Source organism: Mycobacterium sp. IS-1742 (assembly GCF_001500125.1).
GTDB lineage: Bacteria > Actinomycetota > Actinomycetes > Mycobacteriales > Mycobacteriaceae > Mycobacterium.
This window is the reverse complement of record NZ_LQIV01000044.1, coordinates 56432-170183: the sequence shown is the minus strand read 5'-3', so window position 1 is coordinate 170183 and position 113752 is coordinate 56432. Positions and strand designations below refer to the sequence as shown.

At 68.0% G+C, this 113752-nt stretch carries 111 protein-coding genes, 1 tRNA gene and 5 pseudogenes (2 of these 117 cut by a window edge); 53 read left to right on the top strand and 64 right to left on the bottom strand.

All coding sequences use genetic code 11. The annotated features are described in order from the left end of the window. The 3 genes in view from AU196_RS23820 to AU196_RS23810 are tightly spaced (at most 32 nt apart) and all read right to left on the bottom strand, a layout consistent with a single transcriptional unit that may run on beyond the window. Positions 1-1645: the 5' portion of a thiamine pyrophosphate-requiring protein gene (locus AU196_RS23820; protein WP_059097541.1), read on the bottom strand. It extends 80 nt beyond the left edge of the window; the window shows 1645 of its 1725 coding nt (coding positions 1-1645); the start codon lies at positions 1643-1645; its stop codon lies beyond the left edge, outside the window. A gap of 32 nt (positions 1646-1677) precedes the next feature. Further along, positions 1678-2853 (bottom strand): MFS transporter, encoded by a 1176-nt coding sequence (locus tag AU196_RS23815; RefSeq protein ID WP_059097540.1) that lies wholly within the window; start codon positions 2851-2853, stop codon positions 1678-1680. 15 nt (positions 2854-2868) lie between these two features. After that, the gene (locus tag AU196_RS23810) at positions 2869-3138 is read right to left on the bottom strand and encodes a DUF4235 domain-containing protein (protein WP_059097539.1); all 270 of its coding nucleotides are present in this window, start codon (positions 3136-3138) and stop codon (positions 2869-2871) included. 84 nt (positions 3139-3222) lie between these two features. Between AU196_RS23810 and AU196_RS23805 the strand changes: the two genes are divergently transcribed. From AU196_RS23805 to AU196_RS23790, 4 genes are all read left to right on the top strand, one after another. After that, the gene (locus AU196_RS23805) at positions 3223-4089 is read left to right on the top strand and encodes an LLM class flavin-dependent oxidoreductase (protein ID WP_059097538.1); all 867 of its coding nucleotides are present in this window, start codon (positions 3223-3225) and stop codon (positions 4087-4089) included. 38 nt (positions 4090-4127) lie between these two features. Next, a complete protein-coding gene (locus AU196_RS23800) occupies positions 4128-5150 on the top strand; it encodes a chemotaxis protein CheB (protein ID WP_059097537.1) in 1023 nt (340 codons plus the stop codon). Further along, entirely contained in the window at positions 5140-5898 is a 759-nt protein-coding gene (locus tag AU196_RS23795) for an STAS domain-containing protein (RefSeq protein WP_231737695.1), read from the top strand. The genes AU196_RS23800 and AU196_RS23795 overlap by 11 nt, the downstream gene beginning before the upstream one ends. A gap of 93 nt (positions 5899-5991) precedes the next feature. Continuing rightward, on the top strand, positions 5992-7788 hold the full coding sequence (locus AU196_RS23790; protein WP_059097599.1) for a CheR family methyltransferase: 1797 nt from the start codon (positions 5992-5994) through the stop codon (positions 7786-7788). On the opposite strand, the gene AU196_RS25930 is transcribed toward AU196_RS23790, so the two are convergent. Genes AU196_RS25930 through AU196_RS23775 form a run of 3 tightly spaced genes read right to left on the bottom strand, consistent with a single transcriptional unit; the run spans position 7765 to position 9946 of the window. Further along, positions 7765-8184: a hypothetical protein gene (locus AU196_RS25930; protein ID WP_059097536.1), complete on the bottom strand. Its 420-nt coding sequence runs from the start codon at positions 8182-8184 to the stop codon at positions 7765-7767. The two genes, AU196_RS23790 and AU196_RS25930, sit on opposite strands and share 24 nt — an antisense overlap. Beyond that, positions 8181-8882 (bottom strand): GAF and ANTAR domain-containing protein, encoded by a 702-nt coding sequence (locus tag AU196_RS23780; protein ID WP_059097535.1) that lies wholly within the window; start codon positions 8880-8882, stop codon positions 8181-8183. The genes AU196_RS25930 and AU196_RS23780 overlap by 4 nt, the downstream gene beginning before the upstream one ends. A 47-nt stretch (positions 8883-8929) precedes the next feature. Then, a complete protein-coding gene (locus AU196_RS23775) occupies positions 8930-9946 on the bottom strand; it encodes a helix-turn-helix transcriptional regulator (RefSeq protein ID WP_231737694.1) in 1017 nt (338 codons plus the stop codon). Between the two features lie 150 nt (positions 9947-10096). Here AU196_RS23775 and AU196_RS23770 point away from each other — a divergent pair, with 150 nt between their 5' ends. Next, positions 10097-10858 (top strand): SDR family NAD(P)-dependent oxidoreductase, encoded by a 762-nt coding sequence (locus AU196_RS23770; protein WP_059097598.1) that lies wholly within the window; start codon positions 10097-10099, stop codon positions 10856-10858. Here the strand turns inward: AU196_RS23770 and AU196_RS23765 are convergent, their stop codons facing one another. Beyond that, on the bottom strand, positions 10859-11689 hold the full coding sequence (locus AU196_RS23765; protein WP_059097533.1) for a class I SAM-dependent methyltransferase: 831 nt from the start codon (positions 11687-11689) through the stop codon (positions 10859-10861). A 224-nt stretch (positions 11690-11913) separates the two neighbouring features. Between AU196_RS23765 and AU196_RS23760 the strand changes: the two genes are divergently transcribed. Both AU196_RS23760 and AU196_RS23755 read left to right on the top strand, forming a co-directional pair. Next, positions 11914-12870, top strand: coding sequence for a hypothetical protein (locus AU196_RS23760; RefSeq protein ID WP_059097532.1), 957 nt, complete (start codon positions 11914-11916; stop codon positions 12868-12870). A 92-nt stretch (positions 12871-12962) separates the two neighbouring features. Beyond that, positions 12963-13577 (top strand): FHA domain-containing protein, encoded by a 615-nt coding sequence (locus AU196_RS23755; protein ID WP_059097531.1) that lies wholly within the window; start codon positions 12963-12965, stop codon positions 13575-13577. On the opposite strand, the gene AU196_RS23750 is transcribed toward AU196_RS23755, so the two are convergent. After that, the gene (locus tag AU196_RS23750; protein WP_059097530.1) at positions 13570-16551 is read right to left on the bottom strand and encodes a serine/threonine-protein kinase; all 2982 of its coding nucleotides are present in this window, start codon (positions 16549-16551) and stop codon (positions 13570-13572) included. The two genes, AU196_RS23755 and AU196_RS23750, sit on opposite strands and share 8 nt — an antisense overlap. Before the next feature lie 109 nt (positions 16552-16660). On the opposite strand from AU196_RS23750, the gene AU196_RS23745 reads away from it, so the two are divergent. From AU196_RS23745 to AU196_RS23730, 4 genes are read left to right on the top strand one after another with little or no spacing between them, the layout of a single operon-like run. Beyond that, a complete protein-coding gene (locus AU196_RS23745) occupies positions 16661-17305 on the top strand; it encodes a VOC family protein (RefSeq protein ID WP_059097529.1) in 645 nt (214 codons plus the stop codon). Then, positions 17302-17490, top strand: coding sequence for a hypothetical protein (locus AU196_RS23740; protein ID WP_059097528.1), 189 nt, complete (start codon positions 17302-17304; stop codon positions 17488-17490). Before AU196_RS23745 ends, AU196_RS23740 begins: the two co-directional genes overlap by 4 nt. Positions 17491-17493: 3 nt before the next feature. Next, the gene (rnhA, locus tag AU196_RS23735; RefSeq protein WP_059097527.1) at positions 17494-17958 is read left to right on the top strand and encodes a ribonuclease HI; all 465 of its coding nucleotides are present in this window, start codon (positions 17494-17496) and stop codon (positions 17956-17958) included. Between the two features lie 41 nt (positions 17959-17999). After that, positions 18000-19460, top strand: a complete 1461-nt coding sequence (locus AU196_RS23730) for an aminotransferase class I/II-fold pyridoxal phosphate-dependent enzyme (RefSeq protein ID WP_059097526.1) — start codon at positions 18000-18002, stop codon at positions 19458-19460. A 1-nt stretch (position 19461) separates the two neighbouring features. Here AU196_RS23730 and AU196_RS23725 read toward each other — a convergent pair whose 3' ends face one another. The 6 genes from AU196_RS23725 to AU196_RS23700 form a co-directional block, all read right to left on the bottom strand. After that, positions 19462-21738 (bottom strand): ATP-dependent DNA ligase, encoded by a 2277-nt coding sequence (locus AU196_RS23725; protein ID WP_059097597.1) that lies wholly within the window; start codon positions 21736-21738, stop codon positions 19462-19464. Positions 21739-22064: 326 nt separating this feature from the next. Further along, entirely contained in the window at positions 22065-23147 is a 1083-nt protein-coding gene (locus AU196_RS23720; RefSeq protein ID WP_059097525.1) for an ABC transporter ATP-binding protein, read from the bottom strand. Positions 23148-23160: 13 nt separating this feature from the next. After that, positions 23161-24003: a carbohydrate ABC transporter permease gene (locus tag AU196_RS23715; RefSeq protein WP_059097524.1), complete on the bottom strand. Its 843-nt coding sequence runs from the start codon at positions 24001-24003 to the stop codon at positions 23161-23163. Position 24004: 1 nt separating this feature from the next. Further along, positions 24005-24958: a carbohydrate ABC transporter permease gene (locus tag AU196_RS23710; protein WP_059097523.1), complete on the bottom strand. Its 954-nt coding sequence runs from the start codon at positions 24956-24958 to the stop codon at positions 24005-24007. Then, the gene (locus tag AU196_RS23705) at positions 24955-26292 is read right to left on the bottom strand and encodes an ABC transporter substrate-binding protein (protein ID WP_059097522.1); all 1338 of its coding nucleotides are present in this window, start codon (positions 26290-26292) and stop codon (positions 24955-24957) included. The genes AU196_RS23710 and AU196_RS23705 overlap by 4 nt, the downstream gene beginning before the upstream one ends. 17 nt (positions 26293-26309) lie before the next feature. Beyond that, positions 26310-27329 carry a sugar-binding transcriptional regulator gene (locus AU196_RS23700; protein ID WP_059097521.1) on the bottom strand — a complete coding sequence of 340 codons (1020 nt, stop codon included), beginning with the start codon at positions 27327-27329 and terminating at the stop codon, positions 26310-26312. Between the two features lie 133 nt (positions 27330-27462). On the opposite strand from AU196_RS23700, the gene AU196_RS23695 reads away from it, so the two are divergent. The 10 genes from AU196_RS23695 (at position 27463) to AU196_RS23650 (ending at position 36008) form a co-directional block, all read left to right on the top strand. Continuing rightward, on the top strand, positions 27463-28881 hold the full coding sequence (locus AU196_RS23695) for a mannitol dehydrogenase family protein (protein WP_059097596.1): 1419 nt from the start codon (positions 27463-27465) through the stop codon (positions 28879-28881). After that, positions 28878-29837: a carbohydrate kinase family protein gene (locus AU196_RS23690; RefSeq protein WP_059097520.1), complete on the top strand. Its 960-nt coding sequence runs from the start codon at positions 28878-28880 to the stop codon at positions 29835-29837. Before AU196_RS23695 ends, AU196_RS23690 begins: the two co-directional genes overlap by 4 nt. Positions 29838-29859: 22 nt before the next feature. Beyond that, a complete protein-coding gene (gene ku / locus AU196_RS23685; protein ID WP_059097519.1) occupies positions 29860-30798 on the top strand; it encodes a non-homologous end joining protein Ku in 939 nt (312 codons plus the stop codon). A 104-nt stretch (positions 30799-30902) separates the two neighbouring features. Beyond that, entirely contained in the window at positions 30903-31694 is a 792-nt protein-coding gene (locus AU196_RS23680; protein ID WP_059097518.1) for an SDR family oxidoreductase, read from the top strand. A 9-nt stretch (positions 31695-31703) separates the two neighbouring features. Then, a complete protein-coding gene (locus tag AU196_RS23675) occupies positions 31704-32786 on the top strand; it encodes an NAD(P)H-dependent amine dehydrogenase family protein (RefSeq protein ID WP_059097517.1) in 1083 nt (360 codons plus the stop codon). A gap of 156 nt (positions 32787-32942) precedes the next feature. Continuing rightward, positions 32943-33095: a hypothetical protein gene (locus tag AU196_RS26220; protein WP_231737693.1), complete on the top strand. Its 153-nt coding sequence runs from the start codon at positions 32943-32945 to the stop codon at positions 33093-33095. A gap of 6 nt (positions 33096-33101) precedes the next feature. Next, the gene (locus AU196_RS23665; protein WP_059097515.1) at positions 33102-33347 is read left to right on the top strand and encodes a hypothetical protein; all 246 of its coding nucleotides are present in this window, start codon (positions 33102-33104) and stop codon (positions 33345-33347) included. A gap of 38 nt (positions 33348-33385) precedes the next feature. After that, a complete protein-coding gene (locus AU196_RS23660; RefSeq protein ID WP_059097514.1) occupies positions 33386-33622 on the top strand; it encodes a hypothetical protein in 237 nt (78 codons plus the stop codon). A 94-nt stretch (positions 33623-33716) separates the two neighbouring features. Next, a complete protein-coding gene (locus tag AU196_RS23655) occupies positions 33717-34946 on the top strand; it encodes an Nramp family divalent metal transporter (RefSeq protein ID WP_059097513.1) in 1230 nt (409 codons plus the stop codon). Further along, a complete protein-coding gene (locus tag AU196_RS23650) occupies positions 34947-36008 on the top strand; it encodes a poly-gamma-glutamate hydrolase family protein (RefSeq protein ID WP_059097512.1) in 1062 nt (353 codons plus the stop codon). It abuts the gene before it with no gap. Between the two features lies 1 nt (position 36009). Here AU196_RS23650 and AU196_RS23645 read toward each other — a convergent pair whose 3' ends face one another. Then, positions 36010-37386, bottom strand: a complete 1377-nt coding sequence (locus AU196_RS23645; RefSeq protein ID WP_059097511.1) for an APC family permease — start codon at positions 37384-37386, stop codon at positions 36010-36012. A gap of 11 nt (positions 37387-37397) precedes the next feature. Continuing rightward, positions 37398-39005 carry an amidohydrolase gene (locus AU196_RS23640; RefSeq protein ID WP_059097510.1) on the bottom strand — a complete coding sequence of 536 codons (1608 nt, stop codon included), beginning with the start codon at positions 39003-39005 and terminating at the stop codon, positions 37398-37400. Between the two features lie 40 nt (positions 39006-39045). Here AU196_RS23640 and AU196_RS23635 point away from each other — a divergent pair, with 40 nt between their 5' ends. From AU196_RS23635 to AU196_RS23625, 3 genes are all read left to right on the top strand, one after another. Next, complete coding sequence (locus AU196_RS23635; protein WP_059097509.1) at positions 39046-39825, top strand: DUF1365 domain-containing protein; 780 nt, start codon at positions 39046-39048, stop codon at positions 39823-39825. A gap of 64 nt (positions 39826-39889) precedes the next feature. Further along, entirely contained in the window at positions 39890-40471 is a 582-nt protein-coding gene (locus tag AU196_RS23630) for a sigma-70 family RNA polymerase sigma factor (RefSeq protein ID WP_059097508.1), read from the top strand. Further along, on the top strand, positions 40468-41199 hold the full coding sequence (locus tag AU196_RS23625) for an anti-sigma factor (protein WP_059097507.1): 732 nt from the start codon (positions 40468-40470) through the stop codon (positions 41197-41199). Before AU196_RS23630 ends, AU196_RS23625 begins: the two co-directional genes overlap by 4 nt. Positions 41200-41201: 2 nt before the next feature. Here the strand turns inward: AU196_RS23625 and AU196_RS23620 are convergent, their stop codons facing one another. Next, on the bottom strand, positions 41202-42302 hold the full coding sequence (locus AU196_RS23620; RefSeq protein ID WP_059097506.1) for a glutamate--cysteine ligase 2: 1101 nt from the start codon (positions 42300-42302) through the stop codon (positions 41202-41204). Between the two features lie 179 nt (positions 42303-42481). Between AU196_RS23620 and AU196_RS23615 the strand changes: the two genes are divergently transcribed. Further along, positions 42482-43306 carry an LLM class F420-dependent oxidoreductase gene (locus tag AU196_RS23615; RefSeq protein ID WP_059097505.1) on the top strand — a complete coding sequence of 275 codons (825 nt, stop codon included), beginning with the start codon at positions 42482-42484 and terminating at the stop codon, positions 43304-43306. 25 nt (positions 43307-43331) lie between these two features. Further along, positions 43332-43404 (top strand) — tRNA-Arg (locus AU196_RS23610). A 43-nt stretch (positions 43405-43447) separates the two neighbouring features. Here AU196_RS23610 and AU196_RS26215 read toward each other — a convergent pair. The 6 genes and pseudogenes from AU196_RS26215 to AU196_RS25355 form a co-directional block, all read right to left on the bottom strand. Next, positions 43448-43591, bottom strand: a pseudogene (locus AU196_RS26215) (tyrosine-type recombinase/integrase); the annotation flags it as partial. A gap of 240 nt (positions 43592-43831) precedes the next feature. Beyond that, a pseudogene (locus tag AU196_RS26450) lies at positions 43832-44785 on the bottom strand (tyrosine-type recombinase/integrase); the annotation flags it as partial. 39 nt (positions 44786-44824) lie between these two features. Beyond that, positions 44825-45055: a helix-turn-helix transcriptional regulator gene (locus AU196_RS23600; RefSeq protein ID WP_082695852.1), complete on the bottom strand. Its 231-nt coding sequence runs from the start codon at positions 45053-45055 to the stop codon at positions 44825-44827. A 10-nt stretch (positions 45056-45065) separates the two neighbouring features. After that, positions 45066-46550, bottom strand: coding sequence for an ATP-binding protein (locus tag AU196_RS25705; RefSeq protein WP_157546620.1), 1485 nt, complete (start codon positions 46548-46550; stop codon positions 45066-45068). Positions 46551-46552: 2 nt separating this feature from the next. After that, on the bottom strand, positions 46553-47185 hold the full coding sequence (locus tag AU196_RS26410) for an endonuclease domain-containing protein (protein WP_353647257.1): 633 nt from the start codon (positions 47183-47185) through the stop codon (positions 46553-46555). 474 nt (positions 47186-47659) lie between these two features. Continuing rightward, positions 47660-48091, bottom strand: coding sequence for a hypothetical protein (locus AU196_RS25355; protein WP_082695851.1), 432 nt, complete (start codon positions 48089-48091; stop codon positions 47660-47662). A 229-nt stretch (positions 48092-48320) separates the two neighbouring features. Between AU196_RS25355 and AU196_RS23595 the strand changes: the two genes are divergently transcribed. After that, complete coding sequence (locus AU196_RS23595) at positions 48321-49244, top strand: hypothetical protein (protein ID WP_059097502.1); 924 nt, start codon at positions 48321-48323, stop codon at positions 49242-49244. A 284-nt stretch (positions 49245-49528) separates the two neighbouring features. Here the strand turns inward: AU196_RS23595 and AU196_RS23590 are convergent, their stop codons facing one another. The 5 genes from AU196_RS23590 to AU196_RS23570 form a co-directional block, all read right to left on the bottom strand. After that, positions 49529-49807, bottom strand: a complete 279-nt coding sequence (locus AU196_RS23590; protein WP_059097501.1) for a DUF732 domain-containing protein — start codon at positions 49805-49807, stop codon at positions 49529-49531. Further along, positions 49804-52887, bottom strand: coding sequence for an MMPL/RND family transporter (locus AU196_RS23585; protein ID WP_059097500.1), 3084 nt, complete (start codon positions 52885-52887; stop codon positions 49804-49806). Before AU196_RS23585 ends, AU196_RS23590 begins: the two co-directional genes overlap by 4 nt. Positions 52888-52992: 105 nt before the next feature. Continuing rightward, positions 52993-53430 (bottom strand): DUF6188 family protein, encoded by a 438-nt coding sequence (locus AU196_RS23580; protein WP_059097499.1) that lies wholly within the window; start codon positions 53428-53430, stop codon positions 52993-52995. A 63-nt stretch (positions 53431-53493) separates the two neighbouring features. After that, positions 53494-54174: a TetR family transcriptional regulator gene (locus tag AU196_RS23575; protein ID WP_059097498.1), complete on the bottom strand. Its 681-nt coding sequence runs from the start codon at positions 54172-54174 to the stop codon at positions 53494-53496. Next, a complete protein-coding gene (locus AU196_RS23570) occupies positions 54171-54629 on the bottom strand; it encodes a PaaI family thioesterase (protein WP_059097497.1) in 459 nt (152 codons plus the stop codon). Before AU196_RS23570 ends, AU196_RS23575 begins: the two co-directional genes overlap by 4 nt. A 158-nt stretch (positions 54630-54787) precedes the next feature. On the opposite strand from AU196_RS23570, the gene AU196_RS23565 reads away from it, so the two are divergent. Continuing rightward, positions 54788-55456 (top strand): TetR/AcrR family transcriptional regulator, encoded by a 669-nt coding sequence (locus AU196_RS23565; protein ID WP_059097496.1) that lies wholly within the window; start codon positions 54788-54790, stop codon positions 55454-55456. A gap of 387 nt (positions 55457-55843) precedes the next feature. Here the strand turns inward: AU196_RS23565 and AU196_RS25925 are convergent, their stop codons facing one another. The 5 genes from AU196_RS25925 to AU196_RS23545 form a co-directional block, all read right to left on the bottom strand. After that, complete coding sequence (locus tag AU196_RS25925) at positions 55844-56017, bottom strand: hypothetical protein (protein WP_165606831.1); 174 nt, start codon at positions 56015-56017, stop codon at positions 55844-55846. A gap of 677 nt (positions 56018-56694) precedes the next feature. Next, positions 56695-56970 carry a hypothetical protein gene (locus tag AU196_RS23560; protein ID WP_231737692.1) on the bottom strand — a complete coding sequence of 92 codons (276 nt, stop codon included), beginning with the start codon at positions 56968-56970 and terminating at the stop codon, positions 56695-56697. Positions 56971-56990: 20 nt separating this feature from the next. Next, positions 56991-57224: a hypothetical protein gene (locus AU196_RS23555; protein ID WP_059097494.1), complete on the bottom strand. Its 234-nt coding sequence runs from the start codon at positions 57222-57224 to the stop codon at positions 56991-56993. An 85-nt stretch (positions 57225-57309) separates the two neighbouring features. Continuing rightward, on the bottom strand, positions 57310-57750 hold the full coding sequence (locus AU196_RS25700; protein ID WP_157546618.1) for a hypothetical protein: 441 nt from the start codon (positions 57748-57750) through the stop codon (positions 57310-57312). Next, on the bottom strand, positions 57747-58574 hold the full coding sequence (locus tag AU196_RS23545) for an RNA polymerase sigma factor (RefSeq protein WP_059097493.1): 828 nt from the start codon (positions 58572-58574) through the stop codon (positions 57747-57749). Before AU196_RS23545 ends, AU196_RS25700 begins: the two co-directional genes overlap by 4 nt. A 413-nt stretch (positions 58575-58987) precedes the next feature. On the opposite strand from AU196_RS23545, the gene AU196_RS23540 reads away from it, so the two are divergent. Continuing rightward, positions 58988-59635, top strand: a complete 648-nt coding sequence (locus AU196_RS23540) for an Abi family protein (RefSeq protein ID WP_059097492.1) — start codon at positions 58988-58990, stop codon at positions 59633-59635. A gap of 588 nt (positions 59636-60223) precedes the next feature. Here the strand turns inward: AU196_RS23540 and AU196_RS25345 are convergent. The 3 genes from AU196_RS25345 to AU196_RS26205 form a co-directional block, all read right to left on the bottom strand. After that, positions 60224-61597, bottom strand: coding sequence for a hypothetical protein (locus AU196_RS25345; RefSeq protein ID WP_231737691.1), 1374 nt, complete (start codon positions 61595-61597; stop codon positions 60224-60226). 445 nt (positions 61598-62042) lie between these two features. After that, positions 62043-62516: a helix-turn-helix domain-containing protein gene (locus AU196_RS23535; RefSeq protein ID WP_157546616.1), complete on the bottom strand. Its 474-nt coding sequence runs from the start codon at positions 62514-62516 to the stop codon at positions 62043-62045. A 74-nt stretch (positions 62517-62590) separates the two neighbouring features. Beyond that, complete coding sequence (locus AU196_RS26205; RefSeq protein ID WP_231737690.1) at positions 62591-62875, bottom strand: hypothetical protein; 285 nt, start codon at positions 62873-62875, stop codon at positions 62591-62593. A gap of 663 nt (positions 62876-63538) precedes the next feature. Here AU196_RS26205 and AU196_RS23525 point away from each other — a divergent pair. Further along, a complete protein-coding gene (locus AU196_RS23525) occupies positions 63539-63775 on the top strand; it encodes a hypothetical protein (protein ID WP_059097489.1) in 237 nt (78 codons plus the stop codon). On the opposite strand, the gene AU196_RS23520 is transcribed toward AU196_RS23525, so the two are convergent. After that, positions 63776-64459: a GAF and ANTAR domain-containing protein gene (locus AU196_RS23520; RefSeq protein ID WP_059097595.1), complete on the bottom strand. Its 684-nt coding sequence runs from the start codon at positions 64457-64459 to the stop codon at positions 63776-63778. A 389-nt stretch (positions 64460-64848) separates the two neighbouring features. Here AU196_RS23520 and AU196_RS23515 point away from each other — a divergent pair, with 389 nt between their 5' ends. Beyond that, entirely contained in the window at positions 64849-65298 is a 450-nt protein-coding gene (locus tag AU196_RS23515; protein WP_059097488.1) for an Hsp20/alpha crystallin family protein, read from the top strand. Between the two features lie 50 nt (positions 65299-65348). On the opposite strand, the gene AU196_RS23510 is transcribed toward AU196_RS23515, so the two are convergent. Continuing rightward, the gene (locus AU196_RS23510; RefSeq protein WP_059097487.1) at positions 65349-65768 is read right to left on the bottom strand and encodes a hypothetical protein; all 420 of its coding nucleotides are present in this window, start codon (positions 65766-65768) and stop codon (positions 65349-65351) included. Between the two features lie 95 nt (positions 65769-65863). Between AU196_RS23510 and AU196_RS23505 the strand changes: the two genes are divergently transcribed. Next, the gene (locus tag AU196_RS23505) at positions 65864-66310 is read left to right on the top strand and encodes a cupin domain-containing protein (protein ID WP_059097486.1); all 447 of its coding nucleotides are present in this window, start codon (positions 65864-65866) and stop codon (positions 66308-66310) included. On the opposite strand, the gene AU196_RS23500 is transcribed toward AU196_RS23505, so the two are convergent. Then, positions 66300-67028 carry a 3-keto-5-aminohexanoate cleavage protein gene (locus AU196_RS23500; protein ID WP_059097485.1) on the bottom strand — a complete coding sequence of 243 codons (729 nt, stop codon included), beginning with the start codon at positions 67026-67028 and terminating at the stop codon, positions 66300-66302. The genes AU196_RS23505 and AU196_RS23500 overlap by 11 nt on opposite strands. A gap of 49 nt (positions 67029-67077) precedes the next feature. Then, on the bottom strand, positions 67078-67764 hold the full coding sequence (locus AU196_RS23495) for a FadR/GntR family transcriptional regulator (RefSeq protein WP_059097484.1): 687 nt from the start codon (positions 67762-67764) through the stop codon (positions 67078-67080). A gap of 85 nt (positions 67765-67849) precedes the next feature. Here AU196_RS23495 and AU196_RS23490 point away from each other — a divergent pair, with 85 nt between their 5' ends. The 3 genes from AU196_RS23490 to AU196_RS23480 are packed head-to-tail and all read left to right on the top strand — an operon-like array spanning position 67850 to position 70666. After that, positions 67850-68605 carry a (Fe-S)-binding protein gene (locus tag AU196_RS23490; protein WP_059097483.1) on the top strand — a complete coding sequence of 252 codons (756 nt, stop codon included), beginning with the start codon at positions 67850-67852 and terminating at the stop codon, positions 68603-68605. Continuing rightward, complete coding sequence (locus AU196_RS23485) at positions 68602-70062, top strand: LutB/LldF family L-lactate oxidation iron-sulfur protein (RefSeq protein WP_059097482.1); 1461 nt, start codon at positions 68602-68604, stop codon at positions 70060-70062. The genes AU196_RS23490 and AU196_RS23485 overlap by 4 nt, the downstream gene beginning before the upstream one ends. Further along, positions 70055-70666: a LutC/YkgG family protein gene (locus AU196_RS23480; RefSeq protein WP_059097481.1), complete on the top strand. Its 612-nt coding sequence runs from the start codon at positions 70055-70057 to the stop codon at positions 70664-70666. The genes AU196_RS23485 and AU196_RS23480 overlap by 8 nt, the downstream gene beginning before the upstream one ends. Here AU196_RS23480 and AU196_RS23475 read toward each other — a convergent pair. The 17 genes from AU196_RS23475 to AU196_RS23395 form a co-directional block, all read right to left on the bottom strand. Continuing rightward, positions 70663-71652 (bottom strand): LacI family DNA-binding transcriptional regulator, encoded by a 990-nt coding sequence (locus tag AU196_RS23475; RefSeq protein WP_059097480.1) that lies wholly within the window; start codon positions 71650-71652, stop codon positions 70663-70665. The two genes, AU196_RS23480 and AU196_RS23475, sit on opposite strands and share 4 nt — an antisense overlap. Before the next feature lie 2 nt (positions 71653-71654). After that, a complete protein-coding gene (locus tag AU196_RS23470; protein WP_059097479.1) occupies positions 71655-73094 on the bottom strand; it encodes a rhamnulokinase in 1440 nt (479 codons plus the stop codon). Further along, positions 73091-75127 (bottom strand): bifunctional rhamnulose-1-phosphate aldolase/short-chain dehydrogenase, encoded by a 2037-nt coding sequence (locus tag AU196_RS23465; RefSeq protein WP_059097478.1) that lies wholly within the window; start codon positions 75125-75127, stop codon positions 73091-73093. Before AU196_RS23465 ends, AU196_RS23470 begins: the two co-directional genes overlap by 4 nt. A gap of 2 nt (positions 75128-75129) precedes the next feature. Beyond that, entirely contained in the window at positions 75130-76278 is a 1149-nt protein-coding gene (gene rhaI / locus AU196_RS23460) for an L-rhamnose isomerase (RefSeq protein ID WP_059097477.1), read from the bottom strand. Between the two features lie 157 nt (positions 76279-76435). Beyond that, the gene (locus AU196_RS23455; protein ID WP_059097476.1) at positions 76436-77332 is read right to left on the bottom strand and encodes an amidohydrolase family protein; all 897 of its coding nucleotides are present in this window, start codon (positions 77330-77332) and stop codon (positions 76436-76438) included. Between the two features lie 70 nt (positions 77333-77402). Next, positions 77403-78836, bottom strand: a complete 1434-nt coding sequence (locus AU196_RS23450; RefSeq protein ID WP_059097475.1) for an aldehyde dehydrogenase family protein — start codon at positions 78834-78836, stop codon at positions 77403-77405. Between the two features lie 26 nt (positions 78837-78862). Beyond that, a complete protein-coding gene (locus AU196_RS23445; protein WP_059097474.1) occupies positions 78863-80578 on the bottom strand; it encodes a thiamine pyrophosphate-binding protein in 1716 nt (571 codons plus the stop codon). Positions 80579-80582: 4 nt separating this feature from the next. Next, positions 80583-81569 (bottom strand): acyl-CoA dehydrogenase family protein, encoded by a 987-nt coding sequence (locus AU196_RS23440; protein WP_059097473.1) that lies wholly within the window; start codon positions 81567-81569, stop codon positions 80583-80585. Beyond that, positions 81569-82729: an acyl-CoA dehydrogenase family protein gene (locus AU196_RS23435; RefSeq protein WP_059097472.1), complete on the bottom strand. Its 1161-nt coding sequence runs from the start codon at positions 82727-82729 to the stop codon at positions 81569-81571. Before AU196_RS23435 ends, AU196_RS23440 begins: the two co-directional genes overlap by 1 nt. Then, positions 82726-83661 (bottom strand): Gfo/Idh/MocA family protein, encoded by a 936-nt coding sequence (locus AU196_RS23430; RefSeq protein WP_059097471.1) that lies wholly within the window; start codon positions 83659-83661, stop codon positions 82726-82728. The genes AU196_RS23435 and AU196_RS23430 overlap by 4 nt, the downstream gene beginning before the upstream one ends. Next, positions 83658-84575, bottom strand: coding sequence for an acyl-CoA dehydrogenase family protein (locus AU196_RS23425; RefSeq protein ID WP_059097470.1), 918 nt, complete (start codon positions 84573-84575; stop codon positions 83658-83660). The genes AU196_RS23430 and AU196_RS23425 overlap by 4 nt, the downstream gene beginning before the upstream one ends. Beyond that, the gene (locus tag AU196_RS23420; protein ID WP_059097469.1) at positions 84572-85723 is read right to left on the bottom strand and encodes an acyl-CoA dehydrogenase family protein; all 1152 of its coding nucleotides are present in this window, start codon (positions 85721-85723) and stop codon (positions 84572-84574) included. Before AU196_RS23420 ends, AU196_RS23425 begins: the two co-directional genes overlap by 4 nt. A 2-nt stretch (positions 85724-85725) precedes the next feature. Continuing rightward, positions 85726-86949 carry a CaiB/BaiF CoA transferase family protein gene (locus AU196_RS23415; RefSeq protein ID WP_059097468.1) on the bottom strand — a complete coding sequence of 408 codons (1224 nt, stop codon included), beginning with the start codon at positions 86947-86949 and terminating at the stop codon, positions 85726-85728. Then, positions 86942-87877, bottom strand: coding sequence for an SDR family NAD(P)-dependent oxidoreductase (locus tag AU196_RS23410; RefSeq protein ID WP_059097467.1), 936 nt, complete (start codon positions 87875-87877; stop codon positions 86942-86944). Before AU196_RS23410 ends, AU196_RS23415 begins: the two co-directional genes overlap by 8 nt. Further along, on the bottom strand, positions 87874-89721 hold the full coding sequence (locus AU196_RS23405) for a flavin-containing monooxygenase (protein ID WP_059097466.1): 1848 nt from the start codon (positions 89719-89721) through the stop codon (positions 87874-87876). The genes AU196_RS23410 and AU196_RS23405 overlap by 4 nt, the downstream gene beginning before the upstream one ends. A gap of 4 nt (positions 89722-89725) precedes the next feature. Continuing rightward, positions 89726-91141: an aromatic ring-hydroxylating oxygenase subunit alpha gene (locus AU196_RS23400; protein ID WP_059097465.1), complete on the bottom strand. Its 1416-nt coding sequence runs from the start codon at positions 91139-91141 to the stop codon at positions 89726-89728. Positions 91142-91169: 28 nt separating this feature from the next. Further along, positions 91170-92015 (bottom strand): SDR family NAD(P)-dependent oxidoreductase, encoded by an 846-nt coding sequence (locus tag AU196_RS23395; protein WP_059097464.1) that lies wholly within the window; start codon positions 92013-92015, stop codon positions 91170-91172. A 144-nt stretch (positions 92016-92159) separates the two neighbouring features. Between AU196_RS23395 and AU196_RS23390 the strand changes: the two genes are divergently transcribed. From AU196_RS23390 to AU196_RS23365, 6 genes are read left to right on the top strand one after another with little or no spacing between them, the layout of a single operon-like run. Then, positions 92160-93791, top strand: a complete 1632-nt coding sequence (locus tag AU196_RS23390; RefSeq protein ID WP_059097463.1) for an SMP-30/gluconolactonase/LRE family protein — start codon at positions 92160-92162, stop codon at positions 93789-93791. Next, on the top strand, positions 93788-94525 hold the full coding sequence (locus AU196_RS23385; protein ID WP_059097462.1) for a GntR family transcriptional regulator: 738 nt from the start codon (positions 93788-93790) through the stop codon (positions 94523-94525). The genes AU196_RS23390 and AU196_RS23385 overlap by 4 nt, the downstream gene beginning before the upstream one ends. A 4-nt stretch (positions 94526-94529) precedes the next feature. Beyond that, positions 94530-96092, top strand: a complete 1563-nt coding sequence (locus AU196_RS23380) for an AMP-binding protein (RefSeq protein ID WP_059097461.1) — start codon at positions 94530-94532, stop codon at positions 96090-96092. Position 96093: 1 nt separating this feature from the next. Further along, a complete protein-coding gene (locus AU196_RS23375) occupies positions 96094-96870 on the top strand; it encodes an SDR family NAD(P)-dependent oxidoreductase (RefSeq protein ID WP_059097460.1) in 777 nt (258 codons plus the stop codon). Continuing rightward, the gene (locus tag AU196_RS23370; protein ID WP_059097594.1) at positions 96867-98324 is read left to right on the top strand and encodes an acyl-CoA synthetase; all 1458 of its coding nucleotides are present in this window, start codon (positions 96867-96869) and stop codon (positions 98322-98324) included. Before AU196_RS23375 ends, AU196_RS23370 begins: the two co-directional genes overlap by 4 nt. A gap of 55 nt (positions 98325-98379) precedes the next feature. Further along, a complete protein-coding gene (locus tag AU196_RS23365) occupies positions 98380-99039 on the top strand; it encodes an SDR family oxidoreductase (RefSeq protein ID WP_059097459.1) in 660 nt (219 codons plus the stop codon). Between the two features lies 1 nt (position 99040). Here the strand turns inward: AU196_RS23365 and AU196_RS23360 are convergent, their stop codons facing one another. After that, positions 99041-100114 carry an NAD(P)H-dependent amine dehydrogenase family protein gene (locus AU196_RS23360; protein WP_059097458.1) on the bottom strand — a complete coding sequence of 358 codons (1074 nt, stop codon included), beginning with the start codon at positions 100112-100114 and terminating at the stop codon, positions 99041-99043. A gap of 13 nt (positions 100115-100127) precedes the next feature. After that, positions 100128-100916, bottom strand: a complete 789-nt coding sequence (locus tag AU196_RS23355) for an SDR family NAD(P)-dependent oxidoreductase (protein WP_059097457.1) — start codon at positions 100914-100916, stop codon at positions 100128-100130. Between the two features lie 69 nt (positions 100917-100985). On the opposite strand from AU196_RS23355, the gene AU196_RS23350 reads away from it, so the two are divergent. From AU196_RS23350 to AU196_RS23300, 12 genes and pseudogenes are all read left to right on the top strand, one after another. Next, on the top strand, positions 100986-101585 hold the full coding sequence (locus AU196_RS23350; protein ID WP_059097456.1) for a TetR/AcrR family transcriptional regulator: 600 nt from the start codon (positions 100986-100988) through the stop codon (positions 101583-101585). A gap of 60 nt (positions 101586-101645) precedes the next feature. Continuing rightward, entirely contained in the window at positions 101646-102341 is a 696-nt protein-coding gene (locus AU196_RS23345) for a hypothetical protein (RefSeq protein WP_059097455.1), read from the top strand. Between the two features lie 46 nt (positions 102342-102387). Then, positions 102388-102990, top strand: a complete 603-nt coding sequence (locus AU196_RS23340; RefSeq protein ID WP_059097454.1) for a TetR family transcriptional regulator — start codon at positions 102388-102390, stop codon at positions 102988-102990. Positions 102991-103129: 139 nt separating this feature from the next. Further along, positions 103130-104662, top strand: a complete 1533-nt coding sequence (locus tag AU196_RS23335; protein WP_059097453.1) for a nitric oxide reductase activation protein NorD — start codon at positions 103130-103132, stop codon at positions 104660-104662. Further along, complete coding sequence (locus AU196_RS23330; RefSeq protein ID WP_231737689.1) at positions 104659-105480, top strand: CbbQ/NirQ/NorQ/GpvN family protein; 822 nt, start codon at positions 104659-104661, stop codon at positions 105478-105480. Before AU196_RS23335 ends, AU196_RS23330 begins: the two co-directional genes overlap by 4 nt. Before the next feature lie 13 nt (positions 105481-105493). Then, positions 105494-105622 (top strand): hypothetical protein, encoded by a 129-nt coding sequence (locus AU196_RS26300; protein WP_286141257.1) that lies wholly within the window; start codon positions 105494-105496, stop codon positions 105620-105622. Next, complete coding sequence (locus AU196_RS23325; protein ID WP_059097452.1) at positions 105619-106305, top strand: hypothetical protein; 687 nt, start codon at positions 105619-105621, stop codon at positions 106303-106305. Before AU196_RS26300 ends, AU196_RS23325 begins: the two co-directional genes overlap by 4 nt. 9 nt (positions 106306-106314) lie before the next feature. Continuing rightward, the gene (locus tag AU196_RS23320; RefSeq protein ID WP_059097451.1) at positions 106315-106731 is read left to right on the top strand and encodes a hypothetical protein; all 417 of its coding nucleotides are present in this window, start codon (positions 106315-106317) and stop codon (positions 106729-106731) included. Next, positions 106728-107945, top strand: coding sequence for a cytochrome P450 (locus AU196_RS23315; protein ID WP_059097450.1), 1218 nt, complete (start codon positions 106728-106730; stop codon positions 107943-107945). The genes AU196_RS23320 and AU196_RS23315 overlap by 4 nt, the downstream gene beginning before the upstream one ends. Continuing rightward, positions 107942-108160, top strand: a pseudogene (locus AU196_RS23310) (dihydrodipicolinate reductase); the annotation flags it as partial. The gene AU196_RS23315 and the pseudogene AU196_RS23310, both read left to right, overlap by 4 nt. 28 nt (positions 108161-108188) lie before the next feature. Then, positions 108189-109244, top strand: a complete 1056-nt coding sequence (locus tag AU196_RS23305; protein WP_059097448.1) for an NAD(P)H-dependent amine dehydrogenase family protein — start codon at positions 108189-108191, stop codon at positions 109242-109244. Positions 109245-109291: 47 nt separating this feature from the next. Continuing rightward, positions 109292-109522, top strand: a pseudogene (locus AU196_RS23300) (isomerase); the annotation flags it as partial. A 5-nt stretch (positions 109523-109527) separates the two neighbouring features. Here AU196_RS23300 and AU196_RS25695 read toward each other — a convergent pair. The 5 genes and pseudogenes from AU196_RS25695 to AU196_RS23280 all read right to left on the bottom strand — a co-directional run. Further along, positions 109528-109641 (bottom strand): annotated as a pseudogene (locus AU196_RS25695) (NAD(P)-dependent oxidoreductase); the annotation flags it as partial. A gap of 7 nt (positions 109642-109648) precedes the next feature. Further along, a complete protein-coding gene (locus AU196_RS23295) occupies positions 109649-110086 on the bottom strand; it encodes a type II toxin-antitoxin system Rv0910 family toxin (RefSeq protein WP_059097447.1) in 438 nt (145 codons plus the stop codon). A gap of 3 nt (positions 110087-110089) precedes the next feature. Next, positions 110090-110320: an antitoxin gene (locus AU196_RS23290; RefSeq protein ID WP_059097446.1), complete on the bottom strand. Its 231-nt coding sequence runs from the start codon at positions 110318-110320 to the stop codon at positions 110090-110092. Positions 110321-110329: 9 nt separating this feature from the next. Beyond that, positions 110330-112714, bottom strand: a complete 2385-nt coding sequence (locus tag AU196_RS23285; RefSeq protein WP_197415884.1) for an HAD-IC family P-type ATPase — start codon at positions 112712-112714, stop codon at positions 110330-110332. Positions 112715-112733: 19 nt separating this feature from the next. After that, on the bottom strand, positions 112734-113752 hold the 3' portion of the coding sequence (locus AU196_RS23280) for a serine hydrolase (RefSeq protein WP_059097444.1). Its footprint extends 583 nt past the window's final position; the window shows 1019 of its 1602 coding nt (coding positions 584-1602); the start codon falls outside the window, past its right edge — the gene reads right to left on this strand; the stop codon is at positions 112734-112736.

The following is a 113752-nucleotide window of genomic DNA, read 5'->3' as shown; positions in this document are numbered from 1 at the left end:
TGGCCGCGTCGACCACCGCCTCGATGACCGTCGGCCGGTCGGCCGCGAACGCCGCCGCCCAGGCCCGGTCCGCGGCGGCCGAGTCGGTCACCCGGATACCGTGCAGGCCCAGCAGTTCCGCGTAGTCGGCGTAGGGGAACCGTGGCACGTCCTGCGACGCCGCGAAGCGCGGATTGCCCTCCATCTCACGCTGTTCCCACGACACCTCGGTGAGGTCGGCGTTGTGCAGCACCAGCACCACGAACCGCGGATCCGCCCACGACCGCCACCGGTCGGCGATGGTGACGAGTTCGAGCAGTCCGCTCATCTGCATCGCCCCGTCGCCGACGAGCGCGACCACCGGCCGTTGCGGCGCATCGAGTTTCGCGGCCACCCCGTACGGCAGCGCACAGCCCATCGAGGCGAGGTAGCCGGACACGTGCGCAGGAACACCCGGCGGCAATCGCAGATGCCGGGCGTACCAGTACGTCGACGAGCCGACGTCGACCGCCACGCGCGCGTCGGCGGGCAGGTGCTCGGACAGTGCACGCACCACGGCCTCGGGATTGGCGTCGGCGGTCTCGGCGGCGGCGCGGCGCGCGGCCTCGTCGTGCCACTGCTGCCGCCACTGGCGCACCTGCTCCTGCCAGCCGCGGTCCGTCTTGGGTTCGAGCAGCGCCGCCAACGCCGAAAGCGCCTGTGCCGCTTGCCCGACGACCGGCGCGTCGACGGGGTACTTGGCGCCGATCACCCGCGGCTGAATGTCGATCTGCACGGCTCTGGCCTGTCCGGGGGCCGGATAGAACTCCGTCCACGGATCGTTCGAGCCGACGATCAGCAGCGTGTCGCAGTTCGCCATCAGCTCGGCGCTGGCGGTGGTGCCGAGGTGACCCATCACGCCGGTGTGCCACGGCTCGGCCTCGTCGAGCACCGGCTTGCCCAGCAGCGACGTCGTCACGCCCGCCCCCAGAGTCTCGACGACCCTGACGATCTCGTCGGCAGCACCCGCAGCGCCGCGGCCCACCAGCAGCGCGACACGCTGGCCGGCGTTGAGAATGTCTGCAGCAGAACGAATCTGATCGTGGGGGGCCGTGACGGTCGCCTGCACGCTGACGGCCGTCGACGGCACCACGCCGTGGCTGTGTGCAAGGTGTTCGGGCATCTCGGCCTGCTGCACGTCGTGCGGGATGATCAGCGCGGTGGGCGTCGACGTCGCGATCGCCGTGCGCATCGCGTTGTCGAGCGCCATCAGCGCCTGCTCAGGCGCGAACACCGTCTGCACGTACTGCCCGCACACGTCCTTGAACAGCGCATGCAGGTCGACCTCCTGCAGGTAGCCGCTCCCCAGCGCGGTCGACACCACCTGTCCGACGATCGCCACCACGGGCCGCCGGTCGAGCTTGGCGTCGTAGAGACCGGCCAGCAGGTGAATGGCGCCGGGACCCTGGGTGGCCATGCAGACGCCGACCCGGCCGGTGTACTTGGCGTGTCCGCACGCCATGAACGCCGCGAGTTCCTCATGCCGGGTCGACACGAATTCCGGTGCGCCCGAACGCTGCAACGCCCCGAGCAGGGTGTTCACCCCGTCGCCGGCGTACCCGAACACCCGGTCGGCGTCCCAGTCGCGCAACCGGGCCACCAACGCATCCGCAACCAGATCTGTCATGGCCGCGGCATACCCGTCGGCGCGGTGTCCAATCAGCGGCCACGTACGGCGAGTACGGCGACGGTCACCGCGAAGACGGCCCCCGTTGCCCCGGACACCAGCAGCGGCAGTGTCCCGTCGGCGCCCCACGCCAGACCGGCCCACAGCCCGGCGACCAGCACCGCGAAACCGCTGGCGCCCTGGAACACACCCTGCGCGCCGGCCTGCACGTCGGCGCCCACCAGCGACGAGATCCACGCCTTCCCGACCCCGTCGGTACATGCCGTGAACACGCCGTAGACCCCGATCAACAGCCACGCCGTGAGGGTGTCGGTGGTCAGCCCCAGCCCGGTGTAGCCGATCGCGAAGAACGCCAGCCCGACCGCGAACACCGCGGGTTTGCCGATGCGGTCGGCCAGCGATCCGGCGGGGTAGCTCACCGCCGCGTACACGACGTTGTAGCCCACGTAGGCCAGGATGACCTCGACGACGGAGAAGCCGATCTCGTTGAGCCGCAGCAACAACAGCGCGTCGGGGAAGTTCACCACACCGAAACCGACCAGCACTGCGGTCACCCTCCAGTAGCGCCGCGGAAGGTGCCGCACGCCCGAGAACAGCGACGGTCGCGCCACTGCCACTGCGGGCGTCGTGTGTTCGCGCACCAAAAACACCAGCGCGACGGACAGCACCGCGGGGATGACGGCCACCCACAGCAGCGGGGCGATCTGATGGTCGAGCAGTTCGTAGGCGGCCAGACCGAGCAGCGGGCCCACCACCGCGCCGAGGGTGTCCATGGCGCGGTGGAAGCCGAACACCCGGCCCCTGGCGGCGGGGTCGACACCGGAGACCAGCAGCGCATCGCGCGGTGCGCCCCGGATTCCCTTGCCGAGCCGGTCGGTCACCCGGCCGGCCAGCACGCCCGGCCAGGATCCCGCGGCGGCCACGATCAGCTTGCCCAGCGCCGCCATCCCGTATCCGGTGGCGATCAGTGGGCGCCTGGAGAACCGGTCGCCCAAGGGCCCGGAGGCGAGTTTGGTCAGCGAGGCCGCGCCTTCGGCGACACCCTCGACCGTTCCCACCACCGCGGCCGGTGCGCCCAGCACCGAGGTCAGGTAGATCGGCAGCAGTGGATAGAGCAGTTCACTGGCGGCGTCCTGGAGGAAGGACACCGCCGACAGCAGCCGGACGTTGCGGGTGAGCCAGGTTCGCCGGGTGCGCACCCGGGTCATGATGCACCCTGGCGGCTACTCCGGATTCTCGTTCGCCAGCGCGGCGAATCCCTTGGCCTGTCCACGCGCGAGGGCGGCGCGGACGATGCCGACGATCAGACCCTGGATGGCAGCAGCGATGAAGATCTCCTTCGCCGAGCTCTGCAGATCCTCGGGGTCGGGCGGCTCGGTGCCCGAGGGATTGGCGCGCTGCCAGATCTCGGAGAAGATCTTGCCGGCTATGAGGCCGCCCCCGATGCTGCTCGCGAGGGCCAGGGGCTTGTAGAAGGTTTTCGCCACGCTCACGGGCGTGGCGTTCCCGACCCGCCAATCTTCAAACATCCGACTAGAACACGTTCTAGTATTCGGGCACCGACCCGAGGAGGCGCTGTGCGGTTCACCTACGCCGAGGCCATGACCGACCCGACGTACTACATCCCGCTGGCCAAGGCCGCCGAAGCGGCGGGCTACGACGCGATGACGATCCCCGACAGCGTGGCCTACCCCTACGAATCCGACTCCACCTACCCCTACACCCCCGACGGCAGCCGGGAGTTCCTCGACGGCAAGGCCTTCATCGAGTCCTTCGTGCTGGCGAGCGCGCTATGCGCGGTGACGACCACGCTGCGGTTCAACTTCTTCGTCCTCAAACTGCCGATCCGCCCACCCGCCCTGGTCGCCAAGCAGGCCGGATCGCTGGCCGCGCTGTTCGACAACCGGCTCGGTCTCGGTGTCGGCACCAGCCCGTGGCGGGAGGACTACGAGCTGATGAACGTCCCGTTCGCCAAGCGGGGCAAGCGGATGGACGAGTGCATCGAGATCATCCGCGGTCTCACCACCGGGGAGTATTTCGAGTTCCACGGCGAGTTCTACGACATCCCCAAGACGAAGATGACCCCCGCCCCGACGAAGCCGGTGCCGATCCTCGTCGGCGGCCACGCCGACGCCGCCCTGCGGCGCGCGGCGCGGTGCGACGGCTGGATGCACGGCGGCGGCGATCCCGAGGAACTCGACGGGCTCATCGCCAAACTGAACACCTTCCGCGCGGAGCAGGGGCAGACCGGGCCGTTCGAGATCCACGTCATCTCGGTGGACGCGTTCAGCCTCGACGGCATCAAACGCCTGGAGGACAAAGGCGTCACCGACGTCATCGTCGGCTTCCGGATCCCCTACATCACCGGCCCCGATACCGAACCGCTCGAGGACAAGATCCGCAACCTCGAATGGTTCGCGGAAAACGTGATCGGCAAGCTGTAGACCGATTACGCCCGCGGCCATCGGGTAACCCCTCAAACGTGGCGGGTGCACAACCGAAGCACGACGGCGCCCTGCTCGGGGTGGTCGCCGTGGGCGCGTCGGCCGGTGGCGTCGAGGCGCTGACCACCTTCACCGCGGGTCTGCCCGATGACTTCCCGTATGCGGTGCTGGTGGTGTTGCACATGCCCCCGAACGCGCCCAGCGTGCTCCCCCGCATCCTCGACCGGGCGGGGCCTTTGCCCGCCGTCGCGGCGGTCGACGGCGCCACGCTCGAGCCCGGCCGGATCTACGTGGCTGTCCCCAACCGACACCTGATGGTGCGTGATCGCCGCATCCTGCTGTCGAAAGGCCCCACGGAGAACATGAACCGGCCTGCGGTCAACGCGTTGTTCCGATCGGTGGCGGTGGATTTCGGCCCCCGTGCGATAGGAGTGGTGATGTCCGGGGTCCTCGACGACGGGGTGCTCGGATCCGGCGCCATTCTGGCCAGAGGCGGGGTGACCGTCGCGCAATCGCCCTCCGATGCGCTGTTCGGCGCCATGCCGCAGAACGCATTGCGCGCCGGGGTGATTGAGCACCAGGCGTCGGCCGCGGACATCGGTGCGCTACTCACCAAATTGGCCGACCGAGACATCGAGGAGCGGGACATGGAACCCGACTACCGGATGGAACTGGAGAACCGGATCTCGATGGGGAGGAGGTTCTCCGCGCATTTCGACAGCGATGCGCTCGGGCCGCCGTCGGGGTACACCTGCCCGGACTGCAACGGGTCGCTCGCCAACGTGGAGGAGGGTGGCTTTCGCTGCCGCGTGGGTCACGCCTGGACACCCGAGGCGTTGCTGGAGGCACGGGACCAGGAAGTGGAGAACGCGCTGTGGATCGCGGTGCGTAGTCTGCAGGAGAAAGCGAAGCTCTCGCGCAGGTTGGCCGACCACGCCGGGGCGGGAATGCTGAGCCGTCGCTACCTCCAAGCGGCGGAGGAAGCCGAGCACGCCATGGATGTGCTGGCCAAACGGCTGGGCGACGCACCCGCGGGTACGGGTGACCGCGGTGACACCTGACCAGACCAGCCCGCTCGCCGTCACCGCGGACTCGGTGGACGGCAACGTTCTGTTGACCGTAATCGGTGAACTCGACACCAGTACGTATCGGATCCTGCGCGATCACATCATCAAGGCGGCCCTCGACGAACCGCGGGCGGTGCTCGTCGATGTCACCGGCCTGGCCGTCGCGGCAGAGTCGGCCTGGGTGGTGTTCACCAGCGCGCGCTGGCACGTCACCCGCTGGCCGGAGGTGCCGCTGGCACTGATCTGCCGACACGGTTCCGGCCGCTCGGCGATCCGACGCAATGGCGTGACGCGTTACGTACCGGTGTACTCCGACATCGACGAAGCGGTCGCAGCCGTGGCCGCGAACCGGCCGCTGCGTCTGCGCCGTCGCGCGAGATCCGGCTTGGCCGCCGACCGGTCCAGCCTGGAGTGCGCCCGCCAGATGGTCGAGGAGTGGCTGACCGCGTGGTCCGCCGAAGCTCTCATCCCCGTGGGCAAGATCGTCGTGACCGCCCTCGTCGAGAACGTCTTGCAGCACACGAGGAGCGCACCCGACGTACGACTCGAGGCGAGGGACGACACGGTGACCGTCGCTGTGGCCGACGACAGCCCCGTTCCGGCCGCCGTGCGCGAGGACGGCGACGGCGATCGACCGTCCGGCCTGAAGATCGTCTCCACGATGTGCCGGATGTGGGGCGTCGCACCGACGTCAGGCGGGAAGACGGTCTGGGCGGTGCTCGGACCCGAGAACGCCCTCTGATCACGAGTATGTTGGTTCCTCGTATCCAGGTGGGCGGACGGGGCACAGGTGGACGAGCAGTCAGACGAGGTGTTCGAATCCCTGCTGCGCTACATGCGCGACTCCCGCGGTTTCGACTTCACCGGCTACAAACGCACGTCGCTCATGCGACGGGTGCGACACCGGATGGAGCAGGCCGGCTATGAGACGTTCGAGGAGTATCTCGACGTCCTGCAGGCGAGCTCCGATGAGTTCGCGGCGTTGTTCAACACCATCCTGATCAACGTGACCGACTTCTTCCGCGATCCGGGAGCGTGGGACTTCCTTCGCGAGGACATCGTTCCGTCCCTCCTCGCCGATCGGGCTCCCAACGACCCGATTCGGGTGTGGAGCGCGGGCTGCGCGTCCGGTCAGGAGGCCTACACGCTGGCGATGGTTCTTGCCGAGGCGCTCGGGCCGGAGGCGTTCCGCCACCGCGTGAAGATCTACGCCACCGACGTCGACGACGAGGCCCTCACCGAGGCGCGTGCCGCCTCGTTCGACGCCAAGGCGGTCGAGTCCGTGCCGACAGAGCTTCTGCACCGCTATTTCGAATACGTCGGCGGCCGGTACATCTTTCGCAAAGATCTTCGTCGGGCTGTCATCTTCGGGCGCAACGACCTGGTCCGGGACGCTCCGATATCCCGTGTCGACTTGTTGGTGTGCCGCAACACCCTGATGTACCTGAACGCCGAGACACAGCGAAATGTGCTGAACCGCTTGCACTTCGCCCTCGCACCCCGGGGCATTCTCTTTCTGGGACATGCGGAGATGTTGCTCAGCCACAGCGATCGCTTCACGCCGCTGAACCTCAAACAGCGCATCTTCCGTAAGACCGGCGGCGGCGAACGCGCGCTCGGCCGCATGGAGAACGGCTCGGCCCCGTTCGACCGGCAGGGTGAGCTGCCCGGCCTCAACTCGATCCGGGACATGGCGTTCCGGGCCAGCCCGGTCGCGCAGATCGTGGTGACCGGAGACGACACGGTGGCGATGATCAATCAGCAGGCGGAGACCACCTTCGGACTCTCCGCACGCGACATCGGCCGGCTGCTTCGCGATCTCGAGGTGTCGTATCGGCCGATCGAGCTGCGCGCCTACCTCGAACAGGCGAAGGTCGAGCGCCGTTCGGCCATGGTCCAGGACGTGCACTGGCAGCGCGCCGGCGCGGAACCCATCTCGTTCGAGATCCACATCAATCCCCTGGTGGACGCCGAGAACGGGCTGCTCGGCGTGTCCATCGTCTTCTTCGACGTGACGGCCAACCGCGCGCTGATCGACCAGGTGGTTCAGACCAACCGTCAGCTCGAGTCGGCGTACGAAGAACTGCAGTCGACCAACGAGGAGCTCGAGACCACCAACGAAGAACTGCAGTCCACGGTGGAGGAACTGGAGACCACCAACGAAGAACTGCAATCGACCAACGAAGAGCTCGAGACGATGAACGAGGAACTCCAGTCGACCAACGACGAACTGCACACCATCAACGAGGCACTGCGGGAACGTAGCGTCGAACTCGACCGGGCGGAGACCTTCCTCGACTCCCTGGTGAACAGCGTCAACTACGGGCTCGTCGTGGTCGACCGGGAGATGTGCGTGGTCGTCTGGAACCGGGGATGTGAGGAACTCTGGGGCCTGCGGGCGGGCGAGACGATGGGTGCGCCCCTGGGCGCCCTTGACATCGGCCTGCCGTTGACCGAGGTCAAACCGTTGATCGGCAAGGCGTTCGTGGATTCCGACACGACGGGCGAGGTGGTGGTCGAGGCGGTCAACCGGCGTGGCAGGCCGACTCGGGTGCGGGTCAAGTGCACCGCGTTCCGCGCCGCCGAGGGCACGGTCAACGGCGCGCTGCTACTGATGGAAGTGCTCACCTGACCAAGCCCGTCGGTCCGCATCGTCGAGTTCGGACCGGAGGTCCTGGGCGGCTGCCGCTTCGTGCCGCTCCGCTTCTGCCCGATGGTTCGCGGCGGCGTCCTGGTGGGCCTCGGCGCTCCTGTCACCGGCGATGAGCGCCGCCTGCTCGTGCGCGGCGGCCGCTTGACGGTGGATCCGGCTGGCCTCGAGGTGGCGGTTCGCGGCGGCGCGATGCGCTGACTCCGCCCGCGTGTAGGCCGCCATCGCGCTCTCATGGGCGCGCTCGGCCGAGTCGACGGTGGGCGCCACACCGTGGCCGAGCTCTTCGCGGCGCCGTCGTAGTTCTTCGACGCGAGCGCGGGCCACCTCCGCCCGCGAGGCGGGTCCGTCACTGTGAGCAGCCGACTCGGCGCTCATGGCAACGGGTGGTCGCAGTGGACGAGCCGGCGCGCGACGTCGACCAATGGTGTGTTGCCGTCCTGCGACAACCGCTTGAGGAGTTCGAACGCCTGGACGGCATTGATGTCGAAGCGTTCCATGAGCATTCCCTTGGCCTGGCCGATGATGTCCCGGGAGGCCAGTGCGCTGCGGAACTGCTCGTCTCGCCGCTGGACGTCCCACACGATCGCGGCATGCGTGGCGAACACCAACCCGACCTCGACCGCTTCGTCACCGAACACGTCGGCGCGGTCGGTGTAGAAGTTGAGCGCTCCGACGGCCCGCGGACCGTTGAACAACCGGAACGACATGATGGATCGGATGTCGGTCCGCCTCAGGGCTTCGTCACGGAATCGTGGCCAGCGTCCGTCGGCCGCCAGGTCGTCGACGACGATGGTGTGCTGTTCCCAGGCGGCGGACAGGCACGGCCCTTCACGATGCTCCTGCTGGATGTGGTCCAGTGTCACGGCAGCGTCATCGGTGGCGGCGAGGCTCTCGACCGCACCTCCGGCAAGCATCTGGGTGATGCCGGCGCACTCGGCGCCCGGAACCGACGTGACGGAGCTCTTCATGAGGTCGCGCAGCGCCGACTCTGCATCGATGTGGCTGCTCTGCTGGAGGTCGCGGACGAGCGCCGCCAGCTCCAGAGCGATCGCGGTGTGAGAGTTCGTCGACACACACGCCTCCCTGACGTTGACTGCCTCAGTCGATCGTACGACGGGATTCACCCCGCGGGGGGTGCCGCGACATGGCCCCGCAGTGTGGTGTGGGGACTCTGTCCGTAGGTCTGCCGGTAGAGCACCGCGAACCGGCCGGTGTGCGCGAAACCCCAGCGCGCCGCGATGGCCGTGACGGTGTCGTGACCGTGATCTCCGGCGATGAGGTCCTGATGTGCGTGGTGCAGACGGAGCCGGCGCAGGTATTGCACAGGCGTCGTCTCCAAGTGCCTGCGGAACATGTACTGCACCGCGCGCGGCGAGACGTGGATGGCGGCGGCGATGTCGGCCAGGGCGATGTCGTTGCCGAGGTTCTCCTCGATGAAGTCGGTCGCCCGCCGCAGCAGCACCGGTTTCGCGTCGCGGTCGTGCGCGGTCGACTCCATGCCCGCCGTGGCAGGGAACGCCGCCACCGTGACGGCGGCGAGCAGCCTCGCGGCGTGACCGAGCACCAGCGGGGTGGCGAGTGCGTCGTCGGCGAGCACACCGTCCTTGACGTAGCGCACGGTCCGCTGCCACAGCCGGGCCGCCGGATCGTCGACGGGCTCGAACAGCGAGAACCTGATCGGTTGGGCCTGTGCTTGCGGCACGCCGGTGGCGACGCCGGCGACGAGCGCCGGGTCGAGCAGCACCGTCGTCACCGCGATGTCCTCGGCCTCCGCATCGTGGGGCAGGTCGGGCTGGGTGAGCAGCGCGATCTCTCCGGTACGGGCCCGGCCGTGGACACCGGCGCACCGGCCCGCGATCCGGCCCCGGTTCGCCCACACCGCGGCCACCTTGTGCAGTGGTTCCGGTGACGCGGTGAACCGGCCGGCCACCTCAAAGTCGTCGATCACGAAGGCGCCGGCGTCGTGGCGGGTGTGGGTCAGCACTGCGCCACCGGCCGGGTCGTCGAGCCGCGACAACCGCAGCCGGGAGCCGTAGGCGTCGTCCAGGAATGCCGCGGCCTTGTCGGGATCCGTGAATTCCCGGCGGGTCCGCGACGGGACCACCAGGGAGTCGAACTGTGGGGCTATGGGTTTCACCTCTGCGCGTGACGCAGTGCGGGGCTGGTGCTGAACCCCCTGGCTGGTGCTCACCTTAGCCAATTCGGCGCCGGACGCCCGCCGGATGGCCCGACAGCACCCCCGACGTCCCGGACAGCGCCCAGAAGCCGGTGTGGTGGGATGAGCTCCATGCCCGTTCTGGACAGATTCCGTCTCGACGACAAGGTCGTCATCGTCACCGGCGCCTCCTCGGGTCTCGGGGTGTCGTTCGCCAAGGCGTGCGCCGAAGCCGGCGCCGACGTCGTGCTGGCCGCCCGCCGCGTCGACAAGCTCGAAGGCACCGCCGAGCTGGTGCGCTCGGCCGGCCGTCGCGCGTTGTCGGTGGCCACCGACGTCGCCGACCCGGCGCAGTGCCAGGCGATGGTCGACGCGGCGATGGCCGAGTTCGGACACGTCGACGTGCTGGTCAACAACGCCGGTGTCGGCACCGCCGTACCGGCCACCCGGGAGACCCCGGAGGAGTTCCGCGCCGTCGTCGACGTCAACCTCAACGGTTCGTACTGGGCGGCGCAGGCCTGCGGACGGGTGATGGGTCCGGGCAGCTCGATCGTCAACATCTCGAGCATCCTCGGCATCACCACCGCGGGTCTGCCGCAGGCCGCGTACAGCGCCAGCAAGGCGGCGATCGCCGGCCTGACGCGAGACCTGGCCCAGCAGTGGGGAACCCGCAAGGGCATTCGCGTCAACGCCATCGCACCGGGGTTCTTCGAATCCGAGATGACCGACCAGTACAAACCCGGATACCTCGAGAGCGTCATCGAACGCGCGGCGCTCGGTCGCACCGGCGATCCCGAAGAGCTGGCGGCCACACTGGTGTGGCTGGTGTCGGACGCCGGCGGTTATGTGACCGGACAGACCATCGTCGTCGACGGTGGCGTCACGATCACCTGACTAGCGAACGAGGTATTGCTGGCCCGGCATGAAGTCGCCGAGCAGCACCGCCCGCGCACCCTGGTCGAGGACGACGGCCGCGAACGGATCACCGGCGTGCATGGCCAGCAGTAGCGACTCCGCGCCGAACCAGCGCCGCGCCACCACGTCCCGTTGCGCGGCGGGCATGCTCTCGTTGAGCGCCCAGGTCGAGACGAACAGATCGGCGTCGACGTCCAGGTCGGCGACGAGTCCGATCGGGACGAGGTTGACGCGTCCCGGTTCCGGCCGGACCGGTGCGCGGTGGTGCAACACGACGCGCTCCTCCCCGAGGACGGCGGACAGGTAGAGCCACTGCACCGCGCTGAAGACCGGGGTGTCGACGATGACGCAGGTGGGTGCGCCGCCGTGCAGGCGCACGAGAAGCCGCATCAGGCTGCCGAATCCGCCGCCCCATTCGACGACCGTCGAGGCGTCCCGCACCCGCCATCCGGTGGCGTCCTGATAGCGCAGCAGGTGGTACAGCTGGTGCACGGTGTTGGGTGAGGTGCGCACATCGGTGCCGGGCACCGGGACCGTCGGCGGCGCGCCCACCGCATCCTCGGCCAGCAACCCCTCGTCTTCCAGGTGTTCACGGACGTAGGGCAACTCGTGCGGGACGATGCGCTCGCCCATCAACATCTGGAAGCGGATGGCCGGGTGGCACAGGAAGTCCGGTGGCGGCACCGGCAGTAGGTCACGAGCCAGCTGCTCGTTGCGTTCGGCCCAGTCCGCGCGCACGTACCGGGGCTCCACGCAGTTCCGGACGGCCCCGAGCCGGTCCGCGAACCGGGCGGCGAGTGCGCTGTGCACCCCCCCACCCGGCGGCCGGGTCGTTCTGGTCGGAGCGCATACCTGCTGATACCCGCCCCGCGCACGGCGAACCGGTTTCGCGTACCCGTCGGGCCTTACCCGACGGATAGGAAAGTCTTACCCGCGGGCACGCGAATCTGACTTCGGCGCGATTACCCCGGCGCGGCCGGCTCACGAGGATGAATGTCGTCCCTCTCCCACGACGAACGACATCGAGGAACCTCATGGTTGCGACAGCATCGACGAACTCCCCCCGCCGGGGCCACGACGAAACCGTCCGGATGCGCAACACGGATCTGCTCCGGCCGCTGCCGACCGACGTCACCCTCGACGACCCCCAGACCACGCGGTTGCGCGCCGAGCACCGGCCGGCGGTGAGCACGGCCGTCGGCAAGACCGTACGGCTGCCCAGCATCGTCATCGGCAACGTCGCCAACACCGTGCGGCAGCGGTACGCCGAACTCGACGCCGTCGCCCCCGCCCCGCCCGGCGTGTGGCAGATCGCGCGGATCCTGATGATCCTGCTGCTGGCGTCGATGCCGATCCTGGGCATCTCGGTCGACGTGTTCGGTCTGGTCCCGCAGGCCACCACCTCGGTGGTGATCATCGCGCTGACCGCCGTCGTCGGCGCGGTCATCGTGTTCGCGCCGCACCGGACCGACATGATCGTCGGGCGCGGCCTGATCGCCGGCATGGTGGCGTGCATCGTCTACGACGCCGCCCGACTGTTCGCCGTCCACGTCCTGGGCCTGATGGAGGACTTCATCCCCGTGATGGGCTCCTGGGTCACCGGCGAGCCCGACACCACCGGCAGCGCCGCGGTCGGCTACGTGTGGCGCTACATCGGTGACGGCGGCGGGCTGGGTGTCGCGTTCTTCGTCGTCGCGTTCGCGCTGGGCATCGACCGGTGGTCGAAGGTCAAGGCCGTGGCCGCGGCGGTCGCCTTCGCGGTCTTCCCCACCTGGGCCGGGCTGATCGGGACGGTCGCGCTGGCGCCGCGCGGCGAGGAGATGATGTTCCCGCTGACGCTGGCGACGGTCACGATCACCCTGCTCGGTCACGTCATCTTCGGCGTCATTCTGGGCCTGGCGTTCCTGAAGGCGCCGCGGGGCCGGACGGGCAGCGAGTGGCCTTGGCCGCCGCTGCTGGAGACCCTGACCCGCCGCCGCAGCGCGGCGTAGGAGTCGAGCGGGCCGCGGGCCGTCGGGACTTCCCGGCGGCCCGCGGCGCGTTCTCGGACCGCTGACCCCCGCTCTGGGTGAGAATTGTCCGCATGCCCTCCCACCTCGAAGTGTGGAGACCGTCGGGGCGGGAGTTGGTCACGCTCGACGGTCAGCGGGTGACGCTCGGCAAGGCCGCCACCAACGCCGTCTCCCTCGAGCACGACGAGACGGTCTCCCGGCTGCACGCCGTGTTCGAGAACCTCGGGTTCGCCTGGTCGATCAGGGATCTGGGCAGCCGCAACGGCACCTATCTCAACGGTGAACGGATCACCGCCGAACGGGTGCTGCGGTCCGGGGACGAGGTGCGCGTCGGCAGGTCCCGGTTGATCTTCTGGCAGGCCCAGGACAGCGGTGACGGACCCCGTGACGAGCAGACGGTGTCCGCGCAGCCGTCGGACCTCCCGCCGCGTCTCACCCCGCGCGAATTCGACGTCCTCGTGGCGTTGTGCCGCCCGCTGGTCTCCGACGACCTCTTCCCCGAACCCGCGTCCGTGCGCCGCCTGGCCGGCGAACTGTTCGTCACGGAAGCCGCCGTCAAACAGCACCTGCAGAACCTGTACGACAAATTCGCCATCCCCGCCGACGGCGACCGCCGGGTCCGGCTGGCCAACGAGGCGCTGCGCCGCGGCGCGGTGACCATCGCCCAGCTGCGCGACGCTACGTGAAGTCCAGGGCTTCGACTGTGGCGACGGGACCCTCGTGGGTGGGCCGGTCGGCTCCGCCGATGCAGTACAGCGTCGAGCCGACGGCGGCCACCGCCTCCCCGTGCAACGGGGTGCTGATCGGGGCCAGCGTGCTCCAGGTCCCGCCGGCGATGTCGTACATCTCGACGGTGGCGAGCACGCGGGTGGGTTCTTCGCCGCCGACCGCGACGATCCGGCCGTCGATGAACGCGGCGCCGTAACTGCCGCGCGCAGTCGGCATGTCCGGCAGGGACTCCCACGCGCCCGTCTGCGGGTTGAACCGCTCGAAGGCGGCCGAGTTCTCGTCGGCGCTCAGCAGGCGTCCACCGAGGGTGTAGACGTAGACGCCGTCCGACACCGCCGCCAGGTGTTCGCGCGGCGTGGGGAGATCGGCGGCCTCGGTCCACGACTCACCGTCGAACACCTCGGTCTGCGCGACGAGCTGCTTGTCGTCCTGCCCGCCGACGACGACCAGCTTGTCCCCGACGACGGCCGCGGCACCCGCGACCCGGCCGTGCTGCATCGGAGGAAGCTCCGCCCAGGCGCCGTCGCGGAGGGCGTACACCTTGTTCGACGCGTCGGCGATGCTTTCGCTGGCGCCGCCGATCACCACCACCTCGCCCCGATACGTCGCCGCGGTGGCGTGATGCAGCGGAACTGGCAGCGGGGGCTCGGTCCGCCATGTGCCCGTTCGCGTGTCGTAGCTCTCGACGGTCTGGAGGGTCTCGCCGTGGCTCATGCCGCCGGCGATCCAGATCCTGTCGTCGAGCACGGTCCACGCCGTCATCAGCCGCGCCGTCGGCGCATCCGGCAAGGTTCGCCACGCAGCGGCCGGTTGCGGCCGGCGGGCACCGAGCTTGAGGGATTCGGCCGACGCGGTGACCGCGCCGTCGGCGGCCCCGGTCGATCCGCCGATCGTGTAGACGGTCCGGCCCACGCTGGCGACCGCCATACCGTGCCGCGCGGTCTCCATGTCGGGCAACTCCGTCCACGTCCGCGTGACGAAGTCGAGCGCGACGACACTCGCGAGCACCTGTCCCGCGGATTCGCCCCCCACCGCGACCAACCGCCCGTCGGCGTTCGTCGCGCCGAAGTCGCTGCGCGGCTGCGGAAGTGGGGGCAGTGCGCTCCACGTGTTCGCGGCCGGATCGTAGGCCTCGGCCGTCGCCAGGTCCGCCGTCCCGGTGGTGCCGCCGACGACGTACACCAGCCTGCCGTCCGACGCCGCGGCCGACATCTGCCGCGGTGTGGGCATGGCGGCGCCGAGTTTCCAGCCGGTGCCGTCGTAGATCTCGGTGGTGGCGAGCAGCTTGCCCGCTTCGTCGACGCCGCCGGTGACGATGATGCGGTCGCCCACCACGGCGGCGGACGCTGCCGCGCGTGGTTGCAGCAGTGGGGGCAGTTCGGTCCAGCGACTGTTGACCACCCGCCACACCCGGTCGGTCGCCACCCGCGGGTCGGCGCCCTCGGTGCGCCAGCCACCGAGGACCACCGGGGTGCCCTGCCAGGTGACCGCCATGGCGTGTTGCACGGGAACGGGCAGATCCTCACCGCCCTTCCAGCTGTCGATCGCCGGGTCGTAGCCCTCGTGCCGCCCGCTGACGCGGTCACCTTCGCCGACGCCGCCGAACACCCAGATCGTGCCGTCGGCCTCCGTCGCCGCGACGCCCTCGCGGGCCACCCGCGCATTCGCGAGCGACCGCCATCCCGGCTGGGCCTCCGGGGTCGGTTGCGTCTGGCCGGCCGGCGCCGCCACGTCGCTCCCGGCGTCGTCGCGGGGTGAGACGACCATGTAGATCCCGCTGACCACCAGCAGCAGCACCGCGACGGCGGCCGCGGCGGCGATCAGTTTCCGGTTGCGCTCCGGCTTCTGGGGCGGTTCGGCCGCCGGGGTCTCCGGGGTGGGCGGCGTGGCCGCCGGCACGGCCCACGGCAGGCTCGACGCGCTGATCGACGCGGTGTGGGCGAACATGCCCGGCGACGGCGGTGGCATCGCGCCGGTCGCGCCGAGCGAGTCCTCCCCGGTGGGCTCGGGCGGGCGTGTGACGTCGAGCCCCTCGGCGGCGGCCGGCTGCTCCGCCGGGGCGTCCGGGTCGCTGAGCGCCATCGAATCCGCGGCCAGGCCGTTGTGGCGTTGTGCCAGTTGCAGTTCCCGGCCGAACTCCTCCGCCGAGGCGAACCGGTCGCCAGGTTCGCGTGACATCGCCTTCTCGATCACCGAGCAGACGTCGACCGGAATACCCTCCGGACGAAGGTCGGGCACGGGCGTCGAGGTGATCCGCAGGTAGTGGGCGATCAGGTCTTCGTCGGCCTTGCGTTCGTGCGGAGGGTTACCCGCGATCAGGGCGTAGATCGTGGCGCCGAGGGAGTACACGTCGGCCGCGACGGTCGGCGGCGTCCCGCTGAGCACCTCGGGCGCGGTGTAGGAAAGGGTGCCGGTGAAGAAGCCGGTCACGGTCTTGTACCCGCCGACGATGCGCGCGGTCCCGAAGTCGCTCAGTTGCGGTTCGCCGTAGTCGTTGACGAGCACGTTGGCCGGTTTGATGTCCCGGTGCAGGGTCCCCGTCCGGTGCGCGGTTTCCAAAGCGCCGCACAGTTTTACGCCGATGCGCAGGGCTTCGGGCCAGGCGATCCGGCCTTCTCTGCGCACCCGCTGCGCCAGCGAACCCCTTGCGTGGTAGGGCATCACGATGAAGGGCCGGTTGCTGTCGGTGACACCGACCTGCAGGATGTTCACGATGTTGGGGTGACCGGAGAGCCCGCCCATCGCGTAGCCCTCGCGCATGAACCGCTCCCGGTCGTCGTCGTCGAGATCGGAGGCGAGGACCTTGATGGCGACGCTGCGCGCGAGGGACTTCTGATAACAGCGGTACACCACTCCGCCACCACCGCGCCCGACCTCGACGGCGTCGGTGAATCCGGCGGCCGCCAACTCGCTTGCTATCCCGCCCGCCATAGTGCTGACCGTCCTGAAGGTGAAACACGGATCGTTCGCCTAAAGGTACCGAGCAAAGACTCCCCGGAGGCGGGAATCAGCGGTTGCGGTCGGCTCTATCCTGAAGCGCGTGCGCCCGGCCGGACCTGTCACCGTCGACGAATTCCGGGTCGGTGATCCCCCGGATGCGTGGCGGGGAGCGGGGTTCACCGTCGACACCGATGACGTGTGCCGAATCGGCGGTGTCCGCATCAGACTGGCCGGCGCCGACCGCGGCTCCGGCATCGTCGGGTGGTCGCTGCGGGGGCTGCCGGCGGACTCCGCCGTCGACGGGATACCGACCACGAGGTCCGACGCCACCGCCGCCGAGCCCGCGACGCATGCGAACGGCGTCACCGCGATCGACCACGTCGTGCTGATGTCGCCCGACCTGGGCCGGACCGTCGACGCGCTGGCGGCGCTCGGGGTGGCGCCCCGCCGTGAACGCGACGCCGAGCTGGGCGGCCGGCCGATCCGTCAGGTCTTCTTCCGGTTGGGTGAGGTGATCCTCGAGGTGGTCGGCTCACCCGACACCGCAGGCGCGGGTCCGTCCACGCTGTGGGGCATCACGTACGCGGTCGCCGACCTCGATGCGACGGCGTCGTACTTCGGTGCGCGCACGGCCCCGGTGAAGCCCGCGGTGCAGCCGGGGCGACGGATCACCACGCTGCGCCACCGCGATCTCGGGATGTCGGTCCCGACGGCGATGATCTCCGCACCTATCCTCAGGCCATGACCGATCCTGCCGACCGCGGCGCAGTCTTCGACGGAATCCGGATCGGCAGGCCCGCGACCGGCGCGCTGGTCGACGCCGGCTACCGCACGCGTGCGGATCTCCCTGCGGACCTCGATGAGTTGCTGGCGCTGCACGGCGTCGGCCCCAGGGCGGTCCAGCTGCTCCGGCAGGCACAGGCCGGCTGACCCGTGGACACCGAACCCGTGATCATCCACACCGACGGCGGCTGCCGCCCCAACCCGGGCCCCGGGGGGTGGGGCGCGGTGCTGCGCCACCGTGACCGCGTCCGCGAGATGTTCGGCGGGGAGGCCGGCGCGACGAGCAACAACCGGATGGAGCTCACCGCTCCGATCATGGCCTTGGAGGCGCTCACCAGGCCCGTGGTGGTGCACCTCCACACCGACAGCACCTATGTCCGCAACGGCATCACCAAGTGGGTGCTCGGGTGGGAGCGCAACGGCTGGCTGACCGCCGCCAAGCAGCCGGTGAAGAACGCCGACCTGTGGCGGCGGCTCCGGATCGCCTGCGCACCGCACCAGGTCGAATGGTTCTGGGTGAAGGGCCATTCCGGGGTCCCGGACAACGAGCTGGCCGATCAGCTGGCCACCCGCGGTCTGCAGGAGGCGGTCGGGGCCGCAACCGTGCTGCGCTGACCGCAGCGGTTCAACGCACCGACCGCGGGTAGCCCAGGGACATGGATCAGGCGAAAGCACCGCTCCTGGACGCGCTGGCCGACTATCACCGCAGCGAGCGGTACGGCTTCACCCCGCCGGGACACCGTCAGGGCCGCGGCGCCGACGAACGCGCCCTGGCCATCCTCGGGAAAGACCCGTTCCGCGACGACGTGCTGGCCTCCGGCGGCCTCGACGACCGGATGTCCCGGGGCGGCTTCCTGTCCGACGCCGAAGACCTGATGGCCGAGGCGGTGGGGGCCGACTCCGCGTTCTTCTCGACCTGCGGCAGTTCACTGTCGGTCAAGGCCGCCATGATGGCGGTCGCGGGCGGGCACGAGGGCGGTCTGCTGCTCAGCCGTGACAGCCACAAGTCGGTCGTGGCGGGGCTGATCCTCTCCGGCGTGCAGCCGCGGTGGATCACCCCCCAGTGGGACGCCGAACGACACCTCTCGCATCCGCCGTCACCGGAGCAGGTCGCCCAGGCGTGGGACGAGTACCCCGACGCCTCAGGGGCGCTGGTCGTCAGCCCGAGTCCCTACGGCACCTGCGCCGACCTCGCCGGGATCGTCGAGGTGTGTCACGACCGCGGCAAACCGCTGATCGTGGACGAGGCCTGGGGCGCACACCTGCCGTTCCACGAGGATCTGCCGACGTGGGCGATGGATGCCGGCGCCGACGTCTGCGTGGTCAGCGTCCACAAGATGGGCGCCGGGTTCGAACAGGGTTCGGTGTTCCACCTGCAGGGCGACCTCGTCGATGCCGACCGGCTGTCCAAATGCGCCGACCTGCTCATGACCACGAGCCCGAACGTGATGGTCTACGCGGCGCTCGACGCGTGGCGGCGGCAGATGGTCGAGCGGGGGCACGACTTGTTCGGCGCCGCTTTGGAACTCACCGCCGGCGTCCCGGCGCGCATCGAGGAGATCGCCGACGTCGAGGTCCTCGACGACGAACTACTGGGCGAGCAGGCGTCCCACGACCTCGACCGGCTTCAAGTCCTCATGGACGTCGCGGCGACCGGTACCTCGGGCTATCAGGGCTCGGACTGGATTCGCGAACACTGCATGCTGGATCTCGGCATGTCCGACCACCGGCGCATGCTGGCGACGATGTCGTTCGCCGACGATCCCCACACCGCCGACCGGCTTCTGGCCGCGTTGTCGTCGTGGCGTGAGGCGGCACGCGACTTCGAGCCGCCGCCGCGCATCGACCTGCCGTCCCCGGAGGAGATCCAGCTTCCGACGGTGATCGTGCCGCGTGATGCGTTCTTCGGCGACACCGAGATGGTGCCGGCGGAGAAGGCGGCGGGACGGGTTGCCGCCGAACAGATCACGCCGTACCCGCCGGGTATCCCGGCCGTCGTACCGGGCGAGGAACTCAACGACGCGGTCATCGACTACCTGCGCTCGGGTGCCGCGGCGGGGATGACGCTGCCCGACGCGTCGGACCCGAAGGCGCAGCACTTCCGCGTCGTCGCCTGACCTACTCCCACACGACCTCGTCGGGCGACTTGTCCGGGCGCAGACCGCGCCACGACGGCTGCCGCAACCGGCCGTCCCCGGTGCGCTCGCTGTAGCGCACCTCCCCCACCAGCTCGGGCCGCACGAACGTCACCCCCTTGGCATCCTGCGTGGGAAGCCTTGTCGCGAAGGGCGATTCCTTCGTGTGCAGCGGAGCGAGCGTCGTCTTGAGCTTGCCGAGCTCCTTCTCGGTGAACCCGGTGCCCACCCGCCCGACGAACTGCAGCCCGTCCGGTCCGGGGATGCCGAGCACCAGCGCGCCGATACCGCTGCTCCGCCCGCCGTTGCCTTCGCGCCAGCCGCCGATCACCACCTCCTGGGTGTTCCACAGCTTGTCCTTGATCCACGCCGACGAGCGCCGCCCCGGCTGATAGGTGGAGTCCCACTTCTTGGCGACCACACCCTCCCACTTGCGTTCGCGCGCGTGCTCGAGCGCCTCCCGACCGTCGCCGTCGAGCAGGGGCTGCACGATCAGGCCGCCGCCGCCGGCCAGTGTCTCCAACAGCTTCCGGCGGTCCCGGTACTTCGCTTTCAGCAGCCAGCGTCCGTCGAGGCGCAGGATGTCGAACGCCCAGAATTCGACACGGGTGGAGCGGGCACGGTTCTGCATCTCCCCGAAGCGGGGCACGCCGTTGTCGTCGAGTGCGACGACCTCGCCATCGAGCACGACGTGGTGGTCGGCGAGATCAGCCGCCAGCGCGCGTAACTGGGGATACTCGCCGGTGACGTCGCGCCCGCTGCGGGATTTGAGGCACAGCGTGCCGTGGTCGGCGTCGACCAGCAGCCGGTAGCCGTCCCACTTGCCTTCGAACGCCCACTGTCCGGCGGTGTACCGCTCGACCGAACCGTGCGTGGCGAGCATCGGCGCGAAGTCCTCGAAGGTCGGGTTGGCCTGGTCCTTCATCCGGTGCGCGAGCCAGTTCTTGCCTTCGGTCTGGATGAGCGCGTAGCGGCCGTCGATCTTCTCGCCGTGCAGGGTGACGATCACCTCGCCGCCCTTGGCGGGCCCGTCGGGGGCGTGGTCGTTGAACTTCTCGGTGTCGTAGGTGCCGGTGTCCCAGACGAACATGTCGCCGCCGCCGTACTCGCCCTTCGGGATGGTGCCGTGGAAGGTGAGGTACTCGAGCGGGTGGTCCTCGGTGTGCACGGCCAGGCGGTTCTCCGCTGGGCTCTCGGGCAGGTTCTTCGGCACCGCCCAACTGACCAGCACACCGTCGCGTTCCAGGCGCAGGTCGTAGTGCAACCGCCTGGCGTGGTGCTCCTGGATGACGAACCGGTCGTTGTTGCCGACGGTCGGCGCGCGGGGCGGCACCGGCTCGGGGGTCCTCGACGGGTCGCGCATGCTGCGGTACTTGGTCAGCCGGTCCTCGACCGGCACCTTCTCGTCGAGATCGGCGAGCAGGTCGCCGAACCGCTCGATCCGCTCGAGCACCTCGTCGAACCGCAGATGGCGCAGGTCGGGGTCCTCGATCTCCTCCCACGTGCGGGGCGCCGCGACCGTGGGCTCCTCGCGGCCGCGCATCGAATACGGCGCGATCGTGGTCTTGTTGCCGTTGTTCTGGCTCCAGTCGAGGAACACCTTGCCGGTGCGCAGGCTCTTGGTCATGGTCGCGGTGACCTGTTTGGGCATGGTCTTCTCGAGCTGCTGGGCGATCCGCTTGGCCAGCACCGAGGCGCCCTGGCTGCTGATCGGCTCGTCGAGCGGGACGTAGAGGTGCAGGCCCTTGCTGCCGCTGGTCAGCGGATAGGCGGTCAGCCCGATACCGGTGATCAGCTCACGGACCTCGTGAGCGACCTCGCACAGCTGGCGGAACGTGACGCCCTCGCCGGGGTCGAGGTCGAACACGATGCGGGTGGCCGGGCCCGGCGTGAGGTGGTCGGGTTCGCCTACGAACCGCCACTGCGGAACGTGTACCTCCAGTGACGCCTGCTGCGCGATCCACGCCAGGCCTTCGCGGGTGTCGATCAGCGGGTAGGTGGTGGTGCCGGACTTGTGGACGATCGTGCCGCGGGTGAGCCAGTCGGGTGCGGAGCTGGCCAGTTGCTTCTCGAAGAACTCGAGCTCTCCGACACCGTTGGGCCAGCGCTTGCGGGTCACCGCCCGGCCCGCGATGTGCGGCACCATCGCGTCGGCGACGTTCACGTAGTACTCGAAGACCTCCGCCTTGGTGGTCCCCGTGGCGGGGTACAGCACCTTGTCCGGGTTGGTCAGGCGCACCCGACCGAAGTGATCCACCACGCCTTCCGCCACGACCAAGTATTACCCGTTCGGAGGCATCGGCCCTCATGTCGAACTCGCCGCTCACAGACGCCGCTCTGTCCACAGCCGGGACGGCGTGCCGCTCCTCGCGCCCGAAACATGTCGGGCCTCCTCAACACCATCGAAGGGTGGATCGATCTGCGCATGGTGGCTGAACACAGCAGCCGGTACATCCTGCATCGCGTCCGCGAGGCGTTCGCCGAACAAGGTTGGGCGTTACCGAGTTCTACCTGAGGGGCGTGGATTCGGGCCGAGAACGACCCTGGTGCAGAAGTCGACGCCGCAGTACGCGGCCCAGGGCGACGCTAGGCCACCCGCTCCCCCGTCTCCGGGTGGAACAGGTGCACGACGGCGTCGGGCTGCTTGCGCAGGTGCACGGTGTCGGCCAGCCGCGGCGCCGCCTTCGTCAGCGACCGCGCCACCAGGTTCACGCCCTCACCGGCGTGCGCGTACACGTAGGCCTCGCTGCCGAGATCCTCGACCAGGTCGACGACGACCTCCATCCCGCCGGAGTCGGTCAGCTCCAGCTGCTCGGGCCGCACACCGACCGTGACCTCCTTCAACCCCGCCTCGTGCAGTGCGCTCAGCTGCGCCCGCTCCAGCTCCAGCGACGAATTCTGGCCCACCCGAACGCCTTCGGCGGTGATCGGCAGCGTCATCAGGTTCATCGCGGGGGAGCCGATGAAACCGGCGACGAACGCGTTGGCCGGCTGGTCGTAGAGTTCGCTCGGCGTCGCGAACTGCTGCAGCTTGCCGTTGCGCAGCACCGCGACCCGGTCGCCCATCGTCATCGCCTCGACCTGGTCGTGGGTGACGTACACGGTGGTGGTGCCCAGCCGCCGCTGCAACGCCGCGATCTGCGTGCGGGTCTGCACCCGCAGTTTCGCGTCCAGGTTCGACAGCGGCTCGTCCATGCAGAACACCTGCGGTTCCCGCACGATCGCCCGGCCCATCGCCACGCGCTGGCGCTGCCCACCCGAGAGCTTCGCCGGTTTGCGGTCCAGGAAGTCGGTCAGGTCGAGCAGTTTGGCGGCCTCTTCGACCTTGCGCCGCCGCTCGTCGGCGGACACCCCGCGCAGTTTCAGCGCGAAGCCCATGTTCTCGGCGACCGTCTTGTTCGGGTACAGCGCGTAGTTCTGGAACACCATCGCGATGTCGCGGTCCTTCGACGGCACGCCGCGCATGTTGCGGCCGCCGATCTCGATGTCGCCCTCGTCGATGTCCTCCAGACCGGCGAGCATCCGCAGCGCCGTGCTCTTCCCGGAACCCGACGGCCCGACCAGGACCACGAACTCGCCGTCGGCGATGTCGAGGTTCAGCGAGTCGACCGCCAGTTTGTCCGAGCCCTCGTAGATGCACGAGGCGTTCTTGTAAGCGATTGTCGCCATTGACGTTTCCTATCTATTTGATGGCGCCGAAGGACAGTCCACGAACCAGCTTGTTCTGGGCGACCCACCCCGCCAGAACCACCGGCAGCGCGGCCAGCGTCGCCGCCGCGCACAGCTTGGCCCAGTACAGGCCCTCACCCGCGATGAAGCCGACCAGGAAGACCGGCATGGTCTGGGCCTGGACCGCGGTGAGGCTGACCGCGAAGAAGAACTCGTTCCAGGCGAAGATCACGCAGATCAGTGCGGTCGCCGCGATACCGGGTGAGACCAGCGGCAGGATCACCTCCCGCGCGGACCGCCAGGTGCTCGCCCCGTCGAGGCTGGCGGCCTCGAGCAGTTCACCGGGCACCTCCAGGAAGAACGACCGCATCATCCACACCGCCACGGGAAGGTTCATCGCCGTGTAGAGCACGATGAGCGCCCAGATGTTGTCCAGCAGGCCGATGTTCGACACGATCACGTAGAGCGGGATGATCACCGCGACCACCGGGAGCATCTTGGTGCTCATGAAGAAGAACAGCGCGTCGGAGGTCTTGCGGACCGGGCGCAGTGACAGCGCGAACGCGGCCGGGATGCCCAGCAGCAGCACCAGGATCGTCGACACCGTGGTGGCGAACAGGGAGTTCAGCAGTCCCGTCGCGACGCCCTGGTCGAAGACGGCCTTGAACTCGTCGAGGGTCGGGCTGAAGACGAATTTCGGTGTGGTGGTGTAGGCGTCGACCTCTTGTTTGAACGCCGTCAGCACCATCCAGAAGACCGGGAAGAAGAAGCCGAGGCCGACGAGCCAGGCGACGACACCCCAGGGGTCGAACTTGCGGCGCTTGGCCGTCGCGGCGGGAGCGGTGGTGGTGGTCATGTCAGGCCGCCTCTTCCTTGCCGGTGAACGATTTGAAGATCAGGCGCAGCGCGAAGCTGGCGATGATCATCGTGAAGATCACGACCACGACGCCCATGGCGGCGGCCTGTCCGATGTCGAAGCCCAGGAACGCGCGTTGGTAGATGTAGAACGGCAGGTTCGCGCTCGCGGTACCCGGCCCGCCCTGCGTCATCATGTAGATCTGGTCGAAGGTGTTGACCAGGTAGATCGCCCCGAGCACCGTGCCCAGTTCGATGAAGCGCCGAAGGTGCGGGAGCGTCAACTCGCGGAAGAGTTGGAACGCTCCCGCGCCGTCGACTCGACCGGCCTCCAGGATGTCGCGAGGCATCGACTGGAGGCCGGCGAGGATCAGCAGCATCATGAACGGCGTCCACTGCCAGACCAGGGCGAGAATCACCGAGGACAGCGGAAATCGGCTGACGAAGTCGATTCCCTCACCGGGCAGCAGCCAGTTCACGATGCCGAACACGGGGTCGAGCATCGCGGTCTTCCACATCAGCGCTCCCGCAACGGGAGTCACGAGGAACGGGGTGATCAGCAGGGTGCGCACCACACCGCGGCCGAGGAAGGCACGGTCGAGCAGCAGGGCGAGCAGCAGCCCGAGCACCACCGAGATCAGCACCGTCGCGACGATGATGACGACGGTGTTCAGACCCACCTGCCAGAACGTCCCGTCGGCGATGACGTCGAGGTAGTTCTGCATGCCGACGAACTCACTGGAGCCGGGGCGCACCAGGTTCCACGACAGGGTCGAGTAGTAGAGCGTGAACAGGAACGGGATCTGCGTCACCAGGATCATGAAGATCAGGGCGGGCAGCAGCGGGCCGCGCCGCCGCCATCCCTCGGCGCGGGATACGCCCCGGTCCTGCCCCTGTTTGATCCGGGCGACGTGTTCGGATTCGGTCTCCCGGGCTTCGGTGGCCACTGTGGTCATGAGTTCTCCTGATAACTCCGGCCGACGACCTCGGCGTACCGCTGCGACTGTTCGAGCGCGTCGTCGACCGTCTTCTGCCCGGCGATGGCTGCGCTGATCTGTTGGCTGACCCGGGTGCCGAGGTCCTGGAACTCCGGGATGGCGAGGAACTGGATGCCGGTGTAGGGCACCGGCTGTACGGTCGGCTTCAGTGGGTCCGCACCCTCGATCGAATCGAGCGTCGCCTGCCCGAACGCCTGCGAGGCTTCCTTGTACTCGGGAATCTCGTATGTGGAGAGCCGGCTGCCCGGTGGCACCCTCGCCCAGCCCAGTTCCTCACCCACCAGCCTGATGTAGTTCTTGTCGGTCATCCACGAGATGAACTTCCACGCGGAGTCGGGGTTGTCACTGCTCTTCGGGATGCCGAGCGCCCACGTGTAGAGCCACCCCGAGTTGGGCTTCTCCGCCATGGGAGCCATCGCGTAGCCCACCTTGCCGACCACGGTGGACGACGCCGGATCCTCGAGCACCGACACCGCGGACGTCGCGTCGTACCACATGGCGGTGCGACCCTGCCCGAACTGCGTCGCGCATTCGCTGAATCCGCTTGCCGCGGCGCCGGGTTCGCCGTACTTGGTGACCGTGTCGACGTAGAACTGGACGGCGCGCCTGACCTCGGGGCTGGTCAGCTGGGCGTTCCAGTTCTCGTCGAACCACCGGCCGCCGAAGGTGTTGATGACCGTGTCCAGCGGCGCCAGCACCTCACCCCAGCCGGGCTTGCCGCGCAGGCAGATGCCCACCATGTCGGGGCCGTCCAACTTGGCCGCCGCATCGGCGACCTGCTGCCACGTCGGCGTGCGGGGCATCGTGATGCCGGCCTGCTCGAGCAGGTCCTTGCGGTACATCAGGAACGACGATTCACCGTAGAACGGCACCGCGTACATGTCGCCGTCGTAGGACAGCGATTCCCGCAGCGACGGGAAGAAGTCGCTCTCGTCGTAACCCGGTGTCTTGCGGGCGAATTCGGAGAGGTTGACCAGCCAGCCGTTCTCCGCCCACTGGGGCGTCTCGTAGTTGCTGATCATCACCACGTCGAACTCGCCGCCGCCCATCGCCGTCGAGGCGGTGATCTTGGCGCGGGCCTGGTTCTCCGAGAGCGTGACGAACCGCAGTTTGATGTCCGGGTTGGCCTCTTCGAACTTCGAGGACAGCTCGCGGGCGTCGGTCATCTGGGAATTGGAGACCATCGCGATGGTCACCGTCTGGTCGGTGGCGCCGAGGGTTCCGGCGCCGGCGCACCCGGACGTGACGACCAGCGCGGCGGCGGCCAGACCTCCCGCCAGCCGACGCACCATTGTTCGCGTTTTCACCGTCACCCCTTTCCGTGGTCGAGAAGCCAACGTGCGCAGTCGATGTCGCAAACCAACAGCCGGGCCAGGCGGCCGCGGAGCGCGGCCAGGGTGGCCCGGTGCTTCTCGGCGCCGCTGGCGATCAGGATCGTCTTCTCGCAGGCCCGGACGTCCTCGAGGGGGACGGACACCGCGCGCTGCTGGAGTTCGGTGTCCACGGGCGCGCCCTGTTCGTCGAAGAACCGGCCGCCGATCTCGCCGACGGCACCCGCCGCGATCTGCTCGTCGAGCATCCGGGTGTCGAGGTAGCTGCCCTCGAAGAGGGTGGTTGACGTCGAGACGGCGCCGACTCCGAACATCATCACATCGGCGCGCCTACCGGCCTCCAGCGTGCGGGAGATGACCGAATCGCAACGCATCGACGCCACGGTGGACGGATCGGCGTACAGCGGCGCGGGCAGGCGGATGGTGTTGGCGCGCAGCATGTCCGCGCACCGGCCGAGGATGAGTTCGACGCCGGTCTGGTAGGCGGCGCTGGACATGGCGCCGTCGAGTTGAACCACCGCGCGGCAACTCGCCACGCCCGGCGTCAGGGCGGTCGCCACCGCCACCTGCTCCGGCCCCCAGGTGAAACCCAGCACGTCGTCGGGTTCCAACCGGCGCATCAGCAGTGCGGCGGCCGCGCGCCCGACGCTGGCGAACGCCGCGGGCCGCCCCGGCGCGCCGATGTCGACACCGTGACCGGCGATCACCACCTCGGTGAGGCCGAAGCGTGTCTCGAGTTCGCGTTCCTCGTCGGCGTGCAGGTCCTCCTGCAGATTCTCGGGCACCACGATGTCGATGCGCACGAGGCCGCGGGCCTTGGCGCGGGCGACGAGTCGGCCCGCGGTGGGACGGGAAACGCCGAGACGGGCGGCGATCTCGGCCTGGGTCAGGCCGTCGAGGTAGTACAGCGTGGCCGCGCGCAACGCCAACCGCAGGTCTTCCGGGGAGCGCTGATGCGCCCGTCCGTTCGCCGCGGGAGCCGACGTCGGTATCGCCACGCGGGACCACCCTCCGTGCGAGGGTGAGCATATGCTCACCAGTGCGAGTAGATGCTCATCACGCTAACATGGTGAATGTGACGCAGACAACACTTTTCTGCCCGGGCCGTTCGACCGGATGGGTGGCGGCGTCGTGAAGCTCGACAGGTCGACCCTGCCCGACATCCCCATCGCCACGCCGACCTACGCGCGCGACGAGGTCGGCGTGGGTATCGTGCACTTCGGCGTCGGCGGATTCCATCGCGCACACCAGGCCATGTACGTCGACGCGCTCCTCGAGAAAGGTCTCGCCTCGGAGTGGGGGATCTGCGGTGTCGGAGTGCTGCCCGGCGACCGCAGGATGGCCGAGGCGCTGGGCGCTCAGGACGGGCTCTACACGCTGCTGCTGGAGAACCCCGACGGCACCCGCGACGCCCGGGTCATCGGGTCGATCGTCGACTACCGCTACGCACCGGACGATCCGGAGGGCGTCGTCGAACTGCTGGCCGCGCCGAGCACCCGCATCATCTCGCTGACCATCACCGAGGGCGGCTACGAGGTCGACAAGGTGGATGCCGACTCCGTCAACGTGTTCGGTCTGGTGACGGACGCGCTCGCCCGCCGGCGCGACCGCGGTATCGGCTCGCCGACCATCGTGTCGTGCGACAACATCGAGGGCAACGGCGACGTGGCCCGCGCGGCGTTCGTGTCCTACGCCGACCGCACCCATCCGGGCCTCTCGGAATGGATCGAGGCAGGCACCCGCTTCCCGAACTCGATGGTCGACCGGATCACGCCGGTGACCACACCGGACGTGATCGCCACCGTCCGCGACGAATTCGGTGTCGACGACGCGTGGCCGGTGGTCGCCGAGCCGTTCACCTCGTGGGTGCTCGAGGACACCTTCGCCGACGGGCGCCCGCCCTTCGAGGACGTCGGCGTGCTCCTCGTCGACGACGTCACCCCCTACGAACTGATGAAGCTGCGACTGCTCAACGCCGGCCACCAGGCGCTGTGCTACTTCGGCCATCTGGCCGGCTACCGGTTGGTGCACGACGCCGCGGGCGACCCGTTGTTCGCCGAATTCCTGCGCCGGTACATGGATTCGGAGGCGACGCCGACGCTGCAGCCGGTCCCCGGTATCGACCTGCCCGACTACAAGCGCACGCTCATCGAGCGTTTCGCCAATCCCGGTGTGCGCGACACCATCGCCCGGTTGTGTTACGGCTCCTCGGACCGCATCCCGAAATGGCTGTTGCCGGTGGTCCGGGAGAATCTGCGGACCGGGGCGCCGGTCCGGTTGTCGGCCGCGGTCGTCGCGAGCTGGGCGCGTTACGCCGAGGGCGTCGACGAGCAGGGCGAGCCGATCGATGTGCAGGACCAACTCGCCGGCGAACTGGTCCCCCTGGCGCGCACCCAACGTGACAACCCGACCGCGTTCGTCGAGAACCGGTCAATCTTCGGCGATCTCGCCGACGACAAACGGTTCGTCGACGAGTACGTCGCGGCGTTGCAGTCGCTGCACCGCGACGGTGCCCGCGCCACCCTCGAAGCGCTGGTGGGTGCGCCATGACGCCGCGTGCGCTGGTGATCGGCGAAGCGTTGATCGACATCGTGCAACGCGACGGCACGGCAGCCGCCCCGACAGAACACGTCGGCGGCAGCCCCCTCAACGTCGCAGTGGGTCTCGCCCGGCTCGGGCGCGGCGTCGACTTCCTCACCCACATCGCCGGCGACGCGCGCGGCAGGCGGATCGTCGAGCATCTCGAGGCGGCCGGGGTGCGCCTCGTCGCCGGCAGCACGAACGCCACGCGAACGCCGACAGCGCGGGCCACGCTCGACGACAAGGGTTCGGCCCGGTACGAATTCGACATCGAATGGGAGCTTGCGGGGACCCCGGAGGCGGCGCCCCCACTGGTGGCCCACACCGGGTCCATCGCCACGGTGCTCGAGCCGGGATGCCGCGCGACGGCGGCGCTGCTCGACGCCTACCACCTGTCGGCGACGATCACCTTCGACCCCAACATCCGCCCGGCGCTGATCGACGACCCCGACGCGGCGCGCACCCGGATCGACCGCCTGGTCGAACGCGCCGACGTCATCAAGGCCAGCGACGAGGATCTGCGGTGGCTGGACCCGAACCGGTCGCCGAAGCAGACGGCCCGCTCGTGGCTGCAACTCGGGCCGTCGATCGTCGCGGTCACCGAGGGCGATCAGGGCGCCTTCGCGGTGTGCGCCGCCGGTGCGGTGCGGGTGGCCGCGCTCCCTGTCGAGGTGGTGGACACGGTCGGAGCCGGTGACGCCTTCATGGCGGGGCTGATCGACGCGCTGTGGACCCACGATCTGCTGGGCGCCGAGAAACGCCCACACCTGCGCGCGATCCGCCTCGACGCGCTGCACGACGTGCTGCAGACGGCCGCGTTGTCCTCGGCGCTGACCGTCACCAAAGCGGGTGCGGACCTCCCCGACCGGGCGACCCGCGACGCCGCGGCGCGCGAACCCGCGGCCCTGATCGACCGTCACCGCTGATGATGTGGGCCATACTGGGCGTATGCGATCCATCTGGAAGGGTTCGATCGCCTTCGGCCTGGTGAACGTGCCGGTCAAGGTCTACAGCGCGACCGAGGACCATGACATCAAGTTCCACCAGGTCCACGCGAAGGACAACGGCCGGATCCGCTACAAGCGGACCTGCGAGGTGTGCGGCGAGGTGGTCGAGTACCGCGACATCGCCAAGGCCTTCGAATCCGACGACGGCCAGATGGTCGTCATCACCGACGAGGACATCGCCACGCTGCCGGAGGAACGCAGCCGGGAGATCGAGGTGCTGGAATTCGTCCCGGCCGCCGACCTCGACCCGCTCATGTACGACCGCAGCTACTTCCTCGAACCCGACGGCAAGTCGTCGAAATCGTATGTGCTGCTTGCCAAGACGCTGTCGGAGACCGACCGGGTCGCGATCGTGCACTTCGCGCTGCGCAACAAGACGCGGTTGGCGGCCCTGCGCGTCAAGGACTTCTCCAAACGTGACGTGATGATGATCCACACGCTGCTGTGGCCCGACGAGATCCGCGATCCCGATTTCCCCGTGCTGGACAAGGAAGTCGAGATCAAACCGGCCGAGCTGAAGATGGCCGGTCAGGTGGTCGAGTCGATGACCGACGACTTCAACCCCGACCGCTACCACGACGACTACCAGGATCAGTTGCGGGAGTTGGTGGAGGCCAAACTCGAAGGCGGGGAGGCGTTCGCCGTCGAGGAGCAGCCGACCGAACTCGACGAGACCGAGGACGTGTCGGATCTGCTGGCGAAACTCGAGGCCAGCGTGAAGGCGCGGCGCTCGGGCTCGGGCTCGAAGTCCGAGTCGGACGACGATGACGAGAAGCCGGCCAAGAAGGCGGCGGCCAAGAAGGCACCCGCGAAGAAGACCGCCGCCAAGAAGGCACCCGCCAAGAAGGCTGCGAAGAAGGCCGCCGCGAGGAAGTCCTGACCGTCCGGCCGCCGGCTGTCGCGATTAGAACGTGTTCCAGAAACCTCACCCTTCGGCGACCGCGCCTTGCTACGGTGACGCCCGTCGAAGGAAGTGAGGCAGACGTGATCCTGGACAGATTCCGGCTCGACGGCCGAGTCGCAACCGTCACCGGGGCGGGCCGTGGACTGGGCGCCGCGATCGCGGTGGCGTTCGCGGAAGCCGGTGCGGACGTGGTGATCACGGCCCGTACCGAGTCGCAACTCGACGAGGTGGCCGAGCAGATCCGCGGCACCGGCAGGCGCGCGCACATCGTCGTCGCCGACCTCGCGCATCCCGAGTCGACGGCCCGGCTCGCCCCCGCCGCGGTAGAGGCCTTCGGGAAACTAGACATCGTCGTCAACAACGTCGGCGGCACCATGCCGAACTCGCTGACGGACACCTCGGCGAAGGACATGCGCGACGCGTTCACCTTCAACGTCGCGACCGCCCACGCGCTGACCACCGCATCGGTTCCGCTCATGCTGGAGCACTCCGGCGGCGGCAGCATCATCAACATCACCTCGACGATGGGCCGCCTCGCCGGACGCGGATTCGCCGCCTACGGCACCGCGAAGGCCGCGCTCGCGCATTACACCCGCCTCGCCGCACTCGACCTCTGCCCGCGCATCCGGGTCAACGCGATCGCGCCCGGCTCGATCCTGACGTCCGCACTCGACATCGTCGCCAGCAACGACGACCTGCGCGAACCCATGGAGAAGGCCACGCCGATGCGCCGGCTCGGCGATCCCGAGGACATCGCCGCCGCGGCGGTCTACCTGGCCTCCCCGGCCGCGAGCTACCTGACCGGCAAGACCCTCGAGGTCGACGGCGGGCTGACGTTCCCCAACCTCGACATGCCCTTCCCGGACCTCTAGGAGACCTCGATGGCGATACGCGTCGCACAGATCGGCACCGGCAACGTCGGCAATCACGCGCTCACCCAACTGATCATCAACCCGCAGTTCGAGCTGACCGGCGTCTGGGTGTCCTCGGCGGCCAAGGCCGGTAAGGACGCCGCGGAACTCGCCGGCCTCACAGAGCTTTCCGGGCCGACCGGCATCACGGCCTCCGACAACCTCGACGAGGTGCTGGCCGCGAAGCCGGACTGTGTCGTCTACACCGCGATGGCCGACAACCGGTTGCCCGAGGCGCTCGAGGACTACCGCCGCATCCTGGCCGCCGGCATCAACATGGTCGGCAGCGGACCGGTGTTCCTGCAGTACCCGTGGCAGGTGCTGCCCGAGGAACTGATCGCCCCGATCGAGGAGGCCACCCGTACCGGCGGCTCCAGCGTCTTCGTCGGGGGCATCGACCCCGGCTTCGCCAATGACCTGCTGCCCCTAGCGCTGGCCGGGACCTGCCAACGCATCGAGCAGATCCGCTGCATGGAGATCATCGACTACGCCACCTACGACAGCCCGACGGTGATGTTCGACGTCATGGGGTTCGGCAAGCCGCTCGACGAGCTGCCGATGCTGCTGCAGCCCGGCGTGCTGAGCCTGGCCTGGGGGTCGGTGGTCCGCCAGCTCGCCGCCGGGCTGGGCATCGACCTCGACGAGGTGACCGAGACCTACGTGCGCGAGCCCGCCCCCGACGGCTTCGACATCGCATCCGGCCCCATCGCGAAAGGCACCGCGGCCGCACTGCGTTTCGAGGTGCGCGGAATGCGCGACGGCAAAGTCGCGGTGGTGCTCGAACACGTGACGCGGCTGCGCGAGGACCTCTGCCCGGACTGGCCCCAGCCCGCACAACCCGGCGGCTCCTACCGCGTCGAGATCACCGGCGAACCGACCTACGCCCTGGATCTGTGCCAGAGCAGTCCCCACGGCGATCACAACCGCGCGGGTCTCGTCGCGACGGCCGCGCGGATCGTCAACGCCATCCCCGCCGTCGTCGCCGCCGAACCCGGAATACGGACAACTCTCGATCTACCGCTCATTACTGGCAAAGGGCTAGTAGGCTCCTGAGCGTAAGCTGCACGCCGACTCAAGGACGGTCTCATGCGTTCCGCTCTGCGCCTCTTCCTCCCGCTTGTCGCAGCTGCGGGCGCCGCCGCAGCAATCGCGGCAGCCCCTGCCGCCGTCGCCCAACCCAGCGGCGAGCACGACGGCAAGTGCCTCAACGTGGCCCCCAACGCTCTGGGCCAGGGCCAGAAATGCCCGCCGTGGCAGACCCAATTCGCCACGCAGCCCAAGGACATTCACAACCAGAGCACCTTCCTGTACCCGTGGGGCGACTCGTACTACGGTCCCGCCACCGTCGTCGACTGGGGCTAGAACACCGTGCGTAAACTGATCGGCCTCGCGCCGCTCGCCGTCGCCGCGGGCGTCGGCGCGGCGGTCCTCATGGCGCCCGCCGCGGCAGCCCAGCCGAACTGCGTCACCACGGGTCAGACCGCCTTCGGCGGGTCCACCACGCAGTGCAGCAGCCCGGGTAACACTCAGATCGTCACCTCGCCGGGACAGACCAACTACCTGTACCCGTGGAACGACTACTACTACGGACCGGCACTGGTCATGGGTTGGTAGATCGTCGCCACAGACCCGGCCGTACCAGGAGGTCACCGATGAAGATCGGATCATCCCCGGCCACAACAGTTTCCACTCTCGTACTCGTCGGCGCGGCCGCCCTGACGGCCCCCGTCGCCGCGGCCGCGCCCGAGTGCGTGAACACCGGTCCGCGCACGACCCAGTGCGAGACGGGCGGCAGCACCCAGATCGTCACGACACCGCCGGAGAACAACTACGGTTGGCCGTACGGCGGCTGGGGTTACGGCGGCCTCGTCATCGGCTTCGACATCTGAGTCCGTGCGTGCGTTCCGGCGCACCACGTGCACATCGGCAGAAGGTTTCGGCTAACCTAACTTTTCTATTCGCTGCTCCGCAGGAAGGAAAAGGGTGCTGCCGCAGATCGACCGCCGCACGACCAGACCGACGTGGCTGCTGTTGGGCCCGGCGTTCGTCGCCGCGATCGCCTACGTCGATCCGGGCAACGTCGCGGCCAACGTCAGCGCCGGGGCCCAGTTCGGGTTCCTGCTCGTCTGGGTCATCGTGCTGGCCAACGTCATGGCCGGGCTGGTGCAGTACCTGTCGGCGAAGCTGGGTCTGGTCACCGGCCGCTCGCTCCCCGAGGCCGTCGCAGGCCGCACCCGCACGCCGACACGCATCGCCTACTGGTTGCAGGCCGAATTGGTCGCCATGGCAACCGATTTGGCCGAGGTGGTGGGCGGCGCGATCGCGCTGTACCTGTTGTTCGACCTGCCGCTGCTGGTCGGCGGTCTGATCACCGGCGCGGTGTCACTGGCCCTGCTTGCCGTGCAGAACCGCCGCGGCCAGCGGCACTTCGAGCGGGTGATCAGCGGTCTACTGCTGATCATCGCGATCGGCTTCCTCACGAGCGTGTTCGTCGAACCGCCCCCCGCCGCCGAGGTGGCGGGAGGCCTCATCCCCCTCTTCGACGGCGCCGAGAGCGTGCTGCTCGCCACGGCGATGCTGGGTGCGACGGTGATGCCGCACGCGGTCTACCTCCACTCCGGCCTCGCCCGGGATCGCCACGGCCACCCCGAGCCGGGGCCCCAGCGGCGCAAGCTCCTCAAGGTCACCCGCATCGACGTCGGCCTGGCGATGTTGATCGCCGGGGCGGTCAACATGTCGATGCTGCTGGTTGCCGCCACCAACCTGCAGGGCATGGACGACACCGACACCCTGGAAGGTGCCCACGCCGCGGTGCAGCAGACACTCGGCCCGGCCGTCGCCCTGTGCTTCGCGATCGGCCTACTGGCATCCGGTCTGGCGTCGACGTCGGTGGGCGCGTACGCCGGCGCGATGATCATGGGCGGCCTGCTGCGGCGGACCTATCCCCTGCTGGTGCGCCGCCTCGTCACGCTGGTCCCCGCGCTGGCGATCCTCGCGCTCGGTGTCGATCCCACCCGGGCGCTGGTGCTGTCCCAGGTCGTGCTGTCCTTCGGCATCCCGTTCGCACTCATACCACTCATCCGGTTGACCGCGGACCCGGCCGTGATGGGCGCCGACGTCAATCACCGCGTCACCACCGCGCTGGGCTGGATCGTCGCGGGTTTGATTAGTCTTCTGAATGTGGTGCTCATCTATCTGACCGTGACAGGCTGAATGCTGCGAGCTGGTCGACACGCCTACTTCGCGTACGGGTCCAACCTGTGCGTGCGGCAGATGGCGCAGCGCTGCCCCGACGCCGTCGACCCGCGCCCGGCGACGCTCGCCGACCACGACTGGCTGATCAACGAACGCGGCGTGGCCACCGTCGAACCGGTCGACGGCGCGCAGGTGCATGGCGTGCTCTGGCAGGTGTCCGACCACGACCTCGCGACGCTCGACAGCGCCGAAGGCGTTCCGGTGCGCTACCGCCGAGACCGGCTGACCGTGCAGACCGACGACGGTCCGGCGCCGGCGTGGGTGTACATCGACCACCGTGTCGAACCGGGCCCACCGCGGCCGGGCTACCTGGAACGCATCATCGACGGCGCCCTGCACCACGGACTGCCGCACCGGTGGATCGAGTTCCTCCGACGCTGGGACCCGATGCACTGGCCGCACCGCCCGCACCACACCGAAACCGAAGGCCCGCAGTCTCTTTCGGAGCTACTCGCCGACCCCGCGGTGCAGGAACACAGCGTGCTGCGGTCGCGGTTCGGGTTCCTGGCCATCCACGGCGGCGGGCTCGAGCAGATGACCGACGTCATCGCCGAACGCGCCGCCGAGGCCGCCGGCGCCTCGGTGTACGTGGTGCGCCACCCCGAGCAGTACCCGCACCATCTGCCGTCGGCGCGCTATCTGGCCGACGAGTCGGCGCGGCTCGCACGATTCCTCGACCACGTCGACGTCGCCGTCTCGCTGCACGGATACGGGCGCATCGGCCGCAGCACCGAACTGCTGGCGGGCGGTCGCAACCGGGCACTGGCCGTCCACCTCGCCGACCACGTCGACATCCCCGGCTACCGGATGGTCACCGACCTGGACGACATCCCGCCCGAGCTGCGGGGCCTGCATCCAGACAACCCGGTCAACCGGGTGGCGGGTGGCGGCGCCCAGCTCGAACTGACCTCCCGGGTGCGCGGCCTCAGCCCGCGCAGCCCGCTGCCCAGTGATGACGGGCTATCCCCCGCCACGTCCGCGCTCGTGCAGGGCCTGGTGGCGGCGGCCAGGTCGTGGTGACCTATCTCGCGGCCGGCTGAACCGGTAGCTCGTCCAGGTCGAGGACCGGTGTCGGGCGGCGGAAGCCGCGCGTGACGGCGAGCAGCCACACGAACCCGGCGGCGAGCCAGATCAGCCCGATCGTCAGCGACTCCCCCGACAGGCTGGTCCACAGCCAGACCGTCAGCGCGAAGCCGATCAACGGCAGCACGAGGTTGTTGACGACGTTCTTCTCGCCGGAATCGACGAAGTAGTGCTTGATCACCGTCAGGTTGACCGCCGAGAACGCCACCAGCGCACCGAAACTCACCACCGAGGCGAGGATCGCCAGATCGATCACCAGTGCCAGCAGCGAAACCACCGAGATCACCAGGATCGCCCACGTCGGCGTGCCGAACTTGACCGAGACGTGCCCGAACACCTTGCGGGGCAGCACTCCGTCGCGGCCCATCGCGTAGAGGATGCGGGCCACCGACGCCTGCGAGGTGAGTGCCGAACCCGACGCGCCGGCGACGTATGCGGCGGTGAAGAAGGCTCCTAGGAACGCCCCCCCGGCGGCCTCCATCACGTCCAGCGAGCCCGAGTCGACATCGGTGAATGCATTCGACGGGAACACCAACTGCGATGCGTAGGACAGGATGACGAACAACACGCCGCAGATGACCGTGGCAAGCATGATGGCCCTGGGCACGTCCCGCCGGGCGTCCTTGGCCTCCTCGGCCAGCGTCGACACCGCGTCGAATCCGAGGAACGACAGACACAGGATCGCCGCACCCGCCAGCACGGGCCCCAGCCCGTCCGCGGTGCCGTCCCCGCGGAACGGGGCCATGAGGTCGACGGTGCCCGAACCCGAGACGGCGGCCACCGCCATCACGAGGAACACCGCGATGAAGATCGCCTGGATCACGATGATCAGGAGGTTGGCCCGCGCCACCGACACGATGCCGACGATGTTGAGGACCGTGATGATCGCGATGGTCACGACGACGATCACCCACTGCGGGATCGCCGGGACGGCGGCGTTCAGGTAGAGCCCGATGACCAGGTAGTTCAGCATCGGCAGGAACAGGTAGTCCAGCAGCAGCGACCAGCCGGCGAGGAAGCCGACGGGCGCGCCGAATGTCCGCTGGGTGTAGGCGTACGCCGAGCCGGCGACGGGGTACGCGGCGGCCATCCGGGCGTACGACCGCGCGGTGAAGATCATCGCGGCCAGCGTCACCACGTAGGAGAGCGGCACGCGGCCACCGGATTCGACGGTGACGATGCCGTAGGTGGTGAACACCGTCAACGGCACCATGTACACCAGACCGAACAGCACCAGGGACGGCACGCCGAGGACCCGGCGCAGGTGTCCCTCACCCGCCCCGACCGACGGGTTCAAGGGTGTGGTCGAGGACATCAGGACTCCCTTCAGCGGGCGGACGGCCCTACGAGCTTGCCCCCCAGACAGGTTCCGCGCACCTCGATCGCGGGAATCTCCAGCGCGGGCGTGTCGCGCGGGTCGGCGCCGAGCCACACCATGTCGGCGGCAGCGCCCGGAGTGAGTCGGCCCCAACGCTGTTCGGCGAAGGCCTGATACGCCACACCCGAGGTGTAGGCGCGCATCGCCCGTTCGACCGGCACGATCTCCTCCGGCGTCCAGCCACCGGCAGGGGTGCCGTCGACGGTGCGCCGGGACGCGGCCACGGCGATCCCGTCCAGCGGGGCGCCCGAGGACACCGGCCAGTCCGACCCGAATCCCAGCACGCCGGCCTCGTCGAGGGTCCGCATGCGGTACTGCCGGTCGGCGCGGTCACGGCCGAGCCGAGGCACGGTCAGCACCGTCATCAGCGGGTCGAGCTGCGCCCAGAGCGGTTGCATGTTCGCGATCACGCCCAGGCGGGCGAAGCGGTCGATGTCGGCGTCGTCGACGAGCTGGACGTGGGCGATGACGGGGCGGCGGTCGCGCGGACCGTTGACGGTGATCGCGTGTTCGATGGCGTCGAGGGCCTGTCGGACGGCCGCGTCGCCGATCGCGTGGATGTGGATCTGGAAGCCCAGGTCGTCGACGCGGCGCACGGATTCGGCCAGCGAATCGCCCTCCCAGACCTGCATGCCGTGGTTGTGCAGGCCGGAGCAGTACGGCTCGATCAGCGCACCGGTCTCGTTCTCCACCACGCCGTCGGCGAAGAACTTCACCGTCTGCGCGGTCAACATCGGGGCGGCCAGGTCCTCGACCCGGCGGCGCGCGTCGACGAACTGCGGCAGTTGGGAGTCGAAGTGCCGCGGGTCGGCGTAAAGCGCGAGGTTGAAGCGGATGCGCAGTGCGTCGCGGCGCGCGGCGGCCAGGTAGGTGTCGACGTCGCCGGGTTCGACCCAGGCGTCCTGCACCCAGGTGACCCCGCGGGCGAGGTAGTAGTCGGCGGCGGTGCCCAGCGCGGCCACCCGGACGTCCTCGTCGCGCTCGGGCATCACGGCGGTGACGAGGTCGACCGCACCCCATTCGCGCAGGGTACCGAGCACCGACCCGTCCTCGCGGCGCGGAATCTCCCCGAGCACCGGATCGGGGGTGTCGGCGGTGATGCCCGCACGCTGCAGCGCCACCGAGTTGCACCACACGGTGTGGTAATCCCAGGCCCGCAGCACCACCGGGCGGTCCGGCACCGCCGCGTCGAGCCAGCGGGCGTCGAACAGCCCACCCTCGGCGAGGCTGCCGTCATAGGAGGCTCCGACGATCCACTCCGCCTCGGGATGGCGCGCGGCGTAGCCCCGCACCGCCTCGACGATCTCGTCCACCGAACCGCAGCCGCGCACCGGCGGGCCGACCTCCTCCAGGCCGCCGAGCAGCGGGTGGGCGTGACCGTCGCCGAAAGACGGCATCAGGAAACCGCCCTCGAGGTCGACCTCCTCGTCGGCCGTCCGGGCGGTGGCGTCGTCCCCCACCGCGGCCACGGCGCCGTCGACCACCAGCAGCGCCCCGGCGACGGGCTGCGACGCGCCGGTCCAGACTGTCCCGTTCCGGAATACGGTCGCCACCACGGCAGGGAACTATATCCATCCATCCGGGGATCGGCTCCGAATGACGAGTGTGGAACCGAAATCGACGCCCGCGCTGTACCGGACCCGCGTCACCCACCTGCGCCGGGCACCCGTGCACCACTACTTCGAGCTGAACAGCTACAGCTGGTACGTCGACCTCGACGAATTGCCGCGGCTGCCGCTCGGACTGCGATCGTTCGCCCGTTTCGACGCCCGCGACCACTTCGACGGCGTCGTCGGCGACACGCTGCGAGCACGCGTCGACACCGTCCTGGCCCAACGGGGCATCGACCTCGGCGGCGGGCGCGTCACGGCGCTGCTGCAGCCGCGCGTGCTCGGCTACGCGTTCAACCCGTTGAGCCTCTACTGGTGTCACGACGCCAACGGTGTCCTGCGCCACGTCCTCGCCGAGGTGCACAACACCCGCGGAGAGTGGCATGCGTACGTCATCCCGCCGGATGGGCCGAACCCGGCGATGGTGCGCAAACGGTTCTGCGCCTCGCCGTTCAGCGGGATGGACGGGTACTACCTGGTGCGCGCTCCGCGGCCCGACGGCGAGCTCGACGTGACGATCTCCCTGCACCGCGAGAACCAGCCGGCGATCGTCGGCACGCTGCGGGGCAGCCGCCGGCCGGCCACGGTCGCCCAGGTACTGCGGCTGCAGATGACCAAACCGATCGCCCCGCAGATGACCGCGCTGAGCCTGCGGGTGCAGGGGCTGATCCTGCGGGCGCGCCGGGTCCCCGTCGTGCGTCCGGCGGTCCCGGAAGCACCGAGGATCCGGACCGCGAGCGTGGCGCATTCAGGAGCAAAGGCGTGACGGCGCGCGGAACCGGTTATCGCACAGTCTGTTCGGGTCTGCGGGTCCGGGGACGGCCATACCGATGACCGCCCTGGCAGGGCCGGTTAGGCTACCGTTCGTGACCACTGACCTCGACGTACTGTTACGGCAGGTGGCCCAGCGGGACGTCGACGCGTTCGCGGCCCTCTACGACCGGACCCGGGCCCGGGTGTACGGGATGGTCACCAGGGTGCTGCGGGATCCGGGCTACAGCGAAGAGACCACCCAGGACATCTACCTGCAGGTGTGGCGGTCGGCAGCCACCTACGACCCCAAGGCCGGGTCGCCGATGGCGTGGCTGCTGACCTTGGCGCACCGCCGCGCCGTCGACCGGGTGCGGTCCGAGGAGGCCGCCTCGCAGCGTGAGTCCCGGTACGGCGCCGCGAGCGTCGACCCGCCCGTGGATCACGTCGCCGACTCGGTGATCCTGCTCGACGAGCGGCGCCGGGTCGTCGACTGCATGGCGTCGCTGTCCGATCTGCAGCGCGAAGCCATCCAGCTGGCGTATTACGAGGGCCTGACGTACGTCCAGGTATCCGAGCGTCTGTCGGCGAATCTGGCCACAATCAAATCGCGGATGCGCGACGGCATCCGCGGCCTCAAGAACTGTCTGGGCATCTCATGACCGAGCCGAACAACACCGATCTCCTCGACTTCGCGACACCGTATGCACTGCATGCGGTGTCCACCGACGAGCGCGTCGAGATCGAGCGGCGGCTGAGCGCCGCGCCGCCCGAGGTGGCGGACGCGTTCCTGGACGCCGTGCGCGCGGTGCAGGAGACGATGGCGGCGCTGTCGGCGGGTACGGCCGTGGAGCCGCCCGCTCACCTGCGGGACAGCGTGCTCGCGATGGTCGCCGACGATCCGGTGCGTGACCTGGACAGCGTCCGCCGCCGTCCGGCCCGCGAGCCGCGCTGGCGCACGGCACTGCTGGCGGCCGCGGCCGTCGCCGTGGTCGGTCTGGGTGCGCTCGGCGTGGGGCTGGCGCTGCGGCCGGCGGTCTCCCCGACGACGGCCGATCAGGTGTTCGCCGCACCCGACGTGCAGACCGTGTCCGGGGCCATCCCGGGCGGGGGAACCGCGACCGTGGTGTTCTCCAAGGAGCGCGACGCCGGCGTGCTGGTGATGAACGACGTCGCGCCGCCGAAGCCGGGCACCGTCTACCAGATGTGGCTGGTCGGATCGGACGGACCGCACTCGGCGGGCACGATGGACGACAAGGCGATCTCCCCGTCGACCACCGCGGTGCTGTCCGACATCGGGACGTCGCAGACGCTGGCGTTCACCGTCGAACCACCCGGCGGCTCCCAGCGGCCGACGTCGCCGGCGTTCGCCGAGTTACCCCTGACGTAGGCCTAGAGGCCGGCCAGCGTCGCGTCGGCGGCCGCGTCGAGGACGTCGGCGATCTCCCCGCGACGCCGCCACGCCGCGCGTTGACGCATCGCGCCGTTGCCCTCCTCGTCGAGCCGCGCGAGTTCCTCGCGGACCAGGTCGTCGTCGCCGACGGCGCGCAGCGCCGGGGTGATGCGGTCGACGAGGCCGGCGAGCAGCTCACGCGCGGGCATCGGAGCGTGCGATTCGGCGAGGTCGATCGCCATCCCGTCCAGTCCGTCGCGGGCCGACCGCCAGTAGGCGGCGTCGAGCGCGTGAGCTGAGATGCGGGGTACGCCCGCGCCGTCACGCTCGTCGGCCAGGAGCGTCATGACGGTGGCGCGCACGATGGCGGCGAACAGCACGGTGTCGGCGACCGTGGCGGGGACGTCGGCGACGCGCACCTCGATCGTCGGGAACGTGGCCGACGGGCGCACGTCCCAGTAGACCTGGCCCTCGTCGAGCATGGCACCGGACTGCAGCAGCATCCGCACCATCGCATCGAACTCGTCGGCGGAGTCGAAGTGCGGCGGCGGGCCCGCGCTGGGCCAGCGCGCCCACAGCATCCGCCGCCAGCTGGCATAGCCGCTGTCGGCGCTGCGGTAGATCGCGGAGTTGGCGGTCAGGGCGAGCAGCACCGGCAGCCACGGACGCAGCCGGTTGCTCACCCGGATCGCGACCTCCCGGGTGGGGACCGCGACGTGCACGTGCGCACCGCAGATCCCCTGTTCGCGCGCCAGCATCCCGAACCGGTCGGCGATGCGGTGGTAGCGCGGGTTGTCGGTGACGGGGAACTCGTGCGGCACGGTCGGGGGCACGGCGACGGCGAGCAGCCGCGCCCCGCTCTCCTCCGCGGCGCGCGCGACGGTGGCCCGCAGACGGGTCAGCTGCGCACGGACGTCGGCCATGCTGCTCGACACCCCGGTCGCCGTCTCCACCTGGCACGACGTCAACTCGAGCTGCAGGTCGACACCGCGGTCACCCGCGCGCCGCGCGACGTCGCGGTTGAGCGCGACCGGGGCGCCGGAATCGGGGTCGACGAGCAGGAACTCCTCCTCGACCCCGACGGTGGGATGGGCGGCCATGGTGTCGCGTGGACCCTTCTCGAGACATTGATCCGGCCCGTCGGGCGTACTCACGACGGGCCGGATCTGGGTGTGGCTTTTCGGTTGTCTCCGCAGCGGCGCGAAGCGTGCGGATCATTAGTAACCACCGGCTCTCCCGATCAAACATCGAATTTCTCCACCGCGCATAGGATTCGGTGATGAGCAGGGATTTTCGCTTCGGTATCGGACTGCACTCGGCGTCGTCGCTGGTGGCGGTGCAGGACGCGGCGCGACGTGCCGAGGACCGCGGCTTCGACGTCCTGCACGTCCCGGACCATCTCGGCGCCCCCGCACCGTTCCCGGTGCTCACCGCCGCGGCCGCAGCGACGACCACGCTGCACGTCGGGACCTTCGTGCTCAACGCGGGCTTCTACCGGCCCGCCCTGCTCGCCCGAGACGTCGCCGCGCTGCGCGACCTGTCCGGCGACCGGCTCGAACTCGGTCTGGGCGCCGGGTACGTGCGCAGGGAGTTCGAGGCCGCCGAACTGCCGTTCCCGACGGCGCGCCAGCGCGTCGACCATCTCGAGCACACCACCACCTACCTCGCCGAACACGTACCCGGGGTGACGGTGCTGATCGCCGGCAACGGCGATCGCCTGTTGACCGTGGCCGCCCGCCACGCCGACATCATCGGGCTCACGGGAGGTGACCGCGCGGCCGAGGGGGACGACGACCCGCTGGCCGAGCGGATCGCGTTCGTCCGCGCGGCGGCCGGTGAGCGGTTCGACGCGCTGGAACTCAACATCGCGATCACGGCGATGCCGCTCGACGCCTCGGGACGCCCGGACCTGACGATCCCGCGCCGCTTCCTGCCCGGACTCTCCGACGATCAGCTGCTGCGGCACCCGGGCGTGCTGGCCGGATCGCCGCAGGACATGGCCGACCGGCTGCGCGAGTACCGCGATCGGTACGGCGTCTCCTACATCATCGTGCAGGCGCCGCACGAGGAGGCGTTCGCGAAGGTGATCGAGCAGCTGAGGTGAGGCGGGGCGGTAAGCTCCACGCGTCGCCCCCGTAGCTCAGGGGATAGAGCACGGCTCTCCTAAAGCCGGTGTCGCAGGTTCGAATCCTGCCGGGGGCACAACGCGTTTTTGCAGTTCAGCGCATGTTTCCAGGCGGTTGTCCTACTGCTCGTCGCTCCCCTCTGGTCGGTGCTTGGTCGGTGCCTCGCTGGCATCGGATGGTGCCGGCTGACCGGCTTTGTCACGCGCCACGGCCTCCAGCAGGCGTCGCGCATTCTCGGGTGACCTCAGGAGGTAGCCGGTCTCACCCGACGGCTCACCGCTGTCCCCCGGCTCCGCTGCACCGTAGATGTCCTCATGGAGCCCGTCGTCGACCGGCGTGCTGTTTAGAATTTCAGCGGCCTCGTTCGACGGAATCCAGCGGCGCTTCTGATCCATCTGCCCATCGTCCTCCCGGTTGTCTCCTTGCTGAACCCGTCGAGCGGCAGCATCGAGCCGCTGCGCAACGTCGTCGAGGTCAGAAGGGAACAGGCCGGCGTAGTGGTTCAGGGTCGTTGCAGCGGACTCGTGGCCAAGCAATCGGGCCACAGCCACAACGGAGGCACCCGCTTGGATTGCCAGGGAGGCGGCCGTATCGCGCAAGTTGTGCGGGGTGATGTCGAGGGCCAGGGCGTCGACAGCGTTGTCGAAGACGTCACGCCGGAAGTTTCGGTTGCGAAGCGGTGTCTTACTTGCGGAGGGAAATACGAGACCATCAGATTTCTGGGATGCCGACAACATAGCGAGTTCGGCCGACACGACCCCTGGGACGGGAACCGTGCGCGCTTGGTGGTCCTTCACCGGCGACATCTCACCGCGGGGCGCCTCCTCCGAGTAAGCACGGGAGATGCGCAACACCTTGTTCCCAAGGTCGACGTCGCTCCACCGCAGCGCGGCCAACTCACCCCACCGCAGCCCGCAGTATCCGGCGACGAGCACCAGTACGCGGTCGCGCAACTCGTCGAGGTGATCGGCCAGCCGCCATAGTTCGTCGTGAGTCAACGGACGCGGGTCGTTGCCCTGGACCTTCGGGAGCCGGATACCGGCGGCAGGATTGCGGTGGATGGCACCGTCGCGCACCGCGTGGTCGAACACTCTCCGCAGGACGCCGAGCGAGTGACGGGCAGTCGCCGCGGATTGCTTGCGTGAGATGTCGGCCGCCCAAGCCTGTACCTCCGACGGACGCACCGACACCAGAGGTCGTCTGCCGAAGGTGCCAGCGATTTGCTTCGTCACTACACCGCGGATCTTCCGCTCCGTCGCCGCCGCCCTCGCCGGTTGCGCAGCCAACCAGATTTCGCACCATTCGCGGACCGGCTTCTCCCCCGCCTTCGGATCGGCCCACGCTCCGGTCTTCAACGTGTCGACCTGCTTGCGTTCCCATTCCTGCGCGTCCCGCTTGCGGGAGAACGTCCGAGAGGCGACGTAGCGGCCGCGGTAGTAGACCCGAGCCCGATACACGCGGGAACCGTTCGGGCCAGTCCTCGCCTCGATCACTCGCTACCCCTCCAAGCGCGACTCACGCCGCCCGTCGAGCCAGTCGTAGACCTCGACTGGATCCCAGCGCAGGGCTGCACCGATCCGGATCGCGGGTGGCCCCTCGCCCCTGAGCCGCCAGGCCCTGATACATCCAACAGACACCTTCAACAGACTTGCCACCTGATCGATCTTCAGCAGCTCGTCGTTCGAATTGCTCTGCGCACCGGGGCGGCTTTTCACGTCGTCTCGCATCACGTCTTCCTCACGTCAGAGGCTCACGCGCCGGCCGAGGCCGGCTTGTGTCCGAGCTGTCTCTATGGCTACTGCTTATGTCACCGCGCACTTCGCCGTCCCGAGACACGCTGTCCATCAACGCGCCACACAGGAGGTCGAGCGGATTCGCAGCGAGAACCGCGGTCGACTCGATGTGCCCGCGAATCAAATGCTCAGGCACGAACGGGCTACGAAACCGAACTTCCCTACCGGCAATGGAACTGACACCGACTCCCGTTGGTGCACCGATGGGACTCACCGAAGTTTCCGTCGAGAACTCGCCAAGTACTGCTGCTGCCGCTTCTCGCGTCCGAACAGAGAAGCACACGCGTAGGCCGCAGTTGTCACGCGTGCTGGTCGGAATGCTGTCCGCAGTTGGACGCTGTGTGCTCAGAATGACGACGATTCCGGCCGATCTTCCACGCTTCACAAGGTCTCGCACTATCGAGTCAATCTCCGCACCAACAGCTTTCGCCTCCTTCGTTGAGAACGACTTCGGGTCGAGATACGTCTGGCACTCGTCGACTACGACCACGACGGCCGGATGCAAACGAGATGGGCAAGCCGACCAGAGGTTCGGATGCCCGTATAGGTCGCGCGAGTACCTCAGACGTTCCCGCATCAGCGTCTGCACGCCTTGTAGTGCGTCCCTTACTACCTCCACCTCGCCCGCAGCGTCACCGCTGATGTACCGATAAGCGCGCGGCGACAATGCTTCCAGGTCGTAGCCTTGCTTACCGTCGATCAGCAGCCACTGAACGTCGTCGCGATGAGCCAGCGAAGCCATTGCAAACGCCAGCCACGCACTCTTACCGCCACCGAGCACACCTCCGACGACGAGTCCACTCACGTTGCGAAAAGAGCCGCGTACAGGTGCTCCGTACTCGTCGACGCCCAGGGGAAACTCCCAGCCTTCCGCCCTCAGCGGTGATTGCAGAACAATCGCCGCGGCGAGTGGATCGCGCACACGGAGTGCAAGTTCGAATACTCCCGCCCTCGGCTCTGTGACAGTCACTTCCGGCACTCGCAGCGCGGACTTTAGCTGTCCCGAATGTCTTTGCCAGCCCTCCAAGCTCTGTCCGGGAGCACCCAGCACCGCCACAGCCACGCCATAGGGCGCACACCTCACTGCGGTGATTTTGGGGATGTATCGAACTGTCTTCCGCTCCCCGCGGCCGAGGCCCACTGCACGTTTTACCGGCGGTCGACGTAGGTCCGCGTCAACCGAGAGGTCAAGAATTTCTGCGATGTCCGCCCACTTGCGGCGACTTGTCAGCACCGACATTGCGAACCGCAGCTCAGGTCCATACTTCGACCAGCGGCGGCGACGTTGCACGCGGAAGATCCCGCAACCCGTTGCAGCGGACAGTGCCACAGCGGACACGATCCAGACCAACAGCGTTCCATACCCCGACATCGACACAGCCCAGAACATGAATGCTGCTGCTGCGCAGCACATCGCGATTCGAGCCACACTCACCATTCCACCCCCGCCCGCGGAATCCGCCTTGGCGCCGACGCACCAGGGTGTCCGCTCCACCATCTGGAAGCCACCTCGCTGAGGCCCGCGCTATCGGGAGCCGGCCAAGACCAATCGACCGGCTCAGTCGACGGCCAGGTTTTTGGGTCAAGTACATCGAATCCAAGGATTGCGCGGCGAACTTCGTCCATCGCCCGTTGTCGATGACCTGCGGGGTATTGAAGTCCCAACCTCTCAGCGGGCGGTGCGTTCAAGTACGACGCATACTGGCAGATCGCTGAATCGGCGTGCACACAGGTATCAACCCAGGTGTTGCATACGCGGCACAGTAGTCCGCGAACCAATCCCAAGAAGTGATCGTGGTCGACCACGTGGCCATACCGCTGTCCACAGGATTGGCACATCGGCCCAAACTCGTCGGTCAGGGCCTGATAAAGCCGCTGACGGGAAGAGTTCTTGAAAGGGCTCGGGCGGTCACCTGGCTCGACAGATGGAGGCGCAAAGCAAGGCTTCTTGCTGAGTTCAACGATGACCGTTCGGACTTCATCCGATGAGCGGTAAATCGAACGTACGCCGGGTATCTCGACCCGCTCGACGCCACGTCGACACACCAGTGTCCGAATCACCATTGGCTGGCGATGCGCCGGGAAGAAAGCTAAAGGATCGTTCATCTCAGGAACCGGCCCATCCGTCGGTCACGATGCACATAGGCCCCCACACCACGCCGTCTTTTCCTATTGCCACTACTGATGGGCCGGTATTCATGGGGTTCAAGTACTTCAGCCCGAGATCCGGCATGGGGTGGCAGTCGAATCCAGGACGATCAACCACCTTTGACGCCGTGGGGCCGGCCCGGAACGCTTCTGCTTGGATGTCTCGCGACGACATGTCAGCCGGACTCGGCACTGACGGTGATTCACCGTGCATCACGAGAGCGAGGGCCAGAACGACAACAAGACACATCATCGATGTCGCGCTGAGCAGCAGTACCAGCCATCGGCGCATCAGTGCTGGACCACGAAGCCAGGCCACGAATGCCCGACCACGCCCGAGAGTGGACAGGCGGAACGGATCTGATTTTCGAATTTGGTTCCTTTTGAACATCATTCACCGCCGCCGCGGCGTGTGCCACTGCTCGCCCCTCGCAGGATGTCGTTCACGGAACCGACAGGTTTGAGCGTTTGGATGTAGACCGTCACGGCCAGCACACCTCGCGGCCCGCGATCGCCCCATCCCGGCCGCGCATCGGCGCGAATCGACAGGGTGCAGCGGCCCTCTGCTTGGAACAGGACGCCCGCTGGCACTGATTCCATCGGCGTGGTGGTCCGTACCTCTGCGCCGTCCAGTCCACGCCCACCGACGCTCACTGCGAGCCCCGTTACCTTATAGAGCTGCGCGTCGTCGACCAATACGGGTTCGTCCGTGGCGGCTCCGTCCTTATACACACTCTGCGCTCGGGCGCCCCCGCCCGTACCGAACGCTAAGACCTGCGTCGGGTCTAGGACGAGTTCATCGAGTCGATTCAGATCAGCCATGAGAGAGTTCCTTTGCAACTTCGGGGACGCCACCTGCGCTCCTCAGAGTCAAGATTGATTGCTGGAACGCCATCAGTCGCCATTCGTCACCAAATCGAGAAAACCGCAGGTCAGACCAACCGGCACACACGACGCGGGGACTATTGGGCGCAAAATCACAGGACATCGCCCGGTTTAGCGCCATCCCGCGCCACAGGTATTTGTCAGTCGCGGGCCCTACCCTTGGTGAATGCTCGTCGAATCACCGGCTCCGGGCGTCGCCGCCGAGTGGCACCATGCCCTCAACGTTGCCGCTGCGAAGCTAGCGGTTGCGGCGGGCATCGCCCCGGCTGAGGTGCGTCGGGTGAGCGGCCTGCATCGAGTGGAGATCCGCAAAACACGCAAGCAGATACTGCGGCAGACCGACGCACTTGCACGTGCGGCAGTTCTTACATCCGAAGACATTGCAGAAGCCTTGATAAGCGGCGTGGACGTGGCTCAGCGGATCGAGACGGGACAAAACGCAGACGAACTTGGCGCGCAGTATCTCGCCATCTGTGGACGAGCACGTCACTACGAGCGACTGCACACCTACTTCGACCAAACCGAAGCGTTCTCACGCGAGTACACCGCGGTCGCAAACGAGTTCTACCGTTGCCAGAAAAAGATCGAAGACCTCCAGCAGGAATATGATCTGATCGGCAATCAGTTGGCCGAATTGGCAAGCAGGGCAATTAATTCAATGTCTTGGCCCGCACGTAGGGCCTGTCAAGACCAGACCGACGATCTGGTGAGACGCCGCGATACCTTACGCTCAGTTTTCGCCAGAACATGCCAGGAAACCGGCCAAGTCATGGAACAGTTTCGACTCCATCACGCCAAACGCGTGTACTACCACTCGCGCGATATCCCTGAATTTCGCGACGAGGCTCTAGTTTTCGTCCCATCCTCCACCCTGCGCAAGATGCTTGTATGCCCGTTCGAGGAAGTGAAGCAAGGCCCCGCTCTCCGCGAAAAGGCCCTGCGCCTGATGCGTGAATGGAACAGCTACTGCGAAGAATTCGCTACCACTAAGCGCACGATTTTTCTTGAGCACAAAGCGGACGAGTTCCAAGATCATACGATGCGGACACTCTTCGTCCGGCCGAGCGGTGACACTAGGGCAACGCCGTGACGAGCAGGCCGTCATGACGCCGGCGCCGGCCGACAACTGGATCGTTCACCCGAGCCGATCGCGGAAGGAAACGCAGGAGCAGAGCACGTTGCCGTCGGACGTGGCGGTCGCGCGCGAAGCGTCCAAGGACACCGCCCACAGCTGGCGGAAGCTTTCGATCGGGAGTAGCGCTGGGGCAAAGCCTCGTAAAGGTCGATTAACTTGCGCACCTCTTTGCTGATCAGTGCCTTCTCCTCGAACGACGTGCCGATGTAAGTCGAAGGTCTCGCTGCTGAGGAAGTGTTTCAACAGTCGAGTTCGACGACCGCGGCGATGATGAGGTCGACGGCGGAGGGGACTGACATGTCCAGATCTTCGATGACCATGGGGATGGCATCGGAGGAGGAGTGTCCGCTGCGAATGAACTGGCAGACTTTGTGGCCTTCGGTCAGTATTTGGTCGCGGGTCAGAAACGTCATGGTGGGCTCGATGCGCTGCAGGTAGCTGTCCTGGTCCGCGCTGGCTGCCGGCGCGGTTGTGACTGCGATGCCGATACCGAGGGCCAGCGCGGCGATTTTGGTCATTGGTGTGCTTCCAGAGGGGTTGATGGGGTGGCGGGTTGTTGTCGTGAGGGGCGTTGTGGCCACCAGCTGGCTTCGCGTAGGAGGGTGGCGATGGCGGGCACGGTGAGGGTGCGCACGAGGAAGGTGTCGAGCAGGAGTCCGCAGCCGATGATGAGGCCGGCTTGAATCATGATGGCGACCGAGCCGACCATGAGGCCGAACATGCTGGCGGCGAAGATGAGGCCTGCTGAGGTGATGACGGCTCCGGTGTTGGCGACAGTGCGCAGAACACCGACGCGGATGTTGCGTCCGGATTCTTCGCGTAGTCGCGACACGAGCAGCATGTTGTAGTCGGCGCCGACGGCGACGAGGATGATGAACGCCAGTAGCGGTACGGGCCAAGCGATTTCGTAGCCGAGCCACCATTGGAAGACCAGCACGCCGATGCCGAGTGAGGCCAGGTAGTTGAGGATGACGGTGCCGAGCAGGTAGAGCGGTGCCAGCAGTGCGCGCAGCAGCAGGACCAGGATGAGGCCGACGATGATCGTGGTGGCGATGGCCAGCTGGGTGAAGTCGGCCCAGAGGAGTCGTTGGATGTCGGAGTTGATGGCGGGGAAGCCGGCGACTGAGACGGTGGCTTGTGCCAGTGAGGTGTTGGGACGTGCGGTGTTGGCGGTGTGGGTGATCTGGGCGGCGAGGTCCATAGCGTCGACGCTGTAGGGGTCGTGGTTGCTTTCGATCATGAACCGTGCGGTTTTGCCGTCGGGTGAGAGGAATTGTTGGGCGACGTCGGTGAATTGGCGGTTTTCGAAGGTGTTGGCGGGTAGGTAGAAGCCGCTGGAGGAGTCGGATTCAGCGGACGCGCGGGCGGAGTTTTGGAGTTGGGTGGCGATCTGGCTCATGCCGGAGAGCATTTCGATGTTGCTGTCGGCGAGGGTGCGTACACCGGTGGCGAGTGCTCGGGCGCCGGAGGCGAGTTGGCTGATGCCGTCTTGCAGGCGGCGCAGGTTGGCGGCGAGGTCGTCGGGGTTTCCGAGGGCGCCGAAGGCCTTGTCGAGGGTGGCGACGGCGTTTTGGATGTTGGTGAGGGTGCCGGTGACGGTGGCGTTGGTGGCGGGGTTGTAGCGGTCTCCGAGGTCGGCGATCTGGGTGAAGAATCCGCTGTTGCGCAGGGTGAGGAGGATCTGCACTTGGTCGCGGATTTGGGCGCATTGGGGTGTGGTGGCACACCAGGGTGAGGTGTTGAGGGCGCCCACGAGCGGGTCGAGGGTGGTGATCGCGTGTTGTGCTTGGTCGGCCAGTGGGCGTAGCCCTGGTCCGGATTGGATGGCCTGGTCGACTGCGGGTGCGGTGGCTGAGAGTTGTTGGAGCAGGGGGCGGAATTGGTTGACCTGGGTGCCGGCGGATTGGGCTTGGGTGAGGATGCCGGCGAGGGGGGTCAGTGCGGTGCGCACGGTGGTGTCGAGTTGGGCGAGTCCGTCGGCGAGTTGATCGGCGCCGTCGGTGAGTTTGGTCAGGTCGTCTTTGCGGGCGTTGCCTTGGGCGACTGCACCGGCCATTTTGTCGCCGATCTGGCCGTTCTGCCAGGCCAGTTCTGCTTGGTCGAGGCGCTCCCCGGTGGGGCGGGTGACGCCGGAGACTTTGGTGACACCGGGGATTTGGGAGACGCGGGAAGCCATTTCGTCGAGGTCGGCCAGCCCTTTGCCGGTGCGCATGTCGGTGGGGTTTTCCACGACCAGGAATTCGCTGATGACGACGTCTTTGCGGAAGTGGCGGTCGAGCAGTTGGTAGCCCTGGTTGCTGGCGGTGGTGGCTGGTTGGCCTTTGCGGTCGTCGTAGCTGATTTTGATGGTGGCTGCGACCGCCGATAGTGCGACCAGGATGACCAGGCTGATGACCAGCAGCGGGACGGGACGGCGGACCACCGCGACCGCGACGCTGTTCCAGTAGCGGCGGGTGCGATCGGGTTTGGGTTCGCCGATGCCGCGTTTGGCGGCCATCGCCAGCACCGGCGGCAACAGGGTGACGGTGGCCAGGAACCCGAAGAGCACCGCGATGGCGCACGCCGGGCCCAGGGCGGCGAAGACACTGAGTCGAGCGAAGACCATGGCCAGGAAGGCCAAGGCGACGGTCGCCGCAGATGCCAGGATGACACGCCCGATGCTGGCGGTGGCGTGGATGATGGCCGCTTCTGCAGGTACCTGCGCGCGGCGCTGTTCGTGGTAGCGGCTGATCAGGAACACGGTGTAGTCGGTGCCTGCGCCCAGCAGGATCGCGGTCATGAATGCCACGGTGAATTGGGACACGGGCATGCCCATCTCGCCGAGCGCGGAGAGCACCCCGCGTCCGACGGCCAGGCTCAGCCCGATCACCAGCAGCGGCAACAATGCGGTGAACACGGATCGGTACACGATCAGCAGAATCGCGGCGATGACGGCGGCGGTGGCGATGGAGATCAGCAGCAGGTCGTGTTCGGCGGAGGCGATCATGTCGCTGAACGTCGCCGGTGGTCCGGTCACTTGCACGGTCGTCGACGATCCGGCGAACACCTCGGCGGCGATGCTGCGAACAGTTTTGACTGACTCGGCGGCGGTGGGATCTCCCAGCGTGCCGGCCACCCCCACCGGCAAGTACCAGGCGTTTTCATCGGCGCTGAGGGCTTGGGCTTTGGTGACCGGATCTGCCAGCAGGTCTTGAACCTGCAGAACATGGTCCTTCTCGTCCTGCAACCGGGCCACGAGCTGGTCGTAGCGTTCCTGCGTCGCCGGGGTCAGACCGTTGGGGTCCTCCATCGCGACGAATAACAGGGTTTTCGAGCCTCGCTCGCCGAACGCGGCACTCATCCGCTCCACCGTTTGCAGCGATGGAGCATCACGCGGGATCAGGTCCACCGATTGCTGCCGCACCACGGTCTCCAACTGGGGAAACAGCAGCGCCAAGACGACCGCGGCGCCCAGCCAGGCACCCATCACCAGGGCTTTGTGCCGCAGCGTGAACCGGCCCAGCGCCGCCAGACGTGCACTGTATTCGCGGTTGTGCTGCGGGTCGCAGGAGTCGTACGCGGCCTGGCGCGGGGAATCGGTGTTCCTGCCGTCGGTCACCAGACCTCCACACGTAGCGATACTATTGGTAGCGCTACGCTACTACATGTAGCGAACGCATGGGCGGGGGTGGGTGGGTCGCCGCCCATGCGAACCGCCGGGCGCCTAGCGGTGGGTGGCGCTGTTGACGATGTTGGCGTCGTCGTCTTCGGGTACGTCGTGGCGGACCACGCGGACGCGGCCTCGGGGTAGGCATGCCATGTAGCCGTGACGTTTGCCGTACAGCTCCCACGCGGTCTGTTCAGCGTCGGGATCGACATCGATGCGATGTCCGCGCGAAAAGCTCAGGTGCAGCCCGCCATCATCGTCGGACCAGGCCTTCGTGCACACCGCGCCAGCAAAATTGAGCAGCGGTCGTTCACCGAGGGTGATCCGCAACGGATCGATGCGCACAGATTCCACGGGAAAGGTCTCTGTTGCGGGCAAGGTGAGCACTAGCGGACACGAGATGACGATTTCGTTGTAATCGTCGAGGTCGAGAACCAGTCCGTCTCGTACTGAGACGCGTTGCACGACACAATCTTCGATCCATTGGGTGTACATGGCAGCTCCTTCGACGCGCCGTTGAGTCGTACCCGTAAGAGTACGGTAAGTAGCGCTGCGATACTAGAAGTATCGTTTTGTGACCTCGGTGTTGTCTGCGCGGCTGAGAAGGCGTCTGGTGGCTCGGTCGATGCGGTCGCGGGTGTCGGCCGCCGAGGCGCGGTGGCCGCTGAAGGCCACGAGATTGGCCAGCCAAATGTCGGAGATGACCCCGGCGATGTGCAGGTCAGTGGGGGCGGGTTCACCGCCGCTGAGGGTGCGGGCCAGCAGTGTCTGGATGACTGCTGCTGCCCGGTCGAGTTCGGCGGCGGCGCGCGCATCGGCCACGGCGAAGGCCCTGGTCATGGCTTCGGTCAGCAGCGGGTCGCACTGCCAGCGGTGGTGCAGCTGGGCGGTGAGCCGTTCCAGCCGCTCCACGGGTGTGCTTGCACCGGCCCCCCAGTCGCCGGCCTCGTCGAGTCGATGAAACTCCCGCGTCAGTGCCGCCACCAAAACGTGGGTCTTCGCTGGGAAATAGCGGTATAGCGTGCCCACGGCGATACCGACGCGTTCGGCGATCACCCGCATCTGCACCGCGTCATAGCCCCCTGTCGCCGCGACGAGCAGAGCCGCATCCAAAATGGCTTCCCGCCGACGCGCAGAGGAACGCGCGCGCGACGACGCAGCGCTCCGTTTCTGGCCAGCACCTGAATTCGCTTCCCGCGGCGAGGTTGTGGCGCGCAGCCGGGCGTGGGAGCCTGTCACGCTGGTCCGCCGTGGAGGCCGCGCCGGCGCGACAGCTCCTCCACAAGGTCGGCGAATCCGCTGACGTCACCGTGCGCGGCGAAGTGCTCGGTGCCAACCACGACGAACACCGCCTTCGCGGTGAACCGAACGATCCCGCCCTCCCCGGTGCCGGTCGCCGAGACATGCAGCGCCCGCCCCTCCGAAGCGGTGATCCATGCGGTGATCCGATGGGGCTGATGCAGCGGCACCGGCCGCAAGTACTCCACCGTCAGACTGCGTGTCACCGCCGGGGTGGCCGCAATCCACAACGTGAAGCCCAGCACGTCATCACAGGCAGCAGCGACCGCCCCACCATGGGCCAACCCGGGAGCGCCGATGTGTCGCTCGTCGAACGTCACATCGGCAAACACCGACTCGCCGCTGCGGTAGACCTCCAACTGCAGGCCGTGGGCGTTGTCCGCGCCGCAGCCCATACACGTCGGGGTATGCGACGGAAGCCGTTCTGGCGACGCCGTGCGTTCTGACACTAAGACGCTCCCGGTACGATCGGTTTCGCTGCGATACTCTTAGTACCACAACTGCTAGACTGCCGGGCACGCCAGCACCGGAAATCGACGCCGAAGGTGACCCCGTGAGCGAGAGCAGTCAGCCATCCCCCCACGACGATGACGACATCGACCCCCGGCGAATCCGATCACGCAACCGGCTACTCGATGCAGCTGCCACACTGCTGAGCACCGGCGGCGTCGAGGCCGTCACCATCGACGCCGTCACCAAAGCATCCAAAGTGGCCCGCACCACCCTGTATCGCCACTTCCAAAGCTCCTCGCATCTGCTCGCCGCCACATTCGAACGGCTGCTGCCCCAAGTGAGCACCCCAGCCCCGACCAGCGGTTCCCTACGCGATCAACTCATTGAGCTACTCAGCCGCCAAGCCGCCCTGTTCAACGACGCCCCGCTGCACGTCACCACCCTCGCCTGGCTCTCACTGGGCCCCACCGGCGCCAGCACCGACACCGAAGACCGCCACAACACCTCCGGAGCGCTCAAGGCCCGAGTCGTCGACCAGTACCGCCAACCCTTCGACGCAATACTCACCAGCCCACAAGCCCAAGCAGAACTCGCCGACCTCGACCGCGAACTCGCCATCTGCCAACTCGTCGGACCCCTCGCCTTTGCGCGAATGACCGGCCTTCGCACCATCACCCACAACGACTGCACCACCCTCATCGACAACTTCCTCACCGCCCACCGCCGCACCGCCGCCCCTCTAGATCTAGACGTAACGAAAGTCGTCTGACAGACCCAAAAAGCACCTCCCCGCGGAAAGGTCGCTAACTACCGCGTCCAATCGCGAAGTCTGAAACAAGAACTGATCAATCACGAACTTCTAGAAACGAGACAGCGTAGGAGCGTTGGGGTGGCTCGGCACACGCCGAGGTTCAGGTGCTCTCTGAAGCTTTCACCCTTTTGCGGCTGTGGCACGCACTCGTGAGGTGTTGTCCCCGGCTCGGGCCGTGTTTAGGCATGAAAAAGCCTCGCGTGTCGACATCGAGATTCGACGACTGCGAGGCGAGAGCCAGCGTGGTGTTTGCGTGGAGCCGCTGACGGGGCCGTTCGGCGCGCAGGCGGTTACGGCGGCATCGGCAGGTTTCTCCCGGCGGAAAGGACGCTCATTCGAGGAGGGCTACCGGAGCCACTCGCGGAGCGCGGCCGCGGCGGCGCCCACGATCCCGGCGAACCCACCGAGGATGGCCACGATGCGTTGCGACGGCTCATCGCGCCGGCAGAACACCGCGTGGTAGACCATCACCAGCACAGGCAGAATCCAGACCAGATTCCACGCGCCTGAGACGACCATATTGACCTCCTTACGAGGTGTACCAACAGAAAGTGCCCGACCGGTGGCCGGGCACAAAAAAAGCCGGGAAGACCCGGCTTCGACGCGCAAAAAATCGCGCCCTCTCATGGGCTAACCCATGAAAAGATCAGTCCAGCACTACATTTGGATGGCTAGACAACTTCTGGAACTGGCTGTGTGCGCAGTTGTTTTGGGTGAACCCGGTTAGCAGGGCGAGGGAAGGAGGTTTCGCGGTAGCGACCGGATGTGGGCACAGTCGTGCTACTGCATCTGTGCGGCAATCTTACTTGTATCGAGGCCAGGCCGGGGTGAAGGACAGCCTGGGGAATGTGCTGGCGCTAACCGGATTTTGGGCGCACTAACGGCACCTCATTCACTGTACTCGCAGGTAGATGCGCCCGAATGCACGCAGGCACCCTGGGCGTGTCGCACCTCTGCGTGAGCGGACCAGTTCCAACGCCGGATGTCCAAATTTTCCTATCCTGGAGGCGTGACGAGCGAGTGCGGTGAGGCCGGGTCGAAGCTGCCTCCGTCCCCGACTTGCACGCGTCGTTTCGGTCAACTGCCCGACCTTGCAGTCCGAGATGACTTCGACGACCCACTCCCCGACACGGAGCTAGACACATGGGAGGAACGCGCCGAGGAGGGCTAAGCGGGCCCGCGGGGACGAGCCGCATTTAGATCAGGCGGGGATCGCCGTCTTCATCGAGCACGATGTGCCGATCGCCATGCTGGAGCGCGTCGAGTGCGAGATCGATCTCGTGGACGGCGAGATCGGTGATGCGGCTGGGTCCGAGGATGATGATCTGCTCAGCATGATCGGGGCCGCCGCCGGCCGCCAGGCCGACGTACTCCGAGTTCGGTGCGACGACGAACTGCAGATCCCAGCCAATGTGACGTCCGACCTCGTGTGCGCGACGATTGAGAGCTTGCACGTCGTCGTCGGTCAGCACGCGATACCCCTCCCCCGCCATCAGGAGTTGTCGGCGATTCTGCGGCGCAGCGTGTTCAGCTCGTCGAGCAGCTGCTCATAGCGCTGGATGGACATGACGACGGCGGCGGGCTTGCCGGCGGTGTCGGCCAGGACGACGTTGCCGCCGCTGGTGGTTACTTGATTGATCAGGTTGTGATGCAGTTCGCGGACCGGGATCAGCTCACTAGGGACGGCTTGCGCGCCACCGAGAGCTTCAACGGTGGTGCGGATCATCGGATTTGCCTTTCAGAAGTGCTCGGCCTGTGTCCCCTCGGCCCGTCTGTCGAGCCGAGGGGACACCACCGAATCTGGTTGATGCTCAACCGCGTTCGGTGACCGTGGTGTTGGGATGACGCGCCGCGGTGGAGCCCTTCACGAACTTGCCGGTGATGGCACTGCGGTGATGGGTTCCGCTGCTGCGGTTGGCGCCCCGTTCGGTGACCGTGGTCTTGGGGTTGCGCGCCGCGGTGGACGCCTTGACGTAGCGACCGGTGGTCGCGCTGCGGTGATGTCCCTTGGCCATTGTCTTGTCCTTTCGGTTTGTCCGGCCCGGTATTGAGCCGGATACCGGGCTATAAGTGCGCTCGTCGGCCCGACCCCTGAATTCCTCGGAATTGTCGTGCGCGTGGCCGCCCTCGGCGGCACGGCGGGCCAGTGCGTCGCCTTCGGCGGCGGTCACCGACCGGCGGGCTATCCGTCCGGTGCGGGTGCCCAACGAGCTGGCGTTGATCAGTGCGGTGAGGTGCTTGATGGTGGTCACGACGTCCTCTTTCGGAGTTGACGGAGTTGGTAGCCGATAAGGTTTTCCACGCTCTTGGCGTCGCGCAGCCCCAGCTTGTCGGCGATCTCCCGCTGGGTGAACCCGTGCTCCTGCATGAACAGCGCGCGGCGCGCCCGGTCGGTGCTCAGCAGCGCCATCGCTTCGGCCACCGTGTCGTTGGCGACGATGGTGGCCTCGATGCCCTTGATGACGTCGAACTGGTCTTCGGGGAGTTCGTCCATTGGCGTGGTGGCCTCCTCGATGCGCTCCTTCTCGGCCCGCAGTGCGCTGCGGTAGATGTTGGCGAACTGATAGAGGCACTGGCCGATGAAGAAGGTGCCCAGCGACGCCCCGCCCGAGGACTGCCAGCGGTGGGTCATCAGCACCTTGTCGCGGAAGTAGATCAGCGCAGCGACCACGGTGTCGGCGGCGATGTCCTCGACGACCTCATCGTTGGGCCAGCCCTCGATGCGGCCCAGACCGTAGCCGGTCAGGGCCTTGGCCTTGCCGTAGATCGTTCCGTAGCGGATCCAGGCGCGCAGCACGCCGAGACCGTAGCGGGCCAGCTCGCGGGAGAACCGGTCCCACGGTCGGCCGGTGAACTGATGCAGCTGCAAGGTCAGGAGCAGGTCCTCGTCGGCTTGTAGACGCTGGAGTCGTTCCAGTTCGTCAGCGAGTTCGGCGGCGAGATCAGGGTCGTCGAGCCAGGCCGCGACCAAGCCTTCGTCGATGGGCGGGTCGGCGTGCTCGATGTCGGCCTGGTTGTCCGGTTGTAAGCGCGCGGCATCAACGGGCGGGCCGGGGCGGCGTGCCGGTCGATCCATGGCTACATCTCCAGGAGGCGAGAAAGAGACAACCGATCCCTACGGTTGTCGCTTCCTCTTAAGTGCGCGCGTACCGCGGACCCCTGAATTCGGGAAGAAGTTTTTTCCAGGTTCGCGGTCCTCGGCCGTGCTGCCACCCATTGTCCCAGGTCGAGCCGACAAGACCCGGCATGAAAAGGGGGGCTGCCAACCCAAAACGCCGGTACGCGCCGCGGATTCTCTGGCGAGATCGCCCTGTCGTCGTCGGGAAGGTGAGGTTCAGGCGCGCGGGTAAATGCTGTTCAAAGCAAAGAGCCCGGGTCGGTCGCGAGGACCGAATACCGGGCTCTTCCTGGCTTCAACCGGGCACGCGCTACACGTCACACCGGCCTGTATGCACTCAATCGTACGTGGAGCCCTGATAGAACTCAACGGTGACGGCACCGGGCCCCTGGGTTGAACAATGGTTGAGCCCCCAGCGATTCCACACATACGTGCTCTTGGCCGGTGGTGACCGCACCCGCGCTCTCGACCTGCACGAATGGAACACCCAGCTCAACGCCGCACTGCTGCACGACTTCGCCCACCTCGAAGTTGGCCTCCGCAACTTCTACGACCGGGCACTCACGAACGCCGTCCAGCCAGGCGAAGCCCACTGGACCGACCCAGCTTCGTTCACCGCCCTGTTCCCGGCTGTACCAGGCAACGACGCCCGCACCCACGCCGACCTGGCCTCCGCACGCACCAAGGCCGGCCCGGCCGCCCCTCCCGGAAAGATCCTCGCCGAGCTGACCTTCGGATTCTGGGTCTTGTTGACCAGCTCGCGGCACACGACGCTCCTCTGGACCCCGCATCTGGAAGCCCTCTACCCGGCCGGTTCGCAGCGACACAAAATCCACTTTGGCCTCGATGACATGCGCAAGGCGCGCAACCGGGTAGCTCACCACGAGCCCGTCCGGGTACCCGACGTCAACAACCTGATCCGCCGAATGCGCCGCTACGCCGGTTACATTTCTCCCGATCTCCGGCGCTACATCCGACAGACCAGCACAGTCGACGCGCTGCTGAACTCACGTCCGTGACGTGACGGTGGGAGCCGAGAGGTCTACCGCGAGTCTGCGAGTTTCTGCACTCGCGCATCAACCGGACGACCGGTCTTCTTACTGGCGGTGACGTCCGCGCGGGCAGCGGCCTGACGGACAGCCAAGCTACGACCCGTCTTCGGATTCGGCGGGTGTTGCCACCGGACTGGTCTCGACAGCTTCCCCGTGCACGCCGATGAGTGGCGTTTTACTCATACTCAAGGAACGCGACGACTAGCGACAAGTGAGTCGGGGACAGAATGACCCCCAGAGAAGTGACATCCTCTTGGGCGTCGATAGGTGCTGCAGCTAGTTGCAAGGACCACTGCGCAGATGTGCTTGGAAGTGGTTCTCCATTGAGTCTGTCTGAATTTGTCGTGCGATCGTTGATGGAGCGCGTATGCGTGCATTTCTCGTTCGGATGCCATCTGGTGACCGCCACTGGACTGTGGTAGATGACCAATAGGAGGTGCACCCGGTTGCAAATCGGTTCCTGAGAGAGCTGCACCTACGCCCGGCCGACAATCCGCGACGGGCATCTCGGAAGCGCGGCTCGTCTGCCGCACCGGCGGCAGCAATCCCGACTGACTAAGCCGCCGGCCGCTGTCGTGGAGGTGGTCGTTTCATCTCCACCCCTGCTCGTCTTAGCAGACATTCAACTGCGTATCCACCGTCTATCTCAGCGGCTTCCAACACGTTCGCGACCAGCTCTGGGCGCCAAACAACAATCCGATACCAATCGGCGCGGCTGATTTCACCAAGCAGTTCTCCGTCAGTCTCTGCCGACGCCACCTCTTCGTCTGTCTGCGCCGCACTTGTCCCGCGCGCGTCCAGCAATGAGTTCCACAACTGTTCTCGAGTCGCGCTCGGCGTACTTCGACGACGAGACCAAACGATCTGCCGTCGACCTTTCGACGCTCGTTCCCACTCATGCCATACCGCCCACTCCCCTGGCGGCGTTACAGCCACCACTTCTCCTGTCTCCGTGTCGATTACCGCCCAATCGCCATCTAGCGCCTCTTTGACGGCCCACTGGCGCGGAGTGCGGACTCCGAATCCACGAGAGTCGACCGAAGCGGCCAGCTCCGAAAGTATCTCGAATGGAGTTCGATTGCGTTGCGTACGAGCAGCTTTCGACAGCTGACCGGCACCAATCTCCATGCCCATACTGGACGCCGCGCTGTATGTTGCTTTGGCCAAGTACCGGCCCACATAATCCGCTCCATCCTGCGCGACCTCACGAACGTCAACAGCAACCGATCCGGGCGCCAGATAGCCAGCTCTTTGCACCCCAGCGGACCAACGATCATGCACTCGTGAAGCAAAAGCGTTGCGACCAAGCCAATCTCGGTCGAAACTGTAATCGCACCAGTTCGATAGATCTGAACGCAGTGCCGATGCCAGGCCGGAAGCCGAGAAGACCAGCGCGTGAACATGGAGATGCCATCCGTGGCCACCGCGGTCTGGTGCTCCATACGTAGCTTCAACCACACGCGTGATGCCTGCAATGTCAAACAGCTCACTGTCCCCAACTCTCGCCGGGATCACCGCGAGCTTCCCACGACGTTCCACGGTCGTTTCACGCTGACCAGTCCATTTTCGGGTACCGAACGCGGACCTCCATCCAGCACTCAGCGCATCCCACAGTTCATCTAAGCGATCTTTCTTCGTGTGTCTCATAGTGAGTGTCAAGAGATAGACCTTGCCCCCTTGACGATGGCACTCACGAACCGCCGCGCCGATTTCATCGGCTCTGGTGTGCGCAATGACTACAGCACAGCGCGGGCACGACCAGACCGACCCGCAGGTCATCAGCCCCTGATAGCTCGCTACCGCTCCACCCGCTACCTCCCGCCTTCGAATGCCAACCATCTGGCCGTCGTCTGGATCCCGCACGCCATCGTTGTGCAGCATCCGCCCGCAACAGCGGACCGCTTTCAAAGAAGATGCTTGCCAGAGCATGGCGCGGGCACCCCAGCGATCACGTCGCCTCTCAGCCGAGTCACCCAGAGCATCGCCCGTTCGCGGTGTGAAGCAATAACTCTGAGTACTACCAAGGGCGCTCGCTGCGCTCGCGCCGCCGACGCTCTGGCCCTCCGCGCAAGCGCTCCGGGCCGCCGCGTCGCCGTGGCTATCGGGGTCGCGCAATGACGGACTCATCCGAGCCAACCTTTCTGGATGTCGTCGAACGATGTCTGGCCCAGTTGGCCGCCACCGCTGACCGCAGCTTGCCCATGCCCGCCACGTCGTTCTGCGTATCGCAGAGCCCTGCCGGCCGCGTACTGAAGCGCCTGGGCCAGGCCATTGGCCTCCTCTGCTGTCAGTCCGTAACGAGCGGCTGCAGCGAATCTGGGCGCCACTATGGTGACTTCAGATTTCCGTACGCCCACCGAGAACCCCGCGATGGTCATTTAGCGCCGCCCTGTTCATCGTCGGACAGGTCGCCCCCAGATCCGCCGAACAGTTTGGCCCACTCTGACCGACCGATTAACCGGAGCTGTCCGCTTCGCCACTTAATGGAAGTCTCGGATTCGGTGAGGTCCTCGCGGAGCGACGATGGCATCGACAGCCAGAGCAGGACGATGCCGACAACAGCCGCCTCAAGCCGGCTCAGTGCGAAGTCGCCGTCTGCCGCACTTGCGGGAACTTCGAAGTGAACGAGACCGCCCTCTGGCCAGATGGCCCATCCCGCCGGTAGGGCGTCAGCCGTGAGCCCCTCGTCGGCGGCATGAGCTTCAACCGCGGGTACCGCGTCGGACGAAGTGAACTCGGTCCCCGAAAACTGCTGTCCGCCATAGTTATTCCGCTGCGCAATCAGATATGCGACGTGGAGCTGATTCTTCACCATCCGGGCTTCGGCGGCACTGATGTTGAACCGCACGTCAGCCGTACCGAGAACGCGGAGTACGACCCGAGTGCCATCCACATCTACCGACCATCCGTCAGGCATCGGGCTCATCTGGCACCGTCCTTGCCATCGGAGTCCGACACACGCCGGGGTCGATTCCTTCTGACAGTGGGTGACTCCGCGGCACGCCGCAAGAGTTCACGCACCGCATCGCCACTGGCGACCTCGTACGCGGCGACTTCGAACCACTGGCGGGTGTCTTCGCAGGCGTTGACAACATCTGCCTGCCCGCGGGCCAGACCCCAGAGGTCAAACGCCCACCGCTCCATCGCTGACTGTTCTGTCTCGCCAAGCGCAGCGAGTTCGGCGTGATCCGCCAGGACCACCGCCACGCCGACCACTTCCCCGGTCGACCAGATTCCGCGATACGACTCCCAGCCGTTCGCACGGACCAGTGCGGCCCGAGCCAGTAATTCGGCCCGAAGCCGTGTGCGATCCCCATCCGTAGGCCCTGCAAGTAGATGGCTCAGCGGATCTTCGCCCGCCGCCTCCCCTGGCCCTCCGGGGACCTGACCCGCGGGCGTCATTTCACGCCGCCGACGGTCGAGAGATCGATGACGTAGTTCAGCACCCGCGGTACGCTTCGACTGCGCGCGCAAACGGTGGTTTCCATAGTTGCCTCCGTGGAGCCCCTTGGTTGCAGCCGAGGGGCTTCGCTCGTTTCTAAGCCCGGAAGTCAGCGCTGATGCGTGGTCGGTGCCTGGTCGGTGAATCCGCGACACGCCATGGTCTCCGTTGGCGCCGAATGGCGTCATACCGCCTGTTCAGAGCCACTTTCGAGACCTTGACTAGGTGAGCTTGCAGGCTCTCCTAAAGCCGGTGTCGCAGGTTCGAATCCTGCCGGGGGCACTTTGTGTCTGCGCCGAGACTGCGCACAGATCGCGTGTGCCGGCCGATCCGCGATCTGGCAGCAGTCTCGGCGGAAGTTGGGATTTGACGAAAGCGTAAGCAGGGCACGCTTGTTGGCCGTTCGGTAGCCGGGCTAAGGTGTTCGGGTGATCCGATCGAGAATGCTGAAGACCGTGGCACTGGCGACCGGCGCGATGGCCCTGCCCGTCGGTGTCGCCCTCGCCGCAGCCGCCCCCGCGTCGGCCGGACCGGACCTCTGCGTCAGCGGCCCTTACGGAGTCGCCTACGCCTGCGTCGACACCCCGGGATGGGTCGGGTGGTACGACGACGGGCCGCGCGGCCGGGGCAACGGCCACTGGAAGCACGGCCACCACAACCACTGATCAGCCGCGGGTGTCGATCACCTGCTGAGCGATCTCGGTGAGCTTCTTGTTGCTGTCCTGCGACAGCCGGCGCATCATCTCGAACGCCTGCACGTCGTCGACGTTGTAGCGCTCCATGATGATCCCCTTGGCCTGCCCGATCCGGTCACGGGTGGACAGCGCTGATCTGAGCTGCTCGCCTTCGCGGTGGGCGAGCAGCGCGGCCGCGGCGTGTGCGGCCAGCACCGTACCCGTGGTCTCCGACTCGGCGTCCCACACCCGGGGTTCCAGCCCGAACAGGTTGAGCGCCCCGGCGGTGCGGTCGGCGGTGTAGAGCTTGAACGACAGCCCGCTGAGCACCCCGATTTCGACACACGCCGGTGCGTACTGCGGCCACCGGGTTTCCTCGCGGAAGTCGTCGGTGCGCACCACGACGTCGTCGAGCGCGGCCTGCACGCACGGCCCCTCGTTGAACTTCATCTGCAGTTCGTCGAGCTGGCGCGGCAACTCGGTGACTTGCGCGAGCGACTCGAACGTCCCCCCACGACCGATGAGCAGGATGCCCGCGGCGTCCACGCCCGGGATGAGCTCCTTGGCCGCCGCCGTGACGCCGGACAGGATCTCGTCGAGGTCGCGGGGAGAGGCGAGCGTGCGCGCCAACTCCGCCATGCGCAGGGCGAGATCGTGCGTCTGCGGTTGGGTCATGGGTGCAGTCTTCCCGATGTCGGCGAAACGCACACCGAATACGTTTGTGATGTTGCTAGTGGGGAATGGTGCGCTGAGGCGGATGTGGCGGTCGACCACTACACCTGCCGAGGTCTCGTCGGTTCAGACCAGAAGCCGGCGAGGCCGCCCTTAAATTTCGTCGCACCCCTCGAACTCCCACCTGCGCCGCGCCGCGGGACCGTCCCCGGGCTACGTTTCACAGGGTTCCCCACCCACCGAGGCCCCCTCGAAAACCACTCCCCATCTGCGTCGATTGGCTGAAAAAAGGGCTAGCACTCTCATGGATCGAGTGCTAATCTAGCGATGCACAGTGATTTGGCTGCCCGCCAGGGTGGCGGGCTTTCAGATCGATGAGGAGGTGGATTGCTGTGCTTCGCTTTGATCCGTTCAGTGACCTAGACACCTGGACCCGGGGTTTGCTGAGCAGCCAGACCGGATCAACTCGCACCCCCCGGTTCATGCCGATGGACCTCTGCAAGATCGACGACCACTACGTGCTGACCGCCGACCTCCCCGGCGTCGACCCCGGCTCGGTCGACGTCAACGTCGACAACGGCACGCTCACCATCTCGGCACACCGCACCGCCCGATCCGAGGACGCCGCGCAATGGCTCGCCAACGAGCGGTTCTTCGGCAGCTACCGGCGGCAGTTGTCGCTCGGTGAGGGCGTCGACACAGGGGCGATCTCGGCGACCTACGAGAACGGCGTGCTGACCGTCACGATCCCGATGGCCGAGCGCGCCAAACCGCGCAAGATCGACGTCGCCCACGGTGGCGGCCAGAAGTCCATCCAACCCACGACCGTCGACGCCGAGTAGCGGCGGCACACGGCACAGGCCGCGGGCGCGAGCCCGCGGCCTCGTCGTGTTCAGCGTGGACGCCGGGACATCGCCGCGACGAGTGACCACACCGAGGACAGCAGGGCGGCAACGGCCACGCCGCCACCGACGTAGAGTCCGTAGCCGGGTTCCACCGGATCCTGGACGTTGATGCGGTAGTACCACGCGGTCATACCGACGATCAGCAGCGAAAGAGTCACGGCGGCAATCGAAGCCACGCGTTCGGACAGACCCCTCGCCGCCATCGCGCCTGCCACCACCAGGACCGACGCCAGCAGGACGATCAACTGACCGGCACCGAACCGGGGCGGAAGCACCAGGCTGCCGACGGTCCCGCCGATCGCGCTGGCCCGTCCACCGCCGTCGGCGGCGGTGGTCAACCACGGCAGCCACGCGCTGACGGCCAGCACCGCCGCACACAGCGCGACGAGCCACCCGGGACGCAGCATGCGATGAGACTAGCGTGCGTGTCCGTGCGTCGGCGTCGACCACCGGGCCGATCATCTCTAGGCTGAGATGACCTCGACTCAAGGCGGTGCATGCGATGAGCGACCTCCCGGCGTGGGCGCAGCGGCTCGACCTGTCGCCGCACCCCGAGGGCGGCTGGTACCGGGAGACCTGGCGCAGCGATCTCACCGTCACCCAGTCGGCCCTGCCCCCGGACTACACCGGTCCGCGCAGCGCGGGAACCGCGATCCTGTTCCTGCTCATGCCGGGTCAGCAGTCGGCGTGGCACGCCGTGCGCAGTGCCGAATTGTGGCTGTACCACCGCGGCAGCCCGCTGCTGCTGGAGATGGGGCCCGAACACGATTCGGCGACAACGCATCTGCTCGGCAGCGACGTCGACGCCGGAGAGAGCCCGCAACTGATCGTGCCCGCGCGGCATTGGCAGCGCGCCCGCCCCCGGGATGACGAGCCGAGCCTGGTCAGCTGTGTGGTGATCCCCGGATTCGACTTCGCCGACTTCGAGTTGGGCGCCGTCAGCGACTGAGCAGCCCGATCGCCGCCGCCACCAGCGCCGCGTTGTCGGGGGCCACGGAGCCGTCGGGCAGGCACAGCGTGTCCTCCAGACCGATCCGCGTCTGCAGGCCGCGCACCCCCGCGTGTTGCAGGACCGGCCAACAGCTTTCGTCGAGGCCGTGCAGCAGCACCGGTGCCGGCGACCCGGCGGACCGGACGATCTCGAGCAGCGTGTCGGCGGTGGCGGTGTCGCCGTCACCCGGTAATTCGATCATCACGCGCAGACAGTGCGGCGCCACCTCCGAGGCCGCCCACGACTCGGCCGCCTCGGCGTGGAAGATCCCGACCTCGATCCCCAGTCCCCTGCTCAGCAACAGCTCCGCGAGCTCCGGTGACCCCGGCTCGTGCCAGTTCAGCGAGGTGAAGTCCGGGAGCACCGACCAGTTCTGGACCGCACGAAGCCGGCGCCGCGCGTCGGGCAGCGCCCAGAAGCCCGTCGTCACCCCGAGCGGAAGGCCGGGGGCGGCGTGACGGACCGCGGCCACCGCCGCCCCGACGACGTCGGGCTCGAGCGAGTCGGCGCCGTCGCTGCCCTTGGGGTGCAGGTGCACCGATTTCGCCCCGGCCCCGTGGGCGGCGACGGCGGCCGCGGCCAGCTCCCCCGGCGTGACCGGGAGCGCGGGGTGTTCGTCGGGTGTGCGGGCGCCGTTGACGCACGCCTGGACGTAGGTCGGTGACTTCGAGGCCATGGCTCCATCTTCGCCTGTGGGGCCGCGCACCGCGACGGACGCATCCGCGTCACGGCTGGATCAGGTCGACGTAGCCACGGATGTGGGCGCACACCAACTCACCCGCCCGGGACCCGTGGCCGCGGCGCACCGCGGCCAGGATCGCCCGGTGCTCCGCACGCAGGGTCGTAGAGACCGCCGACCAGTCGTCCAGCGATGGCACACCGGCCAGCACGTAGCCGTGGATGGAATCCCGCAGCGCCGCCATCATCGCCGCCACGACGACGTTGCCGGCCAGCTCCGACATCGCGACGTGGAACGCGGCATCGAGGCGCAGGAACTCCTCGGGACTCAGCGCGGCGTCGTCCATCGCGTCGAGGGTCGCTTCGACGGCGGTCAGGTCGGGCCTCGGGCTGCGGTGCGCGGCTTCGCGCAAAGCCCAGCCCTCCAACAGGATCCGGGTCTCGACGAGGTCGGCGATCGGCAGGTGCCGGGTCGCGGTGTGCAGGCGCAGGGCGGAGCCGATCGAGCTGCCCGGATCGGCGACGACCGTGGCGCCCGCCTCGGGTCCGGAGCCCACCGCGGTGCGCACCACCCCCATGGCCTCGAGCACCCGGATGGCCTCCCGCACCGAGGACCGGCTGACCGACAGTTCGCCGGCCAGCGCCCGCTCCCCCGGCAGCCGGTCGCCGACCGCCAGCGCGCCGTCGGCGAGATCGCGTTCGATCCGCTCGAGGACGAGTTCATGGGCGCGCATGCGATGAGGATAACCATCCGCGCTGGTGTGGTCCGACCACAGTGACGTACCGTGGTCGGACCACAGCCCACCTTCCGGAGCCGTCATGCGTATCGCCCTGTTCGCGACCTGCCTGGCCGACGCCATGTTCCCGCAGGCCGCCGTCGCCACCGTGCGCCTACTCGAGCGGCTCGGCCACGACGTCGTGTTTCCGGAGAGACAGACCTGCTGCGGCCAGATGCACGTCAACACGGGCTATCTCGCGGAGGCGACGACCCTGGTGCGCCACCACGTCGAGGTGTTCGAACAGGCGGGGTGCGAGGCCGTTGTGGCGCCGTCGGGTTCCTGCGTCGGCTCGGTCCGCCACCAGCACGCGATGGTCGCCCGCCGGGCGGGCGACGAGCGGTTGGCCGTCCGCGCGGAAGCCGTCGCCGCCCGCACCTACGAGTTGTCCGAATTCCTGGTCGACGTGCTCGGCGTGTGCGACGTCGGCGCCTACTACCCGCACCGGGTGACCTACCACCCCACCTGTCACTCGCTGCGGATGCTGCGGGTGGGCGACAAACCACGGCAGTTGCTGCGCCACGTCAGGGGGCTCACGCTGGTCGACCTGCCCGACGCCGAATCCTGCTGCGGTTTCGGCGGGACCTTCGCGCTGAAGAACCCCGACACGTCGACGGCCATGCTGGCCGACAAGATGGCCCGCGTGATCGAGACGGGCGCCGAGATCTGCAGCGCGGGCGACTCGTCGTGCCTCATGCACATCGGTGGCGGCCTGAGCCGCCTCCGGTCCGGTGTCCGCACTGTCCACCTCGCCGAGATCCTCGCCTCCACCGACGACGCCACGGCCGGTGCGCGGTGAGCACGTTCCTCGGCACCCCCGGCATCGGCCACCTGCGCGGCGACGAGACTTTTCCGCGGGCCGCGCGGAAAGCCCTGCAGGACAGCCAGATGCGACGCAACGTCGGCTACGCCACCCGCACCATCCGGACCAAACGCCTGCACGCGGTGAGCGAGTGCGCCGACTGGGAGGAGTTGCGCGCGGCGGGCAGTGCTCTCAAACAGGATGTGCTGGCCCGCCTTCCCGAACTGCTCACCGAACTCGAGCGCAACGTCACCGCCCGCGGCGGGGTGGTCCACTGGGCGCGCGACGCGGACGAGGCCAACCGCATCGTCGGCGAGTTGACCCGGGCGGCCGGAGCCGACGAGGTGGTCAAGGTCAAGTCGATGGCCACCCAGGAGATCGGTCTCAACGAGTACCTGGAGTCCATCGGCATCGCCGCAGTCGAAACCGATCTGGCCGAACTGATCGTCCAACTCGGACACGACAAGCCCAGCCACATCCTGGTGCCGGCGATCCACCGCAACCGCGCGGAGATCCGCGAGATCTTCCGGCGCGAGATGCCGGGTGCGGCGGACCTGACCGACGAACCCCGGGTTCTCGCCATGGCCGCCAGGGAACATCTGCGCCGCAAGTTCCTGTCCGCCAAGGTCGCTGTCAGCGGGGCGAACTTCGCTGTGGCCGAGACGGGTACGCTCGCCGTGGTCGAATCCGAGGGCAACGGCCGGATGTGCCTGACCCTGCCGCAGACCCTGATCACCGTGATGGGTATCGAGAAGGTGGTGCCGCGGTTCGCCGACCTCGAGGTGTTCATGCAGCTGCTGCCGCGGTCGTCGACCGCCGAGCGAATGAACCCGTACACCTCGATGTGGACCGGCGTGCATCCCGGCGACGGGCCCCGGGAGTTCCACCTCGTGCTGCTCGACAACGGCCGCACCAACGTGCTCGCCGACGGGGTGGGCCGCGCTGCGCTGCACTGCATCCGGTGCAGCGCCTGCCTCAACGTGTGCCCGGTCTACGAGCGCACCGGTGGGCACGCCTATGGGTCGGTCTATCCGGGACCCATCGGGGCGATCCTGTCCCCGCAGCTGACCGGCACCACCGGACACGACGATCCCAACGCGTCACTGCCCTACGCCTCGTCGCTGTGCGGCGCGTGTTTCGACGCCTGCCCCGTACGCATCGACATCCCGTCGATCCTCGTGCATCTGCGGGCCAAACAGGTGGATCAGGAACGAGGGGGACGCGGCATACCCGGTGGGCAGGATCTGGCGATGACGGCAGCGGCGTGGGCGATGGCGTCACCGCGCCGGTTCGCGCTGGCCGAGAAGGCGCTGGCCGCCGGACGGTTGGTCGCCGACGCCGACCACCGGATCACGGCCCTGCCGTGGCCCGGGTCGAAGTGGACGGCCAGCCGTGACATGCCCGAACCTCCCGTCGAGACGTTCCGGCAGTGGTGGAGCCGCACCCATGGATGACACGAAAGCTGTTGTGCTCGAGCGTATCCGCAATGCTCTCGCCGGTGCGCCGCCGCGTGCCGTGCAGGTCCCCCGTGACTACGACCGCGCTCCCCTGCAGGGCCGCGGTGACGTGGCACGCTTCGCCGAGACGGTCGGCGAGTATCAGGCACGGGTGCACCACGTCGCGGATGCGGTGGCGGCCACCATCGGCACGCTGCTCCCGCCGGGTGCTCGCGTGGTCACGCCTGCGGACCTGCCCGGCGAGTGGGTCGACGGCCTCGACGTGGTGCGCGACGTCCCTCCGCTGTCGAACTCCGACCTCGACGGGGCCGCTGCCGTGGTGACCGGGTGCGCGGTGGGCATCGCCGCGACGGGGACCATCGTGCTCGACGCCGGCTTCGCGCAGGGCCGGCGGGCGTTGACGCTGATCCCCGACCACCACATCTGCGTGGTGTTCAGCAGGCAGATCGTCGACACCGTCCCGCAGGCGTTCGCGGCGCTGGACCCGTTGCGCCCGTTGACGTTCATCTCGGGACCGAGCGCCACCAGCGATATCGAACTCAACCGGGTGGAGGGTGTCCACGGCCCACGCTCACTGGACGTGGTGATCGTCGACGGTTAGGTCGAGTCGCGGACGACCAGTTCGGGCTGGAACACGATGTGCTCGGGGCGGTGTGCGCTGCCCGCGTCGGCCGCCGCCATCAGCAGATCGATCGCCGTCCTCCCGATCGCCATGGTGGGCTGGCGCACCGACGTCAGCGGCACCACGGCCGAACGCGCGAAGTCGATGTCGTCGTAACCGACCAGCGCGATGTCGTCGGGCACGCGGATGTCGCCGACCAGCGCCAGCGCCTGCAGCACGCCGATGGCCAGCAGGTCGTTGGCACAGAACACCGCATCGGGCCGGCGGCCGGGCGACCGTGACCGCAGCCGGTCCCCCGCCGCGCGACCCTCCAGCACGGTGAGCGCGGGCGTCTCGACGACCTCGAGCGCGGCGCCGGGAACATCGGCGACCGCCTCGCGCGCACCGCGCAGCCGGTCACGCACCTGTCGCAGCTCGGTCGGTCCGCTGACGAACGCGATCCGCCGACGGCCGATGGCGCACAAGTGATCCACGGCCAGCCGGGCACCCGCGACGTCGTCGACCGCCACCGAGTCGAACGGGGTGCCGCTGCCGTCACGGTCGACCAGGACGACCGGCGTCCCGCGCTGCTGGGAGGCCCGCAGCCGGTCGAGGTCATCGCCGATCGGCGACACCAGCAGCCCGAAGACCCGTTGTTCGTCGAAGGCGTCGAGATAGGCCCGCTCGCGGTGAATGTCGTCGTCGGACGTGCCGAGCAGCAGGGTGAGGTTGTGGTCGCCGGCCCGGTGTTCGGCGGCGCGGGCGATGTCGGTGAAGAACGGGTTGCCGACGTCGAGCACCACCAGCCCGACGCTGCGCGACCGGCCGGCCTTGAGCTGGCGGGCGGCGTCGTTGCGGACGAATCCCAACTCCTCGATGGCCGCGTGCACGCGCGCGACCGTGGCCGGAGCGACCTTGTCCGGTGAGTTCAGCACGTTGGACACCGTGCCGACGGAGACGGCCGCCGCAGCGGCCACCTCCCGCATGCTCACCACGGCACCATTGCACCAGACGGGATGTAGCGGATTGCCGGGAACCGGTCGGCGACCAGACCCCGCAGCGCGTCGAGCCCACCGTAGACGAGTCCGGTGGCGCGTGCGGTGAGCAGCACGTTGCCCAGCGCGGTGGCCTCGACGGGGCCGGCCAGCAGCGGTCTGCCGAGGCGGTCGGCGGTCAGCTGGCACAACAGCGTGTTGCGGCAGCCGCCGCCGACCATGTGCACCGTCGCGACGTCCACACCGGACAACCGCGCCGCCGTTGCGACCGCCGCGGCGAATGCGGCGGCGAGGCTCTCGACGATGGCGCGGACGGTCTCCGCCGGCCCGTCGGGGGCGGGCAGGCCGTTCTCGCGGTACCACGAGGCGATCCGCGCGGGCATGTCGCCCGGCGGCAGGAAGCGTGGGTCGTCGGTGTCGAACACGTCGACGGGTGGGGGCGCGGCGGCGGCCTGATCGAGCAGCGTCGCCAGGTCGGCCGGGGCGCCGTCGCGTTCGTACTGTCGCATCGTCTCCGACAGCAGCCAGGTGCCCATCACGTTGCGCAGGAACCGCACCCGGCCCTCCACGCCGATCTCGTTGGTGAAGTTGGCGGTGCGGCTCTCGTCGGTGACCACCGGCCCGGCCAGCTCGACGCCGACCAGACCCCAGGTGCCGCATGAGATGTAGGCCGACCGCTCGGGTCGCATGGGGATCGCGGCGACGGCGGAGGCGGTGTCGTGCGAACCGACGGCCACCACCTGCACGTCGCCGCTCAGGCCCAGCGAGGCGGCGACGTCGGGGTGCACCGGTCCGAGGACGCTTCCGGGTTCGACGATGTCGCGGAACAGGCTGGGAGGCAGACCGATTCGTCGCATGAGGTCGGTGTCCCACTCACCGTCGAGCCCGAGCAGGCCGGTGGTCGACACGTTGGTCCGCTCGGCGGCGGCCCGGCCGGTCAACCAGTAGTTGATCAGGTCGGGAACGAGCAGGACGGTGTCGGCCGGGCCGAGCAGTCCGTCGGCGCGCTCCACGGCCAACTGGTAGACGGTGTTGAACGGCAGGAACTGGATGCCGTTGCGACCGTAGAGCTCCTCGGCGTCCACGACGGCGTGCACGAGCTCGACACCGGTGGCCGTGCGGTCGTCGCGATAGTGGTGCGGGGTGCCGAGCAGCCCGCCCTCGCGCAGCAGCCCGTAGTCCACCGCCCACGAGTCGACGCCGATGCCGACCAGGTCGTCCGCCGCCCGGGCCGCGGCCGTCAAGCCCTGGCACACCTGGTCGTACAGCCCGGTGATGTTCCAGTGCAGCGCGTTGCGCCGGCCGTTCCACACCCGCACGGGGTCGTTGGGGAAGCGGGCGACCGCGGTCATGTCCAGATGGTCCGGGCCGACGTCGGCGAGCATGACCCGGCCGCTGGTGGCGCCGAGGTCGACGGCGGCGACCTGGCTCATCGCAAGAAGGCTGCGGCGACGCCCGCGTCGACCGGCACGTGCAGCCCGGTGGTGTGCGAGAAGTCCGAGGTGCACAGCGCGAACGCGGCGTTGGCGACGTTCTCCGGCAGCACCTCACGTTTGAGCAGGGTGCGCTGAGCGTAGTACTCGCCGAGCTCTTCCTCCGGAACTCCGTACACCGCAGCGCGTTTCGCACCCCAACCGCCGGCGAAGATGCCCGAGCCGCGCACCACCCCGTCGGGGTTGATGCCGTTGACCTTCACGCCGTGTTCGCCGAGTTCGGCGGCCAGCAACCGGACCTGGTGGGCCTGGTCCGCCTTGGTGGCGGAGTAGGCGATGTTGTTCGGCCCGGCGAACACCGAGTTCTTCGACGAGATGTAGATGATGTCGCCGCCGAGGCCCTGGTCGATCAGGGCCCTCGCCGCCGCCTTGGACACCAGGAACGAGCCGCGGGCCATCACGTCGTGCTGCAGATCCCAGTCCTCGGCGGTGGTCTCCAGCAACGACTTCGACAGCGAGAGCCCGGCGTTGTTGACCACGATGTCGATGCCGCCGAAGGCGAGCACGGTGGCGTCGACAGCGGCCTGCACCGCGGCCTCGTCGGTGACGTCGGCGGCGATACCCACCGCCACGTCGGCGCTGCCGATCTCTTCCGCTGCGGCCGTGGCCTTGGCGGCGTCCAGGTCGGCGATCACCACGCAGGCGCCCTCGGCGGCCAGTCGCGCGGCGACGGCCTTGCCGATCCCCGACGCCGCACCGGTCACCAGCGCGATGCGGGTCGCCAGCGGCTTCGGTGCGGGCATGCGCTGCAGCTTGGCCTCCTCCAACGCCCAGTACTCGATGCGGAACTTCTCCGCCTCGTCGATGGGCGTGTAGGTGGAGATCGCCTCGGCACCGCGCATCACCTTGATCGCGTTGAGGTAGAACTCCCCGGCCACCCGCGCGGTCTGCTTGTCCTTGCCGTAGCTGAACATCCCGACGCCGGGGATCAGCACGATGGCCGGGTCGGCGCCGCGCATCGCCGGGCTGTCGGGTCCGGCGTGCCGCTCGTAGTACGCGCGGTAGTCGGTGCGGTACGTCTCGTGCAGTTCGGCGAGCCGGGCCCTGCACTCATCGACCGGAGCGTCGGCGGGCAGGTCGAGCACCAGCGGTGCGACCTTGGTGCGCAGGAAGTGGTCCGGACAGCTGGTGCCGAGCGCCGCCAGCCGCGGATGCTCACTGCAGCTGAGGAATTCGAGCACCCGCGGGTCGTCGGTGAAATGTCCCACCTGGGGCTTGTCGGTGGAGGCCAGCCCGCGGAGATACGGAGCGAGAGCAGCGGCCTTGGCCCGGCGCTGATCGTCGGGCAACGCGCCGTGGCCGGTCAGCGGCGCACCGAACGGATAGCGGCGGCCGTGCTCGGCGATGTAGCGCTCGGCGGTGTGGATGATCTCGAGCGAGTGCGCCTCGGCCTCGGCCGAGGTGTCGCCCCACGCGGTGATGCCGTGGCCGCCGAGGATGGTGCCGATGGCCTGCGGGTTGGCGCGCCTGATCTCGGCGATGTCCAGACCGAGTTGGAAGCCCGGGCGGCGCCAGGGCACCCACACCACCCGGTCACCGAAGATCTGCTTGGTCAGCGCCTCGCCGTCCGCGGCGGTGGCGATCGCGATGCCTGAATCGGGGTGGAGGTGGTCGACGTGCGCGGCCTCGACCAGCCCGTGCATGGCGGTGTCGATCGACGGCGCCGCGCCACCGCGGCCGTGCAGGCAGTAGTCGAACGCGGCGACCATCTCGTCCTCGCGGTCCACGCCCGGGTAGACGTCGACGAGTGCGCGCATCCGGTCGAGCCGCAACACGGCCAGGCCCTTCTCGGTCAGCGTTCCGAGGTCGCCGCCGGACCCCTTGACCCACAACAGCTCAACGGGTTGGCCGGTCACCGGGTCGGTCTCGGACCCCTTGGCCGAGGTGTTCCCGCCGGCGTAGTTGGTGTTCTTCGGGTCCGCGCCCAACCGGTTGGAGCGTTCGATCAACTCGGTGACAGTGCTGTTCGTCATGCTCATGCTCCCCAACTCGATGGCGTACCGCCGACACGGTCGGCGTTGATGGTCTCCTGATAGCCCGATTCGGCGAACGCCGCCATCGGGTCGGCGGGCAAGCCCCGCTCGGTGCGCCACCGGGCGAGCCGGGGGCGGACGTCGGTGTAGAACGCGTCCATGACGATCGCGTTGGCGCCCAACACGTCCGAGTCCTTCTGCGCCGCGGTCAGCGCGTCGGTGTCGACGAGCAGCGCGCGTGCCGTCATCTCCTGGACGTTGAGGACCGACCGGATCTGCCCGGGGATCTTCGCCTCGACGTTGTGGCACTGGTCGAGCATCAGGGCGACACCCGACTGCGGGTCCAGCCCACCGCCGCGGATCACCTCGAACATGATGCGGAACAGCTGGAACGGGTCGGCCGCACCGACGATGAGGTCGTCGTCGGCGTAGAACCGCGAGTTGAAGTCGAAGGAACCCAACCGGCCCAACCGCACCAACTGCGCCACGATGAACTCGATGTTGGTGCCGGGGGCGTGGTGGCCGGTGTCCAGGCACACCATCGCGCGCTCCCCCAACGCGGTCACGTGGGCGTACGACGTGCCCCAGTCCGGCACGTCGGTCATGTACATCGCCGGTTCGAAGAACTTGTACTCCAACACCATTCGCTGGTTCGGGCCGATGTGCTCATAGATCGCCGCCAGCGATTCGGCCAACCGGTCCTGCCGGCCGCGGATGTCGCCCTGGCCGGGGTAGTTGGTGCCGTCGGCCAACCACACCTTGAGGTCACGCGAACCGGTCTCGTTCATCACCTCGATGCAGTGCAGGTGATGGTCGATCGCCTTGCGCCGCACGGCCTTGTCGGTGTGGGTGAGGCTGCCGAACTTGTAGTCGTCGTCCTGGAACGTGTTGGAGTTGATCGTGCCCAGCGATACCCCGAGACCCTCGGCGTAGGCCGACAGGGCGGCGTAGTCGTCGACGGTGTCCCACGGGATGTGCAGCGCGACCCGGGGGGCCAGGCCCGTCATCCGGTGCACCATCGCAGCGTCGGCGATCTTCTCCTCCACGGTGCGCGCGGTGCCGGGTGTACCGAACACCTTGAAGCGGGTGCCCGAGTTGCCGAACGCCCACGACGGCAGTTCGATCGCGAGGTGGTCGAGGCCGGTGTTCATAAGGTGGCGACTGCTCTTTCGGTGATCGTGTTGAAACGTTTCAACATGACTCCGCTTACAGTAAGGGAGACGCGTGAGGGCGTCAAGATGCGTCGAGTGTGCAGTCAGCGCGAGAAATCGGTCGGAATCTTCGCAGTCGGTTCACACTCGTCGGCGATCAGCCGGTCAGACCGAGCACCCGCAGCGCGTTGTCCTTGAGCACGAGCCGGCGCACGGACGGTTCGAAGCCGAGGTCGTCGAAGTCGCGCTGCCACCGGTCGAGCTGGATGTACGGGAAGTCGGTGCCGAACAGCACCTTCGTGCGCAACTGCCGCCGAATGGCGCCGACCAGCTGGGGTGGGAAGTACTTCGGGGACCAGCCGGACAGGTCGACGAAGACATTGGCCTTGTGGGCGGCGATCGAGATCTGTGCGTCCACCCAGGGCACCGCCGGATGCGCCATCACGACCGTCAACTCGGGGAAGTCGGCGGCCACGTCGTCGAGAAGCATCGGATCCGAGTAGCGCAGTTTGATGCCGTGTCCGCCCGGCAGCCCGGCCCCCATCCCGGTCTGCCCGGTGTGGAACAGTGCCGGGACGCCGGCCTCGGCGATCGCCTCGTAGATCGGGTAGAAGCGGCGGTCGTTGGGTTCGAAGGCCTGCATGCTCGGGTGGAACTTGAAACCCCGGACGCCGAAATCGCGGACCAGTTCGTGCACCCGGTGCACCGCCCGCCGCTCATGCCACGGATCGACGCTGCCGAACGGGATCAGCACGTCGTTGTTGCGCGCCGCGCCGGTGACCAGGTCCTCGATCGAATTCGGCACATGGCGCATCGCGGTGCGGGCGTCGATCGTGAACACCACCGCCGCGGTGTTGTGCCTGCGGTACTGGTCGGCGAGCGCGTCGACACTCGACAGCGCACCGGACCCGAGGTTGAAGTACTTGGCGGTGGCCTCGACCAGGACGTCGTCGTAGGCCGGGTGGCCGTGGCCGTCGATCTCCACGTGGGTGTGGAAGTCGATCGCGTCCACGCGGGCGAAATCGATTCCGTACTCGTATCTCCCGGTCGCCATGAGCGCGAGACTACGGTTGTTGACCGAAATCCGTGGAAATCCGTCAACAACCGTAGTCTCGGCGCGGCAGTCAGGCAGAGGCCTCCGGCGCGTAGCCCAGCGCGGCCTTGATCTCCAGGAACTCGTCGAACGCGAACTGGCCCCACTCACGGCCGTTGCCGCTGCGCTTGTAGCCGCCGAACGGGGCGCTCATGTCGAAGCCGTGGTTGATCGCCACCGACCCGGCGCGGATCCGGCGCGCGACCTCGCGGGCCCTGTCCAGATCGGCCGCCGACACATAGCCCGCCAACCCGTAGTCGGTGTCGTTGGCGATCTCGATGGCCTGGTCGAGATCGTCGTAGCCGAGGATGCACAGCACCGGCCCGAAGATCTCCTCGCGCGCGATCGTCATGTCGTTGGTGACGTGCGCGAACACCGTCGGCTTCACGTAGTAGCCCTTGTCGAGGCCCTCGGGACGGCCGGTGCCGCCGACGGCGACCGTCGCACCCTCGTCGATGCCCTTCTGGATCAGGCCCTGGATCTTGTCGAACTGCACCTTCGACGCCACCGGTCCGATCGCGGTCTTGTCGCTCGGATCGCCGACCTTGACCGCACCGGCGGTCTGCTTGGCGATCTCGATGGCGTCGTCCATCCGGGAGTTCGGCACCAGCATGCGCGACGGCGCATTACAGCTCTGCCCGCTGTTCATCATCATCACCGACACACCGGCGGCCACGCTCTTGGCGAAGTCGTCGTCGTCGAGCACGATGTTGGGGCTCTTGCCGCCGAGTTCCTGCGTCACCCGCTTGACGGTCGGCGCCGCGTTGCGGGCCACCTCGATCCCGGCACGCGTCGACCCGGTGAACGACACCATGTCGACGTCCGGATGGCTCGACAGCGGCACGCCCACACCCGGACCGTCACCGAAGACCATGTTGTAGACACCGGCGGGAACGCCTGCGGCGTCGATGATCTCGGTGAAGATCTGCGCCGAGTACGGGGCGACCTCCGAGGGTTTGAGCACCATCGTGCAGCCGGTGGCCAACGCCGGGTACACCTTGCAGGCGATCTGGTTGATCGGCCAGTTCCAGGGGGTGATCAACCCGCAGACCCCGACCGGCTCCTTCACCACCAGCGTCGAGCCGTGCTGTTCCTCGAACTCGAAGTTCTTCAGCACGTCGATCGCCGTCATGAGGTGTCCCAGCCCCAGGTTCACCTGGGGGCCCGCCGCCAGCGACGCCGGCGCACCCATCTCCTCGGACACCGCCTCGGCGAGGTCATCGGCCCGCTTCTGGTATTCGGCGACGATGGCCTGCAGCACGTCGAGGCGTTCCTCGCGGGTGGTCTGCGACCAGGTCGTGAACGCGCGGCGCGCGGCCTGCACCGCCTGGTCGACATCGGCCGACGACCCCATCGCGATCTTGCCGGACACCTCCTCGGTGGTCGGATTGTCGACCTCGAGGGCGTTCGGACGCAGCGGCTCGACCCATTGGCCGTCGATGTAGAACTTCAGATACTCACGCATGGCTCAAGCTTTCCCTATCCACCGGCCTACTGGGTGCCTTCTGCGTACCAGGTGCGGAATCGGTCGTATTTCGGCATCTCCTCGGAGTTGGCCTTCGGATCGATGCACACGTGGACCACGGCGGTCTTCCCGCTCGCGAAGGCCCGCTGAATCGCCGGGCCGATCTCGTCCTCCTTCTCGACGTACTCGCCGTGGCAGCCGAAGCCCTCGGCGATCTTGTCCATCCGCACGTCCTTGCTCCAGTGCACACCGGGCTGCGGCGACGGCTGCTCGAACGTGCGCTTGTACACACCGACTTCCAGGCCCCACTGGTGATCGACGCCGACCACGCACACCAGCGGCAGTCCCTCGCGGGCGGCGGTCTCCAGCTCGGCGATGTGGAAGAGGAACGCCGAATCGCTCGTCAGCAGCATCACCGGACGTGTGCGGCCCTCGGCCACCGACGCGCCGACGGCGTAGGGCAGCCCGGTGCCGAGGTGGCCGAAGTTCTGGTTCCAGATCACGTCGCGCGGTTTCACCTGTGAATAGGTCCACTGGAAGATCACCGTCGCGCCGCCGTCGCGGACCAGGATCCCGTCCTCGGTGTGTTCTTTGAAGGCCTTGGTGGCCTCGACGACGAAGCGGGCCGGGTGCACCGGGGTGCGACCGCTCGGCGCTTCCTCGGCCACCCGGGCGAGTTCGGCGGCGTCGGCCTCGACGAGCTGCTCGAGGTTGGCCGACGGGGTGCGCGGGGTGTCCCGCAGCGCGTCGACGAGCTGCGGCACCACCCCGCGCAGGTCGCCGACCAGCGGTACGTCGAAGCGTCGGTTGACGCCGATCGCGGTCGGGTCCTGTTCGACGTACACCCACTTGCGGTCGGCGTCGTTGCCGGCCCAGTGCTGCGTCCGGCCGTAGTGCATGGGCTCGCCCAGTTCGGTGCCGAGCGCCACGCACAGATCGGACTCCTCGACGGCCTCGTTGGCGGCCGGGGAGAACAGGTACGGGAAGGTGCGGTCCTCCAGGCCGGGGATGAACGAGGTGCCGCCGGAGGTCTGGATCACCGGGCAGGCCATCAACTCGGCCAGCTCCCTGACCTGATCCTGGGTCCGTGAGGTGTGAACGCCGTGACCCACCAACAGAATCGGGCTCTTCGCCTGGCGGACCAGTTCGACGGCCCTGGCCACCTCGGCGCTGCCGGCGCCCTGGTTCACCAGCCGGTAGCTGGACGGCGGCGGCGCATCCCCCACGTTGAGCTCGTCGAGGATGACGTGCGACGGGAACTCGATGTAGGCGGGGCCGGGGGTGCCGGACATGGCCCGCCGGATGGCCTCATGCACGATCTCGTCGGTCTGGTCGGCGTACTCGATCGAGCTGCTGTACTTCACCGACGGCGCGAAAAGCCCTTCCTGCTGGACGAATTGGATGCGGCCACGCCGCACCCGCCGCTCCGTGATGCGGGCCCGCTGGCCGCCGAGGAAGATCACCGGGGAGTTCTCCACCAGCGCGCACATCATCGCCCCCGCGATGTTGGCCACGCCCGGCCCGAGCGTGCCGATGCACAACCCCGGCCCGCCCGTCATGCGCGACGCCGCCTCGGCCATGAACCCGGCGCTCAACTCGTGGTGCGGCGCCACCACCGACCAGCCACGCGCGTCGGCCTCGGTGAACATGTGCACGAAGTTCGGGTCGGGGATGCCGAACAGCGTGTTCACACCCTCGGCCTCGAACAGGTCGAGAATGCGTTTGTAGACGGGGACACCCATGGGATTACTCTCCTTGATCGCGATAGCGTTGAGCGAGTTGTCTGCGGTGCGCCGCAGGGGATCCGAACAGCGAGCGGTTGAGCGCGGCGCGTTTCAGGTACACATGGATGCCGCTCTCCCACGTGTATCCGATGCCGCCGTGCAGTTGCATGGCCTTGCCCGCGACGTCGACCGCCGCACTGCAGACGTGCGACTTCGCCATGGCGGCGGCCACGGACGCATCTCCGGTGACGACGGCGTCCACGGCCGTCGCGACCAGTTGGCGGCACACCTCGACCTGCACGAGCATGTCCGCGCAGGCGTGTTTGACGGCCTGGAACGATCCGATGGGCCTGCCGAATTGCGCACGCACCTTGGCGTAGTCGACGGTTGCGGCCAGCATCGCCTCGGCGAGTCCGAGGCTGTCGCAAGCGACGGCGACCGCGGCACGGTCGCGTAACCGGCGCACCGCGGCGTCCGGGTCTCCGTCGAAGCGCAGCATCGTCGGCGGTTCGAGCGTCCGGGACGAGACCGTGGCCAGCCGCCGCGTCTCGTCGACGACGGGCACGGGCGTGACGTCGAGTTCGGCCACCGCGACCGCGCCGTTGGCCACCACCAGCATCCGATCGGCGCCGACGGCGTCGGGCACGAAGTCCAGTTCCTCGAGCGCGACGGCGACCCTGGTGTCGCCGGCGGCGATGCCGGTGAGCAGCCGGTCACGAGTCTCGCTGGGCCGCAGTGCGTTCAGCGTGCCGACGGCGAGCACGGCGCTGCCGAGATAGCTCCCCGCGCCGGCGGCGCGGCCCATCTCCTGGCAGATCACCGCGGTCTCGGCGAACGTGGCGCCCGCCCCGCCCAGGTGTTCGGGGATCTCGAGACCCACCCACCCCGCGTCGACGAGTACCGGCCAGTCCACCACCCGGTCCTCGGTGTGTTCGGCTCCTCGCGTGCGCTTACCGAGGACGTCGGCCGCCACCGACCGCAACTCGTCGTGGAACTCCTCGAAGCCCATCAGACCGCGCTCGGTTCTCGGGGCAGGCCCAGGCCGCGCTCACCGATGATGGTGCGCTGGATCTCGCTCGACCCGCCGGGGATCGTCCACTCCCACGAGCCGATGAAGTCGAGCACCCACGAACCGGACTCCCATCCGCTCGACATCGGTTTGGCGGTCACCGCATGTCCGGGCAGGCCGCCGATCTCGGCGCCGAAGTCGGTGAGCCGCTGCAGCAGTTCGCTGTAATAGAGCTTCACGATCGACGCGTCGGCCGGTCCGATGGCACCGGAATCGTGTCCTTCCACCACTTTCCGGCACAGCCCACGCAGTGCGGTGATCTCGCATTCGAACTGGGCCAGGCGGTCCGCCACCACCGGATCGTCGACGGGGCTGGTGCGCACGAGCCTGCGGAAGCCCGCATTGGCCAGGCGCTCGGCGAGTTCCAGCATGGTCATGCCGCGTTCGGCGCCGAGTGTCGCCTGTGCGACCTGCCAGCCGGCGTTCTCGGCGCCCACCAGGTTGGCGGCGGGTATCTCGACGTCGTTGAGGAAGATCTCGCAGAAATGGGAGTCGCCGACGGCGTTGCGGATCGGCCGAACGTCGACGCCTGGGGACGTCATGTCGAGCAGGAAGTACGAGATGCCTTTGCGCTTGGGCGCATCGGGGTCCGTGCGCGCCAGCAGCAGACACCAGTCGGCGTGCATACCGCCGCTGGCCCAGAGCTTCTGGCCGTTGACGACGAACGTGTCGCCGTCGCGGCGGGCGGTGGTGCGCAGGGCGGCCAGATCCGAACCGGCCTCGGGTTCGGAGAACCCCTGCACCCAGATCTCGCCGTCGAGGATCGCAGGCAGATGCCTGCGCCTTTGCTCGTCGGTGCCGGCGACCAGCAGCGTCGACGCGGCGTGGTGGATGCCGACGAACGCCAGCACCAGGCGCGGTGCGTCGTGGGCGGCCAACTCCTGGTACAGGACAATCTGCTCGGGCACCGAGAGTCCGCCGCCCCATTCGGCGGGCCAGTGCGGCACCGCGTAGCCGGCGCTGTGCAGTTCGGCGAACCAGTCCTTCTGGAAGCGGACGAACGCGTCGTCGCTCACCCCGGTCTGCCGCTCACGCCAGTCCGGGGCAACGTGCTCGGCACACCAGGTGCGCACGGTGGCGCGGAAGTCGTCGATGCTCACCTCGGGCGCTCCCGGAACGCGTTGGCGCGCAGGCGGTCCATCACCTGGGCAACGGCGAGGCCGTCGTCGAACGAGGGGGTGATCTGCGTGCCCGTCCGCAGCGCCTCGGCGACCTGGCCGAAGAAGGTCACCAGCGCGGGATCGGGTCGGCCGGGTCGGTCGAAGGCGAAGGTCTCCGGCTCGGCACTGCCGGTGCGCAACACGAGCGTCGTGTCGGCGGTGAGTTCGATCGCGCCGTCGGTGCCCAGGAGCACCGCGCGAGGCAGCGTGTTCACTGCGGTGGCGAATCCGGTGTCCTGGGTCGCCGTCGCCCCGCCGGCCAGGACGAACCACGCCGCGTAGGCGTCCTCGGCGGTCGCCGTACCGCGGTGGGTGGGATCGTCGATCCGGGTGACGCCGCCGCAGTCGACGATCTCGCTGCCGAACAACCAGCGGGTGAAGTCGATCAGATGGGACCCGTAGGCGCCGATCCAGCCGCCGCCGAGGTCGGCGTCGTTGATCCACCCGTACCGGCGGCCGCGCAGCCCGTTGCCGTACCAGTTCCAGCTCAGGTGAGTCAGCGTGCCGATCGCCCCGGCGTCGGCGAACTCCTTGACCTTCGCCCATGCGGCGCGGCACCGGAACTCGAAGTTGAGGAAGGTCAGCACGCCGGCCTCGCGGGCGCGGTCGACCATCGCGGCGGCCTCTGCGGCGGTGCGACCGAACGGCTTGTCGCACAACACCGCGGTGCCACGATCCAGCGCGGCGGTCACATGGTCGACGTGGAGGAACGGCGGCGAGTGCACGGACACCAGGTCGACGCCGGAGGCGATCCGCCGGGCGACGGCGCCCTCGTCGCGGGGGCTCACGACCTCCACGTCGAATCCGGCGGCCTCGTAGGCCGGGGCGGCGGCGTGCCTGCCGAAGCCGGTGCCGATGACGAGAACCTTCACGTGTACAGGCCCGTCAGCCCGCGGCGGCCCGCGCGTCTGGTCAATTCCGACCGCGTCGCCGACAGTCCGAGCGGCAGGCGGCGCAGCGGCTGGCTGTAGCGCGACAGCCACGACAGCGTGGTCTCGTCGCAGAAGCCGACGGCGCCGTGCAGCTGATGGCACACGCGGAACACGACTTCCGCGGCCTCGATCGCGGCCAGCCGCAACGCCAGCGCATCGTCGACGGCCTCGGACCGTCCGGTGGCGATGCTCCACAGGGCGTATTTGGCCAGGATGTCGACGCCGCTGCGTTCGACCTCCGCATCGGTCAGCTGAAACTGCACGCCCTGGAAACTCGACAGCGTCTGCCCGAACTGCTTGCGCAGCGTGACGTGAGCAGTGGTCAGTTCGATGGCCCGGTCGAGCATGCCGAGCAGCGTCCAGCAGGGCAGGGTGAGAGCGAGGGCGAGGTCCCCCGTGCCTGCGTCGCCGGCGGCGGACAGTTCCAGTTCGGCGACGAACGCCGCACCGGCAGCGCCATGGCCCGTCACCATACTCCGGGCGCCGTCCAGTGCGACTGCTGCCCAACGTGTTTCGAGACCGGCGAGCGCACCGGCCGGGCGGTTGCCCGAGACGACCAGCAGGCCGTCGACGTCGAGGTCGGCGGGGCGGGCCAGTCGCTCGGCCACCGGATACGGGACGGCCCAGTAGCCGGCGCTGCGGCACAGTGCGGCGGCCGCTTCCAGTTCGTCCGGGTCGGCCCGGACGTCGAGCTCCCACGCGCCGAGTTCGGTCAGCGTCGGGCCGGCGAGTGATTCCCGGTCGGCCGGTTTGGCTTCGGCCTGCTGGACCAGCAGGTCGCCGCCGGCGTTCTCGAAGGCCCGCAGCGCCTGGCGACCGTACTCCCGGGCGTCGTCACCGAGGTCGAGGATCATTTCGCCGCCGCCAGCAGGGCGCGGGACAGCAGGATGCGCTGCATCTCGATGCTGCCCGACGACACGGTCGCGGCCTGCGAGTACCGCCAGTGGTCCTCGACCTCGCCGAGGAACCAGGCGGCCCGGGCGTCGTCGTGGGACACCTCGGCGGCGATATCCATCAGCACCTCCGCGCTGTCCTGGTCCAGCTTGGTCACCGCAATGCGGTAGGCGGCGGCGTCGCCGGGCTGGATGCGACCGCTGTTCTGCAGTTCGACGATGCGGTAGGCCATCAGGCGGGCCCGGCGGCAGTGCGTGAGCATCCGCACCCAGCGCCCGCGCAACTCCTCGGACAGATCGTCCCAGCGCTCACCGAGAACCGTTGGCGCAGCGGCGAGCAACCGTTCGCACCGGGCGTACCGGGCGATGCCCACCCGCTCGAACGCCATGACGTCCTGCACGATCGACCAGCCCGCGTCGACGGTGCCCAGCACGTCGGCCTCGGTCACCCGCAGATCGTCGAAGAACACCTCGTTGAGGTGGTGCGGGCCCAGCATGGAGCGGATCGGCCGCACCTGGATCGCCGGATCGTCCATCGGCACCAGGAAGATCGTCAGGCCCTGTTGTTTGCGCTCGCCCTTGGAGGTGCGCGCCAGCAGGAAGCACCACTGCGCCATCGTCGCGTAGGACGTCCAGATCTTCTGTCCGCTGACCAGCCACCCGCCTTCATCGCGGCGGGCGACGGTGCGCAGCGAGGCGAGGTCGGAGCCGGATTCGGGTTCGGAGAAGCCCTGGCACCAGATCACCTCACCGCGGGCGATCGGCGGCAGATGCTTGGCCTGCTGCTCTTCGGTGCCGTGCCGCATGATGATCGGCCCGACCCAGTTGACGCCCATGTACTGGGCGCCGCGCGGTTCGTGGTGCGCCCACATCTCCTCGCGCACCACGGTCTGCTCCCACACCGACGCTCCCCCGCCGCCGAACTCCTCCGGCCACGCCAGACACAGCAGGTCCTGCTCGGCGAGTAGTCGGCAGAAGCGTTGCGCGGTCTCGAGATCGGCCGGATCGTCGGTGAACGCCCCGAGGAAGTGCTCGGGCACATGGTCGTGGACGAGCGCACGCAGCCGGGTGCGCAGGTCGGCGGCCCGCGGCCCCATGTCGAAGTCCATGGTCACCCCATCTCCGAGGCGCCGACACTACGGTTGGTGACGAGATCCGCCGGATTTCCGTCATCAACCGTAGGCTCGGCGCGGCCCAAGCCCAGTTCGTCGAGGACCGCGGCGGTGTCGGCACCCAGTTCCGGCGCAGGCCCGCGGACGTGACCCGGGGTGCGCGAGAACCAAGTCGGCACACCGGGAAAGCGCACCGCGCCATGCGGGGTCTCGACGGTCTCGAACAGGCCGACGGCGTTGAGGTGCGGGTGGTCGAACAGCGCGCCGGGGTTCTGGATCGGCGCGGCCGGGATCTCCAACTCGCGGAACAACGCCAGCCACTCGTCGGTGGTGCGCTCCTTCAGCGTCTCGGCGACCAGGCCGTAGACGGTGTCGATCTGCTTCGCCCGCCGCTCGAGCGTGCCGTACAGATCGTTGTCCCACACGGGTTTCACGGCGCGGACGAACGCGTTCCAGTGTTTGTCGTTGTAGATCAGCGCGGCGATGTAGCCGTCCTTCGTCTCGTACGGCTTGCGGTTGGGCGCGACGGTGCGCGGATACACCGCGGGTCCGAGCGGGGGGTCGAACATGGCGCCGTTGGCATGTTCGACCAGCATGAAGGCGGCCATCGTCTCGAACATGGCGACTTCGACCTCCTGTCCCTCGCCGGTGCGCTCACGGTGGAACAGGGCCATCATGGTGGCGTACAGGGCGGTCAGGCCGGCGACCTTGTCGGCCATGATGGTTCCGACGTAGTTGGCCTCGCCGGTGAGTTGTTCCTGCACGGCGGGGATACCGCATTCGGCCTGGATGGTGTCGTCGTAGGCGGGCAGATCGCGGTCCGGGCCGCGGTGCCCGTAGCCGTAGCAGTTGGTGTAGACGATGTCCGGGTTCAGCGCGGCGACGTCGTCGTAGGCGAATCCGAGTTTGGCGATCGCCTTGGCGCGCATCGAATGGATGAACACGTCGGCCTCGGCGATCAGCGCGCGCAGCGCCGCCTTGCCGTCCTCGGTGCGCAGGTCCAGCACGATGCCGCGCTTGCCGCGGTTGACGTTGACGAACACCCCGCTCATCCCCTGGGCGGGGCCGACCGAGATGAACCGGGTGTTGTCCCCCTCCGGCGGTTCGACCTTCACGACGTCGGCGCCCATGTCGGCCATGATCTGGGTGCAATACGGACCCATCACCATCGCGGTCAGGTCCACCACGCGCACACCCGCCAACGGCCCGGCCGCGTCAGCCATGCGAGGCTCCCTGCGCCGAGTTCTGGAGAGCCATCCCGAAGCTGTAGCGGATGTGGGCGTTGTGGCCGTCGGGTACCACCGGGAACACGACGGGCTCGGAGCGGTCGCGGATCGCGTCGAGGTCGGCGGCGACGTCCTCGACCGACCACGACGGCCGGTACACACCCGGTGTCTCGGTGAGGACGGCGGCGGCCACCCGGCCGGCCAGCGCGATGAACATCTCGCCTGTCACCGAACAGCTTTCGTGCGCCAGCCAGCCGACCGTCGGCGCCACCAGTTCCGGGCCCATCGGCGGATAGGCCGACGTGTCGATCCCCTCGGCCATCCGGGTGACCGCCGCGGGCACGATGACGTTGCTCCGCACGCCGTGTTCGGCTCCCTCGATGGCCGCGACGTTCGACAGCCCGATGACCCCCGCCTTGGCGACGGCGTAGTTCGCCACGTCGTGGTTGCCGTAGAGGCCACCGATCGACGAGGTCAGCACGATGCGGCCGTAGCCGGCATCGCACATCACCGGAAAGGCCGGCCGCACAACGTTGAACGCGCCGCGCAGGTGGACGTCGAGCACGGCGTCGAAGTCGTCGTAGCTGATCTCGCGCAGCGATCCGCGCCGGACGTTGCCCGCGTTGTGGATCAAGATGTCCAGGCGGCCGTACGTGTCCAGCGCCGCCTCGACGATGCCCGCCCCGCCTGCGGGGGTGGCCACCGAATCGGTGCTGGCGATCGCCTCACCACCGGCGGCGACGATCTCGCGAGCCACCTCCTGCGCGGGTCCGGCATCGCTGCCGTCGCCGGTCAGGCTGCCACCGAGGTCGTTGACGACGACCTTCGCCCCGCGCGCGGCGAGCAGCAGCGCGTACGCCCGGCCGAGCCCGCGACCACCGCCGGTGACGACGGCGACACGGCCGTCGTACCTCAACTCAGTCACGAAAGTTCCAGGCCCTCGAGGTCGCCGCTGTCCCGCCACGCCGCAATCAGCTCGTCGAACGCGTAGAAGCCGGGCGAGTAGAAATCGCCGAGGAATGCACCGTTGCGCTCTGCGCCGCCGCGCCCCTCGTTGTTGTAATACCCAGGAGTGCAGGATAATTCGAACGCCGAGTTGTCGATTGCGAGCTCGCGGACGGTGTGGACCCAGTTGTCCTGGGCCTCCTGGGTGGGCTCGACCACGGCAGCGCCCCGGTTCTGCGCCTCGGCCACGATGTAGGCGATGTGCTTGGCCTGTTGTTCGAACATCGCCGTGGTGTTGGCCGACACGCCACCCTGAATGAAGCCCATGAAGAACTGGTTCGGGAACCCACGACTGGTCATCCCGTGCAGTGTCTTGTAGTCGTCACGCCAGTAGTCGAACAGCGAGAGTCCATCGCGGCCGACGATGCTGTCGATGGCGTACCGGCGGTGGATCTCGGTGGAGATCTCGAAGCCGCTGGCGAAGATCACACAGTCCACCTCGTACTCGACGCCGTTGGCGACGATCCCCTTCTCGGTCAATCGTTCCACGCCTTTGGATTCCGAGACGTCGACCAGCGTCACGTTGGGCCGGTTGAAGCTGGCCAGATACTGCTCACTGGACGTCGGCCGCTTGCACATGAAGCGGTAGTACGGTTTGAGTGCTTCGGCGGTGTCGGGATCCTCGACGATCTCGGCGACGCGCCGGCGCAGCCGCTCCATGATCTTGTAGTCTTCCTCTTCCCGGAACGCCATGATCTGCTCGATCGTGACCGCGGCGGGGTCGGGGCTGGCCGCGATGCGTGCGGTGAGGTTGCGGCCGAGTTCGGTCCAGAAGTCGCACACCAGATCCGGCTCACCGAAGACGACGCCGACGAACGGTGACCAGTTGTGGAAGTTGCGCTTGCGCTCTTCCTGCCAACCCGGCTGCAGCGATGCGACCCAGTCCGGATCGGTCGGGGTGTTGACCCGCTGGTCCACCGACGACGGGGTGCGCTGAAACACGTAGAGTTGCTGGGCGTCCCGGCCTAGATGTGGCACCAGCTGGATGCCGGTCGCGCCGGTGCCGACGAGCGCGACACGCTTGTCGGCCAACTTGTGCAGCCCACCGTCGGCGTTGCCGCCGGTGTAGTCGTAATCCCAGCGCGCCGAATGGAACACGTGGCCGGTGAAGTCCTTGATGCCAGGAATCCCGGGAAGCTTCGGACGGTTGTAGGAGCCCTGCGCCATCACGACGAAGCGCGCCCGGATCTCGTCACCGCGGTCGGTGCTGATCTGCCAGCGTTGCGCCCCGTCATCCCAGCGCAGTTCACGTACTTGAGTGGAGAACAGCGCGCCGTCGTACAGGCCGAAGTGCTTGCCGATGTTGCGGCAGTGTTGGAAGATCTCCGCGCCGTCGGCGAATTTCTTGCTCGGCATGAAGTCGAGCTCTTCGAGCAGCGGGATGTAGCAGTAGGCGTCGTTGTCACACTGGATTCCCGGGAACCGGTTCCAGTACCACACACCGCCGAAGTCGCCCGCCATCTCGATGACCCGGATACCCGTCACGCCCGCCTTCTTCAGGTACGCACCTGCGAGCAGCCCCGCGAAGCCGCCGCCAAGGATCACGACGTCGGTGTCCTCGACGATCGGGTCCCGCGGGTTCACGGTCGTGTACGGGTCCACCTCGTAGAACTCGGCGAATTCGCCTTCGAGCTCCAGGTACTGGTCGGCGCCTTCGGGCCGCAGCCGCTTTGCGCGTTCGGCGGCGTAGCGCTCGCGGAGTGCGGGAATGTCGATGTCGTCCGGGGTCGCGGTCGGACCGCAGGTGTTCTCGGTGGTGGTCAACGTCCTAAAGCTCCTGTGGTTCGCCGGTGCCCATGTATTTCGACAATTGGTGGTGCAGGTTGACGGTGCTGCGCTCGCGGTAGGGATTGGGCATCGTGCCGGGGAAACCCGCGGACTTCATGCCCCGCTGCACGGCCGCCATGTTCGAGAAGTCCTGCGGCAGCACCGACAGCCAGTTCGGTGACTCCTTCGGGGTGTACGCCCATTCCGTCTCGGGCTCTTCGCCCTTGGGGTACAGCTCGAACACGGCGACCTCGAAGATGCACTTGTTCGGGTCATAGCTCGGATCGGGCCGGGCGCTGTAGCAGAGCGCGCTCGTCAGGCCCTGGCCGATCTGGAAGTTCGGGAACAGCTGCCACGCCGTGCCGCTCTGCCCCAGGATGTCCGGCGGGATCGTCGGCCAGATGACGCCGCGGGCCTCGTCGTCGCGACGCGCCGACGCCAGCCAGTGCTGGAGCACCTTGTCGGCCGGCGTGCCCTCGGGCAGTTCGTCGACCAGCCGCTTGGCCGCGTTGACCAGCGTCTCGGTGGTGGTGGCGTTGGTTTGCTCCCACGTGTACATCTGCATCTCCGCGGTGGAGACGCGGGGATCGTCACCAGTCCCGAGCCGGATCTTGGACTTCGTCTCGTCCATACCCTTCGGCGCGTCGTAGCCGATGTTGCTGTGCTTGCCCTGCGCCTTGGCCCAGCCCTTGAACTCGCCGAACTTGTTGAACTCCGGGTGGGTGGTGAACACGTGGTAGGTCTCGTTGAAGGCCTCCAGCGCGACTTTCCAGTTGCAGTCGAAGTACAACCACTTGCGCCATTTGTAGCGCATGTTCTCCAACCCGAACGGGTCGAGGATCTTCGAGGCCGGAAACAGGTAGTCCGCCAGCGGTTCACAGTCCGGATCCATGTTGACGAACAGCCAGCCGCCCCAGGTGTCCACCTGCACCGGGGCGAGGTGGGTGTTGCGCGGGGTGAGCTTGCCCTTCCAGTCGTCCTGCTCACGGATGTGCATGCACGTGCCGTCGAGACCGTATGTCCAGCCGTGGAATCCGCAGACGAAGGACTTCCGAGCGCGGCCGACCGCGTTCTTCGCACCGTCGGGCACGTCGATGAGCCGGCGCCCCCGGTGCATGCAGACGTTGTGGTGGGCGGTGAACTCGTCGGGCCCTGTCCGGACGACGATGATCGAGTCGTCGAGGATGTCGTAGGTCAGGTAGCTGCCCACCTCGGGGATCTCCTCGACGCGCCCGACCTGCTGCCACACCTTGCGCCACAGCTTGTCGCGCTCGGCGCGGGCGTACTCCTCGGAGATGTACGCCTCGACCGGGATGGTCATCGAGTCCGACAGGTCCTCGGCGATCTCACCGGTCGAGTCGTCCGGATCGGCGTCGACCTCGATCGCGGCGTCCAGATCGGATTCGGTGTGCGTCACTTCTGTCCTTTCAATCCAAGACGGACCTTCATGGCCGACTTATCGCTCGGCGGAAGTTCTCGTCCTTGAGGAACAACGACGTGTTGTCGGCGCCCAGATGCGTCCACTTGAGGTCCAGGCCGCCGTCGACCAGCAGCGTCTGGCCGGTGATGTAGCTCGACATGTCGGACAGCAGGAACAGGATGGCGTTCGCCTGTTCGGTGGGTGTGCCCCGGCGGCCCATCGCGATCGCCGTGCGGTCCCGTTCGGGATCCTCGTCGACGTAGGTGGCCGAGGCGGCGGTCTCGGTGACGCCGGGCGCGACGGCGTTGACGCGGATGCCGTCGAGCGCCAGTTCGACGGCCATGGTGCGGGTCATTGCGACCACCGCGGCTTTGGCTGTGCCGTAGGCGATGTGGAACGGTGCGGTGTTCATCCCGCTGATCGACGACACCGAGACGATCGACCCCTTGCGGCCCTGTGCCCGGATCTCGGCGGCGACGGCCTGGCTCATGAAGAACGCGGTCTCGAGGTTGGCCGTGAACAGCGACCGCCAGTCTTCGCGGTTGACGCGGGTGGACGGCATCCACGTCGCGGGGGCGGCGCCGCCCGCGACGTTCACCAACCCGTAGAGATCCCCTTCGGTGCGCCGCGCCTCGTCGAGAACGCGGGCGATGCCCTCGTCGGTCGAGGCGTCGGCCGCGACCGTGACGATCGACAGGCCCTTGGCGATCAACGGACCGATGTGTTGGTCGAGATTGTCCTGGTTGCGGCTGACCGCGATCACGGTCGCTCCTGCGGTGGCCGCCAGGTCGGTGACCGTGGTGCCGATCCCGCCACCGCCCGCGCCGGAGACGACCACGATCCGCCCGGTCAGGTTCAACGACTCGTGCATACCCAACCTAATTGTCCGGACGACATACGGTGCTCTGCATATTGCAGAACACTATTCCGCAGGGCTTATCCAATCGTCAAGGGTCGATGGACGGCGTTTGCTGCCTATTGTCTGGACTAGCTGAGGTTGATAACGTCCGGGTTCATGACGTCGCCGACCGAGTCGTTGCAGGCCACCCGCTACCCCGGCGCGCAGCCGTCCGTCGCCGACGGGTGGCGCCTCGAGAGGGTGACCGCGCCCAGCCGGTTGTTTGGCGCCAACGGCCTGCGCACCGGCCCTGACGGCCGGGTCTACGTCGCCCAGGTGACCGGCAGCCAGATCAGCGCGCTCGACCTGGGCACCGGCACGCTGGAGACGGTCAGCCCGAAGGGCGGCGACATCATCGCCCCCGACGACGTGGCCTTCGGGCCGGGCGGCGACCTGTACGCCACCGAGGTGATGGACGGCCGCGTCAGCGTGCGCGGGACCGACGGCCGGGCTCGCGTGCTGCGCGACGACCTGCCGTGCGCCAACGGCATCACCGTCCACCAGGGACGGCTGTTCGTCGGCGAGTGCCGCGAGGGCGGACGGCTGATGGAACTCGACGGCGACGGCAACATCGTCCGCACGCTCGCCGAGAACCTGCCGTCGCCGAACGCGATGGAGGTCGGTCCGGACGGGTTGCTGTACTACCCGCTGATGACGGCCAACGAGATCTGGCGCATCCACCCCGACGGCGGGGAACCGCAACGCGTCGCGGGCGACCTCGGGGTGCCCGACGCGGTGAAGTTCGACGCCGACGGGTTCATCGTCTCCACACAGGTGGCCAGCGGACAGGTGCTGCGCATCGACCCGCGCAGCGGTGCGCAGACGCTGCTCGCCCAGCTGTCGCCGGGACTGGACAACCTGACGTTCGTCGGCGACCGGTTGTTCGTCTCCAATTTCACCGGCGAGATCACCGAGATCCTCTCCGGCGGCGACACGCGCACCACCCTGGCCGGCGGCCTGAACTGGCCGCTGGACCTGGCCGTCGGCGACGACGGCGGCCTCTACGTCGCCGACGGCACGTACTTCTACCTCGTGCAGGCCGACGGTTCGCTGCAGACGGTCGGCATGCTGTTCACCCCCGGTTATCCCGGCTTCCTGCGCGGCCTGGCGCCCACGGGCGGCGGTGAGTTCGTGGTCACCACCTCGGGCGGGCAGGTCACCCGTTACCGTCCCGCCGCCGGCGAAAGCGATGTTCTGGCAGACGGTTTCGACCAGCTCTACGGCATCGCGACGGCTCCCGGGGGCGCGGCCGTGTTCGCCGAACTCGGCACCGGGAGGGTGCATTCGGTGCACGACGGCACCGTGCAGCTGCTGGCGAGCGATCTGCGCGAACCCGTGGGCGTCGCGATCGCGCCGGACGGCAGCCCGCTGGTCGCCGAATCCGGAGCCGGGCGGGTGGTGCGCCTGGCGGGGACCCAGGTGGTCACCGTGGTCGACGGGTTACAGCGGCCGCAGGGGATGCTGGTCGACCGCGGCGTCCTCTACATCGTCGACGCCGGAGCCAAGGACGTGGTCGCGGTCGACTTGGACAGCGGTGACCGGCGGACGATCGCGTCCGCGCTGCCCGTCGGTCCCCCGCCGGGCGTGGAGCCCAAGCCGCTGCGGGGGATGCCGCCGTTCTCCGGGCCGCAGGGGCCGTTCGCGGGCATCGCGATGGGCCGGGACGGAACGCTGTTCGTCTCCGCCGACGGCGACGGCAGCGTGCTGGCTCTGCGGCCAGACGCGCGGCGCGACACCCTGCGCACATGAGCGTCACCCACCCCGAGCACCGCTACCTGCAGGTGGCTCGCACTCTGCGCAAGGAGATCGTCGACGGGGTGTATCCGGTCGGCTCCCAGCTGCCCACCGAACACGAGCTGTGCGAACGGTTCGCGGTCAGCCGCTTCACGATCCGGGAGGCGCTGCGCCGGCTGCGCGAGGACAACCTGGTCACCTCGCGCCCCCGGGCGGGCACGCTGGTGGTGCCCCGCCCGGCGGGCAACACCTACGCCCAGGATGTGATGTCGATCGACGATCTGCTGGCGTTCGCCGCAGGCGCGCAGTTCACCGTCGAGTCGAACGCGCCGGTGACCGTCGATGCCGAACTCGCCGAGCGGACACGGCTCGCGCTCGGCTCGGAATGGCTTGCGGTGCTGGGTTACCGCCAGGCCGACGCCGCCTCGACGCCCATCTGCCGCACGGAGTACTACATCAACCGCGCGTTCGCCGCCGTGGGACGGCTGCTGCCCCGTCACACCGGTCCGATCTTCCCGCTGATCGAGGACCTGTTCGGGGTGAGCGTGGTCGAGGTGCACCAGGAGATCGCCGCGGTGGTCCTGCCCGCCGAGCCGGCCGAGCGGCTCGGCGTCGAATCCGGCAGCGCCGCACTACAGATGCAACGCACCTACACCACCTCCGACGGTGAGATCGCCCAGGTCACGGTGAACACCCACCCGGCGGCGCGCTACCGGCACTCGATGACGATGCGCCGGGTCAAGGGTTAGATCGGTGCCTCTCCGGTCGGACGACAACCGCGTCGCGGACGCCTACGCCCGCGGGCTGTGGGTGCGCACCACGCTGGCCGACAGCCTGCGCGACGCCGCGCGGCGGACACCGGACCGCGTCGTGCTGGTCGACGGCGACTGCCGACTGACCTGCGCGGCCCTGCTGGAGCGGGCCACCGCACTGGCCCACACGCTCACCGCGCGCCTGCCCGCGCGCAGCGTCGTGTCGTTCATGCTGCCCAACTGGCACGAGGCCGCCGTCGTCTACCTGGGCGCGACGCTGGCCGGGATGGTGGTCAACCCGATCCTGCCGTCGCTGCGCGACCACGAACTGCGCTTCCTGCTCGACGACGTGGACAGCCGGATGGTCTTCGTCCCCGCCCGGTTCCGCGGTCACGACTACGCCGCGATGTTGCACCGGGTGGCCGGTGAGCTGGACCGCCCGCCCGAGGTGGTGGTGGTCCGCGGTGCGGACGCGGGCCACACCCCCTACGACGAGCTGTTCGACGACCCGCCTGCCACGGCGCTGCGCGCACCTGATCCCGACGAGGTGCGGATGGTGATGTACACCTCCGGCACCACGGGCCGACCCAAAGGCGTTCTCCACAGTCACAATTCGATTCACGCGCTGATCTCCCAGATCCGTGACCACTGGCGGGTCGACCCCGGCGACGCGTTCCTCGTGCCGTCGCCCATCGCCCACATCGGCGGGTCGATCTACGCGTTCGAGTGCCCGCTGCTGCTCGGCACCACCGCCGTGCTGATGGAACGGTGGGACGGCGACGACGCCGTCGCGCTGATGACCGCCGAGCACTGCACCCACATGGCCGGCGCCACGCCGTTCCTGGAACAACTGCTGGCCGCCGCCGAACGCGCGGGCACCCGGTTACCGGAGTTGAAGGTGTTCATCTGCGGTGGCGCCTCGGTGCCGCCGTCGTTGATCCGGCGTGCGGCGGCGTACTTCGACCGGGCCGCGGTCACCCGCGTCTACGGGTCGACCGAGGTGCCGGTGACCACCGTCGGCGCCCTGCAGGACCCCGCGTACGCGGCGGACTCCGACGGCAGGCCGGGGATCGCCGACGTCCGCCTGGTCGACGGTGAGATCCGCGCCCGCGGCGCCCAGATGCTCGTCGGCTACCACCACGCCGAGGACGAACTCGAATCCTTCGACGCGGACGGCTATTTCCGCACCGGCGACCTCGCCCGCTGGGACGGCGGCCACCTGGTCGTCACGGGACGCGCGAAGGACCTCATCATCCGCAACGGCGAGAACATCTCGCCCAAGGAGGTCGAGGACCTGCTCGTGGGCAGCGCGGGGATCGCGGAGATCGCGGTGGTGGGCGTACCGGATGCGCGCACCGGCGAACGGGCCTGCGCCGTCATCGTCCCGGCGGGCGGTGCCCGACCCGGCGTGGCGGACCTGATCCGGGTGCTGCAGACCCACGGCGTCGCCACGTTCAAGATCCCGGAACAGGTCGAGCTCTGGGATGCATTGCCGCGCAACGACGCCGGCAAAGTGCTCAAGCACCAAATTCGGGCGGTGCTGACAACCCGGAAGGATCAGTGAGATGCAGGTCGCCATAGTCACGGGAGCGAGCAGCGGCATCGGGTTCGGGTGCGCGACGAAACTCGCCGAAGCGGGGATGGCGGTGCTGGGCACCGGGCGCGACGAGGAGCGACTCGCCGAACTGCGTGCCGCCATCGGCGATCCCGACCGGGTGCAGACCCTCGCGGTCGACCTCACCGCCGACGACGCCCCACAACGTGTCGTGGCCGCCGCCGTCGAACGGTGGGGCCACATCGACTTCCTGGTCAACAACGCCGGGGTGGGCAGCCCGAAACCGCTGCACGAGACCGACGACGAATCCCTGGACTACTTCCTGGGCCTGATGCTGCGCGCACCCTTCCGGTTGGCCCGCGACGTCATCCCGCACATGGGCCCCGGCTCGGCGATCATCAACGTCACCTCCACCTTCGCCGTCGTGGGCGGCCTGCGCGGGGGTGCGTACTCGGCCGCCAAGGGCGGGCTCACCGCGCTGACCACCCACATCGCCTGCCAGTACGGTCCACAGGGCATCCGCTGCAACGCCGTCGCCCCCGGTGTCACGCTGACACCGATGGTGGCGCACCGCCTCGAGGACGAGCGGTTCCGCAAGATCAACACCGAGATGACGCCGTACCCGCGGCTGGGCACGGTCGAGGACCTCGCGGCCACGGTGGCGTTCCTGTGTTCGGAGGGTGGCAGTTTCATCAACGGACAGACCATCGTCGTCGACGGTGGGTGGAGTTCGACCAAGTACCTGTCGGATTTCGCGCTGTCATCGGAGTGGGTTGCGCGGACATGAACCTGTTCGCGCTGCTCGACCAGGCCGCCGCGCGCTTCGGCGACCGGGGCGCGGTGTATCACGGTGCGCGGCAGGTGTGTACGTGGGCGCAGCTGCGCGAACGCGCGCTGCGGTTGGCGGGCGCGCTGCGCGGCGACCCGGGCACGCGTATCGCCGTGGCGTCGGAGAACCGCCCGGAGATCGTCGAGTTGATGTTCGGGATCTGGGCCGCGGAGTTCGTCTACGTCCCGATCAACTACAAGCTGCACCCGCGCGAGATGGCCGACATCGTCGCGGATTCCGGTGCGACGCAGGTGTTCGCGTCGCCGGCCATCGCCGGCCGGCTCGACCTCGACGTACCCGTCGAGACCATCGGCACCGACGAGTACGCGCAGTGGTTCGCGGGCACGCCCGCCGCGCCCCCGGACACCGACCCGGCCGCGCTGGCATGGTTGTTCTACACCAGCGGCACCACCGGCCGGTCCAAGGGCGCGATGCTGTCGCACCGCAACCTGATGGCGATGACCGTGTCCCACCTGGCGGATTTCGATGCGCCGGACCAGGATTGCAGCCTCGTCCACGGTGCGCCGATGTCCCACGGCTCGGGCCTCTACATACCGCCTTACGTGCTGCGCGGCGCCCGCCAGGTGATCCCCGCGTCAGGGGCGTTCGACCCGGACGAGTTCCTCGACCTGTGCGAACACCATCCGGGGTGCAGCGCGTTCCTCGCCCCCACGATGGTGCAGCGCCTCGTGCAGACCGGCAGGCCCCGCCCGCGGCATCTGCGCACCGTCGTCTACGGCGGTGGCCCCATGTACGTCGACAGCCTCAAAAAGGCGATGGCGGCGTTCGGCCCGATCTTCGTCCAGCTCTACGGTCAGGGCGAGGCGCCGATGACCATCACCGGCCTGCGCCGCGCCGATCACCTCGGTGCGGACGACGCGATGCTCGGGTCGGTGGGCTACGCCCGTTCCGGGGTGGACGTGGCCGTCGTGCGGGAGGACGGCACCCCCGCGGCGGTCGACGAGATCGGTGAGATCGTCTGCCGCGGTGACGTCGTCATGTCGGGGTACTGGACCAACCCCGACGCGACCGCGGCCACGCTGCGCAACGGGTGGCTGCACACCGGGGACATGGGGTCCTTCGACAGCCGCGGGTATCTCACCCTGCGGGACCGGTCGAAGGACGTGGTGATCAGCGGCGGCAGCAACATCTACCCCCGCGAGGTCGAGGAGGTGCTGATCGAGCACCCCGACGTGGCCGAGGCGTGCGTGGTCGGCGCCCCCGACCCGGAGTGGGGTGAGATCGTCGTCGCGTTCATCGTCGGGACGGCCGATCCGGCGGACCTCGACGCGCACCTGCTGACCCGCATCGCGCGGTTCAAACGGCCCAAACGCTACGAATTCGTCGACGAGCTGCCGAAGAACAGCTACGGCAAGGTGCTCAAGAGGACGTTGCGCGCGCAGCTGGCATGACGGCGCATCCGCAGCGCAGGTTTCGATCGCACACCCAGCGGCCATGCTTGACCCCATGAAGGTCGTCATCGCCGGTGGACACGGCAAGATCGCACTGCACCTCGAACGTCTTCTCGCGCAGCGGGGTGACACGGCGGTCGGGCTGATCCGCAACCCTGACCACGCGGACGACCTGAGGGGCGTCGGTGGGGAGCCGCTGGTGCTCGACCTGGAGAAGGCCTCGGTCGACGAGGTGATCGATGCGGTGCGGGGCGCCGACGCCGTGGTGTTCGCCGCGGGGGCCGGCCCGGGCAGCGGTGCGGAGCGTAAGGAGACCGTGGATCGCGATGCGGCGATCCTGATGGCCGACGCCGCCGAAGCCGCCGGCGTCACCCGTTACGTCACGATCTCGTCGATGGGCGCGAACTCCGAGGCGCCCGACGACGCCGGTGATCCGGTGTTCGTGACCTACCTGCGGGCCAAGGGCGCCGCCGACGACGCCGTGCGATCCCGCCGCGCACTCCACACGACCATCGTGCGGCCGGGACGGCTCACCGACGATCCGGGCACCGGTCGGGTGCACATCGCGGACTCCACCGGCTACGGCGCGATCCCCCGCGAGGACGTGGCGGCCGTCCTGCTCGCCGTGCTCGACACCCCCGCCACCGCAGGCCGAACCTTCGAGTTGATCGGCGGGGACACCCCGGTCGGCGACGCGGTCGCCGCAGTCGGCTGAGTCACCACATCAGGCCGCGGACCATCTCGACCTGCGGGATGTCCTCGACCGCGATCAGCCCTTTGGGTGCCCGGCAGACCCAATCGATGACGTTGACGACCCGCGCCGCGGTGGAGACGCACCCGGCCTCGGTCACGTCGAGCGAGGGGTGCGACACGTGGGTGTTCAGTTCCACGCGCGGCTCGCCCTCGACCACCACCCGGTGGACACCGGTCCTGCCGTCCGGCGGATATTCCCACTGCGGCGCGGCCGCGGCCGTGAGGCGGGTGACGTGTTCGATGGTGATGACGGGTGCGCCGTCCCGGACGCCCTCCACGGCGAAGCGCACGGCTGCCATGCCACCGGGCTCGACGGTCGCCATCTTGCAGTCGATCCGCGTCGGCGTGTACCAGGGCTCGATGCGCTGCCGGACGTCCTCGAGGGCGATGCCAAGCTGACCGGCGAGGTTGCGCACCTGCCCACCCCACATCGACGTGAGGACCCCGGGGAGATAGAACAACGGCTTCTCGTCCTCGGCGGAGAGCCCGAATCCCATGGACTTGCCGGTGAATTCGAAATCGTCGTAGTTGCCGTAGTCGAAGATCTCCTGCACCGTGACCGACGTAGCCCGTGTCACCAGGCTCAGCGCACTGTGCACCTCGGTGTCCCCCGAGTAGCCCGGATCGATGCCGTTGACGTACAGCGACGCGCCGCCGGCATCACACGCCTGCTCCAACGGCACCCGTAGCCAATCGTCGGCCAGCCGGGGAGTCACCAACCACACCAGAGAGCTGGCGACGACGTTGATCCCCGCCGACAGGATCGCCGTCAACTGCTCGAGCGCCTCCATCGGCCGGGTCTCGGCCTGGGCCGTGTAGACGACGCAGTCGGGCCGCAGCGCGATCAACGCGTCGAGGTCGTCGGTCGCGACGATGCCGGTCGGCTCACTCGAGCCACACAGCTCGGCCGCATCGCGTCCGATCTTCTCGGGACTCGACGCGTGCACGCCCACCAGCTCGAGATCCGGCCTGCCGATGACCGCCCGCAGTGAATGCTGCCCCACGTTGCCGGTGGCGATTTGAACGACCCTGCGCATCGTCTGTCCTCGTTCAGTAGTCGGGTATGGGCAGCGGCGAGTTGTTCGAGTCGATGCCGCCGTCGACGTGGAAGATCGCGTTCGTCGCATAACAGTCCCGCGTGGACAGGTACACGCACAACCTGCCGAGGTCCTCGACGTCACCGAGACGGTGCAGCGGTGTCGAGGCGGTCATCTTCTCCAAGGATCCGGGCAGCATGTCGAGGCTGCCCTGCAGCCCCTCCGTGGCGAACGAACCCAGCGCGATGGCGTTGACACGAATCTTCGGGGCGAGTTCCTGCGCCATCGCCCGCGTCAGCGCCTCCAGGGCGCCCTTGGCCGTGCAGTACGCGGCCAGGGCGCGGATGCCGAATCGCGCCGAGCCCGAGGAGATGTTGACGATCGAGCCGCTGCCGGCCTCGATCATGTGCGGGGCGACCAGCTGGCTCATGATGAACGCCGACGTCACACACCAGTCGAAGGTGTGCCGGAAGTCCTCGTCGGTGATGTCGAGGAAGCGCGCGTACGTCGATCCCCCGACGTTGTTGACCAGGATGTCGATGCGACCGAACCGGTCCATCGCGGTGCCGACCACGCGCTCGCCGTCCGGCCGGCTCATCGCGTCGGCGACCAGCGCGAGGCCCTTCCCCCCGGCCTGTTCGATGCCCGCGATCGTGGCGACGATGTCCTCCTCGGTCCGCGCGGTGCCGACGACGGTCGCGCCCGCCTCGGCCAGCACTCGCGCAATGCCCTGGCCCACACCCTTTCCCGCGCCGGTGACGATCGCGACGCGGCCGCCGAGGTCGAACTGCTCGAGCGCCATGCTGCCCCTCTCATCGACTGACCGCAGTCAACCACAATCGGAGGGCGATGATCCAGCTATTGTGGACACATGGCAGTCGTGGACAAGCCGTCGGCCCGTGAGACCAAGCGTCTGCAGACCCGGGAGAGGCTGATGGGCGCGGCGATCGCCGAGTTCAAGCGTTCCGGGATCGCCGCGGCGGACGTGGGCGCCATCGTGGCCGCGGCCGGGGTCGCACACGGCACCTTCTTCTTCCACTTCCCGACCAAGGAGCACGTGCTGCTCGAACTCGAGGGGCGGGAAGAAGAACGTATCGCCAAACAACTGAAACGGTCGGCGGCCGCGATGACCGACCTCGAATCGGTTCTCCAGGAAGTGGTTCGGCTCGTCCTCGGGCTCGAGCGACGCCTCGGTTCGGTCCTTTTCAGGGACTTCCTCGCGTTGCACTTCTCGCAGACCCGGCCGGTCGACGAGAGTGCCCAGCACCCGGTGATCGTCGAGCTCGCCGGCGGGATCGAACGGGCGCAGCGGCGCGGTGACGTGGACGCCGAGGTCAATCCCATGAACAGCGCGGTGTTCTTCCTGCTCGGCCTCTACGCACTCCTGACCACCACGCACGACTGGCCGACGCAGAGCGAGATGCTCGACGACTACGTGTCACGGACCCTGCGCGGACTCGAAGCGAGATAGTTCGTTGACTTAGGTCAGCAGTGCTGCGAAGCTCTGGGGTGCCGATCCCAGGAGGGTGCCATGAATCCGCCCACGTCCGCCGCCGTAGGCGGATCCCTCGAGGAGCACATGGAGCGCTCGCGCGTGGCGCAGCGCCGGGCCGACAAGTGGCTCATCTCGGGCAGCCTGCTCATCGGGACCGCGGCGCTGGGAATCTTCGGCCTCCCCCTGTTCCTTCGAGGCGTGTGGCTGCTGCGCGAGGCGCAGCGCGAAGGGCTGTCGGTACGGCCGATGATCGTCACCCTGATCGGATACCTGGTGATCATCGACGCCGCGATCAACACCGTGGGGTGGGCGCTCGACCTCGTCGCCAGTCACACGATCCTCGCCCGAATCCTGTTGAACGGCTGGGGTGCGATGTTCGACGCCGGCTACTTCTGGCACTACAACGAACTCTGGCTGGGCGGGGCGGCGGGACCGGGCGAGAAAGCCATGGAGGTCGGGATGATCCTGACCGTCTTCACGATGCGGATCGCCGCGGGTATCGGCTTCCTGCAGATGAAGCGCTGGGGCCACCAATGGATGATCGTCACCTGCTGGATGGGCGTCGTCATCTGGTGTCTCTACGTCTTCAACATGACGATGTACGCCGACGTGCGCTATGCGGGCACCATCTTCCCGGTCGTCGGGTGGTGGTTGTACGACATCTTCTACATCACGCCGTTCCTGGCCATTCCCTACCTGCACTCGGTGAACCGTGAGATCTTCTCTGACTGACTGTACTCATTGACTTACGTCAGTCTACGGGCTAGAAAGAACAATCATGACGGCTCAGGCCGGGATGTCGGCGCGCGAAGCCCGCCGCAGGCAGACCCGGGAACGCATACTCGACGCGGCGACCGCCGAGTTCAGGCGCGCGGGGATGGTCGGCGCCGACGTCGGCACCATCGTCGCCGGCGCCGACGTGGCGCACGGCACCTTCTACTTCCACTTTCCCAGCAAGGAACATGTGCTTGCCGAACTCGAGGCCCGTGAAGAAGCCGGTATCGCAGCGCAATTCGCGGCATACGTACAGACGGCGCACGACCTGCACGACTCGTTGTCCGAAGTGGTCCGGCTTGTCGCCGGGCTCGAGACCCGGTTCGGGTCACTGCTCTTCAAAGAAATTCTCGCGCTGCACTTTTCGCCGACGAGGCCGCATCGGGACGATTGGACCGACCACCCGGTGATCGTCCTGCTGGTCCGCGAGATCGAGCGGGTGCGCGGCGCCGGCGGAATACACCCCGAAGTGGACGCCTTCTACAGCGCAACCTTCTTCCTGCTCGGCATCTACGGGGTGCTGACCACGACCGACGATCCCGCCATCCGGGACGCGATGCTGACGGACCTCGTCGCCTCCGCCATCCGCGGTCTCGAGATCCGATGACGCACCCGCTACCGAGGAGGTTGCACTAGTGGACTGGATCTGGGAGATCCTGCGATATGTCGCCGCTTGGGGCGGTACCGGGCTGATCATCTGGTTCTGGTACTGGATGTTCTCCAACATCGGAACGTTCTGAGCTGCAATGGCCGACCTCTCCGACACACACGCGCTCGCGGTGGAGCGCAGCTGTGCGGTGACAGCCGTCGCGCTCAGTGGACAACGCCGCGAGGGAGTCCGCCTGGTGACCGGGGAGCGTCGCGGTTTCGGTCTGACCGCCGCACTCGATGTGGTGCACGTGCCGTACCCCCAGATGTGGCGCGACTGGACCAGACGAACGCTGACCTGTGGGGTGGCGCTGCAGTGCGCACCGTCCAAGGAACGGATCACCGAGTTCCGGCTCAACGAACTGTCGGCGCGTGAACTGCGTGCCGTCACGATCGTCGAAGGCGAGGTCGCGCTCGGGTGGGTGGCGACCCGTTGGCCGGGTCTGATGCCCGAGCTTCGCCGAATACTCGGCGACGCCGAAACCCGGCCGGCCGATCTCGACGCCGAGGCGATGCTCGCGGCGGCGATCGCGCTGGCGCGCAGCGACCGAAGTCTGGAACCCCACCCTCTCTTCGGTCATCTGCCGCCGGCCTACACCGCGCCCCAGGGCGTCGCCGACAAGCTGCGCCGCACCCTCGGCCGGATGCCGTGGACCACGACACAGAAGCGACTCCCCCGCCCCTACTCCATTCCCGTCGGCGGCGACGGCGGGATCCGCAACCCGAACCTGCCGCCCCCGAGCCGTCCGCAGGACAACGACCTCGACATCACACCCGACCACCGGCCTGGCATCCCGTACCCCGAGTGGAACGCCTGGACGAAGACCTTCATGCCTGATCACGTCGCGGTCCTCGAGAAATCGCTGCCGACAAGCGCCCGGCAACCGGAGTCGGGGTCCGTCGACCTGCGCAAGTGGTTCGAAGAGCACACCCACCGCGCCATGAAGAACCGACTGGAGGACGGCTCCGACCTGGATGTCGAGCAGTACGTCCGCCATTACATCGACCTGGCGACCGGCGAGGCGATCGAACCGAAGGTGTTCCGCGACCTGCTGCCGAGCACCCGCGACGTCACCACGGCACTGCTGCTCGACGGCAGCTCCTCGCTCGGGGTGCACGGAGGGCGGGTGTTCAAGCTCGAATTGGCCTGCGCCGACGCGCTCTCACGAGCGATGACCGTCGCCCGAGAACGGCACGGGATCTTCACGTTCACCGGCAACACCCGGCACCGCGTCGAGGTGAGCTGCCTGAAGGACTTCGCGGACCGGCGGTTCGTCCCGCCGAGCCGCCTCGGATTGACCACCGGCGGGTACACCCGCCTCGGCGCACCGTTGCGGCACCTGACGAGCCGTCTGCTCGCCCAGCCATCGGAACGGCGCCTGCTCATCGTGATCGGCGACGGGCTGATCTCCGACGAGGGCTACGAGGGCCGCTACGCCTGGGCGGACGCCGCGCACGCGGTCGAGGAGGCCGACGACGCGGGTGTGCGGATCTACTACGTCGGCGTCGGGCCCACCCGCGTCGACCCGCTGCCCGAGGTCTTCGGACCTCGCCGCTCACAACGGATTCGACGCGTAGAGGAGCTTCCACAAGTGTTGGCCCATGTGCATCGCGAGTTGGTGGCCGCATGAGCGACGCGCGCGAGCGAATGATCGGCACCGACTACTCCGCCAACGGCAACGAGGTCCGCCTCTTCGAGCAGGCCTACCAGCGGCGACTGCCGGTCATGCTGACCGGGCCGACCGGGTGTGGCAAGACCCGCCTCGTCGAGCACATGGGGGTGCTGCTGCGCCGGCCCGTCGTCACGATCAGCTGCCACGACGACCTCACCAGCTCCGACCTGGTGGGCCGGTTCATGATCACCGGGGGTGACGTCGTCTGGACGGACGGGCCGTTGACCCGCGCGGTGAAGGCCGGCGCCATCTGCTATCTCGACGAGGTGGTCGAGGCGCGCCATGACTCGCTGGCCATCCTGCACTCGCTGACCGATCACCGGCGCGCGCTGTACCTCGACCGGGCCGGCGAAGAGGTGCCGGCCCCGGAGACCTTCATGCTGGTCTGCTCCTACAACCCCGCCTACCGCAGCTCACTCAAGGAACTGAAACCGTCGTTCCGGCAACGCTTCGTGACGCTGCCGATGTCCTACCTGCCGGCCGACCGGGAAGCCGAGGTGATCGCCGCCGAGACCGGGGTCGACGCGACGACCGCCGCCCGGCTGGTCGGATGCGCCACCGCGATCCGCACCGCCGACGAGGCGTTCCACTTCGAACCGCCGTCGACGCGGGTGCTGGTGACCGCGGCGCAGCTGATCGTCGCCGGCGCAACGGAACTGGAGGCCGCTGAGGCGTGCGTGCTGGCGCCGTTGTCCACCGACGGTGCCATCACCGACGGATTGCGTGAGGTCGCGGTGGCCAGCCTGGCCGCCGACAGTCCGAGAGCACTCGGCTAGGGAGGGATCAGTCATGGATCAGAAGGAGCACAAGCGCAAGAAGGCGCTGATCATCCTGCAGATCGTCATCTACGGCTACCTGCTGACGATGTTCGGCATCCAGTTGTACATGTCGTTCGCCCGCGGGTGGTGGGAGTTGTGAGCCTGGACGTGCGGTCCGTCGGGCTGGAACAGCACCACGAGGAATCCCGACTGGCCCAGCGCCGGGCCGACAAGTGGATGATCGTCGGCGCGGGCCTCATGGGCATGTGGGCGCCGGGGATCATCGGCTTGCCGATCTTCCTGCGCGGAGTGTTCCTGCAGAGGCAGGCGGCCCGTGCGGGTCTGTCGATGCGGCCGATGATCGTCACGCTGATCGGATATCTCGTCCTGATCGACGGCATGCTCAACAGCCTCGGCTGGGCACTGGATCTCGTCGCCAACCACACGCTGATCAACCGGATTCTCATGGTCGGCTGGGGTGCGATGTTCGACGCCGGCTACTTCTGGCACTACAACGAGGCGTGGGTCGGCGGCGCGGCCGCGCCCGGTGAGAAGTCCATGGTGTTCGGAATGATCCTGACGGTCTTCGCGATGCGGTGTGCCGCGGCCATCGGGTTCCTGCAGATGAAGCGCTGGGGCCACCAGTGGATGATCATCACCTGCTGGATGGGCGTGCTCATCTGGTGTGTCTACGTGTTCAACATGACCATGTACGCCGACGTGCGGTTCGAAGGCGTCGTCTTCCCCGTCGTCGGCTGGTGGCTCTACGACATCTTCTACATCACACCGTTCTTGGCGATCCCGTACCTGCACACGGTGAATCGCGAGATCTTCTCGGACTAAGGAGCAACTGTGACCGCGACTGAAGAGAAGGTCGACGACCTCCCACCCGGCACAACGCCGTACTACGCCCGCATGCACCGCTACATCAAGCGAGCCGTGCTGGTGTGCCTGGTGGCCCTGGTCATCGAAGGCGCCTTCACGCTGCCGTTCATGGCGGTGTACTACGGCTATCCGACGCTGAGCCTCACCGAGATCTGCAGTGAACTGCTCAAGGTCCGCTACTCCGACGACGCCTTGGAGTGCAAGGTGCCCTACCCGCCGCTGGGACCACCGGAGGGCGCCGAGGGCAAGGACACCGCGCAGGACGAGTGGGGCATCCAGCCGGTCCCCGGCTACAACCGGCTCGGGTTCCGCGAACTGGTGCGCATCCACGAGGAACGCGAAGCCCGGCAGGCCGCCGAGCAGCAGGGCGCGCCGTCGCCGTGACCCGTTCGGTCGAGGAGCACGCCCGCAACTGGGATTTGCGCCACGCGGATTTCAGCGACAACGACTTCCTGTACGCCGTCTACGCGGTGATGCGGCGCGACGCGCCGTTCGCCCACACCGACACGCCGTTCCTGGCCCCCACCCCCGGCGGTGCGTGGGTCGCCACCCGTTACGACGACTGCTACCGCATCCTCCAGGACTGGCAACACTTCTCGAGCAACCCGACGCCGCAGGACGCCGAACAGCTCGCCGGCGACCTCGTCATCACCATGGACCCGCCGCGTCAGCAGAGTTTCCGCAAGGTCCTCAACCCGTACTTCTCGCCGGCACGGATGAAGGCGCTGCAGCCGCAGATCCGCGACGAGACCGACCGCCTGCTCGACCAGTTCATCGAGTCCGGACGCGGGGATCTCGCCGACGTGGCGTGGCGCCAGCCCGGTGTCGTGTTGTTCACGTATCTGCTCGGCATGCCCATCGACGATGTGCCGCTCTGTGTGGAGTTGACCGACACCGCGCTGAACGGCGAGACCGAGGACGTCCGGATGGGCGCCTGGGGTGCGCTGTACGCCCACCTTCATGGCGCCGTCACCGCGAGGACCACGCAGTCTCCCCGCGACGACATGATCGACGTCCTGCTCAACGCCGAGATCGACGGTGAGCGGCTGCCCTTCGAGATGGTCGTCGCCAATGCGATGCTGTTGGTGCAGGCGGGCCTCGAAACCACAGCGAATGCAATGTCGTTCGCGTTCCATCACCTCGCGACGAACACGGTTGATCGCGACCGGCTGATCGCCGAGCCCGAGATCCTGCCGCGCGCGGTCGAGGAGTTCATCCGCTATGCCGGATCGATCCACGGGATACCGCGCACCGTGGCCGCCGAGGTGAACGTCAGCGGCCACACGTTCTGTCCGGGCCAGTCGGTGATCGTCAACTACGCATCGGCCAACCGGGACGCCGACCAGTTCCCCGCGCCGGATCGATGCGTGCTGGACCGGCAGGCGAATCGCCATCTCGGTTTCGGCGCGGGGGTGCACCGATGCCTCGGGTCGAACCTCGCCCGCCTGGAGTTCAGGGTCGGAGTCCAACAGGTACTGACGCGCATGCCCGACTACGTGCTGGCGTCCGACGGCGTCGCCACCTTCCACGGCAACTCCGTCACGCGCGGATTCCGCAGCATCCCCGTCACGTTCACTCCGGCGCAGCGACGTACATGACCTATCGCGTCGTCCAGTGGACCACCGGCAACGTCGGCACGAAGTCGGTGCACGCGATCGTCGAGAACGATCTGCTCGAGCTCGTCGGATGCTACGCCTGGTCGCCGGACAAGGTCGGCCGCGACGTCGGGGACCTCTGTGGCACCGCGCCATTGGGTGTGACGGCGACCGACGACGTCGAGGCGCTGCTCGGAATCGTCACCTACAACGACCTACCGCTGCTCAAGCCGAGAGGTGTCCTTCATGTCTGAGGCCAGGACCTATCGCGTCATCCAGTGGATGACCGGCGACGTCGGGCAGGTCGGGGTGCGGCACTTCGCCGACAACCCGGTGTTCGATCTCGTCGGGGTGCTGGTGCACAACCGCGACAAGGTCGGCAAGGACGCCGGTGACATCGCCGGTATCCCGTCGATCGGGGTGACGGCGACCGACGACATCGACGCGGTGGTCGCCATGGACGCCGACTGCGTCTTCTTCACGCCCATCATCATGGACACCGACACCGTCTGCCGGCTACTGCGTTCCGGCAAGAACGTCGTCACGACAAGCGGATTCTTCTACCCGACACCGGACTTCGCCGCCGACGCGGAAAAGATCCGCGCCGCGTGCCAGGACGGCGGCGCGTCGTTTCACGCGGGCGGCATCCATCCGGGCTACGCGGGCGACATCCTGCCGCTCACCCTGGCCCGCGTGATGGGCAGGATCGACCAGATCAGTGTCTACGAAGTGGTCAACGTCCTCACCGACGCGCCGCTCGACCACATCGACTGGATGGGTTTCGGCAAGGACCGCGACGCGTTCCTGACCGAACCCACGATCCTCGGCCTCGGCGTGCCGTTCTTCGCCCAGTCGATGTACATGATCGCGGCCGGCCTCGGTGTGCAGATCGACGAGGTGACCGCCGCCGACGTCAGGGCCGCCGTCGCGACCGAGGACATCCCGCACGAACTCGGCGCCATCCCGCGCGGCACGGTGGCCGCGCAGCACCACGAGTGGACGGCGTGGGTCGACGGCGCGCCGCTGATCGTCTATCACGCGATCTACCTCACCTCCGACGAAATCGAACCCCGGTGGGAGTGGGGAAAGACGCGCTACCGCATCGTGATCGACGGCGACCCGCCGAGCGAACTGACCCTGCAGGGCGTCGATCAGCCCGACGGGTCGCTGCGGCATCCCGGCTACGACTGGACCGCGATGGGCGCGATCAACGCCATCCCCGATGTCTGCGACGCGCCACCCGGGTGGGTCACCCACCTCGACCTCGGCCTGATCCGGCCCCGCGGACTGGTGCGCCCATGACCCGGGACGAGTCCCGACTGCACCACGTCGTCTTCGCGGTCGCCGCCGACACCAGCGCCATGACGCTGCTGCCCGGTGAGCACACGTGTCTGGAAAGAGGGCGAGCGCGAGGCCTCACCATCCATCCGAACTCGTGGCACATCGAGTACGGCCGCGGTGCGGTCGCCACGACGCTACCCTTCGCGATGGTCGACACGCTGCTGGTGTCACTCGAATTCGAGTCGGTCCGGCGTTCGACCGTCGAGTTCGCGAAGCTGGTCCGGCGGCGCTTCCGCTAGAGGATCGGGCACCCGCTGTTCACCCGGATGCCCTTCTCGCCGACCTGCTGCGCCATGCTGGCCGAGAAATTCGCGATCGCGGTTCTGGTCGCGGGGTACGGCGCGAGGGTCGGTGAGGGCATGTGCTCAGGCCGGGGCGAAGACCGTCTTGAACCGGTTCAACGACTCCCGGATGTCGCTCTTGAGCGCCCCGGCCACCACCATGCCGATCGGCCCGAACAGGGCGGGGCCGCCGAGATGGATGTCGAACGTGACGGTGGAACCGTCACCGGACGGTTTCACCTTGCCCATCAGCTTGACCTTGACCCCGCCCTTGCCGTCGCCGTTGAGCGTCATCGCCTGCGGCGGCTTGTAGTGGACGATGGTCCAGTTCACCCGGTTGGGCATGCCCATCACCTCGACGATGGAGTCGATGCGGACACCCTTGTCCAGGGTCTCGGGCAGCTTCGAGCGCCACACCCGGTGGATGGACAGCCATTCCTTGTACCGCGACAGGTCGGAGGCGCACTCCCAGGCCTGCTCCGGCGGTAGGGGGACGTCGACGGAGACGGACAGCTTCGCCATGGCTCAGGGGTGCAGTGGCGGGTTCTGCGGGTTGACCGGGGGTTGCGGAGGCGGCGGCTGCTGCGGGTTGGTCTTGTTGACGTAGTTCTGCGCCGCGCTCTGGGCCTTGTTCACCTGGTCGGAGTACTTGCCCTTGGTCTTCTGGTCGAAGAGGTCACCGGCCTTCTCGATCGCGCTGCCGGCCTTGTCGGGGTTCTTCGACACCCAGTTCTTCACTTTGTCGAGGAATGCCATGGATCCAGCCTACCGCTCGCGCCACAGCCGGCGCCGCTCCCCCAGCAACCTCCCCTGCCCCCACCAGAGCGCCTCGATCGCGGCCGCCCCGATCAGGCCGACGCCGAGCGCCATCGAGGTCGTCGCCACGTTTGTCGGGTCGAGGATGAACAACTCCTGAGCCCACGGGATCGAGAAGATCACCACGTACGCCAGCGCCGACACCCCGACCAGCGCGACCCGCCACCACTCGTAGGGCCGGGCCACCACGGCAAGCACCCAGACGGCCGTCACCAGCAACGTGATGAGCGCCGCCGTGGAGGCCTGGACCTGTTCGGTCTCACTGGCGGCGCGGCCCTGGTAGGCCAGCAGATACGAGGTGAACGTCGCCGTCCCGACCATGAGCCCGGACGGCAGGGCCGCCGACATCACGCGCCGTACGAAACCGGGGTGCGCGCGCTCGTTGTTCGGCGCCAGCGACAGCACGAAGGCCGGGATGCCGATGGTGAACCAGGCGGCAATGGTCACGTGGATGGGCTGGAAGGGGAACAGCAGCGGATCGGTCCCGAAGATCTCCGACGCCAGGCCTGCCACCCCGACCAGCACCGCCAGCAGGACCGAGTAGACGGTCTTGGTCAGGAAGAGGTTCGAGACCCGTTCGATGTTGCCGATCACGCGGCGGCCTTCGCCGACGACGTACGGCAGGGTGGCGAACTTGTTGTCCAACAACACGATCTGCGCGACGGCCCGGGTGGCCGGGCTGCCTGCGCCCATCGCCACGCCGATGTCGGCGTCCTTGAGCGCGAGCACGTCGTTGACGCCGTCGCCCGTCATCGCGACGGTGTGTCCGCGGGACTGCAGCGCGTGCACCATCGCCCGCTTCTGATCGGGGCGGACCCGACCGAACGTGGTGTGGGATTCGATCTCGTCGGCGAGTTCGTCGGTCGTGTCGGGCAGGTTGCGGGCGTCCATGCATTCCCCGTGCAGCCCCAGCGAACCGGCGACCGCGCCGACCGACAGCGCGTTGTCGCCGGAGATGACCTTGATCGACACCTGCTGGGTCGCGAAGTAGTCCAGCGTGTCCCGGGCGTCGGGCCGCACGCGTTGTTCGAGCACCACGAGCGCGACCGGGGTCACGGTGCCCGGCGCGGCCGGATCGTCCACCGGCAGATCCGACGATCCGACCAGCAGGACACGCAGCCCGTGGGAGCCGATCGCCTCGGCCTGTTCGGCCGCCGGCGAGGACGGGTCGAGCAGCACATCGGGCGCACCGATCACCCAGTTGCCGTGCGCGCCGTAGGACACCCCGCTCCACTTGGTCGCCGATTTGAACGGCGCGACCGCGGTGGCGGTCCACCCTGGCGGATTCGGGTAGGCCTCCGCGATCGCCTGGATGCTCGCGTTCGGTCTTGTGTCGTCGGCGGCCATCGACGCCAGGACGTCGGCGATCTGATCGGTGGTGAACGTCTCGACGTCGTGCAGGCGCATGCCGTTCTCGGTCAGCGTGCCGGTCTTGTCGGCGCACACCACGTCGACGCGGGCCAGCCCCTCGATCGCGGGTAGTTCGTTCACCAGGCACTGCCGCCGGCCCAGCCGAATCACCCCGACCGCGAACGCGATCGACGTCATCAGCACCAGACCCTCGGGCACCATCGGCACCAGCGCCCCCACCATGGCCAGCACCGCGCGCCGCCACCCGGTCTCCGTGGTGAACAGCTGGGTGTAGATGGTGAGCAGGCCGGCAGGCACCAGCAGGTAGGTGATGAACCGCAGGATCTGGTTGATACCGCTGCGCAGTTCCGATTTCACCAGCGTGAACTTGCTGGCCTCCTCGGCGAGTTTGGCGGCGTACGCCTCACGCCCCACCCTGGTGGCGCGGTAGGCGCCGGAGCCGGCCACCACGAAGCTGCCCGACATCACCGGATCGCCTGCGTCCTTGGCGATCGCGTCGGCCTCGCCGGTGAGCAGGGATTCGTCGACCTCGAGGTTGTTGTCCTCGACGACCTCGCCGTCGACGACGATCTGGTCACCGGGTCCCAACTCGATGATGTCGTCGAGCACCACCTCGCTCGGCGCCATGGCCCGGGTACCGGACTCCCTGCGCACCAACGGTTTCGCCTGACCGACGATGGCCAGCTTGTCCAGTGTCCGCTTGGCCCGCAGCTCCTGGACGATGCCGATCGCGCTGTTGGCGACGATCAACAGGCCGAAGGCGCCGTTGATGACCGAGCCGGTGGACAGCACGATGACGAACAGCACACCGAGGATCGCGTTGATGCGCGTGAACACGTTGGCGCGCACGATCTCACCGGTCGTGCGCGCGGCCCGGGTGGGCACGTCGTTCGACTGGCCCGCTTCGAGGCGCCGGGCGACCTCGTCGTCGGTCAGCCCGGCGGTGGTCAGGGCCGGACCCACCGTCACCGGCGTACCCGGCTCATCGAGTGAAGACTCCGTTGCCCTCTTGGTCGAAGTACTCCAGCGTCAACCGGTTCCCGTCGAACGTGGCCTTCGAGACCGATCCGGGCGGGGAGTTCTCCGTGACGAAGCTGAACGTGAAGACGTTGCCGTCCCAGTGCTTCAGCGGCCAGACCTCACCGCGCGGACCGAGTTTCAGACCGAGCGTGCCGCCCGCCTCGGTGACCTCCGCAGCACCCCAGAAGTCGTTGCGGTAGGTGCCGGCGAGCGCCGGAAGCGGCGGCGGCGGAGCGGGATTCGCGGGCGGCTTCTGGCCCACGAGCGAGCCGACCGGCTTCGCCATGGCCACGAACGCGTCGTTGTAGAGGCGGAACCAGTCCTCGCGCACCTCGCCGAACTGCACGAGGTCGGCGAACTGGGCGGTCAACGCCTCGGGGACCCCTGCCGGGGTCGCGTTGGTCAGCGCCACGATCGCCACGTCCGCGGACGGCAGGAACAGCGCGTTCGACCCCGCGCCGAGTTCGAAGGCGCCCGAGTGGCTGAACTCGACCCGCGCGGCCGACGTGGTGCTGACGTTGAAGCCGAATCCGTAGAAACCCGTCCGGCTCGCCGGCTCACTCGCCGGACTCGAGACGATCTGCGGCGTGACGGCGGGCAGCAGCGCGTCAGGGGCGACGATCTGTTCACCGCCCGCGGAGCCGTCCGCGAGCACCATGGCCAGCCACTTGGTCACGTCGTTGACCGAGGAGCTCACCCCGCCCGCCGGGCTCTGTGCGTCCGGGTTCCGCAGGTAGGTCGGCTCGTAGCGGCCGTCGACGTGGATGTGGCCGACCGCCCGGTCGGGACGCTTCTCGTAGTCGGCGAAACGCGAACTGGTCGACGTCATCCCCAGCGGCCGGTAGAGCACCTCCTCGACGAGCGTCTCCCACGGCCTCCCGGCACTGGTCGCGACCGCCTCGGCGGCGGCGGTGAGACCGAAGTTGGTGTAGGCGTACGAGTCCCGGAACGGCGCCAGCGGAAGCAGGCGCAGCCGCTCGA

What these genes read in the sequence shown, in the direction of transcription:
- AU196_RS23815 (WP_059097540.1), bottom strand. Translation starts at nt 2,853, where the DNA reads ATGACCCGGGTGCGCACCCGGCGAACCTGGCTCACCCGCAACGTCCGG.
- AU196_RS23790 (WP_059097599.1), top strand. Translation starts at nt 5,992, where the DNA reads ATGCGCGACTCCCGCGGTTTCGACTTCACCGGCTACAAACGCACGTCG.
- AU196_RS25930 (WP_059097536.1), bottom strand. Translation starts at nt 8,184, where the DNA reads ATGAGCGCCGAGTCGGCTGCTCACAGTGACGGACCCGCCTCGCGGGCG.
- AU196_RS23770 (WP_059097598.1), top strand. Translation starts at nt 10,097, where the DNA reads ATGCCCGTTCTGGACAGATTCCGTCTCGACGACAAGGTCGTCATCGTC.
- AU196_RS23760 (WP_059097532.1), top strand. Translation starts at nt 11,914, where the DNA reads ATGGTTGCGACAGCATCGACGAACTCCCCCCGCCGGGGCCACGACGAA.
- AU196_RS23755 (WP_059097531.1), top strand. Translation starts at nt 12,963, where the DNA reads ATGCCCTCCCACCTCGAAGTGTGGAGACCGTCGGGGCGGGAGTTGGTC.
- AU196_RS23750 (WP_059097530.1), bottom strand. Translation starts at nt 16,551, where the DNA reads ATGGCGGGCGGGATAGCAAGCGAGTTGGCGGCCGCCGGATTCACCGAC.
- AU196_RS23740 (WP_059097528.1), top strand. Translation starts at nt 17,302, where the DNA reads ATGACCGATCCTGCCGACCGCGGCGCAGTCTTCGACGGAATCCGGATC.
- AU196_RS23730 (WP_059097526.1), top strand. Translation starts at nt 18,000, where the DNA reads ATGGATCAGGCGAAAGCACCGCTCCTGGACGCGCTGGCCGACTATCAC.
- AU196_RS23720 (WP_059097525.1), bottom strand. Translation starts at nt 23,147, where the DNA reads ATGGCGACAATCGCTTACAAGAACGCCTCGTGCATCTACGAGGGCTCG.
- AU196_RS23715 (WP_059097524.1), bottom strand. Translation starts at nt 24,003, where the DNA reads ATGACCACCACCACCGCTCCCGCCGCGACGGCCAAGCGCCGCAAGTTC.
- AU196_RS23710 (WP_059097523.1), bottom strand. Translation starts at nt 24,958, where the DNA reads ATGACCACAGTGGCCACCGAAGCCCGGGAGACCGAATCCGAACACGTC.
- AU196_RS23705 (WP_059097522.1), bottom strand. Translation starts at nt 26,292, where the DNA reads ATGGTGCGTCGGCTGGCGGGAGGTCTGGCCGCCGCCGCGCTGGTCGTC.
- AU196_RS23690 (WP_059097520.1), top strand. Translation starts at nt 28,878, where the DNA reads ATGACGCCGCGTGCGCTGGTGATCGGCGAAGCGTTGATCGACATCGTG.
- ku (WP_059097519.1), top strand. Translation starts at nt 29,860, where the DNA reads ATGCGATCCATCTGGAAGGGTTCGATCGCCTTCGGCCTGGTGAACGTG.
- AU196_RS23675 (WP_059097517.1), top strand. Translation starts at nt 31,704, where the DNA reads ATGGCGATACGCGTCGCACAGATCGGCACCGGCAACGTCGGCAATCAC.
- AU196_RS23660 (WP_059097514.1), top strand. Translation starts at nt 33,386, where the DNA reads ATGAAGATCGGATCATCCCCGGCCACAACAGTTTCCACTCTCGTACTC.
- AU196_RS23650 (WP_059097512.1), top strand. Translation starts at nt 34,947, where the DNA reads ATGCTGCGAGCTGGTCGACACGCCTACTTCGCGTACGGGTCCAACCTG.
- AU196_RS23645 (WP_059097511.1), bottom strand. Translation starts at nt 37,386, where the DNA reads ATGTCCTCGACCACACCCTTGAACCCGTCGGTCGGGGCGGGTGAGGGA.
- AU196_RS23635 (WP_059097509.1), top strand. Translation starts at nt 39,046, where the DNA reads ATGACGAGTGTGGAACCGAAATCGACGCCCGCGCTGTACCGGACCCGC.
- AU196_RS23630 (WP_059097508.1), top strand. Translation starts at nt 39,890, where the DNA reads ATGACCGCCCTGGCAGGGCCGGTTAGGCTACCGTTCGTGACCACTGAC.
- AU196_RS23625 (WP_059097507.1), top strand. Translation starts at nt 40,468, where the DNA reads ATGACCGAGCCGAACAACACCGATCTCCTCGACTTCGCGACACCGTAT.
- AU196_RS23620 (WP_059097506.1), bottom strand. Translation starts at nt 42,302, where the DNA reads ATGGCCGCCCATCCCACCGTCGGGGTCGAGGAGGAGTTCCTGCTCGTC.
- AU196_RS23615 (WP_059097505.1), top strand. Translation starts at nt 42,482, where the DNA reads ATGAGCAGGGATTTTCGCTTCGGTATCGGACTGCACTCGGCGTCGTCG.
- AU196_RS23600 (WP_082695852.1), bottom strand. Translation starts at nt 45,055, where the DNA reads ATGCGAGACGACGTGAAAAGCCGCCCCGGTGCGCAGAGCAATTCGAAC.
- AU196_RS26410 (WP_353647257.1), bottom strand. Translation starts at nt 47,185, where the DNA reads ATGGTGATTCGGACACTGGTGTGTCGACGTGGCGTCGAGCGGGTCGAG.
- AU196_RS25355 (WP_082695851.1), bottom strand. Translation starts at nt 48,091, where the DNA reads ATGGCTGATCTGAATCGACTCGATGAACTCGTCCTAGACCCGACGCAG.
- AU196_RS23595 (WP_059097502.1), top strand. Translation starts at nt 48,321, where the DNA reads ATGCTCGTCGAATCACCGGCTCCGGGCGTCGCCGCCGAGTGGCACCAT.
- AU196_RS23590 (WP_059097501.1), bottom strand. Translation starts at nt 49,807, where the DNA reads ATGACCAAAATCGCCGCGCTGGCCCTCGGTATCGGCATCGCAGTCACA.
- AU196_RS23580 (WP_059097499.1), bottom strand. Translation starts at nt 53,430, where the DNA reads ATGTACACCCAATGGATCGAAGATTGTGTCGTGCAACGCGTCTCAGTA.
- AU196_RS23570 (WP_059097497.1), bottom strand. Translation starts at nt 54,629, where the DNA reads ATGGGCTGCGGCGCGGACAACGCCCACGGCCTGCAGTTGGAGGTCTAC.
- AU196_RS25925 (WP_165606831.1), bottom strand. Translation starts at nt 56,017, where the DNA reads ATGGTCGTCTCAGGCGCGTGGAATCTGGTCTGGATTCTGCCTGTGCTG.
- AU196_RS23555 (WP_059097494.1), bottom strand. Translation starts at nt 57,224, where the DNA reads ATGATCCGCACCACCGTTGAAGCTCTCGGTGGCGCGCAAGCCGTCCCT.
- AU196_RS23545 (WP_059097493.1), bottom strand. Translation starts at nt 58,574, where the DNA reads ATGGATCGACCGGCACGCCGCCCCGGCCCGCCCGTTGATGCCGCGCGC.
- AU196_RS25345 (WP_231737691.1), bottom strand. Translation starts at nt 61,597, where the DNA reads ATGCTCTGGCAAGCATCTTCTTTGAAAGCGGTCCGCTGTTGCGGGCGG.
- AU196_RS23520 (WP_059097595.1), bottom strand. Translation starts at nt 64,459, where the DNA reads ATGACCCAACCGCAGACGCACGATCTCGCCCTGCGCATGGCGGAGTTG.
- AU196_RS23510 (WP_059097487.1), bottom strand. Translation starts at nt 65,768, where the DNA reads ATGCTGCGTCCCGGGTGGCTCGTCGCGCTGTGTGCGGCGGTGCTGGCC.
- AU196_RS23505 (WP_059097486.1), top strand. Translation starts at nt 65,864, where the DNA reads ATGAGCGACCTCCCGGCGTGGGCGCAGCGGCTCGACCTGTCGCCGCAC.
- AU196_RS23500 (WP_059097485.1), bottom strand. Translation starts at nt 67,028, where the DNA reads ATGGCCTCGAAGTCACCGACCTACGTCCAGGCGTGCGTCAACGGCGCC.
- AU196_RS23495 (WP_059097484.1), bottom strand. Translation starts at nt 67,764, where the DNA reads ATGCGCGCCCATGAACTCGTCCTCGAGCGGATCGAACGCGATCTCGCC.
- AU196_RS23490 (WP_059097483.1), top strand. Translation starts at nt 67,850, where the DNA reads ATGCGTATCGCCCTGTTCGCGACCTGCCTGGCCGACGCCATGTTCCCG.
- AU196_RS23480 (WP_059097481.1), top strand. Translation starts at nt 70,055, where the DNA reads ATGGATGACACGAAAGCTGTTGTGCTCGAGCGTATCCGCAATGCTCTC.
- AU196_RS23475 (WP_059097480.1), bottom strand. Translation starts at nt 71,652, where the DNA reads ATGCGGGAGGTGGCCGCTGCGGCGGCCGTCTCCGTCGGCACGGTGTCC.
- AU196_RS23470 (WP_059097479.1), bottom strand. Translation starts at nt 73,094, where the DNA reads ATGAGCCAGGTCGCCGCCGTCGACCTCGGCGCCACCAGCGGCCGGGTC.
- AU196_RS23465 (WP_059097478.1), bottom strand. Translation starts at nt 75,127, where the DNA reads ATGACGAACAGCACTGTCACCGAGTTGATCGAACGCTCCAACCGGTTG.
- rhaI (WP_059097477.1), bottom strand. Translation starts at nt 76,278, where the DNA reads ATGAACACCGGCCTCGACCACCTCGCGATCGAACTGCCGTCGTGGGCG.
- AU196_RS23455 (WP_059097476.1), bottom strand. Translation starts at nt 77,332, where the DNA reads ATGGCGACCGGGAGATACGAGTACGGAATCGATTTCGCCCGCGTGGAC.
- AU196_RS23450 (WP_059097475.1), bottom strand. Translation starts at nt 78,836, where the DNA reads ATGCGTGAGTATCTGAAGTTCTACATCGACGGCCAATGGGTCGAGCCG.
- AU196_RS23445 (WP_059097474.1), bottom strand. Translation starts at nt 80,578, where the DNA reads ATGGGTGTCCCCGTCTACAAACGCATTCTCGACCTGTTCGAGGCCGAG.
- AU196_RS23440 (WP_059097473.1), bottom strand. Translation starts at nt 81,569, where the DNA reads ATGGGCTTCGAGGAGTTCCACGACGAGTTGCGGTCGGTGGCGGCCGAC.
- AU196_RS23425 (WP_059097470.1), bottom strand. Translation starts at nt 84,575, where the DNA reads ATGATCCTCGACCTCGGTGACGACGCCCGGGAGTACGGTCGCCAGGCG.
- AU196_RS23420 (WP_059097469.1), bottom strand. Translation starts at nt 85,723, where the DNA reads ATGGACTTCGACATGGGGCCGCGGGCCGCCGACCTGCGCACCCGGCTG.
- AU196_RS23415 (WP_059097468.1), bottom strand. Translation starts at nt 86,949, where the DNA reads ATGGCTGACGCGGCCGGGCCGTTGGCGGGTGTGCGCGTGGTGGACCTG.
- AU196_RS23395 (WP_059097464.1), bottom strand. Translation starts at nt 92,015, where the DNA reads ATGCACGAGTCGTTGAACCTGACCGGGCGGATCGTGGTCGTCTCCGGC.
- AU196_RS23390 (WP_059097463.1), top strand. Translation starts at nt 92,160, where the DNA reads ATGACGTCGCCGACCGAGTCGTTGCAGGCCACCCGCTACCCCGGCGCG.
- AU196_RS23385 (WP_059097462.1), top strand. Translation starts at nt 93,788, where the DNA reads ATGAGCGTCACCCACCCCGAGCACCGCTACCTGCAGGTGGCTCGCACT.
- AU196_RS23375 (WP_059097460.1), top strand. Translation starts at nt 96,094, where the DNA reads ATGCAGGTCGCCATAGTCACGGGAGCGAGCAGCGGCATCGGGTTCGGG.
- AU196_RS23370 (WP_059097594.1), top strand. Translation starts at nt 96,867, where the DNA reads ATGAACCTGTTCGCGCTGCTCGACCAGGCCGCCGCGCGCTTCGGCGAC.
- AU196_RS23365 (WP_059097459.1), top strand. Translation starts at nt 98,380, where the DNA reads ATGAAGGTCGTCATCGCCGGTGGACACGGCAAGATCGCACTGCACCTC.
- AU196_RS23360 (WP_059097458.1), bottom strand. Translation starts at nt 100,114, where the DNA reads ATGCGCAGGGTCGTTCAAATCGCCACCGGCAACGTGGGGCAGCATTCA.
- AU196_RS23355 (WP_059097457.1), bottom strand. Translation starts at nt 100,916, where the DNA reads ATGGCGCTCGAGCAGTTCGACCTCGGCGGCCGCGTCGCGATCGTCACC.
- AU196_RS23350 (WP_059097456.1), top strand. Translation starts at nt 100,986, where the DNA reads ATGGCAGTCGTGGACAAGCCGTCGGCCCGTGAGACCAAGCGTCTGCAG.
- AU196_RS23345 (WP_059097455.1), top strand. Translation starts at nt 101,646, where the DNA reads ATGAATCCGCCCACGTCCGCCGCCGTAGGCGGATCCCTCGAGGAGCAC.
- AU196_RS23340 (WP_059097454.1), top strand. Translation starts at nt 102,388, where the DNA reads ATGACGGCTCAGGCCGGGATGTCGGCGCGCGAAGCCCGCCGCAGGCAG.
- AU196_RS23335 (WP_059097453.1), top strand. Translation starts at nt 103,130, where the DNA reads ATGGCCGACCTCTCCGACACACACGCGCTCGCGGTGGAGCGCAGCTGT.
- AU196_RS23330 (WP_231737689.1), top strand. Translation starts at nt 104,659, where the DNA reads ATGAGCGACGCGCGCGAGCGAATGATCGGCACCGACTACTCCGCCAAC.
- AU196_RS26300 (WP_286141257.1), top strand. Translation starts at nt 105,494, where the DNA reads ATGGATCAGAAGGAGCACAAGCGCAAGAAGGCGCTGATCATCCTGCAG.
- AU196_RS23305 (WP_059097448.1), top strand. Translation starts at nt 108,189, where the DNA reads ATGTCTGAGGCCAGGACCTATCGCGTCATCCAGTGGATGACCGGCGAC.
- AU196_RS23295 (WP_059097447.1), bottom strand. Translation starts at nt 110,086, where the DNA reads ATGGCGAAGCTGTCCGTCTCCGTCGACGTCCCCCTACCGCCGGAGCAG.
- AU196_RS23290 (WP_059097446.1), bottom strand. Translation starts at nt 110,320, where the DNA reads ATGGCATTCCTCGACAAAGTGAAGAACTGGGTGTCGAAGAACCCCGAC.